The organism is Hymenobacter negativus (assembly GCF_017571495.1).
GTDB classification, from domain to species: Bacteria; Bacteroidota; Bacteroidia; order Cytophagales; family Hymenobacteraceae; genus Hymenobacter; species Hymenobacter negativus.
Window position 1 is genome coordinate 230687 of record NZ_JAGETZ010000003.1, and the last position, 115343, is coordinate 346029.

At 59.2% G+C, this 115343-nt stretch carries 78 protein-coding genes (2 of these 78 running past the window's edge); 41 read left to right on the forward strand and 37 right to left on the reverse strand.

The features are described from left to right. From J4E00_RS07890 to J4E00_RS07900, 3 genes are all read left to right on the forward strand, one after another. Window positions 1–350: the 3' portion of a hypothetical protein gene (locus tag J4E00_RS07890; protein WP_208174596.1), read on the forward strand. 340 nt of this gene lie to the left of the window's left edge; the window shows 350 of its 690 coding nt (coding positions 341–690); the start codon falls outside the window, past its left edge; the stop codon is at window positions 348–350. 103 nt (window positions 351–453) lie between these two features. Continuing rightward, window positions 454–2682, forward strand: coding sequence for a PAS domain-containing protein (locus J4E00_RS07895; protein WP_208174597.1), 2229 nt, complete (start codon window positions 454–456; stop codon window positions 2680–2682). Between the two features lie 71 nt (window positions 2683–2753). Further along, entirely contained in the window at window positions 2754–3407 is a 654-nt protein-coding gene (locus J4E00_RS07900) for an HAD family hydrolase (protein WP_236049609.1), read from the forward strand. A 110-nt stretch (window positions 3408–3517) separates the two neighbouring features. Here J4E00_RS07900 and J4E00_RS07905 read toward each other — a convergent pair whose 3' ends face one another. The 3 genes from J4E00_RS07905 to J4E00_RS07915 form a co-directional block, all read right to left on the reverse strand. Continuing rightward, a complete protein-coding gene (locus J4E00_RS07905; protein WP_208174599.1) occupies window positions 3518–3817 on the reverse strand; it encodes a hypothetical protein in 300 nt (99 codons plus the stop codon). 67 nt (window positions 3818–3884) lie between these two features. After that, window positions 3885–7217: an AsmA-like C-terminal region-containing protein gene (locus J4E00_RS07910; protein WP_208174600.1), complete on the reverse strand. Its 3333-nt coding sequence runs from the start codon at window positions 7215–7217 to the stop codon at window positions 3885–3887. 169 nt (window positions 7218–7386) lie between these two features. Then, window positions 7387–8097 carry a hypothetical protein gene (locus J4E00_RS07915; RefSeq protein WP_208174601.1) on the reverse strand — a complete coding sequence of 237 codons (711 nt, stop codon included), beginning with the start codon at window positions 8095–8097 and terminating at the stop codon, window positions 7387–7389. 528 nt (window positions 8098–8625) lie between these two features. On the opposite strand from J4E00_RS07915, the gene J4E00_RS07920 reads away from it, so the two are divergent. Then, window positions 8626–12762: a cellulose binding domain-containing protein gene (locus tag J4E00_RS07920; protein WP_208174602.1), complete on the forward strand. Its 4137-nt coding sequence runs from the start codon at window positions 8626–8628 to the stop codon at window positions 12760–12762. A gap of 106 nt (window positions 12763–12868) precedes the next feature. Here the strand turns inward: J4E00_RS07920 and J4E00_RS07925 are convergent, their stop codons facing one another. Continuing rightward, window positions 12869–14314: an ATP-binding protein gene (locus J4E00_RS07925; RefSeq protein ID WP_208174603.1), complete on the reverse strand. Its 1446-nt coding sequence runs from the start codon at window positions 14312–14314 to the stop codon at window positions 12869–12871. Between the two features lie 450 nt (window positions 14315–14764). Between J4E00_RS07925 and J4E00_RS07930 the strand changes: the two genes are divergently transcribed. Beyond that, window positions 14765–18307, forward strand: coding sequence for a PAS domain S-box protein (locus J4E00_RS07930; protein WP_208174604.1), 3543 nt, complete (start codon window positions 14765–14767; stop codon window positions 18305–18307). A gap of 245 nt (window positions 18308–18552) precedes the next feature. On the opposite strand, the gene J4E00_RS07935 is transcribed toward J4E00_RS07930, so the two are convergent. Further along, complete coding sequence (locus tag J4E00_RS07935) at window positions 18553–19914, reverse strand: sigma-54-dependent transcriptional regulator (protein WP_208174605.1); 1362 nt, start codon at window positions 19912–19914, stop codon at window positions 18553–18555. Between the two features lie 81 nt (window positions 19915–19995). On the opposite strand from J4E00_RS07935, the gene J4E00_RS07940 reads away from it, so the two are divergent. Then, window positions 19996–20292, forward strand: coding sequence for a hypothetical protein (locus J4E00_RS07940; protein WP_208174606.1), 297 nt, complete (start codon window positions 19996–19998; stop codon window positions 20290–20292). Window positions 20293–20527: 235 nt separating this feature from the next. Further along, window positions 20528–20719: an NTF2 fold immunity protein gene (locus J4E00_RS30230; protein WP_410779748.1), complete on the forward strand. Its 192-nt coding sequence runs from the start codon at window positions 20528–20530 to the stop codon at window positions 20717–20719. Window positions 20720–20895: 176 nt separating this feature from the next. On the opposite strand, the gene J4E00_RS07950 is transcribed toward J4E00_RS30230, so the two are convergent. From J4E00_RS07950 to J4E00_RS07960, 3 genes are all read right to left on the reverse strand, one after another. Continuing rightward, on the reverse strand, window positions 20896–21126 hold the full coding sequence (locus J4E00_RS07950) for an alpha/beta fold hydrolase (RefSeq protein ID WP_208174608.1): 231 nt from the start codon (window positions 21124–21126) through the stop codon (window positions 20896–20898). Window positions 21127–21285: 159 nt separating this feature from the next. Then, entirely contained in the window at window positions 21286–22116 is an 831-nt protein-coding gene (locus tag J4E00_RS07955) for an ATP-binding cassette domain-containing protein (RefSeq protein ID WP_208174609.1), read from the reverse strand. 91 nt (window positions 22117–22207) lie between these two features. Then, entirely contained in the window at window positions 22208–22981 is a 774-nt protein-coding gene (locus J4E00_RS07960) for an ABC transporter permease (protein ID WP_208174610.1), read from the reverse strand. Between the two features lie 176 nt (window positions 22982–23157). Here J4E00_RS07960 and J4E00_RS07965 point away from each other — a divergent pair, with 176 nt between their 5' ends. Beyond that, window positions 23158–24387: a hypothetical protein gene (locus tag J4E00_RS07965; RefSeq protein WP_208174611.1), complete on the forward strand. Its 1230-nt coding sequence runs from the start codon at window positions 23158–23160 to the stop codon at window positions 24385–24387. Between the two features lie 21 nt (window positions 24388–24408). Here J4E00_RS07965 and J4E00_RS07970 read toward each other — a convergent pair whose 3' ends face one another. The 3 genes from J4E00_RS07970 to pulA all read right to left on the reverse strand — a co-directional run bounded on the left by J4E00_RS07970 (window position 24409) and on the right by pulA (window position 29570). Further along, entirely contained in the window at window positions 24409–26187 is a 1779-nt protein-coding gene (locus J4E00_RS07970; RefSeq protein ID WP_208174612.1) for an OmpA family protein, read from the reverse strand. 191 nt (window positions 26188–26378) lie between these two features. Next, window positions 26379–27380 carry a hypothetical protein gene (locus J4E00_RS07975; RefSeq protein ID WP_208174613.1) on the reverse strand — a complete coding sequence of 334 codons (1002 nt, stop codon included), beginning with the start codon at window positions 27378–27380 and terminating at the stop codon, window positions 26379–26381. Window positions 27381–27596: 216 nt separating this feature from the next. Then, the gene (gene pulA, locus J4E00_RS07980) at window positions 27597–29570 is read right to left on the reverse strand and encodes a type I pullulanase (protein ID WP_208174614.1); all 1974 of its coding nucleotides are present in this window, start codon (window positions 29568–29570) and stop codon (window positions 27597–27599) included. Window positions 29571–30062: 492 nt separating this feature from the next. Between pulA and J4E00_RS07985 the strand changes: the two genes are divergently transcribed. The 5 genes from J4E00_RS07985 to J4E00_RS08005 all read left to right on the forward strand — a co-directional run bounded on the left by J4E00_RS07985 (window position 30063) and on the right by J4E00_RS08005 (window position 44478). Beyond that, window positions 30063–31142: a sensor histidine kinase gene (locus J4E00_RS07985; RefSeq protein ID WP_208174615.1), complete on the forward strand. Its 1080-nt coding sequence runs from the start codon at window positions 30063–30065 to the stop codon at window positions 31140–31142. A gap of 51 nt (window positions 31143–31193) precedes the next feature. Further along, on the forward strand, window positions 31194–31940 hold the full coding sequence (locus J4E00_RS07990; protein ID WP_208174616.1) for a LytR/AlgR family response regulator transcription factor: 747 nt from the start codon (window positions 31194–31196) through the stop codon (window positions 31938–31940). Window positions 31941–32174: 234 nt separating this feature from the next. Beyond that, the gene (locus J4E00_RS07995; protein ID WP_208174617.1) at window positions 32175–33428 is read left to right on the forward strand and encodes a glycosyltransferase; all 1254 of its coding nucleotides are present in this window, start codon (window positions 32175–32177) and stop codon (window positions 33426–33428) included. Between the two features lie 609 nt (window positions 33429–34037). Continuing rightward, entirely contained in the window at window positions 34038–37661 is a 3624-nt protein-coding gene (locus J4E00_RS08000) for a lamin tail domain-containing protein (protein WP_208174618.1), read from the forward strand. A 586-nt stretch (window positions 37662–38247) separates the two neighbouring features. Beyond that, window positions 38248–44478 carry a T9SS type A sorting domain-containing protein gene (locus J4E00_RS08005; RefSeq protein WP_208174619.1) on the forward strand — a complete coding sequence of 2077 codons (6231 nt, stop codon included), beginning with the start codon at window positions 38248–38250 and terminating at the stop codon, window positions 44476–44478. 315 nt (window positions 44479–44793) lie between these two features. Here J4E00_RS08005 and J4E00_RS08010 read toward each other — a convergent pair whose 3' ends face one another. The 4 genes from J4E00_RS08010 to J4E00_RS08025 all read right to left on the reverse strand — a co-directional run bounded on the left by J4E00_RS08010 (window position 44794) and on the right by J4E00_RS08025 (window position 47469). Further along, window positions 44794–45120 carry a HesB/IscA family protein gene (locus tag J4E00_RS08010; protein WP_201982096.1) on the reverse strand — a complete coding sequence of 109 codons (327 nt, stop codon included), beginning with the start codon at window positions 45118–45120 and terminating at the stop codon, window positions 44794–44796. A gap of 121 nt (window positions 45121–45241) precedes the next feature. Next, a complete protein-coding gene (locus tag J4E00_RS08015) occupies window positions 45242–45637 on the reverse strand; it encodes a hypothetical protein (protein ID WP_208174620.1) in 396 nt (131 codons plus the stop codon). Between the two features lie 92 nt (window positions 45638–45729). After that, window positions 45730–46140, reverse strand: coding sequence for a Fe-S cluster assembly scaffold IscU (gene iscU / locus J4E00_RS08020; protein WP_035561862.1), 411 nt, complete (start codon window positions 46138–46140; stop codon window positions 45730–45732). 114 nt (window positions 46141–46254) lie between these two features. Then, a complete protein-coding gene (locus J4E00_RS08025; RefSeq protein ID WP_208174621.1) occupies window positions 46255–47469 on the reverse strand; it encodes an IscS subfamily cysteine desulfurase in 1215 nt (404 codons plus the stop codon). A gap of 215 nt (window positions 47470–47684) precedes the next feature. Here J4E00_RS08025 and mce point away from each other — a divergent pair, with 215 nt between their 5' ends. From mce to J4E00_RS08040, 3 genes are all read left to right on the forward strand, one after another. Next, entirely contained in the window at window positions 47685–48086 is a 402-nt protein-coding gene (gene mce / locus J4E00_RS08030) for a methylmalonyl-CoA epimerase (protein ID WP_208174622.1), read from the forward strand. 91 nt (window positions 48087–48177) lie between these two features. After that, complete coding sequence (locus J4E00_RS08035) at window positions 48178–48750, forward strand: L-threonylcarbamoyladenylate synthase (protein WP_208174623.1); 573 nt, start codon at window positions 48178–48180, stop codon at window positions 48748–48750. 109 nt (window positions 48751–48859) lie between these two features. Then, on the forward strand, window positions 48860–50299 hold the full coding sequence (locus tag J4E00_RS08040) for a CCA tRNA nucleotidyltransferase (RefSeq protein WP_208174624.1): 1440 nt from the start codon (window positions 48860–48862) through the stop codon (window positions 50297–50299). 94 nt (window positions 50300–50393) lie between these two features. Here the strand turns inward: J4E00_RS08040 and J4E00_RS08045 are convergent, their stop codons facing one another. Together J4E00_RS08045 and J4E00_RS08050 are read right to left on the reverse strand one after the other, a co-directional pair. Beyond that, entirely contained in the window at window positions 50394–53081 is a 2688-nt protein-coding gene (locus tag J4E00_RS08045) for a PspC domain-containing protein (RefSeq protein WP_208174625.1), read from the reverse strand. A gap of 64 nt (window positions 53082–53145) precedes the next feature. Then, window positions 53146–53493 carry a PadR family transcriptional regulator gene (locus J4E00_RS08050; protein WP_208174626.1) on the reverse strand — a complete coding sequence of 116 codons (348 nt, stop codon included), beginning with the start codon at window positions 53491–53493 and terminating at the stop codon, window positions 53146–53148. 412 nt (window positions 53494–53905) lie between these two features. Here J4E00_RS08050 and J4E00_RS08055 point away from each other — a divergent pair, with 412 nt between their 5' ends. Both J4E00_RS08055 and J4E00_RS08060 read left to right on the forward strand, forming a co-directional pair. Beyond that, window positions 53906–55021 carry a PorV/PorQ family protein gene (locus tag J4E00_RS08055; protein ID WP_208174627.1) on the forward strand — a complete coding sequence of 372 codons (1116 nt, stop codon included), beginning with the start codon at window positions 53906–53908 and terminating at the stop codon, window positions 55019–55021. 1025 nt (window positions 55022–56046) lie between these two features. Then, the gene (locus tag J4E00_RS08060) at window positions 56047–60321 is read left to right on the forward strand and encodes a C25 family cysteine peptidase (RefSeq protein ID WP_208174628.1); all 4275 of its coding nucleotides are present in this window, start codon (window positions 56047–56049) and stop codon (window positions 60319–60321) included. 60 nt (window positions 60322–60381) lie between these two features. Here J4E00_RS08060 and J4E00_RS08065 read toward each other — a convergent pair whose 3' ends face one another. The 4 genes from J4E00_RS08065 to J4E00_RS08080 form a co-directional block, all read right to left on the reverse strand. After that, window positions 60382–60870, reverse strand: a complete 489-nt coding sequence (locus J4E00_RS08065) for a dihydrofolate reductase (RefSeq protein WP_208174629.1) — start codon at window positions 60868–60870, stop codon at window positions 60382–60384. Window positions 60871–60922: 52 nt separating this feature from the next. Beyond that, entirely contained in the window at window positions 60923–62431 is a 1509-nt protein-coding gene (locus tag J4E00_RS08070) for a hypothetical protein (protein WP_208174630.1), read from the reverse strand. A gap of 15 nt (window positions 62432–62446) precedes the next feature. After that, complete coding sequence (gene fmt / locus J4E00_RS08075) at window positions 62447–63409, reverse strand: methionyl-tRNA formyltransferase (RefSeq protein WP_208174631.1); 963 nt, start codon at window positions 63407–63409, stop codon at window positions 62447–62449. A 309-nt stretch (window positions 63410–63718) separates the two neighbouring features. Then, entirely contained in the window at window positions 63719–64954 is a 1236-nt protein-coding gene (locus J4E00_RS08080; protein WP_208174632.1) for an exo-beta-N-acetylmuramidase NamZ domain-containing protein, read from the reverse strand. Between the two features lie 109 nt (window positions 64955–65063). Between J4E00_RS08080 and J4E00_RS08085 the strand changes: the two genes are divergently transcribed. Together J4E00_RS08085 and J4E00_RS08090 are read left to right on the forward strand one after the other, a co-directional pair. Beyond that, the gene (locus tag J4E00_RS08085) at window positions 65064–66287 is read left to right on the forward strand and encodes an ABC transporter permease (RefSeq protein WP_208174633.1); all 1224 of its coding nucleotides are present in this window, start codon (window positions 65064–65066) and stop codon (window positions 66285–66287) included. A 19-nt stretch (window positions 66288–66306) separates the two neighbouring features. Then, complete coding sequence (locus tag J4E00_RS08090; protein WP_208174634.1) at window positions 66307–67293, forward strand: hypothetical protein; 987 nt, start codon at window positions 66307–66309, stop codon at window positions 67291–67293. Window positions 67294–67309: 16 nt separating this feature from the next. Here J4E00_RS08090 and J4E00_RS08095 read toward each other — a convergent pair whose 3' ends face one another. Further along, window positions 67310–67999: a peptidoglycan DD-metalloendopeptidase family protein gene (locus J4E00_RS08095; protein ID WP_208174635.1), complete on the reverse strand. Its 690-nt coding sequence runs from the start codon at window positions 67997–67999 to the stop codon at window positions 67310–67312. A 244-nt stretch (window positions 68000–68243) separates the two neighbouring features. Between J4E00_RS08095 and J4E00_RS08100 the strand changes: the two genes are divergently transcribed. Beyond that, complete coding sequence (locus tag J4E00_RS08100; protein WP_208174636.1) at window positions 68244–69347, forward strand: ferredoxin--NADP reductase; 1104 nt, start codon at window positions 68244–68246, stop codon at window positions 69345–69347. Between the two features lie 258 nt (window positions 69348–69605). Then, window positions 69606–71348 (forward strand): M3 family oligoendopeptidase, encoded by a 1743-nt coding sequence (locus J4E00_RS08105; protein WP_236049611.1) that lies wholly within the window; start codon window positions 69606–69608, stop codon window positions 71346–71348. 273 nt (window positions 71349–71621) lie between these two features. Here the strand turns inward: J4E00_RS08105 and J4E00_RS08110 are convergent, their stop codons facing one another. After that, window positions 71622–71777 (reverse strand): hypothetical protein, encoded by a 156-nt coding sequence (locus J4E00_RS08110; protein ID WP_208174637.1) that lies wholly within the window; start codon window positions 71775–71777, stop codon window positions 71622–71624. Window positions 71778–71887: 110 nt separating this feature from the next. Then, window positions 71888–72505, reverse strand: a complete 618-nt coding sequence (locus J4E00_RS08115) for a hypothetical protein (protein ID WP_208174638.1) — start codon at window positions 72503–72505, stop codon at window positions 71888–71890. A gap of 341 nt (window positions 72506–72846) precedes the next feature. Between J4E00_RS08115 and J4E00_RS08120 the strand changes: the two genes are divergently transcribed. The 5 genes from J4E00_RS08120 to J4E00_RS08140 all read left to right on the forward strand — a co-directional run bounded on the left by J4E00_RS08120 (window position 72847) and on the right by J4E00_RS08140 (window position 77728). Beyond that, window positions 72847–74013 (forward strand): T9SS type A sorting domain-containing protein, encoded by a 1167-nt coding sequence (locus J4E00_RS08120; protein WP_208174639.1) that lies wholly within the window; start codon window positions 72847–72849, stop codon window positions 74011–74013. Between the two features lie 144 nt (window positions 74014–74157). Next, window positions 74158–75186, forward strand: coding sequence for a thiamine-phosphate kinase (thiL, locus tag J4E00_RS08125; protein ID WP_208174640.1), 1029 nt, complete (start codon window positions 74158–74160; stop codon window positions 75184–75186). 139 nt (window positions 75187–75325) lie between these two features. Further along, window positions 75326–75835, forward strand: coding sequence for a glycine zipper domain-containing protein (locus J4E00_RS08130; RefSeq protein ID WP_208174641.1), 510 nt, complete (start codon window positions 75326–75328; stop codon window positions 75833–75835). Window positions 75836–75952: 117 nt separating this feature from the next. Then, the gene (locus J4E00_RS08135) at window positions 75953–76408 is read left to right on the forward strand and encodes a YybH family protein (protein WP_208174642.1); all 456 of its coding nucleotides are present in this window, start codon (window positions 75953–75955) and stop codon (window positions 76406–76408) included. A gap of 279 nt (window positions 76409–76687) precedes the next feature. After that, window positions 76688–77728 (forward strand): LLM class flavin-dependent oxidoreductase, encoded by a 1041-nt coding sequence (locus J4E00_RS08140; RefSeq protein ID WP_208174643.1) that lies wholly within the window; start codon window positions 76688–76690, stop codon window positions 77726–77728. Window positions 77729–77879: 151 nt separating this feature from the next. On the opposite strand, the gene J4E00_RS08145 is transcribed toward J4E00_RS08140, so the two are convergent. The 5 genes from J4E00_RS08145 to J4E00_RS29990 form a co-directional block, all read right to left on the reverse strand. Next, window positions 77880–78254: a hypothetical protein gene (locus J4E00_RS08145; RefSeq protein ID WP_208174644.1), complete on the reverse strand. Its 375-nt coding sequence runs from the start codon at window positions 78252–78254 to the stop codon at window positions 77880–77882. Window positions 78255–78262: 8 nt separating this feature from the next. After that, window positions 78263–78700 carry a hypothetical protein gene (locus J4E00_RS08150; RefSeq protein WP_208174645.1) on the reverse strand — a complete coding sequence of 146 codons (438 nt, stop codon included), beginning with the start codon at window positions 78698–78700 and terminating at the stop codon, window positions 78263–78265. A 13-nt stretch (window positions 78701–78713) separates the two neighbouring features. Then, window positions 78714–80141, reverse strand: coding sequence for a 23S rRNA (uracil(1939)-C(5))-methyltransferase RlmD (rlmD, locus tag J4E00_RS08155; RefSeq protein ID WP_208174646.1), 1428 nt, complete (start codon window positions 80139–80141; stop codon window positions 78714–78716). 262 nt (window positions 80142–80403) lie between these two features. After that, entirely contained in the window at window positions 80404–86415 is a 6012-nt protein-coding gene (locus J4E00_RS08160; RefSeq protein ID WP_208174647.1) for a gliding motility-associated C-terminal domain-containing protein, read from the reverse strand. Between the two features lie 112 nt (window positions 86416–86527). Next, window positions 86528–88816 carry a GEVED domain-containing protein gene (locus tag J4E00_RS29990; protein WP_208174648.1) on the reverse strand — a complete coding sequence of 763 codons (2289 nt, stop codon included), beginning with the start codon at window positions 88814–88816 and terminating at the stop codon, window positions 86528–86530. 270 nt (window positions 88817–89086) lie between these two features. On the opposite strand from J4E00_RS29990, the gene J4E00_RS08170 reads away from it, so the two are divergent. Beyond that, a complete protein-coding gene (locus J4E00_RS08170) occupies window positions 89087–89896 on the forward strand; it encodes an SDR family oxidoreductase (protein ID WP_208174649.1) in 810 nt (269 codons plus the stop codon). A 153-nt stretch (window positions 89897–90049) separates the two neighbouring features. On the opposite strand, the gene J4E00_RS08175 is transcribed toward J4E00_RS08170, so the two are convergent. Continuing rightward, the gene (locus J4E00_RS08175) at window positions 90050–91693 is read right to left on the reverse strand and encodes a S8 family peptidase (RefSeq protein WP_208174650.1); all 1644 of its coding nucleotides are present in this window, start codon (window positions 91691–91693) and stop codon (window positions 90050–90052) included. A gap of 290 nt (window positions 91694–91983) precedes the next feature. On the opposite strand from J4E00_RS08175, the gene J4E00_RS08180 reads away from it, so the two are divergent. Next, window positions 91984–92571 (forward strand): hypothetical protein, encoded by a 588-nt coding sequence (locus J4E00_RS08180; protein ID WP_208174651.1) that lies wholly within the window; start codon window positions 91984–91986, stop codon window positions 92569–92571. Here the strand turns inward: J4E00_RS08180 and J4E00_RS08185 are convergent. Continuing rightward, a complete protein-coding gene (locus J4E00_RS08185; protein WP_208174652.1) occupies window positions 92542–92979 on the reverse strand; it encodes a hypothetical protein in 438 nt (145 codons plus the stop codon). The two genes, J4E00_RS08180 and J4E00_RS08185, sit on opposite strands and share 30 nt — an antisense overlap. Window positions 92980–93384: 405 nt before the next feature. Here J4E00_RS08185 and J4E00_RS08190 point away from each other — a divergent pair, with 405 nt between their 5' ends. After that, complete coding sequence (locus J4E00_RS08190; protein ID WP_208174653.1) at window positions 93385–96081, forward strand: PIG-L family deacetylase; 2697 nt, start codon at window positions 93385–93387, stop codon at window positions 96079–96081. 19 nt (window positions 96082–96100) lie between these two features. On the opposite strand, the gene J4E00_RS08195 is transcribed toward J4E00_RS08190, so the two are convergent. Continuing rightward, window positions 96101–97327 (reverse strand): NAD(P)/FAD-dependent oxidoreductase, encoded by a 1227-nt coding sequence (locus J4E00_RS08195; RefSeq protein WP_208174654.1) that lies wholly within the window; start codon window positions 97325–97327, stop codon window positions 96101–96103. Window positions 97328–97411: 84 nt separating this feature from the next. On the opposite strand from J4E00_RS08195, the gene J4E00_RS08200 reads away from it, so the two are divergent. Further along, window positions 97412–98614: a hypothetical protein gene (locus J4E00_RS08200; RefSeq protein WP_208174655.1), complete on the forward strand. Its 1203-nt coding sequence runs from the start codon at window positions 97412–97414 to the stop codon at window positions 98612–98614. 11 nt (window positions 98615–98625) lie between these two features. On the opposite strand, the gene J4E00_RS08205 is transcribed toward J4E00_RS08200, so the two are convergent. Then, entirely contained in the window at window positions 98626–100413 is a 1788-nt protein-coding gene (locus J4E00_RS08205; RefSeq protein WP_208174656.1) for a chloride channel protein, read from the reverse strand. 156 nt (window positions 100414–100569) lie between these two features. After that, window positions 100570–101112, reverse strand: a complete 543-nt coding sequence (locus J4E00_RS08210) for a TetR/AcrR family transcriptional regulator (RefSeq protein WP_208174657.1) — start codon at window positions 101110–101112, stop codon at window positions 100570–100572. A 685-nt stretch (window positions 101113–101797) separates the two neighbouring features. Here J4E00_RS08210 and J4E00_RS08215 point away from each other — a divergent pair. The 10 genes from J4E00_RS08215 (at window position 101798) to J4E00_RS08260 (ending at window position 111239) form a co-directional block, all read left to right on the forward strand. After that, window positions 101798–102379: a TetR/AcrR family transcriptional regulator gene (locus J4E00_RS08215; protein ID WP_208174658.1), complete on the forward strand. Its 582-nt coding sequence runs from the start codon at window positions 101798–101800 to the stop codon at window positions 102377–102379. Further along, window positions 102379–103458 (forward strand): 1,2-phenylacetyl-CoA epoxidase subunit PaaE, encoded by a 1080-nt coding sequence (gene paaE / locus J4E00_RS08220; protein ID WP_208174659.1) that lies wholly within the window; start codon window positions 102379–102381, stop codon window positions 103456–103458. Before J4E00_RS08215 ends, paaE begins: the two co-directional genes overlap by 1 nt. Before the next feature lie 60 nt (window positions 103459–103518). After that, complete coding sequence (gene paaA / locus J4E00_RS08225) at window positions 103519–104469, forward strand: 1,2-phenylacetyl-CoA epoxidase subunit PaaA (protein ID WP_208174660.1); 951 nt, start codon at window positions 103519–103521, stop codon at window positions 104467–104469. Window positions 104470–104522: 53 nt separating this feature from the next. Beyond that, window positions 104523–104813 carry a 1,2-phenylacetyl-CoA epoxidase subunit PaaB gene (gene paaB / locus J4E00_RS08230; protein ID WP_410779749.1) on the forward strand — a complete coding sequence of 97 codons (291 nt, stop codon included), beginning with the start codon at window positions 104523–104525 and terminating at the stop codon, window positions 104811–104813. Further along, entirely contained in the window at window positions 104813–105628 is an 816-nt protein-coding gene (gene paaC, locus J4E00_RS08235; RefSeq protein ID WP_208174662.1) for a 1,2-phenylacetyl-CoA epoxidase subunit PaaC, read from the forward strand. Before paaB ends, paaC begins: the two co-directional genes overlap by 1 nt. A 63-nt stretch (window positions 105629–105691) precedes the next feature. Beyond that, a complete protein-coding gene (gene paaD, locus J4E00_RS08240) occupies window positions 105692–106210 on the forward strand; it encodes a 1,2-phenylacetyl-CoA epoxidase subunit PaaD (protein WP_208174663.1) in 519 nt (172 codons plus the stop codon). A gap of 131 nt (window positions 106211–106341) precedes the next feature. Beyond that, window positions 106342–107127: an enoyl-CoA hydratase-related protein gene (locus J4E00_RS08245; protein WP_208174664.1), complete on the forward strand. Its 786-nt coding sequence runs from the start codon at window positions 106342–106344 to the stop codon at window positions 107125–107127. Then, a complete protein-coding gene (locus J4E00_RS08250; protein WP_208174665.1) occupies window positions 107124–108281 on the forward strand; it encodes a 3-hydroxyacyl-CoA dehydrogenase NAD-binding domain-containing protein in 1158 nt (385 codons plus the stop codon). The genes J4E00_RS08245 and J4E00_RS08250 overlap by 4 nt, the downstream gene beginning before the upstream one ends. 66 nt (window positions 108282–108347) lie before the next feature. Beyond that, entirely contained in the window at window positions 108348–110411 is a 2064-nt protein-coding gene (gene paaZ / locus J4E00_RS08255) for a phenylacetic acid degradation bifunctional protein PaaZ (RefSeq protein WP_208174666.1), read from the forward strand. Between the two features lie 66 nt (window positions 110412–110477). After that, on the forward strand, window positions 110478–111239 hold the full coding sequence (locus J4E00_RS08260; protein ID WP_208174667.1) for an enoyl-CoA hydratase/isomerase family protein: 762 nt from the start codon (window positions 110478–110480) through the stop codon (window positions 111237–111239). A gap of 87 nt (window positions 111240–111326) precedes the next feature. Here J4E00_RS08260 and J4E00_RS08265 read toward each other — a convergent pair whose 3' ends face one another. The 3 genes from J4E00_RS08265 to J4E00_RS08275 all read right to left on the reverse strand — a co-directional run. After that, window positions 111327–111791 (reverse strand): nucleoside deaminase, encoded by a 465-nt coding sequence (locus tag J4E00_RS08265; protein WP_236049613.1) that lies wholly within the window; start codon window positions 111789–111791, stop codon window positions 111327–111329. A gap of 159 nt (window positions 111792–111950) precedes the next feature. Beyond that, window positions 111951–114953, reverse strand: coding sequence for a PD-(D/E)XK nuclease family protein (locus tag J4E00_RS08270; RefSeq protein ID WP_208174668.1), 3003 nt, complete (start codon window positions 114951–114953; stop codon window positions 111951–111953). A gap of 37 nt (window positions 114954–114990) precedes the next feature. Continuing rightward, on the reverse strand, window positions 114991–115343 hold the 3' portion of the coding sequence (locus J4E00_RS08275; RefSeq protein WP_208174669.1) for a BLUF domain-containing protein. The gene runs 103 nt beyond the window's last position; the window shows 353 of its 456 coding nt (coding positions 104–456); the start codon falls outside the window, past its right edge; its stop codon occupies window positions 114991–114993.

The window sequence follows — 115343 nt, forward strand, 5'->3', positions numbered from 1 at the left end:
AGGCCTACTACGACACCTTTGGCCTCATGCCCGATGGCAAGCTGCCCGCCGCCCGTCCGGCCCGGGTGGCTAGCCTCACCAAGCTCATTGTGGCCCTCCGCCCCTCGGGGTACAACGACGGCAAGTACGGCACCGCCTTCTGGAAACCCATCCTGACGGAATACACGCCCCTGGCCACGACCAACAGCGACGGCCGCAGCAGCAGCTCCACCGAAACCGGCACCAAAAACGCGCAGGAAACGCCCCTGCGCAAGATGCTCCGGGCCCTGCGCCAGCACATCAAAACCAACTTCCCGGAGACATTTGCCGCCCAGTGGCGCGGCTTTGGGTATTTGAAGGAGAGTTATTAGGCAGGGTGGTTCTGACGGGGGCCGGGGAGGCCCCCGCCAGAACGTCACCATCCCGTAAGGTTTTCGTAGGTTAGCAGCAAATTTTCCCCTGACATTCCTTCCAATGTCCGATTCTGCCGCTTCTTTTCCTCCCGATATTCTCGCGGCCCTGCCGGCCGGGGAGCTATTGGCCGGTGTATTCGCCGCTTCCCTTACCGGGCTAGCGCTGTACCGGCCCATTCGCGCGGCCGAGGGCGGCGAAATCATTGATTTTCACATCGAGCTGCTCAGCAGCAAAGCGCAGCAGATGCTGGGGCAGCCCGCCCGGCCCACCGAAAACTACCTGTACTACTACCCGCATACCCTGGAAACGGGCGTGTTCGCCTTCCACTGCGATGCTTTCGAACGTGGGGAGCCCGCCCGGATGGACGTGAACTACCAGGCCGACGGCCTCGATAACTACTTTTTGCTTTCGGCGCAGCGCGTGGGCAAGCTGCTGCTGGTGAGCTTCACCGACACCGCCGACCACACCCGCAGCGCCGTCGAAATAGCCCTGCGCGAAAGCCAGGCCCGCGAGCGCGCTGCCCTGGCCGAGGCCGAGCGCCAGCGCCGCCTCCTGCACGATACCTTCATGCAGGCCCCGGCCATGATATGCATTTTGGCCGGGCCCAACCATGTGTTCGAGCTGGCCAACCCCGCCTACCAGGCCCTGGTGGGCGAGCGGCCACTGCTGGGCCGGTCCATCCGGGAGGCCATGCCGGAGCTTGAAGGTCAGCCCATTTTCGGCCTGCTTGATAGGGTGTATGCCTCCGGTGAAACCTTCTGGGCCAACGAGATGCTGGTACAGCTCGACCACGAAAACGAAGGCCGGCGAGAATTGGAAAAGCGCTACTACAACTTCGTTTACCAGGCCCGCCGCGGCCCCGACGGCCGCCCCGACGGCATCATGGTGTTTGCCTACGACGTGACGACCCAGGTGGAAGCCCACCATCGCACCGAAGCCAGCGAGCAGCACGCCGCCAATGCCAATGAGGAGCTGGCTGCTGCCAATGAAGAGCTGCAAGCCGCCAATGAAGAAATCCGGGCCAACAACGACGACCTGTTTCATGCCCAGCTGGCCGTGCGCGAGCTGAACATGCAGCTCGAAATGCGTGTGTCGCAGCGCACCGTGGAGGTGCAGGCCGCCCGCGCCGAAGCCGAGCGCCAGCGCGCCCGCCTGCACGGGCTGTTCATGCAGGCCCCGGCCGCTATCTGCATTCTCGACGGGCCGGACCTGGTGTTTGAGCTGGTGAACCCGGCCTATCAGCAGCTGTTTCCGGGGCGCGAGCTGCTGGGGCGCCCCCTGCTGACGGCGCTGCCCGAGCTGGCCGGCCATGCCGTATGGCGCACTTTCCAGGAGGTATTTGAAACCGGCAAAACCCACCAGGAAATAGGCATGCTGATACCCATTGCGCGCTACGACAACACCCCGTTGGAAGATGCCTATTTCGATTACATCCAGCAGGCCCGTTTTGATAGCGAAGGGGGCGTCGACGGCATGCTGGTATTTGCTTTCGAGGTCACGGAGCAGGTGCGGGTACGCCAGCAGCTGGCCCGTACCAACGAGGAGCTAACCATGGCCAACCAGCAAGCCAGCGCCCACAATCAGGAGCTGGCCCAAGCCAACCAACAGCTTCAGCGTACCAATTCCGACCTCGACAACTTCGTGTACGCCGCCAGCCACGACCTCAAGCAGCCCATCAACAACCTGGTGGGCCTCTTCAATGAGCTGCGCTACGTCATCGCCTTCACCGACCCCGAGGAGGAAGCCCTGCTCATTCCCATGCTCGAAGAAGCCCTGGCCCAACTCAGCACCACCGTGGAAGACCTGGCCGCCGTGGGCCAGGTGCAGCGCGACGTGAACTTGCCCGCCGAAACCGTGCTGCTCGACGAGCTAACCCAGGAGGTGCTCCAGACGCTGCAGCCGCAGGTGCAGGCCGCCCGCGCCCGCATCACCACCGACTTTGCCGCCGCGCCCACCATCACCTACTCGCGCGCCAACCTGCGCACCATCTTGGTCAACCTGCTCAGCAATTCCATTAAGTACGCTGACCCCGCCCGGCGTTGCCGCATCCACCTTTCGCTCTGGAAGCAGGACGGCCGCCCCGTGCTGTTGGTGGAAGACAACGGCCTGGGCTTCGACGTGCAGCGCCACCAAGAGGAGCTGTTTCAGCTTTTCCGCCGCTTCCACAACCACACCGAAGGCACGGGTGTGGGCCTCTACCTCATCAACCGCATTGTGCAGGGCAATGGCGGCCGCATCGAAGTAGAAAGCGAGATAGGGGAGGGCAGCACGTTCCGCTTGTTTCTGTAAAGGGCCGTGAAAGCATGCAGGCAAGGCCCGGCATGCCGTTCTTTGGGGCTGGAAAACAACCTCAGAAATCCATGAAAGCTTTTATTTTCGACCTGAACGGGACCATGATTCACGACATGGAGTACCATACCCGCGCCTGGCAATACCTGTTCAACAACGACCTCGGCGGCAGCTTCACCTGGGACGAAGTGAAGCCCCAGATGTACGGTAAAAACCAGGAAGTACTGGTGCGCATGTTCGGCCCGGAGCGTTTTACGCCGGCCGAGATGGACTCGCTTTCCCTGGAAAAAGAGAAGCGCTACCAGCAGGAGTTTCTGCCGCACCTTGCGCTGCTGCCCGGCCTGATGGAATTTTTGGAGCGCGCTCACCAGGCAGGCATTCCCATGGCCATCGGCTCGGCGGCCATTCCGTTCAATATCAATTTCGTGCTCGATAACCTGAACATCCGGCACTACTTCCAGGCCATCGTCAGCGCCGACGACGTGGTATTGAGCAAGCCCCACCCCGAAACCTTCCTCAAAGCTGCCGAAGCCCTCGGCACCGCCCCCGCCCACTGCATCGTGTTTGAGGACGTGCCTAAAGGCGCCGAAGCTGCCCTAAATGCTGGCATGAAAGCCATAGTGCTCACCACCACCCACGAGGAAGGCGAGTTCACCCACCTTCCAAACGTGCTGCACTTCGCCCCCGATTTCACGGACGCGTTTTTCCAGACCTTGGTGAAGTAGTTGAGCATTTGTTATCCGGAGCAAAGCGAAGGACCTTATCACGTTCGAACAAGTTGTTCGAACGTGATAAGGTCCTTCGCTTTGCTCCGGATACAGGATAACAGCAGTTGCTAGTTTGTTTTTCGCTTAGCTGCACGCTTGGCGGCTTTCTGGTCGCGGTGGGCCTGACGCTCGGCCTCGGTGCGGGCCGGAGCCGCTGGGGTACCTGTGCCGGGCGAAAGCCGGTCGCGGTTGTTGGAAATGTTGGAGCCATCCACGGCCGTGCCCACGCGGGGCTGGTTGTTGGAGGGCGCCGTCGGGTTGGTGTTGTTGTCGGCCGGCGCATTGCTAGCCGGCGTGGTTTGAGCGAAAGCAGCGGTGCTCAGGCCCAGTGACAACAAGGCGGCCGTTAGGAAGGGGAGGAATTTCATAAGCGAGAGAGAAAAAGGAAGAACTGCTCCGCTTACGCACTAGCGTGGGTCGCAGGTTGCGCCTGGCTCATGGTTGCACGCGCACGGTGGTATCGAGGCGCTGGGTGAGGAAGAGGCTGTGGAGCTGCTGGCGAAGGCCGGCTTCGGCCTGGCGCTGCTCCTCTTTCTGGAAAAGCTTCACTTTGTATTTCTCGCCCGGCCCGGCGCGATGCAGGTTTAGGTAAGTGAGCTTGCCCTTGGAATTGCTCATCTGCTCGCCGTTCTGAATGCGTTCGATACGCTTCTCGTTATTGCCAAACAGGGCCTGAAAGGGCTTGAGACCAATAAACAAGTTGGTTGCGCCCACGGGCCCCAGGCCGTAGGTGCCGCTCACCTCCAGGTTGCTGAGGTTGCTGTTCAGGCGCAGCTTGGGAATGAGCAGCTGGTTGCGGTTCAGCACAAACTCGCTGCTGAACGGCTCGAAAAACAGGTGACCGGTACGGTCGGCCTTCATAAATTTCAGCGCTTCCATGAGGACTTCCACATTCAGCAGCTCCAGGTCGCGGAAATCAGTTTTGAGGTAGCCCACGGTTTGGGGCAGGCGGGGCAGAAAGGTGGCGTCGAGGTCGGTGCGCACGTCCATCACGCCGCGCAGGCTGCCGCGCACGTTGTCGGGGCCCAACAGGTTGAGGCCCATAGCCGAGGTAGCTGCAAACAGCGCCGGCAGCTGCACATCCAGCATTTGGAGCTGCACGCGGGTGGGGTGGTGGGCCTTATTGGCGGTGCTCAGCATGCGGCCGCTCAGGCTGAGGTGGCCCTGCAAGGCATCCACGGTACAGTTGTCGATGCGGGCCTGGCCATCGAGCAAATGCGATACCAGCCGGAACTGGCTGCCCCGAATGGCTCCGTAATGCACGTCGTTGGCTTCCACGCGCAGTACGGCGCTCAGGGTGCCATTGGAAAACAGCGAAGGGTTGTGGTCCGGCGCCGCCATCACCCGCTCGGCGCGGCGGGTGGCGCGGCGCTTGGCCCGTGCCTCGGTACGGGCAGTCAGCACCGAGTCGCTGGGCGTGGTGAGGCTGGCAATAAGGCCCAGCAGGCGCTGCACGTCGAGCGTTTTGTAGCGCAGGGTCAGGTCGGCATCGGCGGCGGTCAGGCGCAGGCTTTCAATCTGGGCCGTGCCGGAGGCATCGCCGTAGCCGCCCTCCGGCGTGCGGAAGCGCAGGTAGGGCATGCGCAGCAGGGAAGTGGTTTTAACCAGCCGCAGCTGCACTTCGGCCATGCTCTCGTCTTCGGGGAGGATGATGCGGTCAATCTGAAGGTCGAGCCGGCCATTGGCGGCCAGCAGCAAGTCGCGCAGCGCAGGCACCGCTACTCCCTGGCCCCGCGCCCTACGCGCCCGGCCGCGGGGCGCATTGGGCTGCATGGCCAGCTGCGCGGGGCGCGAAAGCCGCGCCTTTAGCTGCTCGTAGTCGAGGGTCCGGAAATGTACGCCGAGCTCGTATTGCACCGGGGCCACCCGGTTGGCCGAGTCGGTGGGCCAGGCCATGCTGCCGCGCACATCACCGCCCCACACCCGGCCGGCCAGGTTGAGCAGCTGCACCTGCTGGCCGTCGTGGTGCACGGTCACCGCCAGGTCGCTCAGGGTATCGGTGGCCAGTAGTAGGCGCTGGCAGCGCAGGTCCACATTCAGCAGCAGGCCCGGCGGAATTAAATTGCTGCCTAGGGTAGCGGCCAGCTGGGCTTTGTTGCGCGGGACGCGGGTGCGCTGCGGGCGTTTGTTATTAAGGGCAAAGCCCTCGCTGGCAGTGCGGGGCACTGGCCGCATCAGGTTGCGCAGCTGGGCAACGCGCAGCTCATCCACGGCAAACTGCCCGCTGATGCTGGCCGTGGGGTGTAGGTCGGTGAGGTAATCGAGGAGGTAGGTAGTGGTGGCCGAGGCCCGAAAGCGCATGCCATTCAGAATGCCCGAGGCGTTGGAGAGCTGCCAGAGGCTGTCGTTGAGGCCTACGTTTACATTCAGGTCGGCCAGGTCGGCCCCGCGCACGGGCAGTAGGAAGGAGGCATCGCGCAGCGTGACGGTGCCGCGCATAGATAGGTTTTTCTGCACCTGCCCGTAACCAGGCTGGCCAGGGCGTGGCGGCAGCAGGCCCCGTACGTGCACATTGAGGTCAGCCAGCCCATTGCGCGCCCGCCAGCGGCCGGGCGATACCATCGCAGCCAGCTCGGGCAGCGTGGTGCGCCCCCGAAACTGCCCATCTACGAATGGCCGGGTAAAATTCCGGAGCGTTAGGACAACGTCGAGCTGCCCAGCCGGGGAGTTAATGCGGCAATGCTGCAGGGTGAGTACCGTCGACTTGGGGCGGTGCAGCGGGCCGTTGTCGTAGCTGCCCTGCAAATCCCAGTGGCTGATGCGCCGGGCCGAGTCGGGCCACTGCAGGTTGGCGTTGCGCAGCCCAAAGGTGAGCACGTTGCGCGGGCTCACCTTTGGCCCGCTCAGCCCCGAGATGGTGTAGTGAATATGGGCTTTGCTGGTGCTCACGGCCCCGGCCAGGTAGGGTTCCAAGCGGGGCGGAAGGGCGGCGCGCAGCACGTCAGTCAGTGGCTGGTTGCCCACAAATTTCAGGTTCATAATGGTACCCACCGGCTGGCTGGGGTCCACGCGGTGGGTACCGCGCACGGCAATGGTGTCGCCGTTGAGGGTGGCGCGGGTGTTCCAAAGGTGGCCCTCGCGTTTCTCGAAGCGGTAGGTGTAGTTCACCCAGGCCTGCACCGGCTCGCGCTCAAACAAAGTGCCGGCCTTGGTGCGCAGGTAGTTCAATTCGCCGTCAATGGTGCCGGCCACGCGCAGCACGCCTTTGCGCAGCCGGGCCGTGAGCCGCGCCTGCCGCGCCGAGGCCCCAAAGGCACTGCGCGAGTACGCATTCCGGGTGCTGATGCGAAAATTGTTGACAATCAACTCCTCCAACACCATGTTCATGGCCGGAGCCTCACTAGTGCCCTTGCGGCGCTTGCCGCGCAGGCCCCAGGAATGGCCCGATGAGTCGGTGCGTTCCCGAAATTCAACATCGTTGATGACCAGTCGCTTTACCTCCACCCGGCCGCGCAGCAGGCTCAGGAGTTCTACGCGCAGGTCGGCCCGCCCCACACGGAGCACGGGTACCGACTTGTGAAACGAAGTATCGGTCAGCGCTAGGTGCTGCACCGAGGCCGTGAGGTGCGGAAAGTCGCGCCAGGGCGACAGCTCCACCCGAAAGGGCGCCAGCACCAGCTCCGAATTGTGCGTGAGGGCGCGGCGCAGCTTCTGCGCCACAATGCGCCGGCCGTAGGCACTCCCCAGCATCCACACGGCTACGGATACCCCCAGCAAGCCCAGCAGCACCACCGATGCTAATACTCGTTGCCAGGTAAAGAACTTCATAATTGCCGGGTGCGCACTGTGCCAGGGAGCCAAAGTAGCCCAGCATACGGGAAAAATCCGCCTATGTATGCCAGTGAGGCGGGAACCGAAGGTTTTCAGCCCTGCGCTCATGAGCCCGCTCCGCCTGTCAGGCAGCCTGATAGCCAGGGCGGGCTAATAATACTTGCGCTTATGCTTCCTCCACAGCAGGTGTGTCGGCGTGCGTGGGGGCCTCGTAGGTGTCAGCGTACTTAAAATCCTCCAGCCAGTAGGCCGAGCTGACCACATCGAAGGTGATGGAATCGGCGGTTTTATCCTTGGTGGTCAATTGCCAGAGCATTGATTTCGCTTCTTCAAAAGAGTTGCCTTCCAGCTGCGAAGAGAACAGCCGGTTGATGAGGGCATTGTCCGGCAGGCCGGGGGCCAGCAGGCGCACCAGCGCCGCAGCCGGCTCAACATCAAATACGGCCAAATCAACAGGGTTTGCGGGCGTGCATTTCACTTGAAACTCCACGGCTTTAGTGGCTGGAAAGGTGCCGTTGTAGGCATCGTGCAGCAATTGCGTAGCTTGGTAGAAGCCCTTGTGCAGCGGCAGCTCGGGGTTTTCCTCCCAGAGCTTCTCCGTCAGCATCTGGTGGGCCAGGTTGGCAATCTGGCCGGCGTTCAGCTCTTCGGGAAACAGATAGCCAAGGACGATTTCGGCGGCCTCGCGCGGCTCCAGGTCGGTGAACGACATGAGGCACATCTCCTTTAGCTCAGTTTCCTTTAGCTCCTCCGGGTTTTCATATTCCATCTTAGTGAGCAGCGCTTTGTAGTCCTGGTTTTGCCAGGTGTTCGGTAGCTCGGTTAGCGTAGAGAAGGTCAGGCGTTCAACAGTGAACGTGGGTTGGATGGTTGACATGAAATCTGGGAATAAAGCCAATAAGGCCGTGGATACGGTTGGGTTTACGGGTAACGGCGGCAAACAACCGAAACGTCAGTGACCCACTTCCTGCAAGTGTCCAACTGGAAGCAAAGTAGATAATGCCGGAATTTTATTTGGCAAAAGCAGGAAGGAGCAGGTGAGTGTGGACTTACAAGCAAAATACTTTTGAGCCATTCCTTCCTGTTCGGCTCCTTCCACCCGCTACATGAATCTACTGCTACTGCACTGGCAAAAAGAGAGTTGGGGCTTGCTTGCCGTTGGCCAGACCCGCTCATTTCCGTGTCCGCCGCAGCCGGTAGGAGCGGGGATTACTTCCCGCGTTGCTGCCCCGCCCGTTTAGGGCCCTGATTCCGCTGTATCCAAGCTGTTTTCCTGCCCCACAACAAGGGGCTGGCCGGAACGCCTTTGTCCGGTTCCTCCAACCTTTTGCGCGGCTTTTCTCATCTTTTTCCAACCCCACCCGTTTCTTTTATGAGGACACAACTTCTTAGTAAATATTGTTTTATGGCAGCGCTGGGCCTGGCCGCGGCGGCCCCCGTGGCGGCTCAAACCGTGGCCTTCCCGGGCGCCGGCGGCTTTGGGCGCTTCGCCACCGGCGCGCGTGGCGCGGCCAGCCCGAGCGTCTACATCGTCACCAACCTCAACGACAGCGGGCCGGGCTCGTTCCGCGACGCGGTGAGCCAGCCGGGGCGCTTCGTGACCTTTGCCGTGGGTGGCATCGTGACGCTGCAAAGCAACGTGCAGGTGGCCCCCAACGTGACCGTGGCCGGTCAGACGGCCCCCGGCGACGGCATTGTGTTTTTCAACAAACGCATCACGTTCACGGGCTCCAATAACACCATTTGCCGCTACCTGCGGGTGCGGCTGGGTTCGACCAACAACAAGGGCAACGACGCCTCCGGCCTGGCCAATGGCTCGAACATGATTCTTGACCACATGTCCTTTTCCTGGGGCATGGACGAGGTTTTCTCCATCAACTGGGACGGCAAAGGCACCGCGCCGGATAACATCACGGTGCAGAATTCCATCATTGGGCAGGGCCTGCACCGCGACAACCACTCGGCTGGCGGCCTGATTCAGACGCCCGATGGCGGTAAGGTAAGCCTGCTGCAAAACCTCTACATCAGCAACAAGACCCGTAACCCCAAGGTGAAGGGCATCAACGAGTTTGTGAACAACGTGGTGTACGACTGGGGCAACGGCAACCGCCTAGGGGCTACCCCAAACTACGGCTGGTCGGGCGAAGCCTACATCATGGGCGGCTCGGCGGGCGTGTCGGAAGTCAACATCATCAACAACTACTTTGTGGGCGGTCCGCTCACGCCACCGGCCCAAACCACGCCCTTCGTGCGCGGCACCGGCACGTTCAACCTGTTTGGCAGCGGCAATTACTTCGATAACAACCGCAACGGCGTGCTCGACGGTGCACCCGTGCCTTATGATACCGTGGGCTACCCCGGCATTGTGGGGCCGGGCTTCCGCACCCAGCCCTTTGCCTACCCAGCCGCTAATCCGGCCATGACGGCCACGCAGGCCTACCAATACGTCATCGACAATGCCGGCGTCAACTACCCGCGCCGCGACCAGGTGGATGGGCTGCTGATTGACGAAGTGCGCTCGAAAGGTACCCAGGGCTACTACGTATACAACGAAACCGACCTGCCTTTCTCCAACGGCGGCCTTGGCGACGTGTTCAGCGCGCCCGCGCCCCTCGATACCGACCACGACGGCATGCCCGACGCCTGGGAAGACGCCCACGGCCTCGACAAAAACAGTGCGGCCGATGCCGTAGCCGCCAGCACCACCGAACCCAGCTACCTCAACCTGGAAGTGTATGTCAACTCGCTGACGAATACTCCCGCGCCGAACTTCGTGCGGCCTCCGTCCAACGTGCAGCTGGCCGCCAGCACCGTGGAAGTGCCCGTGCCCGCCAGCCAGATAGTGCTTACCTGGGCCGATAATTCGCCCAACGAAAGCTACTTCGTGCTGGAGCGCTCGACCGATGGCACGACGTACGCCGACGTGTTTCATCCGGCCGCTAACGCCACCACTTACACCGATGCGGGCCTGCTGCCCAACACCACGTATTACTACCGCCTGAAGGCTATTACCGGCACCGAGGCTTCGGCCTACAGCGGCGTGGCCACGGTGAAGACGCCGGCGTTGCCCTCGGCCCCGGCCGTGGCCGCCACGCCCACACCCACCGACGCCTTCCAATACGCTGAGCTGACCAATGGCACGCTGGCCCTGAAGTGGACCGGCAGCACCAATACCACCTCGTTCGCCGTGTACTTCGGCCCCGACCCGTCTGCCCTCACCAAGCTAGCCGATGTGCCCTACGCCGCCGCGCCCACCTACACAGTGAGCGGGCTGAGCGCCAACACGCCCTACTACTGGCGCATCGACGCCACCAATGCCAAGGGCACCGTGACGGGGCCGGACTGGTCGTTCCGCACGCTGGGCAATATTATCCCACAGCTGGTGGGCCATTGGGGCTTTGATGAAACGGCCTCCGACGGCACCCAGATTATTGACCAGTCGACTTTTGCCAACAACGGCGTGCTGGGCCTCGATGACGACGACCAGAGCATTCGGGTGCCCGGCAAGGTGAACAACGCCCTCGACTTCGCTACCGCCGACCAGAACCGCTACGTGGTAAGCATCCCGCACCAGGACCAGCTTTACTTGGACCAAAGCTCGTTCTCGCTGGCGTTCTGGATGAAGGCGGGAGCTGCTCAGCTGCCGCAGGACAACCTCACCAGCGCCTACCTGCTCTGCAAGGGCTCCATTACCCGCAACGCCACAACCGGGGCCACGGGCAAGCGCTTCAACATCGAGTTCAAGAACAAGCAGCTCCGTTTTGCCATTGACGATGACAAGAACAAGGACGAGTTGCAAATTGCCGGCGCGCCCTTCTTCACCGGCCAGTGGGTGCACGTAGTGGCCCTGCGCAACGTGGCCACCAAAAAAATTCAGGTGTACATGAATGGGGTGCTGGTGAAGGAAATGACCACCAAAGCCTTGGGCATTGGCGAAGCCAGCGACCTCATCGTGGGCAACATCGGCGAACTGGAATTCCTGAGTACCGCCAATGCTCCCGCCCCGTACCGCGGCGCCCTCGACGAGCTGCGCGTGTACAACTACGCCCTGAGCCCGGCCGAAATCACGGAGCTGATGAAAACCAAGCAAACCATCACCTTCGCCGCGCTGCCCAGCCACTTGGTGGGCGACGCCAACGTGACCCTGGGCGCGACGTCCGATTCCGGCCTACCCATCACCTACACCAGCTCCGACAACACCGTGGCCACCTTCAGCAACGGCACCTTGCAGCTGCTGAAAGCCGGCACCGTGACCATCACGGCCACCCAGCCCGGCAACGCAACCTACGCCGCCGCTACCCCGGTGAGCCAAACCCTGACCATTGCGCCGCTGCTGGTGAAGGCCCTTTACCAGAACGCCGATGCCGCAAACCCCAGCGACAACAATTTGGGCATCAGCCTGGAACTGGTGAACGACGGCACCGCCGCCGTGCCCTACCAGGAGCTGACGGTGCGCTACTGGCTGACCCCCGAAACCTCCAGCGCTCTGGTGGGCGCAGTAAACTGGGCGCAGTTGGGTACCAATTCGGTAGGCCTGCGCTATGTGCCCATGACCACCATGCTGCAAGGTGCCTACGGCTACGTGGAATATTCCTTCCAGCCCGGCGCCGGTAACCTGACGGGCGGAAGCAATTCAGGCCCTATCGTGTCGACGCTTCACCAGCCGAGCTGGGGCAATTTTGACGAAACCAACGACTATTCCTACGCCACCAACGCCTCGTTCTTGCCGAATGCGAACATCGGCGTGTACCGCAACGGGGTGCTCGTAGCGGGCACGGAGCCGTCCGCGCAGGTAGTCGCCACGCTGGCTTTCAAAGGCTTTAGCGAAAATCGTAGTGTTGGCGTCAGCACCAATGCCCTGCAGCTGGGCCTGCAAGTGAGCAACCTTAGCAACGTGCCCGTGGCATATGAGGACCTGAGCGTGCGCTACTGGCTGAACCCCGAGGGCACATCGCCGCTGGCCAGCGCCGTCAACTATTCTCCAATCGGTGCCAGCAACACTACGCTGACGCCTGGCCAGCAGGGTTCCGAAACCTACCTGGAGCTGCGCTTCTCGCCCACGCTGGGCCAACTCGCGCCTTACGCCAACACCGGCGAAGCCCTGCTACAAGCCCACAAGGCCGACTGGTCCAGCTTCAACCAGGCCAATGACTATTCGTATGTGGCCGCCGGCCCGCTGGCCGAGAACAACCACGTCACGGTCTACTACCAGGGCCAGCTCGTGTACGGCGTTGAGCCCACTACTACCGCCGCTCGTCAAACGGCCGCTGCCACCCAGCCCGCCGACAAGCTGCAGGTTGCCGTGCTGGGCAACCCCGTAACCGGTAGCCAGGCCGAGGTAGAAATCTCGGGCGTGGCCGGCCAGCCCGTGCAAGTAGTGCTCATGGACTTCCAGGGTACGCCCAAGCTCACGCAGCGCCTTGCCTCGGTGGTTGAAGGCCAGCGCCAGCTCCTGCCCGTAGCCAACCTGCGCCCCGGCGTGTACCTGCTCAAAGTAACCGCTGGTGACCAAAGCACCGTGGTGCGTCTGCTGAAGGAGTAGATTTCGGATTTATTGGGTATGAAAAGGCCCCGGAGCATTGCTTCGGGGCCTTTTTTATTTCTGGTGGGCCGCGGGTGGGCCTCCATCTGGTTCGGTAAAGGAAGCCTCATGCTACGGGCAGCGTAAACAAAAACCGACTGCCCATGCCCGGCTGGCTCTCCACCCAAAGTTTGCCGGCTTGCGCATCGATAAACTCCCGCGAGATGCTCAGGCCTAGCCCGGAGCTGCCCTGGCCGCCCTGGCCCGGCACGCCCGCAAACCGCTGGAATATGCGCTTGTGAAATTCGACCGGGATGCCGGGCCCGCAGTCCTCCACGCTCACGCGCACCATCTCGCCCCACTGCATGGCCCGGATGACCAGCGGCGCGCCCGGCGGTGAGTAGCGGATGGCATTAGACAGTAGGTTGATAAGCACCCAGGTGGTTTTTTCCACGTCGCCTTGGGCAGAAGGTAGGGTGTCGGGCAGCTGCACATCGAGCTGAATCTGCTTGTCCTGCAGCTGCGGCTGCACGGTTTGGGTGGCGTAGCCGATGACTTCTGCCAGCCGCACGGGCTGCACGTTGAGCTTGATGCCAGCACCCGCATCAAGCCGCGATACTTCGATGAGCTGGCCCACCATTTGGAGCAGGCGCTGGGTTTCCTCGCCGATGCCAGCAGCCAGGGTCTGGCGCTCGGTGTCGGAAGTGCGCGGGTTTTGCAGCAGCATCAGGCTGAGCTTGATGCTGGCCAGCGGCGTTTTCAGCTCGTGCGAAATCGTGGCCAGGAAGGTCGATTTCACTTCGTCCAGCTTCTTGAAATCCGACACGTTGCGCAGGCAGAAGATGTGGCCGGCGGGCGTGCGCTTGTTGGCGTGGTCAAGCGTTTCAATGGGGCTGATGCTGAGTTGGTAGTGCGGCGCATCGCCCTTGTGGGGGAATGTGAATATGGGGTCGGGCACTGCATCGCCGGCCAGGTTGGCCTGGGCCAGGGGCACCAGCAGGTCGCGCAGCAGCTCGTTGGTGGCAGCCACAGCATCGGCCGATTTGCCCAGCAATTGCTGTTGGGGCAGGCCCAGTAGGTCGCAGGCCACCGGATTGGCCAGCACGATGGTGCGTTGCTCATCCAGCAGCAGCAGGCCTTCGTCGAGGCTTTTCACCAGGCTTTCCATGCGGTTGCGTTCCGTAAAGAGCTCGGCCAGGGTGATGCGGCGCTCGTCCTGGGCTTGGCTCAGCACGCGGTTGACGGCCGCGGCAATGGTGCCCACTTCGTCGCGCCGGCCCACCGCAACGCGGGTAGCGGGGCCGGGCCCGGTCACACGCTCCATGTCCACACTCAAGCGGCGCAGCGGGCGCACCACAATGCGCGGCAGCCGCACCATCATGGTAATGCCCACTGCCGTGCCTGCTCCTAGAAAGGCCAGCACCGTGGTGCGTGCCATGTTGAAATCGTGCTGCTCGATGCCGTGAGCACCCTTTTCGAGGTAGTTGATGGTGAAAAACGCATAGCCACCCAGGCCCAGCAGCAGCAGCAGCAGCAGGAAAACACTCAGGCGAATTTTCAGTTTGAGGGACATAGCAGGAAAAAAGAGTCGGTTGCGGCCTTGCCTGCGGGCACTGGGGCGGCAGAGCGGGCGCTGTAGGCTAATAGCAGTTGGGAAGCTGGTTGGGCTCGCGGAAAGGGAGTGCGCCGCAGATGGTTGCGAAAGCATTCGGCTGCGCAGCTATTTCAATCAGCGAATCGGGCTGGGATGGTGTAACTGGGGCTAAAGCTATAGCATACCTTTTCGGCAGTGCTGTCTGATTAATCGGTGCTTGATTATCGGTATTACAGCTTACCGCTATCTAGTGGTAGGACAATAATGTGGAAAGTATTGATTATATTGACCTAATGTGTGTTATGCATAAGCTGGTCAGAAAAAAATGCTGAAATTTGTCGTATTTAGTCGTGCTGATTATTTTCCAGAAGCAACAGATTACTGCTATTCCTATTCGCCCATTAGCTGCTTCACCGGTGCCCCTTCGCTATGTCACCCGCCGCCTTTTATCCTGATTCTGATTGCGCCACGCAGCTTCGCGCCGAACAAACCCGTTGCCGACAGGCAGAAGCGGAGCGAGATGCCGCCCTGTCCCGCCTAGCAGCCCTCGAACAGCAGCTGGCCACCACCACCAGCCACGCGCAACGCCAACAAAAGCAGCTCTCCGCTCTGGTCCAAAACCTGCGGGTGGGCCTGGTGCTGGTGGATGAAGAAGGGCAGATTCAGTTCGTCAACCAGCATTTCTGGGAGCTGTTTGGGCTACCGGCCGTAGCTGGCCCCGACCAGGGTGGGCCGCCGGTACCCTATTCGGCGGTGTATATCGACAATGCATTTCTCAACCCGGCCGCATTCACGGACCAGGCCCGGGCGCTGCATGCGGCTGGTCAAACCGTACTGCAGCAGGAGTTTGCCCTCGCCGATGGGCGAATGCTGGAGCTGGACTACCTGGTGCTGGATACGGCGCGGGCCGGCCGCCTGATTTGCTACCGCGACGTGACCGAGCGCCACCGCCGCGAGGCCGAGATTCGTACGCTCTCCTACATTCCCGAACAAAATCCCAACCCCATTCTGCGGCTCACGGCCACCGCCGAAGTCGTGTCGGCCAATGCCGCGGCCGCACCGCTGCTGCAAGCCCTGGCCCACAATGAGCTAGGTCTGAAACAGCAGCTGGTGGCGCTGGTGCGAGCCGCCCTGCAATCGCCCCGGCAGTATCAGCAGGCGCTGGCCGTGGCCGGCGAGCACTATCTGTTCACGGTCGTGGCCGTGCCTGGCCAAAATTACGCTACCCTCTACCTCACCAACATTACGGAGCGCTACAAAGCCGAGCAGTCACTGGTCAGCCAGCAAGCCTTTTACGAAAGCATCTTGGAGCACGTGCCCACGGCCGTGGCCGTGTTCAATACCGAGCACCGCTACCTGTTTGTGAATCCGGCGGTGGAGCACGACCCTGGTATTCGTGCCTGGATGATTGGCAAAACCAGCGATGAAGCAGGTGCCCGCCGGCAGCGCCCCGCCGCCCTGATGGCGCGCCGCGCCGCCATTTTTGCCCAAGCGCTGCGAGAGCAGCACGAGGTGGAGTGGGAGGAAGTGCATATGCGGGAAGGGGAGCCCCGAAACTTCCTGGGGTGCTACCAGCCCATTGTAGCCGGCGATGGTCGCACCCTGGTAATCTGCTCCGGCATCGACATCACAGAGCGGAAGCAGAGCGAGGAAAAGATGGTGGCGCAACAGGAGTTCTACGAAGCTATTCTGAACCTGCTCCCGGTTGATGTAGCGGTGTTTGATGCCGGGCACCGTTTCCTGTTCGTCAATCCTTCCTCCATCTCGGACCCCATTCTGCGCCAGCAAATAGTGGGGCTAACCAGCCAGGAATACTTGGCGATGCGGCCCGGGCAGCACCCCAATGGCATTGCCGAACAGCGGCAGCAGTACTTTGACCTGGCCGTGCGCACCCGCTCCGATGTGACGTGGGAAGAAATGCGCACCGACCGCCAGAACCGGCCCCAGCTGATAGTGCGCCAGCTGCGGCCCGTGTACAACGCCGATGGCACATTGCGCCTGGTGGTAGGCTCCGGCATCGACATCACCGCCCGCTACACCGCCGAAAAGCTCCAGCAGCAGGTGCAGGGAATGCTCCAGGTGCAGCAGGCTTTTGTGCGGCAGATTCTGGATGCCCTGCCCAATGTGCTCTACATGGTGGACCCCGACGACAGCGTGTCGTTTTCCAACCAGGCCTTCGGGACCATCATGGCGCATAGCCAGCACTGGCAAGCCGTGGGTGCCCCGGAAGCGGTGCAGGCCGAAATGAGGCAGATGAAGGAGTTAAATAGCTTGGTGCGCAGCACACTGGAAGCCGTAATCCGGGAAATGCCGTTCACGCTGATGACCGGCGAAACCCTGTATTTCCAGGTGCACAAGCGGCCCTTGCGCCGCGCCGACGGGCAGCTGGGCATCCTCACCATTGCCACCGACATCACGGATGTGAAAAATGCGCGCCACGAGCTGGAGCGCCGCGAAAAGCAGTACCATGACCTGGTTTACTATTCCCAGGCCCTGATATGCACGCACGACCTGCAGGGCATAGTGCTGTCGGTGAATCCGGCCATTGAGAAGCTGTTGGACACCACGGCGGCCCAGCTGGTGGGCCGGCCACTGCACGATTCCCTGGCCCCGGAACACCACGCGGCCATGCAGGCCTATCTGGACGCGGGCCGGCCCATGCAGTCGCAGTCGCGGGTGATGACCGTGCGCACCCGCTCCGGCGAGCGGCGCTACCTGCAATACTATACCTATCAGGTATCGGAAGAAGGCCATACGCCCTACGTTGTGGCCTCGGGCTATGACGTGACGGATGGCTACCTGGCTCAGAAAGCCCTGCAGCAGGCCAAGTGCCAGGCCGAAGAAAATGCCTTGGCCAAGGAAGCTTTTCTGGCACGCATGAGCCACGAAATCCGCACGCCCCTGAACGGGGTGCTGGGCATGGCGGGCTTGCTGCAGAAAACAGTGCTGACCGCCACGCAGCAGGAATACCTGAACACCATGCAGCACGCTGGCAAACACCTGCTGGCCCTCATCAACGACGTGCTGGACATGGCCAAAATCACCACCCAGCACCTGCAGCTCAACCACGAGGCGTTCGACCTGGCCCTGGCGCTGCAAGGGGCCGGGCACACGGTGGCCGCGCTGGCCGCCGAGAAAGGGCTGCGTCTGGAAATAGCCCCCCTGAGCACCACCGCAACCCGCGTGGTGGGCGATGCCTACCGGCTGCACCAGGTGCTGCTCAACCTGCTCTCAAATGCCATCAAGTTCACGGAGCAGGGCAGCGTCCGGCTTGGCGCCGAGGTGATTGATACCACGCCGGAGCGGCTGTTGCTCCGCTTTTGGGTGCAGGACACGGGCATTGGTATTGCGCCCGAAGCGCAGCTACATGTTTTCGATGCCTTTGCCCAGGCCAACCACGAAACCAGCCTGCGCTTCGGCGGTACGGGCCTGGGGCTCTCCATCAGCGGGCAGCTGGTGCACCAGATGGGTGGCACGCTGCGCATGTGCAGCGAGCTGGGCCGCGGCACCACGTTCTCGTTCCAGCTGGCTTTGCCCCGTGCAGTCGAAGCTACTGCCCTGCCCCCCGCGCCGCTCATGCCCTCCTACGATGGCCTGCAGAACCTGCGCGTGCTGCTGGCCGAAGATAACCTGGTAAACCAGTGCATTGCGGTGGCCGTGCTCGAAAACTGGGGCGTGCAAGTCACCGCAGTTGGCAATGGCCTCGATGCCCTGGCGCAGCTTCAGGAACACTCCTTTGATGCGGCCCTGCTCGATATCCGCATGCCCGGCCTGAGCGGGGTAGAAGTCACAACGGCCATTCGTCATTATACCGATACCGGCCGGGCCACCATTCCCATCATCGCCCTTACCGCCAATGCCTTCGAGGGCGACCGCGCGGCTTACCTGGCCGCTGGTATGGACGCCTGCCTCACCAAGCCCTACGAGGAGGCCGACCTCTGCCAGGCCCTGCTAAATTTAACGGCGCAATAAGCTGATTGCACATGCAAACGGTCCAATTGTGTGTATAAATGGACCGTTTGCATGTGCAACTAGACCGTTTGCATGTGCAACTGGACCGTTTGCATATGCAATTGGGTTGTTTGAATATGCGAACAGCCCAATCGTATGTATAAATAGACCATTTGTACATGCAAACGGACCCTTTGCACGTGCAATTAGGCTGTTTGCAGGAGCAAATGGGGTATTGGAATGGAGTGCTGCTTATTCCTGTGCTTCTACACCAAGGCGTACTCTTCCAATTTGCGATACAGCGTGGTTAGGCCAATGCCCAGGCGCTTGGCTACCTCCGGCTTGTTGCCTTCCAACTCACCCATCAGCTTGCCGATGTGGCGTGCTTCCAGCGCCCGCAGGCTTTCATCGGCAGCATCGGTGCCGGGCCGGGGCGGGCGGCCGAGGGCGTGGAACTCATCCGGCAGGAAGTCGGCGGCCAACAGCTCGCCGGGTGGGGCGAGGATGGCGGCGCGTTCAAGCACATTTTTCAGCTCGCGCACATTGCCGGGCCAGGGGTAGCGTTGAAGCAGGGCCAGGGCTTCGGGCGCGAGGCCGGGCAGGCGCTTGCTGAGCCGGGCCGCGAAGTACTGTAGGAAGTGGTTGGCCAGCGGGGGTACGTCGGCGGGCCGGTCTTTTAGAGGCGGCACTTGGATGGTGAACACCGAAAGGCGGTAGTATAAATCGGGGCGGAAGCGGCCCTCGGCGGCTTCCTGCTTGAGGTTACGGTTGGTGGCGGCCACCATCCGAATGTTCACGTTGGTGGGCTTGGTGTCGCCGAGCTTGGTGAACTGCTGCATCTCGAGCACCCGCAGAAACTTGGCCTGCACGTTGAGCTCCAGCTCGCCGATTTCGTCCAGAAACAAGGTGCCGCCGTTGGCTTCTTCCAGCAGCCCTTTCTTGTCCGTCAGCGCTCCGGTGAAGGCGCCTTTCTTGTAGCCAAACAGCTCGGATTCCAGCAAATCCTTGGGGAAGGCGCTGCAGTTCACAGCCACGAAGTTCTTGCCTTTGCGCCCACTAGCCTGATGGATGGCTTGGGCAAACAGCTCCTTGCCGCTGCCGGTGGGGCCTTCGAGCAGTACGGTGCTGTCGGTGGGTGCCACTTGCCGGGCCAGCTGCTGCACCCGCTTCAGCTCCGCGGAGTCGCCAATCATGGCCTCGAAGGTGTAGCGCTGGCCCACGCGTCGCTCCAGCTCGGCCACGCGCTTGCGCAGGCGGGCTTTCTCGGCGGCGCGGTCCACCACCACCACGAGCTGTTGCTCAAAGTCGCCCTTGGTGAGGTAGTCGAACGCACCCAGCTTCATGGCCTTCACGCCATCGGCAATGGTGCCAAAGGCGGTGAGCAGCACCACTTCGGCATCGGGGGCGGCAGCTTTGTAGCGGGGCAGCAGGTCCACGCCGTGGCCGTCGGGCAGCTTCACGTCACTCAGCACCAGCAGCACCTCGTCGGCGTGTTGCTGCAGCAGCTCCAGGCCGCGGGTGGCGTCGGGGGCTTGCAGCACGGTGTAGCCTTCCAGCTCCAGCACCTGGGCCAGGAGCTGGCGCAAGCGCGCCTCGTCGTCGATGATTAGGAGTGTTCCGGTGGGCATATTGAAATGGAAAGTTGCGGCGACAAAGAACGGTCAGCCTGGGCAGCTACTTTTGAAGAGGTTTACTCAAACACCAATTCGATGAGCGAAGAAAGCAAACGCGTAGAATGCAGCACGCATGGCAACCGATACCCGGCCTACGTTTGCCAGCATTTGAACCTGAAAACGCCCGTGGGCTTTTACGAGCCCTTCGCTTCTGACCCAAGCGTGATTTATTCAGACGACGAACTCAACGCTTGGTGCAATGCCTGCGATGAAGTGCTGACGCGAGTTGGCGAATGGAACGAAGAATCGGAAAGCTTCGCGAAAATCAAACTTGTTTGCGACGTGTGCTTCTTCGATATGAAGGAGCTAAATACTGGCAGCAGAAAAGGATAAATTCGTTTTCGCGACCTCATAAAAAAAGCTATATGAGAAGACTGATGACCGTTTCTTCTTTTTTTTCCTGTTAGGGCTGGGGTTGGCTAGTTGTTCCCAAACCAGCAAGAAGCATTCGAAGCTTGGAATAGCTTATGCAAAGCAGGCATTACAGGAGTCGCTCAAAGACAAATCACTGCATAATGTAGTGTCTGAAAACAAGCTATTAATACCTGATAGTTCGACAGCTATTCAAGTGCTTGAACCTGTCTTGTTTCGCATTTATGGAAGGGAAAATATCGTCAAGCAGCGGCCTTATGAAAGGTATCTTATTGACCACTATTGGGTAGTATCAGGTACACTTCCTGAAGACTGGGTTGGAGGCACTTTCATGATTATTATGGATGCCCGGAACAGCCAAGTTATTCGGTTAACTCACGGCAGATGAGTTGTACTAACTCTCCGAATCTCCTCCTTAATCTTGGTCCCGAACCGGGCGAATTCTAGTTTGGCTTCAACTTCGGAATGCCATGCCAAGTTGAGCTGGGTTAGGTTATACTGGCGGCGCGCTTGCGACCCAGCAGCCCGCGGCGGTCCAGCTACCAACGCAGGTAGTGCGTTCGGTTAAGGCTGCACGAGTAAAAACGCCTGCACCTCCTTCGTAAAGCGCCGGGGCTGCTCCAGATTCAGCAGATGCGCGGCGCCGGGGAGGCTGACTCGGCGCGCGTGGGGCAGCCGTTGGGTCAGCTCCTTGGCGATGCTGAGGGTATCCTGCATACCGAGCATCCCGCCGTGCAGAAGCGGCAAAGCTGGGTCGGTGCCGCTTTCTTCTACATACACCTTGGAATCGGCCACCCGAATCCAGTGCCGCTGTACCTATTGCCCCCGGTCCGGGCTCGCCACCAAGTCGCTGAATATCAGTAGTAAAAACAGTAGATGACGGAACGCGTGAGCAAGCAACAGGTGCAGCGGACGAAGCGGTAAGTAAGTTGTTTAAAGTAACGGGACGTGGCCTCAACTTCTCCGAATTTCGTCCTTAATGTGTTCCACAAACTGAGCGAATTCGGGTTCGGCTTCCACGTTTTGATGCCAGGCCAGGCCCATTTCGGCCAGGTTATACTGGTGTTGGGCGCTGATGGTGGCGCCGGGCACGAGGGCACCGGCCGCGTCACGCTCGTAGCCCAGCAGCCAGAGGCGGTCGGCCAGGGCGGTGGTGGTCACGAGGTCGTGCGAGACGATGACGACGGTGTTCAGCTCGTCCATGGTTGTGACTTCGACGATGATGCGTTTCACCTCGTCAATCATGGCCACGTCGAGGCCGGAGAAGGGCTCATCGAGCAGGATGAGGTGGTCGGAGCAGAGCAGCTGCTGGGCGATGGCCGCCCGCTGGCGCTGCCCACCCGAAAGCAGGGCCGGGTACTTGCGGGCGTGGGTGGTCAGGCCGAAGCGTTCGAGGTAGGTGCTGACATGCTGGCGGGCCTCGGCGGGGCCATACTTGCGCTGGGCGGCTACCAGCAGGTTGTCGAACAGGGTGCGGTGGTCGAACAGCGGGTAGCGTTGCTGCACAAAGCCCACCATACCAGGTAGCACCGCCTGCTGGGCCTGGCCCACTTCCACGGTGCCGCTACTGGGCCGGATGAGCCCCGCCATGATGCGGCACAGCACCGATTTGCCGATGCCCGAGCGCCCGTAGAAGCCCACGACCTGGCCCTGTTTCATGTTGGGCCGCGTCACGTCGAGGACCTGGGCGTTGATGTCGCGCAGGATGGGCTCGCCCTGGAACGACATGGAAATGTTGTTCAAGGTTAGAATAGGGTCTTTATAGGCGTAGGTGTGGGCAGTCATGGCGGGTGGTAGCGTGGACGCTGCGAGTCCGCGCCTGTGAGGGTTATGTTGGGGATTTGACTGGGTGATGCGCGGACTCATAGCGTCCACGCTACGCTACTCCCAATTGTGAATAGGGGAAAAACACTTTCCGCAGCAGCACAAACACATAGTCTTGCACGGCACCGGTGGCCAGAATGACCAGCTGAATGGCCAGTACGCCATCTAGGTGCAGGTAGCGGTTCTGCTTGTAGAGCAGCAGGCCGATGCCGCCTTCGGACTGGTAAAGGGTTTCGACGAGGGTAATCATGGTCCAGATGATGGCGAAGTTCTGGCGCACGACCTCGAGCATCTCATCGAGCTTGCCCAGCACCACCACCTCGTAGAAGCTGCGCCACTCGCTCATGCCCAGCGTGCGGGCGTGGTCCATTTCCTCCTGCGTCGTGGTCAGAATCACGCTCGTCATGCCCGTCACCAAATACACCGTGGCCCCGAAAATGAGCACCGACAGCTTCACTTGGTGGCCCGAACTCACCATCAGAGCCATAAAAAACGTGAGGCCGGTGAGCGTCAGGTAGCGCATTTTGCTGGCCGCGTAGGCAATGGGCCGGAAGAAGGGCAGCGCCGTCAGGTAGGAAATCAGCAGCGCCAAAACAGTGGCTACGGCCAGGGCCTGCAGGGCAGTCGTCATGCTGGCCCACAGCTCCTGAATTAGGCCCTGGCTGGTGATGAGGTCGCCGAGGGAGCGGAAAACTTCGCCCAGGCTGGGGAAGAGCTGCATGGGGTAAAACAGCCACAGCAGTAGCAACAGCCCCACTTGTGCCGCCACCATGGAGGTAAACACGAGGCGAGGGGGCTGGGCATTAGGAGCAAAGAGCGTTTTCATAAAGCTGGTGACATTGAGAACCGCCTGCATAAGGAAGCGGAATGGTAGCTGGGTGGGTTTTGATGAGGCAAAGGGTAGCGGCAAAAGCAGCTGGCGGGGCCGCGCAAACCAGCGCGGGCGCAGAATGAATATTTTTGCCGATTGGTGGTCAGCCTGCCATTGCCTCTCAAGCTCCAATGCGTCTATTGCGGAATAACTGGTTCACTCAAAAAGCAGACAGCCACTTCAGGTTGCTGGTCGGTGTGCTGAGTGCGGCCACGATGGCGCTGGCCACGGGGTATTACTGGGTGCTTATTCGGAAGCTGGGGCGGGCTACCGATGTGCAGGCCCACGTTGCCATCCTCTATAAAGCCTGCCTGGGGCAGGGAGCAGTGGCCGCCAACTTTGGCTTTTACCGGCTGGTGCAGGCGGCGAGTGGCTTTTCCTGCGACCTGTCGCGGCTGCTGAATACTGCCGTCGTGGTAGTAGCTGTAGCCTGGGGTGGGTTGGTTAGCGTTTCGAGCTATGCTGGTATTGGCTTGTTGAAGCGCCGGGCATTGGCAGAACTCCCTGTTGACGACGCAACCCAAAAAGTAACCGGGCTGATGGCTGCCGTTTGCTCGTGCCTAGTGTTTCCGTTGCCCCTCAACACGGCCGATTGGTACCTGGGAATGCTGCCTCCCAACGTGTTTCACAACTCTACCATTCTCAGTGCGATGCCCTTCAGCGTACTGGCTTTTGCCAGTGGGGCCCACCGCCTTTCACAGCCTGCCAAAGCCAGCAAGTCCGATGACCTGCTGTTGAGCCTGCTACTGGTAGTGGGGGGCATTTTCAAGCCCAGCTACGCGTTTGCCTTCCTGCCTGCTTATGCCCTGTTGTTTGCGCTGAAGTTCCGGTCTCAGCCAGCCCAGCTGCTTCGGTTGACGCTGGTGCTGCTGCCCGTTGTCTTGCTAGTTGCCGGGCAGCTGGCCTGGACCAACCACCATCCCAAGGATACCCTGCACGATGCGTCGGTGCTGGCCGTAGGCTTTCCGGCGGGCTGGCACACGTTTGTGCCGGGCTATGGCATCGGGCAGGTACTGGCTTGCATGGCGGGCTCGTTTTTAGTGCCGGTGTCAGCGTATAGCCTGCGCCCCGATTGGCTGAAGCGGCCCGCCCACCAGCTTGCGGTGCTGAGCCTGATAGCCGGCCTGGGCATTTTCATGCTCATTTATGAAACCGGCTACCGGGCGCTGCATGGCAACTTTATCTGGCAAGTTGTGGCTGCAAATCATGTACTACATTGGCTTGTTTGCTTGGAATCGTTTAGCTGGGCTCCTGCGAATGCCAGCCAGCAGCGGAAGCGAATGCTGCTGGTGGGGCTGCTGGCTATTGAGGTGCTGAGCGGAATTGCTTACCTTATCAAGGCCTTATTCCTGGGTATTTGAATGCCCTGCTCAGTCAGGTGATTAGTTGCCCAGCACCACTTCCACGCGGCGGTTTTTGGCCTTGCCATCGGGGGTGGCGTTGCTGGCTACCGGCTCGGAGGCGCCGTGGGCGTACACCTGCACGCGGCCATCGGGGAAGGCGCTGCGGCTCTTGGCTTCGAGCCAGTGCTCCACCGCCATGGCGCGGTCTTCGCTGAGTTGCTGGTTTTTCTGCGGGTCGCCGGTGTTGTCGGTGTGGCCGTGCACGGCCACTTTTAGGCGGCCGGCCACCACCAGGTCGTTGAAAAGCTGGTTGAGGTCGTGCTCGGCGGCGGGGGTGAAGGTGCTCTGGCCGCTGTTAAACTCGATGTTCCAGGCGCGCTTGCTCACGCTCTGGCGGATTTCCTCGCCGGCGGCAAACTGTTGGGTTTCGGCCGGGGCCACAGCTTTGCCTTTGTATTGAGCTTGCAGCTGTTGCAGGGGTTTGAGGTCCAGCATCTGGTCGAGGGGCACGTAGCTGGGCAGCTCTTTGGGGTACAGCTTGCTTTGCACATCGCCGAAGGTTTTATACACGGCAGCGTAGATGTTAGTGCCGCCTTCATCCAGGCCGAACAGACTCAGGTTGTCGCTGAAATTGAAGGCCTTGCTGCCGCCTAGCTCCACCACGTCGCCATTGCGGTCGGCTTCGCTCACGCCTTTGTAATACTTCAGCCAGTAGGCGCCGGGCTTGTCCTGGTCGCCATACACGGTGGCTTCAATGTCGGTGGCGCGGGCCAGGGCTTCGGGGTGCGATTTTACCTGGTCGCCGGCCACGGCGAAGGCCGTCATCAGGCCCAGCACTTCCTTCTGGTGGGCATCGTACCAGCGCTTGGTAGTCACCATGATGTTGGGCATCTGGTTGGAGTAGTCCTTCGTGCTCACGATGTTGACGAGGCCGCCGCGCTGTTTGGCAATGTTCACGTCGCCGGGCGTCCAGGTGGCTACGGCATCGGCTATCACATCCACTTTCACGCCGGTGTTCTTGCCATTCACCACCTTGGTGCGCGATTCCGGTTTGCCAAGGATGTATTTCTCAGCAGCTACCAGGAAGTCGGAGGAGGCCATGAAGTTCACGGCTTCGGGGTCGTAGGAAGTTTCGTCGGGGTTCACCTTCAGGCCGTTGTCGGCGCACCACTTCAGGGCAATGTTCTGGTCGCCGTCGCGCAGGTAGCAGGCAATGGTTTTGCCCAGCGCCGATTTGGGGTTGTCGAGCCACTCTTTCGGGCCCATCAGCTTGTCTTCGCCGAAGGATTTACCCACCGAGTACGGAATGATTTGCAGCTGGGTACCGGTCTTTTTCAGTTCGGCTTGCACGGCCGAAAAACCGGGGAGCCCGTCGCCCATGATGCTCACTATCAGGCCAGGGGTGGCGGGGTTGTTTTGCAGGTCTAGGGCATTTTTTACCAAGTCGGCTTGCATCTTGCTCACGTCGTCCTGCCGCACAATCTGCATGTCGAGGCCATTGGCGGCCAGGGCCGAGCCCATGGTAGAGCGGGGGCCACCGTTGGCCAGCATGCCGGCCACCTGGCTGTTCCAGGCCATTACTTCCCACACTATGGGAGTGCCTTTTTCGGCCGGCGCGGTGCCGGGCATGGGCGCCAGCGGCACCACCACATTGGCCCGGTTGCCACCGCTGGCCGCGGGCAGTTCAATTGAGTTGAGCAGTACCGACTGCGTGTCTGCTTTCTTAAACACGGCACCACTGGAAACCAGCTTGTTGATGCCAAAGTACAGGACGGCCACGAGGATGAGGCCAATTAAAATTTTACCGCGGGTTGTCATTGTAGGTAGGGCAAAAAGAGGGTGGCGCGCCCGTTTTGGGCGCAAGGTTTTTTGGTGTTTTGGGGAGGTAGATTAGCGGGTGGCGGGGCAAGCAGTTCATCATGCTTCGCTGCGCTCGGCATGACGTTCTTTTCGAACGTCATGCACTTAGTTAGCACAGCAGATGGACCAAGCCGCAGGCCAGCAAAAAGCTAATCAAGCAGGCTAGAATAGGCATCATCGGAAGCTTTTTTAGTAGCGGCGAAGGATTGGGATTGTTGGGCTTGGGGTTGCTCCTGGAGCACGGCGTTGAACTCGCCCTTCTGGTATTTGTCGAGCAGGCGCTGGCCTTTCTCGCTCATCACGCCGTTCTGGATGTCCATCTCTTTCACGAACTCCTGCGAGTAGCGCATGGCCTGTTTAATCTGACCCAACTGCTGGGCCATGTCCTCGGCTACGCGGTCGGTGGCCAGGTCGAAGAAGTACTTCTTGTCCGGGTCGCCGCGCAGGATGTTCATCGCGGCGCGCATGCCCGAGCTGGTGCGTTTCACCAACTGGTACTCGTCCTTCAGCAGGTTGACTTTGAACTTGCTGCTGTCAATCTGCCGGATGGCGGCTTTCAGAATCTGGCGCATGACCACGCTCACGTTGGCCGTGGTGGTGGCCATGGGCGTCAGGCGCTGGTTGTAGTCCTGAATCTGGGCGGCGCGGGAGGCGTAGCTTTCGGCGGCATCTTTTTCACCTTGGCGGGAAGCGGAGTCGGCCAGCGCGAGGTACTCCTTCACCTGTTGGGCGTTGGCGGCCAGCTTGCGCTTCACCAGCTCATGCGCCCCTTCAATGTTGGTGACCTCGGCGTCCATCTTGCGGGCCTCTTTCTCGGTGTTTTTGATGTAGTCTTCCATGATGCCGATGGGGTCGGTGTTCACGAAAATCCCGGCCATCGAGCGGAGGATGCGCTGCCCGGCGTACCACAGCCCGGCGTGAATCCGCTTGTTGGTGGCCAGCAGAAACAGCACGAACAGCGCGCCGAGCCCGATGCCCAGCTTCACGGTGTCAAATACCATGTCGACGAGGAAGGGCAGAATCTGGCCCCAGAAATACACGGCCGTACCCACCAGCCCCACGAGGACCACGCGGCCGGCGACTTTTTCCGGCTGCTGCCACTTGGGCAGGCCGTTGTCTTGGTCAGAGGAAGAAGAAAGGAAGGTGTTCATGGCGTTTAAGTGTTTAGTGACTTCCACCTAATGCCAAGTCCAATGCCGAATTGGAAATTATTTCATCAAATATTTGCTAGCAGTTGATTTGTAGTATGTTAATAAAAAATCCCCGCCGGGCGCGGGGCCCAGCGGGGAAGAATTTTTCCAAAATGAAAAGCGAATTTTTTCAGATTAGTAAGTGTGGAGGCCTCACTTCCGGACTCTCGCTAAGGCCTATTGCTTTATCGGTACCAAAATCATAGCGGAGCTGCCGGGCATCTGCACGCCGCTGGTTACCTCCAGCACATCGAGGCCTTCCTCGTTGATTTGGTCGCCGCGCAGCACCACTTTGTAGGTGTCGCGGGGCAGCTTGACGCTCCAGGCGGAGCGGTTGCCGTTGAAAATGACGAAGATGCTGGGCCAGGCGTCGCCGCCGGCGTTGTTTTTAAGCTGGTAGGCGATGATGCCAGGGGCCATGTTGGGCAGGAACTCCAGGTGCTGCTGCACCAGCTCGGCGGTGGGCAGGCGGAAGGCGGGATGGGCCTTGCGCAAGGCAATGAGCTTGCGGTAGTATTGGTAGACCGCGAGGTTCTTCGCTTTGCGGCCCCAGTCGAGCTGGTTCACGCTGTCGGGCTGGTTGTAGGAATTGTGCGAGCCGCCTTTGGTGCGCAGAAACTCGTCGCCAACCGGCAGAAACGGAATGCCCTGCGAGGTAAATACAATGGTGTTGCTGAGCAAATCCATTTTCAGCCGGTCGGCTTCGGAGGCGCCGGGGGTAGACACGCGCAGCTTGTCCCAGAGCACCATGTCGTCGTGGCAAGCCACGTAGTTGATGGCCTGCGCTGGGGAATTGGCCCAGGGAGCTTTCGAGTAGTTGACCTTGGCATAGTCGACCTGCGGATGCTGGGTGGCGCCTACGATGCCGAACTTCACACTCTCCTCCAAATCGGGCTGGCCGCTGGCAAAGCCGGGCTCGGTCTGGTGGGCGTAGTGGCCTTTTACGCCGTCGCGCAGCTCGTCGCCGAAGGCGGCGATGCGGTCCAGCTTGGACATATTGCCTTTGAGGGCGCGCTTGGCATCGGGCAGGGGCGAGGGGCCGGCGGTCCAGCCTTCGCCATACATGAGAATGCTGTGGTCCTGCTGGTCGAGGGCAATGCGGATGGCGCGCATGGTTTCAATGTCGAGCACGCCCATCAGGTCGAAGCGGAAGCCATCAACGTGGTACTGCTGCGCCCACCAGGCCACCGATTCCACGATGAGCTTGCGGACCATAGGCCGCTCGGAGGCTACTTCGTTGCCGCAGGCGGTGGCGTTGCTGAGGCTACCGTTGGGATTGTGACGGTAGTAGTAGCCGGGCACCAGCTGCTCGAAATTGCTGCGGCCGGCATCGGCCGTGTGGTTGTACACCACGTCGAGCACCACGCGTACGCCGGCACCATGCAGGTTCTCTACCAGCTGCTTGAACTCGCGGATGCGGGCGGCGGGGTTGGTGGCGTCGGTAGAGTAAGTGCCTTCGGGCACGGAGTAGTTCAGCGGGTCGTAGCCCCAGTTATAGCGGTTGGCGCTGGCGGGTGTGGTTTCGTCGATGCTGGCGAAGTCGTTGGTGGGCAGCAGGTGCACATGGGTCAGACCCAGCTCTACTAAATGGTCGAGGCCAGTGCTCACGTCTTCTGGGCCGCGGGTGCCCACCTGCGCGGCACCCAAAAACTTGCCTTTGTGCCGCACGCCCGACTGTGGGTGTACGGTGAGGTCGCGCACGTGTACTTCCCCAATGATGACATCGGTGGGCTGTTTCAGGGCGGGGCGCAGGTCCTCAGTCCAGCCGGCGGGCTGCGCAATGCTGGGGTTGAACACGGCCCCGCGCAGGCCGTTGATGCCCACGGCGTGAGCGTAGGGGTCGGCCACTTCGGCCATTTTCTTGCCTCCAATGGTGGCCTGCACGACGTAGAAGCCGGTGGTGCCGGCTGGGAGGGCGTAGGTCCAGGTGCCGCCTTCGGCCTTGGTCATGGCGTAATCGGCGGTGGGGGTACCGCCGGTGCCTTCTTTATAGAGCTTGAGGTGCAGGGCCTCGGCGGTGGGGGCCCACACGCGCAGGGTGGCGTGGGTGCCGCGCCAGGTCAGGCCAAGGTCAGGGCCGAGGTAAGTTGGGTAGCTGGTATAGTCGGGTAGGGGCGGAGCGGCCGTTGCCGCAAGGGAGGGAAGCAGCACAAGCAGCAGCAGAAAAGGAAGCCGGGACGTCATGCCCGCAAAGTTCGGCAATTAGCAAGCACGCGACCAGAAAAAACTCCCCTCCTTGCCGCAAGGAGACTAGGCCAATGAGTGGCATTTGCCAGGGTAGTTGCGGGCATTGAACGATATCCAGGTTAGGTATATCACCCTGCGATGATTCAATAGGCAAGTAGTTAGAATTGAGTAGCCAATTGGTCGAATTAGAAAAATCTTATCGACCAACCTTGTCCCGAATCTGAATTACCTGATGACAGACTATAGTATTAATTGCCCATCCTTCAACACCACAATCGCCTCTATTTTCATCCAATAAAAATGCCCTCTTCTAAAGTAAGGAGGGAGCTAGTGTCTACTGCCAGGCTTTCCCAGCGATAAAACACCCCTCGCCGTCGATATAATTCTGCTTACGGTCGGTTTGGCAGGGTTTTGAAAAGGGCGTCGGGTATGTTTGCTTCGATTTTACACTCGTCCATGGCCGTCCTTACTCCCCGTCGTTACCTCACCCCGCTGATTCATGTGCTGGTGTGGGGGCTGTTTGGGCTTACGTTTCTGCTATTTCAGCCGCTCACGGGCCGCCTGACCATGCCTCCGCAGTTCTGGCTGAAGCAGGGTATGATGTTCCTGGTGTGGGTGGCTACGTTCTACCTCACGGCCAAGGTGAGTGTGCCGAAGCTGCTATTTGAAGGCCGTACGGGCTGGTTTATCCTGGTATTGGTGGGGACCACGGCGGCGGTGCTGCTATTCAGCCGCTTCCTGGAATCGATGCTCGACCTGCCCACGCTCATGGATAAAGCCTTTCGGGCGGCAGCGGGGCGGCCGCGCCTGCTGCAGGGCCGCGGCCCGCGCATCGATACCATGGGCTTGCTCACCACCATGTTTGTACTAGGCATCAGCACCTGTATCACGGTGGTGCAGAAGTGGCAGAAAGACGCCCAGGCCCGCCAGACCCTGGAGCAGCAGCGGGTTCAGTCGGAGCTGTCGGTGCTCAAGGCCCAGATAAACCCGCACTTCTTTTTCAACACCCTCAATAATATCTACGCCCTCACGCTGCTCGATGGGGAGCAGGCGCGCACGGCCATTCACCGGCTCTCGCGCATGATGCGTTACGTCCTCTACGACACCGCCGGCGGCACCACGCTGCTCAGCCAGGAGGTGGCCTTTGTACAGGATTATATCACGCTCATGCAGCTGCGGCTCGATGAGCGGGTGCGCGTCACTTTCGAAAAGCCCGAACCTGTGCACGACGTCGCTATTGCGCCCATGCTCGTGTTGCCCTTCCTCGAAAATGCGTTCAAACACGGCGTGGCAGCTACCGAAAACAGCAGCATTTTCATTGCCCTGCGCCAGCCGGCCTCCGATGTCTTAGAGCTGGAAGTGCGCAACACCCGTCTCACCCTCCCCTCTACCGACCTGGCCGGCAGCAACGGCATTGGCCTGGTCAATACCCGCCGCCGCCTCGACTTGCTATATCCCGGCCAATTCAGTCTGCTGGTCGACGACCATACGCCCGCGAATGAATTCCGCGTTCAGCTCACGCTACACGTGGCGTAAGGGATTTTTGCAGACAATTATTACCCGCACACCCTCTTACCCTGATACCATATGACCGCGCTGCTATCCCTTAAAACCATTGCCGTCGACGACGAGCCGCTGGCCCTGGGCATGGTGGCTGCCTTTGTGGAGAAAACTCCTTTTCTGGAGCTTGTGGGGAAGTTTGGTAGTGCCGTGGAGGCCCTGAAATACCTACACGAGCACCCCGGTACCGTCGACCTGGCATTTCTGGATATTCAAATGCAGGAACTCAACGGCCTAGAGCTGGCCCGGGTGCTGGGCCCCACCGGGCCACGCGTCATCTTCACCACTGCCTTCCCGCAATACGCGCTCGAAGGCTACCGCGTCGATGCCATTGATTACCTCGTGAAGCCCTTCAACTACGAGGAGTTTCTGCGGGCTGCCAGCAAAGCCCGGGCTTACGCCGAGCTTACGGCTCCGCAATCTGCTGCCCCTGCGGCTGCTGCCCCGGAGGAAGACGAATACCTTTTTCTAAAGGCCGAATACCAGCTGGTACGCGTGGCCCTGAGCGACATTCTATATGTCGAGGGCCTGAAAGACTACGTGAAAGTGCACCTCAAAAGCACCCCGCGCGCCTTGCTTTCCCTCATGAGTCTCAAGGCGATGGAGGAAAAGCTGCCTGCCCGACGCTTCATGCGCATTCACCGCTCATTCATTGTGGCGCTCGATAAGATTGAGTCCGTGCGTCGCCTTACCGTCCAGATTGGAGCAGTTACTATCCCGGTGGGCGACCAATACAAGGAGATTTTCATGCAATTCCTCAGCCGCTGGACCTAAGCGGTTTTTCAGAATATCATCGTGCAGAGTGCAGTCGAGCTACCTGGCCGGCTGAGATGTGAAAGATGAAGTGTGCTGCGACCGACCGGCGGCCCGGCTGTACTCTTCACGATGCCTTTTAAATGCCTGCCCACAAACAACGAGTAGCTAAAGTCAAGTAACAAGTTCTATTACTTGATTCTAACTATTCGCTCAATACCCCGATGCCTCCCACACTCCTTGTCTTTCTGAGCTATGAAACCATTCACCTTACCCGGAAACTCAGTTTCCGGCCCGGACGCCTATGACCTGGCCGCCGACCCGCAACTGGCCGTGCTCTGCCTGTCCGGCAGCCTCGGCGGGCTCGAACTGAACAGCCTGAAATTTGCGGGCTGGATGCAGGAGCGAGGGTGGCGCGTCACGTTTTTTGCGCCTTCCGCCACGCCCCTGGCATACTGGGCTGATGAATGGTTTATCCCGCTCGAAACCTTCGCCGTGCACCGGGGGCTGGCCATGCCACTGCTGGCCTGGAGCCTGAAAGCACAGCTTGAGCGCCTCAACATCGGCGTGTTGGTGGTGACGCAGAACAAAGACCTGGCCGTGGCCACGCTGGTCAAAACCCTCATGGGAGGGCACCTGCGCATCATTTATCAGCAGCACATGCAGCTGGGCCGGCCCAAGCGCAGCCTCGTGCACACCCTGCGCTTTCGCTTGGTCGATGCTTGGTTATCGCCCTTGCCCGGCTTGGCCCGCGAAGTAGCCAGCAAGACCAAGTTTGATACGTCCCGGCTGCGCACCGTGCCCTTGGGCCTGCCGCTGGAGCAGTTTGCTCCGCCCACCCACACCCCCGCCCAGGCCCGCCGGGAACTCGACCTGCCCCAAGGCGTACGCCTGCTTGGTATTCTGGGCCGGATTGACGATGGCAAGGGCCAGGACTTTGTGATTAATGTGCTGCATCAGCTGCGCAAAGTGCACGGCTACGATGCCCACCTCGTCATCATGGGCGAGCCGACCCGCAACGAGGGCGACGAGTTCCTGCACCAGCTGCAGCGGCAGGTAGCCCGCCTGGGACTACAGCGCCAGGTTCATTTCCGTCCCTTCCGCACCGACCCTGCCGTGTTCTACCAAGCCATCGATGTGTTCATGATGGCCTCCCAAAGCGAAACCTACGGCATGGTTACCCTCGAAGCGCTGGCCTCAGGGGTGCCCGTGGTCGGCGCGGCTACCGGTGGCACCCTAGAGCTGGTGCAGCATGGCCAGACCGGCCTGCTTTACCTGTGGGGCGATGTGGCTGCTGCCGCTCGCGCTGTGCACCGCACCTTCGACGAAACCGCCGCTACCCACGAGCGGGTGGAGCGGGCCCGCCTCGGCCGCTGGCGCTACTCGCACCACCGCCAGTGCGCCCTCACCGAAGACGTTATTCGTGAGCTTATGCCCGTGACGGCTGCGCCACCTCGTCGTCGGGCCCTAGCCCTCAACGCCGCTTTTGCCCGCACTTTTGCCGAATAGTTCAGCCTGGTCACCCGGAAAAAAAGCCCTCCTGGTCGATACCCTGTGGCAGTTGGCCGATACAAAAGGAGCGGATTTGGCGCTGACTGGTAATTTCAGACTGCACCCGCCAATGGCCTCGTGCTTTCCCTCAAGTCCTGTCGTTTCGAAACCGAATTCGGCCACCTGACCGTTGCCACCCGCCCGGCGGATTTGCCCCCGCCGGTTGCAACGCCTAGAACTGGTCCCTGATTCGCAATGGCAGGCACTATTACCTAACGACCCGTTACCAGCCTAAAGGTGGCTGGTGGCGGGTCGTTGACTTTTTGGCATTTAGCCAAGCAACTATATCACTGCCCGACTTGTCAGGCCTGAGCACACTTAGCAGCTTTAGCACAGTTTGCTGCTGCTGTACAATCGGGCGTTAAGTAATTGCTTTTTTCTAAGAAAAACAAAATTAATTCTTATTATCTGTAGATAAATCTTGGCCAAGTAGTAATTTTGAGTAATTATTCGCTCATCGGATAATACTTTTTGCAGTTAAGTGTCCCGGCACTGCCATGGGAAAAGTGGTGATTTTAACGGAATAACTTGACATATGCTTTGCTATTACCCCTAGCTTTAACGTTTATGAAAAAACTTTTTACAAAAATGTGCAGCCAGTACCGCAGCTATTACAGCGGCCTGCTACTCGTTGCCAGCGGGCTGATGCCGGTACTAGCTCAAGCCCAAAGTTCCACGGTTGTCATCAGCGAAGTGTATGCGGGTGGGGGAAGTGCCGGTGCTACTTACCAGAACGACTTCGTAGAGCTATACAATAAAACCAACGTGAGCCTTCCCCTCAACGGGTACTCGGTGCAGTACAACCCGGCTTCGGGCGGGGGCGCTTATGCAATGGTTGCTCTCGGCAACGTCAGCATTCCAGCCAATGGCCACCTGCTGGTGCAGTTGGGCGCAGGTGCCAACGGCGGGCCCTTGCCTACGCCCGACGTAACCGGGTCTCTGGCGCTGGCGGTGGGCGGTGGGCGCATTGCCCTGGTGAGCAACACCACCGCTCTCCAAGATGCCGACCCCGCTAATGCGCCTGGCGTGGTCGATTTTCTGGGCTACGGCAGCAGTGCTGCTACCTACGAAGGCAGTGGCCCGGCCCTGGGCATGGCTGGCCTCGTGAGCCTGGAACGCAAGGCTCGGGCTACGTCTACCAGCGCGAGCCTGGCCGCGGGTGGTGATGACGTTGACCAAGGCAATGGCTACGATAGCAACGACAACGCTTCCGACTTTGTAGCACGCACTCCCGAGCCCCAGAATGCGGGCGCGGCAGCAGAAGTATTCACTCCCAGCGTGACGTACTACAACACCAAGAATGCTACGGGCTCCCTCAGCGAGCTGAGCACCTTTAGCAGCACGCCGGATGGCTCGGGACCATCGCCTGCCTCTTTCACCCGGGCGTTTCAGGTCTTCAATGTAGGAGGTAGCGGGCTCTCCCTTAGCGGCAACTGGACGGTGACGGGCGCCGGCTCGAAAGTGGTGCTGCTAGCCAATGCCACGCTCACGGTGCCGGCCAATTACAACTTGAATGCCCTGCTTGACATGAGCAGTGGGGCAACGCTGGTGGAATACAACGCGGCTCCGGGCGTGACCTACGGCAATCTGGACGCAACCAGCATCATCGAGTTTGCTCAGTCAGGCGACTACACGATTCCCGTACTGCCCAGCCCCGGCTACGGCAACCTGACCTTGCGCGATGCCTCCAAGCATTTGGATGCCGGCACTACCATCGTACGCGGTACCCTGCTGGTGAAAAACGTGGGTGGCAATTCCAACGTGTTCGGGGGAGCACCCAACGCCGCCTCGACCCTGGCCTTGGGCGGCAACCTGAAGCTGACCGGCACGGTGAGCTTCAGCAGCAGCGCCACCGACCGCATTGTGCTAACGGCTACCAACACCACCGCTTCGCAGGTGATAGATGGCGGTGGCAACGTCATCAAGCTCTATAGCCTGATTTTGCCAACGGGCCAGGCGGGCGTAAGCCTGTCTGGCAGCGGCAGCAGCCTGGAGCTCGGCAATACCAGCGGTGGTGGCTACCAGCTGGGTGCCGGCACGCTGCTCACCCTCAACGCCAATACCCTGGCCTTCGCGGCGGGCGGCAAGGCCACGGTAGCAGGCACCGGTGCACTGGCCGTTGATGCCACGTCCAGCATTGTCATTGATAAGAATAACACGACTGGCTTTGGTGGTACCACGGGCTCTGCCACGCTGTACCTGGCACCGGGCAGCACTCAAATCAACAACCTGACCGTGAACTCGGCGGGTAATAGCACCGTGCTTGCCGGCACGCTGGTTTTGTCCGGTACACTCACCGTTAACGGTGCTCTTACTCTCAATGGAAGCACGCTGGGCCTGACCGGTGGCCAGACGTTGACCATGAACGGCCTGATGGATATCCAGAATGGTTTCTTCAGCGCATCTGATGCCAGCATTGTAGTAGGTGGTGCCGGAAACATGGGCTTCATGTATTTCCGGGGGGGGGCCGGCAACCAAATGCGGAACTTCACCATGGCGCGGCCCAACCAGACGCTGTACCTGAATTCGCCGATAGCCCTGAGCTCGTCGCTCAACATCACCGACGGGGTGCTGGGCGTTATCAACACCATTACCATGAGTGGAACGGTGAACACCACAGGCAACGGCCGCATGCAAAGCTCGACCACGGCTAACCTGCTTATCAATGGTACAGGTCCGCTCGGCACCATCATCTTTACCGATGCGGGCGGCTTCCTCAATACGCTGGCGCTGAACCGCCCCGGCGGAACCCTGAATATAGAGGGCTTGTCGCTCAATGTGCGCTATCCTTCGCTTTCGGCTGGCGTACTGCACATCGGTGCTAACATGGCGCTCAACATCACCGGTCCGCTGGTGGTTGATGACCCAGCCGTGGCAAAATTCGCCGCGACGCCGACATCCAGCATAAGCTTCACAAGCTTCAACAACCAGACCCCGGTAGACATTGGGCCGCTGGCCTTCGTGCCCGGTCAGGACCTGATATCTTCGCTTACAATGGCCCGCTCGGCCGGTACCGTGGCAAACCCCCTGGACCCGCCGCTGGCTCAGCTCACGTCCAACCTCACGGTGCGGACGCTGGTGCTCACGCGTGGCTCCTTCTTTGTGCAGGGCAATAACCGCTTGAGCGTGTTGCCGGGCGGCGGTTTGGTGGGCGGTAGCGCCAACAGCTACACCAATACCTTGACTCTGGCTTCGGTGACCAATGCAAACCCCGTATTTGCTACCCTAGGATTCCCCCTGGGCGTAAATGGCGAGTACCGGCCCCTGACCTTCAACGTGACCGATGCCGTGACCGGCACCACCAGCTACACAGCCCGCCAAATTGAGGGCCGCGCCACTTCCCGCACCTTGCCCAATACGCTGCTGCGGGTGTCGGGCCTTCGCTACTATAATGTAGTAGCCGAGGCTGGCGGCTCCAGCGTGCTGCAAAGCGCCACCATTCGCCTGAGCTACGACCTGACCGCCGACCAGGTGACGGCGGGCAACGCCAGCCTGCTGCGCATAGCCATGGTGGACCCTGCCGATAATACGAAGTGGAAAAACATGGGCGGCTCGGGTAGCGGTGCCAACATCACCTCGAACATGATTCTGCCCGGTCCGTTTGGCGACTTCATCCTGGCTACCGACGGCAACACCCCTCAGAATGTGAATCCGCTGCCCGTGGAGCTGAGTGCTTTCTCGGCTCAGCGCCTGCCTAGCAAGGCCGTGAGCGTGCGCTGGACCACCGCCAGCGAGAAAAACTCCGACCACTTTGATGTGCAGCGCAGCCTCAACGCCCGCGACTTTGTGACCATTGCTACTGCCAAGGCCCAGGGCAGCAGCACCAGTGCCATCGCCTACGCTGCCCTCGACCAGACGGCTCCCGCAGCTCAACTCTACTACCGCTTGCGCCAAGTAGACCTCGATGGCACCGTGGCTTACTCTCCGGTACTGACTGTGAGCGGCCTCGATACGCCCCTGGAACTGGCCCTGTACCCTAACCCAGCCACCGACCGCCTCACCGCCGCCGCCCCGGCCTTGGCCGAGCGCACCTTCCGGGTGCTCAACACCCTGGGCCAGGTGCTGGCCACCGGCCGCGCCGATGCCGAGAACCCCACCGTGGACGTACGCGACCTGCCCACTGGCACCTACCTGTTGGAGCTGAGCAGCCCTGATGGCCGGCAAGTGCGCCGCTTCGTGAAAACGAACTAGGGGAGGAGCCATTAAAACAGCAAAAGGCCCTTTCGCAGCCGCGAAAGGGCCTTTTGCTGTTTTAATGTTGATGCAGGAACGTGATTTAGGCTAGCAGACAGCTAACGGTGATTCTGACGAACTAGGCATTATAGGTTTGCACGTGGGCAGCAAGGAGCACTTGTTGGACCTGAAGCTGCGAGGCTGCACCTTGTATTTGCCGCCCACCACGCTGCGATAGGTTTGCAGAAGATTACTAGCTTCACGTGGGGGCGCTGATGTAGGCCGCGAAACCTGCGGCGCCGATAGCCGTAAGGCGGGCTACTTGGTCGTGACCAAAGCCCTTAAGGTAAACGAACGGTTGGGTTGCTCGTTGGCGCGCTTTAATTATGGAACGGCACTGGAGAGCCGTTGGGAGGTCTCCTTGAAATGAAAGCAGCGCTCGGCAGCCTGCCGTAACGCGCCACGATTCTTCTTGTCTTCAGGGCAAGGGATATAATGATTTCGTAATTTGATTGCCGTGGTAATCCAAAGCATCCTTTCTATCTTTACACTTGACGTGTCTAGTTCATTGGGATTTAACTAAGTCCCTATAAAACCACTCTTTATGCAGAGATTCCTTACTAGTTTTTCCACCCATTTTGGCCGCAGCACGGTGCTGTTGTTGACGCTTTTGTTACCGCTGCTGGGATGGGGGCAGACTGTGATTGGTACACAGGATTTCGAAACGACTCCAGCTACTCCCACCGTAAGTGTTGCAGTAGCTGGCGGTGCCTACTACACGGGAAGCTCCACAAGCAGTGACCGTCCGGCTTCCACTCCCTTTAACAGTACCACAGGCGGAAGCCGGTCTTATGGGGTATCCAACGCCTCAGCTACTATTACTTCCGCTATTGTTGATGCAAGCGCTTACAGCACCGCTTCGGTTGGCTTTCGGTTGGCGTCCTTCTCCATTGCCAGCACTGGCAACGGTTCAGACCAAACCGATGTAGTAACACTAGCCATTAGTACCGATGGCGGTACTTCTTATTCAAACGAAGTAATTGTAGCTGGTGGCGCCACTAGCTCTGTTTCCAATACTATTTGGAGCTTCGCAAGCGGTACAGGCATTGCCACACGTGCATACCTAGGCAATAATACGCCCACTACTTCGGGCCCGGCAGGCGGGGGTGCCCGTACTTCGGATGGATATGGTGTAGTATCGGTGACTGGGATTCCGGCCACCAACCAGTTGCGCTTTCGCATCACTATACTGAATAACTCCTCATCGGAGCGCTGGTTGGTTGATGACGTTATCGTGCAAGGATACACCACGACATCCACTGCCTCCATCGGTACGCCCACCTACTTGGCGGGTGCGCGCTGTACCACGAGTTCGGCCAACGTGGGCGTGTCGTTCACTACCACAGGTACCTTCAACACGGGCAACGTCTTCACCATTGAGCTTTCGGGCCCGAACGGCGTGTTTGGTTCGACGCCCTACGCCACGGCTACCTACGCCGGTACCACGGCACCCACGGCACCGGTGCCTGTGCCCATTGCGGCCGGCACATTCAGCGGAGCCAACTACCGTTTCCGGGTGCTTTCGAGTAATCCCGCTACCACTAGCGCTACCTCAGCCGACTTCATTATTGTAAACGACCCGCAGGTCACCATCGACCCGCCCATCACCCAGACCTATGTAACGGGGGTGCCCGCAGTTCCTTTCCGGGCCATCGAAAGCTTCACCGTGGGCACCACGCGGCAGTGGCAATTGGGTACCTCAGCCGCCGGTCCCTTCACCAGCATTCCCGGTGAAACCGGCACCACGTTCACCCCCACATTCTCCACGCCCGGTACTTACTATGTGAACGTGGTGAGCACCTTCGCTGCCTGCGGTTCGGTAACTAGCGACAACGTGGCCGAAGTTATTGTGACTGCACCGCCAACCACTACGCTTACCACTGGCACCATTTCGCCCACCAGCTACTGCGTGGGCAGTACCGGAGCGGCTGTTTCGGTGCCGTTTACCTCGACAGGCACCTTTAGTGGCAACACTTACACCGCCTACCTGGGCAGTGGCACGAGCACTCCCATTGGTACGCTGGTGAGCGATGCCAACTCGGGCACCATTGCAGCTACGCTGCCCGCCACCCTGGCTTCGGGTACCACCTACCGCATCCATGTAGAAGCCAGCAGCCCCGCCACCGTGGCCTCCGACAACGGCACCAACCTTGCGGTGACGAACTACGCTACCAACAACGTGACCGCCTTCACGGCCACGGCCGGCAACACCGAGGCAACCTTGTCCTGGACCAACCCCACTAGCTGCTACAGCCGCACAGTGGTGGTGGCCAGCACCGGCCCCATCACCGTAGTGCCCACTGGCAATCCCACTGCCGGTTCTGCCTTCGGAACGGCTAGTACTGATTTGGGTGGCGGCCAGTTTGTGGTATACAATGGCACCGGTACCAGTGTCGTTGTTACCGGCCTCACCAACGGCACCTCCTATAACTTTAAGGCCTTCGTGACCAATGGCGATGGCTACAGTACTGGCGTTTCGGCTGCGGCCACGCCAGTAGTACCATCCCCCGTCATCAGTGGCTTCACGCCCAACAACGGTCCGGTAGGCACGGGGATTACCATTTCGGGTACCAATTTGGGCGGCATCACGGGTGTTACCGTGGGTGGCACAGCAGCTACCGGCGTATCAGCTACCGCCACCACCGTAACGGCTACGGTAGCTGCTGGCAGCACCACCGGTGCCGTAGTCCTCTCAGATGGCACCAGTACTTACACCGCTCCTGGCACCTTCACGGTCACAGCAGGCCTGAGCGCACCAACGGTGGCCAGCACCATCGCCTGCCCCGGCGTACCGTTCGATGTGACGTTTACTGCCTCTGGCCCATACACCGCTGGCAGCACGTTCACGGTGCAGCGGTCGAGTTCGGCTGGCAGCTTCTCGTCACCTGTCACCATCGGCACGGGCACCTACTCGGCTACGCCTACCCAAACGGTGTCGGCCACGTTTGCCAGCACCCTCACGGCCGGTACCGGCTACCTCATTCGGGTGGTGTCGGCTAGCCCGGTTGCCACAAGCCCTGCTTCGGTGGCCATCACGGTGAGCGGAGTGGGCATTGCGCCCACTACCGCCCAAAACATCGTGACCAATGCCAATGGTAATGCCCTCACGGCTACCGAAAACACTCCGGCTACCAGCCGCCAGTGGGCCGTTGGCACAGCCTCGGCTGGCCCCTTCACCGACATTGCCGGGCAAACCGCCGCTACCTACACGCCAAACTTCCCCACAGTAGGGACTTATTATGTAGTCGTAAAATCGACGGTAGCCTGCGGTGTGGTCACCAGCAACACCGTGCGTGTGAACGTGACCGCCCCCGTCCTCACCCTCACTTCGGACCAGTCCTCGCTCGATGGCTTCACCACGAGCAGTGGCATTGCCTCAACTGAGCAGAGCTACACCCTGACCGCCGCCAACCTCACCGTCCCCGTGACCGTGACGGCCCCCACCGGCTACGAAGTATCGCTGACTACCGGCACGGGTTTCACCACCCAGGTATCGGCACCGGCTTCGGGTAACACCACTGTTTATGTGCGCATTGCCGGCTCGGCCGTGGCCGGTCCGGCCAATGGCACCATCACCAACGTTTCAGGTACCAAGTCAGTCGACGTGGGCGTGACCGGTACGGTGTACCCCGCTGGCAGCAGCGCCTGCATCAATGAAGGCTTCAATAGCATTGGCAGCGGCGCCACCGCGCCCGCGGGCTGGACGTTTACCGGCGTGAGCAGTTACACGTCATCGGGCAGCGCGGGTACTGCTATTCCAGCAGTTAAGTTTGATGATACGAGCGACCGGGTGCTGACGCCCGTGGTGGCTAACCCCGTGCAGCTCACCTTCACCATGTTTGGCAACGCCACCAATGCCACCTCCAGCATGTTGGTTGAAGGGCTGGAAGGCGCGACGTACAAGACCATTGCCACCATCAGCAACCTCCCGACGACCAAGGCCATCCAGAACTACACCTTCACGTCGGCCCCGGGTGCCACCTTTGCCAACTTCACCCGCTTCCGGTTCACCTACACCAAATCCGCCGGCAACGTAACCTTCGACGACGTGCTGGTGCTCTGCGGTCAGGCTGCCCCTGAAATTGACATCACTCAAGCCGGCACTTCCGTTGCCTCGGGTAGTACAGTTGCTTTTGGCAATGCTCCAATCGGCAATGCTACTCCCGACGTTACCTTCCTCATCAACAACCTAGGCAATGCCAGCCTGACTGTGTCGACCGTGGCCCTGAGCAACAATGCCAGTAGTGCTTTCAGCTTTGTAACCCCACCTGCCACTCCCGCCACGGTGGTTGCTGGTGCCAACACGCCGGTTGTTGTGCGCTACACGCCTACCGCCGCTGGCCCACAAACCGCCACGCTCACCGTAACCAACACTGATTCGAACGAAGGTACCTATACCATCACTCTGACCGGCGTAGGCCTGGCCCCCGAGCCCACCGCTCCACAGCCTACCGTGACGGTAGCTAACATTACCACCACGACCGTGGACGTAACCGTTGCCGGTGGCACCGGCACCAAGCGTCTCGTAGTGATACGGCCCACCACGACTACTGCCGTGGTCCCCACGGATGGCACTACATATACCGCTAGTCTGGCCTATGGCAGTGCCGCAGCTACCAGCCGCACTGGTCTCAACAACTTTGTGATTATTGCCGATGCCACCACCGGCCCGGTAACCGTGACCGGCCTGACCGGCGCCAGCAACTACACAATAGACGTGTATGCTTACAACGACAGCAACGTAGCCGGGGCCGAGAACTACCTCACTGCTACCCCAGGTACGGCAGCGTTCAGCACGCCAGCACCACCTATTGGGGCTACCCAGGCCGGCATGCTCTTGCTGGAAGACGATTTTAACGGCACGCCTGGCAGCCTGCTCACGGCTAACGGCTGGACGGCCCACAACGGTGCAGGTGCTAGCCCCATCACCATTGAGGCCGGCAACCAGTCCTTTGCCGAATACCCCGCCGGCCAGCCTGCCAATAATAACCGGGCCCTCTCGGCTGGCTCCGGCGAAGACGTAAACCGCGCTTTCACTACACCCGCTGGTACCAGCACGCTCTACGTATCGGGCATTATTAATGTGGACGTGGACGGCACCGACTACTTCCTGCACCTGATGGACAATACCCAGACGAGCATTACCGTCTTCCGGGGCCGTGTATTTACCCGTTCCGTGGCGGGCGGCTTCAAGTTCGGCCTGACGGTCTCGGATGGTTCGTCTGCTGCCGCCGTCTACGCTCCGGCCGTGTATAATGTAGGCCAGGATTACTTGGTGGTGCTGAAATACGTGACCAACGCAGGTGGCAACGACGAAGCCAGTCTCTACGTGTTTGATGCCGCCGCGCCAGCCACCGAGCCTGCCACGCCCACCGTCGGGCCTGTTATTGAAGCCAATACCATTGCGGCCAACAGTCTCAACGCCGTGGCCCTGCGCCAGACCAGTAACTCACCTGTCTACTATCTCGATGGCCTGCGGGTGGCCACCGGCTGGGGCAGCGTCATCGGTAAGCCGATATTTACCAGTCCTGCTGCCACCCTGGCCACTGGCAACTACTATAACGTAGCCGTGAACAATGCCGACCAGGTAACCCCTGTGGGGGCCGTCCGCATCGAAAACAACCTGGCTCTTACCAGTGGCAAGGTGAATACTTCGGCAATCAATAGCCTCACGTTGTATCAAAGTGCTTCCGTCAGCGGCGGCAGTGCCACCAGCTTTGTGAACGGCCCGCTCGCCCGCACCACGGGCACGGGCGCGGCTTCCTCGTTCTTCCCCATCGGCAAGGGCACGGCCTACCGCCCGCTCACACTCACGGCGGCTGCGCAAGCGGCTCCCAGCACCTACACCGCCGAGCAGTTTGAGGGCAACCCCGGCCAAAGCGCTAGCACCTTGGGTGGCCAGCTCAAGCGTGTGTCGACCCGTCGTTCCTACACTGTCACTTCGTCCAACACCACGGCTGGCAATTTCAGTGGCAGCATCACCCTCAGCTTCGGCCCCGATGACTACGTGAACACGCCCAGCAGCACCGACCTGGTGATTGCCAAGCGCGACGGCGGCACTGCCGGCACTTGGAACAGCGTAGGGCGCGCCACCACCAACGCCACCACTGGCGACCCCGATTCCGGTGCGGGTGGGGCTGGCGTAAGCGGTACCCTCACGTCTGATACGTTCTCCGACTTTTCGGATTTCGCCATCGGTGCCCTCAACGACCTGACCAATACCAACACCTTCGCCGCCATCAACCCGCTGCCAGTAGAACTCACTACTTTCAGTGCCCAACGCGAGTCGAATAAGTCGGTAGCCATCCAATGGGCTACTGCCAGCGAGAAAAACAGTGCCCGTTTTGAAGTACAGCGCAGCCTCAATGCCCGCGACTTCGTGACCGTTGCCACCACCAAAGCCCAAGGCAGCAGCAACCGGACCACCGCCTATGCCGCTCTCGACGCCATGGCACCTGCTACTCAGCTCTACTACCGCCTCCGCCAGGTAGACCAGGATGGTACCGTGGCCTACTCGCCCGTCGCCACGGTAGCCGGTACCAGTGCAGCCACTAAGGCGTTGCTCTATCCCAATCCGGCCCGTAGCAGCATCACTTTCACCACTGAGGCCGTCACTTCCTACCGGGTGCTCAACCAACTAGGCCAGGCCCTGCTGCAAGGCCCCACCGAAGTTGGTACTACCAACGTTGCCATCGGCCAACTGCCCACCGGCCTGTACCTCCTAGAGCTGCAAACTGCCACTGGCCGTAGCGTACAGAAGTTTGAGAAAGAGTAAGGACCAAGGATTGACGCGGAATTTTTGGATTCCACGGATGTTGTAGATGTATTAACAAGGAAAGGCCACCCCTTAGGGTGGCCTTTTTTATGGCTACAGGTCTCAGTTCAACATTGTAGGCACCCGAATAGTCGTCATGGAAACAATGGACAGTTGTTTACCTTCTACCTGCAATCACTAGCTAATTATTGGTAACCTATTAAAAACAAAAAGGCCGCCATTCCGGCAGCCTTTCATCTTCTCATTCTTTGGAATAGCAAATACCAGCCGTTCACAAAATCCGCGGAATCCGAAAAAGCCGCGTCAATCCGTGATTCAGACGGAGAAGCTCTCGCCGCAGCCGCACTCGCGCGACGCATTAGGGTTGTTGAACTGGAAACCCTTGCCGTTGAGGCCATCAGAGAAGTCCAGCTCGGTGCCAGCGAGGTAGAGGAAACTCTTCATATCTACCACTACGCGCACACCTTTATCCTCAAACTCCTGGTCCATGGGGCGCACTTCGTTGTCGAAGTCCAGCTTATAGCTCAGGCCTGAGCAGCCACCACCTGCCACCGAAGCACGCAGGCGGTAGGTTTCATCCAGATGCGCATCGGTCATCAGGCGCGATACTTTTTCTTTGGCTTTATCCGAAACGGTAATCATGGCAATAGGAGCAGGGATGACCCCGCACAGCTAGTATTGAAATGCGGGTGCAATTTAGATAGATTATAAACAAGCCGGAGAAATTCTTTGTTCACCAACTCATCAAAATCAGGCTAAGAAGCTAAGAGCTAGGATTGAGCACCACGCTAAAAACAGTAATGGTGTTCAAGTCGCGACCGAAGTACAGCTTGTCCAGTGCCTCATAAGCATTATGCGCCCGGAAGTAAGAAGTGTGCAACTCCTTATCGCCTGGGCTGCGCCACTGCAGCGTATAGGAGCTTTCGGTGTCGCGGAAGCGCTTCACATAGTCCAGCATTTTCTGCAGGCATTCCACTTCGTCGCGCCCAGTTTCGTAACGGAACAAAAAGCGCTGTTGGTGGCGCGGGTTCACAGTAATCAGGTCCAGCCGAGTCTGGCCTTCCACTTGCCGGAACTCAAACTGCAACTGCTCCGGCGTCAGGCCTAAGTACTGCTGAATCTCACGTTGCAAGCGGGCAATTTCAAATTCGTCCATCATTCAATAGAGAATGAGGAATAAAGAATGAGGAATGAAGAACCGGCCGCAAAGCCAATTCTTCATTCCTCATTCTTTATTCCTCATTAAAAAGACTAGTGGTGCGCCAGTTCCAGGGCGGGCAGACCGTTTTTCACGCGGTAGTCCGAGATAGCCGACTTAATGGCGTCTTCAGCCAGCACCGAACAGTGGATTTTAACGGGCGGTAGCGCCAGTTCTTCCACAATCTCCATGTTATCGATAGCCAGGGCTTCGTCAACGGTTTTGCCTTTCAGCCACTCAGTAGCGAGCGATGAAGAAGCAATAGCCGAGCCACAGCCGAACGTCTTGAACTTGGCGTCGGTGATGGTGTTGGTTGCTTCGTCCACCTCAATTTGCAGGCGCATTACGTCGCCGCACTCAGGGGCACCTACGAGGCCGGTGCCTACGTTCTTTTTGCTTTTGTCCAGCGTGCCCACGTTGCGGGGGTTGCTGTAGTGGTCGATTACTTTATCGGAGTAAGCCATTGTTGTAGTGTTGAATTTTAAATGTTGAGTTTTAAGTGTTATTGAAGACTGGGTTTTGGTTGATGAAAATGAACGGGAATCATTCAAAACTCAGCCCTCAAAACTCAAAACTTTCTAGTGTTCTGCCCACTCGATTTTGCTCAAATCGACGCCTTCCTTGAACATCTCCCACAGCGGTGACATTTCGCGGAGCTTGGTGACGGCTTCTTTTACGTGGTTGATGGCGTAATCGATTTGCTCGTCGGTGGTAAAGCGGCTCAAGCCGAAGCGTAGGCTGCTGTGGGCCAGGTCGTCGCTCAGGCCCAGGGCTTTGAGTACGTAGCTGGGCTCCAGCGAAGCCGAGGTACAGGCCGAGCCAGAAGAAACGGCGAGGTCTTTCACGCCCATCATCAGGCCTTCGCCTTCCACGTATTTAAAGCTGATGTTGGTAACGTGGGGCAAACGATGCTCCACCGAACCGTTGACGTAGCTTTCTTCCAGCGTGGTCAGCTCTTTTTCGAGGCGGTCGCGCATGGCGCTCAGGCGAGCGGTATCAGCTGCCATTTCCAGACGGGCCAACTCACATGCTTTGCCCAAGCCCACAATGCCGGGCACGTTGAGGGTGCCGGAGCGCATGCCACGCTCGTGGCCGCCACCGTCCATTTGGGCAGTTACTTTTACCCGAGGGTTTTTACGACGCACGTAGAGTGCGCCCACACCTTTTGGACCGTACATTTTGTGAGCCGTAAAAGCCATGATATCAATACCATCGGCAATAACATCAACCGGGATTTTACCCACGGCCTGGGTGCCATCCGTCATGAACAGGGCGCCGTGGCTATGAGCAATGCGGGCAATTTCGCGGATGGGCTGGATGGTACCCGTCTCGTTGTTGCCGTACATGATGGTCACCAAGATGGTTTCCGGCGTCATGGCGGCTTCCAGCTCTTCGAGGCTGATGAGGCCTTGCTCGTTCACGGGCAGGTAGGTCACACGGCCACCCAGCTTCTCGATATGCTTACAGGTGTCAAGAACGGCTTTGTGCTCAGTGGTAGCAGTGATGATATGGTTGCCTTTCTGGCTGTACATCTCAAATACGCCCTTGATGCCGAGGTTGTCCGACTCGGTAGCGCCCGAGGTGAAGATGATTTCCTTGGAATCGCAGTTGATGAGCTTAGCGATTTGGTCGCGGGAATAGTCCACGGCCTCCTCTGCGGCCCAGCCGAAGGGGTGGTTGCGTGAAGCCGCGTTGCCGAATACTTCGGTCAGATAAGGCATCATGGCCTCCAGCACCCGCGGGTCGAGGGGCGTAGTGGCGTTGTTGTCGAGGTAAATAGGGAGCTTAAGCATTGCGCGCAGCAGTAGTGACAAGTGGTAAACCAGCGAATAGCTGATACCCGCCTAGAACATGGTTCGAGGGCAATCAGTTTTCTTTGGCCCCACAAAAGTAGATACAATCTAAACAAGGAAATACGTATACTGCCCAACCCGGCGCAAAAAGCTCGGTAAATGCCGGGTTATTGTCCGTTTAGTGGTAGTACCGTGCACTCCTTTTTTCCACATCTATGCTTACCAACCTCGAACACCTCGGCCTGGCCGTAAACGACCTCGACGCAGCCACTGCCCTGTACACCTCGCTGCTTGGTACAGCACCTTATAAGAAAGAGCATGTCGCCAGCGAGGCCGTAGATACAGTCTTCTTTCAAGTGGGTGGCTCCAAGATTGAGCTGCTGGCCGGTACCTCGCCGGATAGTGCCATCACGAAGTTCCTAGCTAAGAAGCCGGAGGGTATTCACCACGTCGCATTTGAGGTGGATGATATTCGGGCTGAAATGGAAAGGCTGAGAGGGGAGGGCTTCGTGCTATTAAATGAAGAACCCAAGCGCGGGGCCGATAATAAGCTGGTGTGTTTCGTGCATCCCAAGAGTGCAGCCGGCGTATTGGTGGAGCTCTGCCAAAGCTTGTAGCGTGGACTCTGCGAGTCCGTGCTTGAACCGCTAACTTCTTTAATAACTTCTCTTAAACGCGGACTTGCAAAGTCCACGCTATATAAAAACCATGAATCGTTTCCAGCAAGAAGTAGAAGCCGCCATTGATGTCCTACTGCTCCAGCAAGTCATTCTCTATCCAACTGACACGGTTTGGGGCCTGGGCTGCGACGCCGAGGCCCTGCCCGCCGTCAAGCAGCTCTACAAGCTGAAGGGCCGCGAAGCTGGCAAGCCCAGCATCGTGCTGGTGGCAGATTGGGCCATGCTGAAGCGCTACACCACTGAGGTCCCAGCTGATTTGGAAGCCTTGATTGCTGCCGACACCCGGCCCACGACCTATATTCTGCCCGCCAGCCGGGCCCTCGCTCCCGATTTAGTAGGGCCAGACGGCACAGTAGGCTTGCGGCTGACCAAAGATGAGTTCTGTCACAAAGTGGTGCGGCGACTAGGGCACGGGCTGGTTTCCACTTCGGCTAACAAAGCAGGCGAGCCGACGCCCGCCGTGTACTCGGAAGTGGATGCGGCCATTGTGCGTGGGGCCGACTATGTGGTGAACTGGCGGCAGGACGATGCCACGCGTGTTGCACCCTCGCGGGTGGTACGGCTGGGCGCGGGTGGTACGCTGGAAGTAGTGCGGGAATAAGCCGTCCGGTTTAAATCCCCCGACGCTGTGCTTCGACTCGCGGCGAACGATTTCCGCCGTACTGAAGCGCGGCTTCGGGGTACACTTTCTGTTTGCGACCTTTGCGGGCATGAAGACGCCCCAACTGCCCGAATTGCCCATCTTTCATACCATTGCCGAAGCAGCGGCCGAACTCAAACAGCCGGCCTACGTCATTGGCGGCTACGTGCGGGATTTGGCGCTGGGCCGCGACAGCAAGGACATTGACGTGGTGACGGTGGGCGACGGCATCGCCTTGGCGCAAGCGGTGGGTGCCAAGCTGCAGGGCCGCGGTCGGGTGCAGATTTTCAAGAACTTCGGCACTGCCATGCTGCCCACCAAGGAGGCAGGCGACATTGAATTTGTAGGAGCCCGCAAGGAAAGCTACCGCGCCGAAAGCCGGAAGCCGGAAGTGGAAGCTGGTACGCTGGAGGAGGATTTGGCTCGCCGCGACTTCACCATCAATGCCCTCGGACTGAGCCTAAACCCGGAAAATTTTGGAGAATTGGTGGACCGCTACGAGGGCATGAAGGACCTCGCTGGCAAAACCATCCGCACGCCGTTGGGGCCGGATATTACGTTTTCTGATGACCCGTTGCGGATGATGCGGGCCATTCGCTTTGCCTCGCAGCTCAACTTTGATATTGAGCCGGATACCTTCGACGCCATTATCCGGAATAAAGACCGAATAAAAATCGTGTCGCAGGAGCGGATAACGGTGGAGCTGAACAAGATTATTGAGTCGCCCACGCCGAGCTATGGCTTCAAGCTGCTGTTTCAGACGGGGCTTCTGCAACTCATCTTTCCGAAAATGGCGCTGCTGCATGGGGTGGAGAAAGTGGGCAACCACGCCCATAAGGACAATTTCTACCACACCCTGCAAGTGCTCGACAACGTGGCCCACGCCGGCGGCGACCTCTGGCTGCGCTGGGCCGCTGTGCTACACGACATCGCCAAGCCTGCCACCAAGCGCTATTTCCCCAAAGTGGGCTGGACCTTCCACGGCCACGAGGACAAGGGGGCTCGTTGGGTGCCCGGCATCTTCACCGATTTGAAATTGCCACTGGGCGAGGAAATGCGCATGGTGCAGAAGCTGGTGCGACTGCACCTGCGCCCCATTGCGTTGGTAAAGGAAACTGTGACCGACTCGGCCGTGCGCCGTCTGTTGTTTGAGGCCGGCGACGACATTGACCGGCTCATGCTGCTCTGCCGGGCCGATATTACCAGCAAAGACCACGAGCGCAAGGCTCGCTACCTGCGCAACTTCGGAGAGGTGGAAGAGAAGCTGAAAGAGGTGGAGGAAAAAGACCACCTGCGCAACTTCCGGCCCGTCATCACTGGCGAAATCATCATGGAAACCTTTAGGTTGAAGCCTTCGCGCCAAGTGGGCGAGCTGAAGGAGGCGGTGATGGAAGCCATTTTGGAAGGCACCATTAAAAACGAGATGGAGCCAGCCTTGGCCTTCCTGTTGCAGCAGGGGGCGGCCAAAGGGCTGGCTCCAGAAGGAGGCATCGTTCACTCACCAAACTAGCCTGTCTTCTTTTTTATTACCGTTGGGTGGATAGATGCAGATATTTATGTGAAAGTTGCCTCTAATAAATTTAGTAACAAAGAAAATTTTTGGATTAAAGGCGTTTGATGCTGGAAGGGCCAGTTGATTCGACTTTTACGCTTTTGGGTTTGCCGCTGTAGGCAATTTCGCTGGCCCCCACGGCGTCGCCCTTAATGCTCTCGCTCACGTTGAGACGGGCCTTGCACACCCCGGCCACGTTCACCACAGCCGTTCGGGTTTGGAGGGCAGCCCCAGCCAATTCGCAGGCACCAGCGGCTTCCAGGTTCAGCTCGTCGGCGTGGCCGGTGGCAGTGGTACGGCAGGCACCGGCCTGCTCCAGGCGGAGGGTACCGTAGTTCCCATTGAGGCGCAGGTGGCTGGCGCCGGCTTGCTCCACACGCAACTCGTCCTGCCGCTCGAAGCCGCCGAGGTCGGCATGTACGGCACCGGCCAGCTCCAGGCGCTCCACGCTGGGCAGGCTAATGGCGATGAGGACTTTGCTCTGGTTGCGGCCCCAATTGCCCCGGAAGAACGAGCCGGAGCCGCGAGGCGTAATTTTCAGCTCGTTCCCGTCCAGTTCTACTTGCAGCTCTTTGAGGGCGCTTTCGTCGCCAGCGGCTTCAATTTTGAAGGCATCAGCGCGGCGCACCACCACGCGGTAGCCGCCCCCTACGCTCACCCGGTTGAAGCCGGTTTCGGTGAAGCTGCGGCGGCCACTGCCGTAGCTGTTAAGGTCGGTGTCGAAGGCCGGCGCGCCGCCGTAGTTGAGCGTGATGCCGTTTTTGCCGTCGTTGCTGTCGCCTTCGTCGTCACTGCTTTCGTCAGTATCGATGTTGATGTTTACATCGGAGTCGTCATCATCATCCTCGTCACGGCCCAACTGCTCGTCGGTGCAGCCAATGCACTCCAGCTTGTTGCCACGCAGGCGGTACTGGTGCTGCTCGGGGTCTTCGGGCCGCTCATTGTTCACGAAGTTGTCAGAGTCGAGCAGGTCGTAGGCAAAGTCCCGGCTGATGCGGAAGGTGCGGTCGCGGGGCAGGCGCAGGGTCACGGTGAGCTCTTGGCGGCGGTATTTGGCGTCGGGCAGGAAGGAGAAGTGGTCGTCGAATACCAGCGAGGAGTCGCCGCTGGCCTGGATGGTGTAGTCAATGGTCGTCAGGGCGTTGCGACGGGCTATTTCCTGGGTAGGGCCTTTCGAGCCGAGGGTGCGCAACACTTCAATCACACGGCCACTGTCGGCGGCAGCAAGGCGAAGTTCTACATGCTGTTCCCATTGGCGGTCAACGTTGCGGGAGTCTAGCATAATGATGGGTGTAGTCAGTTTGGGGTAGCGTTCCAGCTGTTCTACTTGGGCATCGTATTGAAACTCGCGGCTCTGCTGGGCAAAGGCCATGGCCACACCCACCAGGCTCAGCAGCCACAGGCCCAGCAACGAGAGGCTCACCGTGCGCGACATGATGGAGTGACGGAACAGCAGGTTCAGCCCGCTCAGCAGCAGCGACAGCGCCGGTATGGCAAAGGCCAAGAAGCCAGCCAGCAGCCCCCAGGTGGGCACGCCGTTCAGCATAACGTGGGCAGGAGCGTCGCCCAGCACAATGTTCTGCGAGTGGGGCAGCAGGCCAATGCCTGCACCGAGGCCAATGGCCAAGGCCACCAGGCAGCCGAAGCCTGTGATGGTGAGCAAAATGCCGGCAGCAATTCGAATAGCCGAGCCCACAAAATTAACAGCCGGACGCAGGCCACGGGCGGCATCTTCCACGAAGGCACCCACGGGGCGGTTGGTAGTAGCAGGGCCGTCGGTAGCGAAGGTGTTGTTGCGCACGCTGCTATCAAAGCTTTCCAGCGTCATGGCGTCGCCGCGCATACGGAGCTTGTCCGAGACCGTTTTGGCCTCGGGCAAGACTATCCAGAGAATGATGTAGAGCACGAAGGTGAAGCCCCCGGCAAACAGGCCGGCTAGCAGTAGCACGCGCACCAGTGTCACGTCAATGTTGAAATAGGCGGCTAAGCCCGCGGCGATGCCGGCTACTTTGCCGGAGTCTGTATCGCGGTAGAGGCGGCGGCCGGCCAGCGGGCCCGAGGTCAGGAGCACGTCGCTGGGAGCAGGGGCATCGTAGCGCTTGGGCAGCACAATCCAAAGCACGATGTACACGATGCCAAACCAGCCACCTATTTCCAAATGGCTATTGTCGTGGTTATTAGCCCAGATGCGGATGGCGGGCGAAAACAACGCGCCAAACACAAAGGCCAGCCGAATCCAGAGCGGATTCACGGCAAAGTATTGGGCAATGCCAGCGGCCACGCCCGCTACTTTGCGGTTGGCCATGTCGCGGTACAGGCGCTTGGGACCATCGGTGGCAGGAGCGTCGGCCGCAGCAGCCGTCGTACTGCCAAAGCCCGTCGAGGTGCTGCCAGCTGTGCTCCCGAAACCAGCCGAAGCGTTGGTGCCTGTATAAGCGGAAGCGGTTTCGGTGGCTTCGGCATCGTCCTCGTCAGCATCGGGGGCGAAGTCGCTCACGCGGCCCATCTTCGCCATCATAGCCTGCACATCTTCAAGAGAGATGACTTGCTGCATGGGCGAGAGGCGCACCGAGAACAGCTCGGCGATGCGGCCTTCGATGTCGGTCACGATGTCTTCGTGGCCGCGGTAGTTGGCAAAGTGGGCTTTCACCTCGGCCAGGTAACGGCTAAGGACCTCGAAACCATCTTCTTCAATGTGAAAGATGATACCCTGCAAGTTGATACTGATGTTCTTTTTCATGTGAAAGAAGGCCGAACGGGCCGATTGAAGCTGGGGTGAGTGATGCAGAAAAGGAGGTGCAGTGCTAGCGACTATCGCCCGGCGGCCGGCTGTGGCGGATGATGCCGACGGAAGTGGCCATTTCCTCCCAGGTCTCGCGCAGCTCGTCTAGAAACTGGCGACCAGCATCGGTGAGGGTGTAGTATTTGCGGGGCGGGCCGCTGCTGCTCTCCTTCCAGACATAATCCAGCAGGGCGGCGTTTTTGAGGCGAGTGAGCAAGGGGTAGAGCGTGCCCTCCACCACTATCATGCGGGCCGAAGTCAATTCCTCCAGCATGTCGGAGGCGTAGGCTTCGCCGCGGGCGATGATTTCCAGGATGCAGAACTCAAGGATTCCCTTGCGCATCTGAACCTGGGTGTTCTCGAGTTTCATGGGCGAGTTGAATGACTAGTGGGTGACGAACAGTACAAATGTATGGTAGGTACTTTGTAACGCAAGGTACTGGATGAATAATTATAGCTTGGGAGAGAATATATTTCCCTACTATCTGATAGTCAGTGAGAAAATTTTAGCAAAAAGATAATGTGGTACATACTTTCCTGTCGTCAGCGTACGAGATGGGCTGAATTGCCACAATCTGAGAATGGGTAGAACTATTCTCAAGCTCAGAGTTGATTTGCGTATAGCCGGGTGGTAGCTCTGCACGAAGAGGCTTATGCTTTAGCCAGAAATTGAGGCCTTTCTCCGTTGTCAAAGCACAGTTGGCCCGAAATTGGCGGGTTCCGACGCACTATAATGAAGTAACTTGCGTTCCGTCCGCGCAAACTTTACCCTATCGCATTTTATGTCCCAATTCTCCGCCACTGCCCGTGGGCTGCTTTTCCTGGGTGCTACCGCTGTGCTCGCCTCGCCGGCCGCTGCTCAATCGACCAAAACGCCCAAGTACAGCAACGAATTTCTGAATATTGGGGTAGGAGCCCGGGCTCTCGGCATGGGCAAGGTGCAGTCCAGCCTAGCCAACGATGCCACCGCCGGCTACTGGAATCCCGCCGGCCTTGTGAATCAGACGCACAAATACGACGGCGTACTGATGCACTCTGAGCTATTTTCGGGGGTAGTAAAGAACGACTATGTGGCGTTCTCCATGCCGTTGGACGATAAAAGCGCCGTGGGTATCAGCGTGCTGCGTCTGGGCGTAGACAACATTGCCGACACCCGTGCCCTCATCAACGAGTATGGCTACGTGCAATACGACAAGATAGAGTACTTCTCGGTGGCCGACTATGCCCTGCTGCTGTCCTACGCCCGTAAGGTGGGCCCGGAGGGCCTGAGCATTGGTGGCAACGGTAAAATCATCTACCGCAACATTGGCAAGTTTGCCCACGGCTACGGCTTCGGTATCGATGCGGGCGTACAGTACAACCGCAAAGGCTGGAACCTGGGCCTGATGGCCCGTGACATCACCACAACCTTCAACGCCTGGACCATCAACGCCGACGAGTACCAGAAGGGCCTCAACAACGTCGATGCCAACCTCGGCGACCCCATTCCTAAAAACAGCACTGAAATCACCCTGCCGCGCTTTGTGTTGGGTGTAGGACGGCGCTTCACGTTGCCTAAGGAGTTTTCGGCCCTGGTCGCCGTCGACCTCGAATCTACTACCGATGGCCAGCGCGGCACCCCCATCTCCACCAAAGCTGTGAGCGTGAACCCCGCCGCTGGCTTGGAGTTGGGCTATAAAAATCTGGTGTTTCTGCGTGGTGGAGCTGGCAACTATCAGCAAATCAGTAGCGTAGTAGATAAGTCCTTGCAATGGAAAGGCCAATATAGCCTTGGGGCCGGCGTGGCCATTAGCGGCCTGCGCGTCGATTTGGCACTCTCGCGCCTGGCCGTGGAGAAACTGGGCAGCGCCTCGCAGACCAACTCCCTCATTGTGTCGCTGGGCTACGGGTTTAAATAGTACTGGACAGGCAATACAAGCCGCTGCCATTACCGTAACTGCTCTAACTAAAATAATATAGAAATAGCAATTCCTTTCTTCCAATGGATAAACACTACAAGCAGCTGCATAAGAAGTGGGTGAGATTATTAGCAGTACTGGCATTGATGCTGGGCGGTACGCTTGCGCATGCGCAATCGGGGCCGGTGGGCAATGAATGGATTGTGCCAGGCCAACAGTATTACAAGGTTAAGATTGTGAAAGACGGGCTGTATAAGCTCAATTATCAATATCTCACGCAGGCCGGTATTAGTGGGGTTGCACCACGACAGTTACAAATCTGGCGTCGTGGCCGTGAGATAGCGCGCTATGTGGGCGGCAATGCGACGGTGCTAGACCAGACAACTTTTCTTGAGTTTTACGCTATTCACAACGATGGCAAGCTGGATGTAGAACTGTACAAGAGTCAGCAGGACCAAGCCCACCAATACTATAGTTTCTACACCGATACAGCAGCTTATTTCATTACTTGGAACAACAGTAGCAATGGCCGGGACATGGCCCAGCCCACTGCCACAGCTGGTACGCCGCACCCGCATCGCTTAATAACTCAGGTGAATGTTAAGAAGCAGGCTTTTTTTGATGCGCCAGTCGACCGCTACAACTATCTGCCTTGGGTAGAACCGGCCGAGGGCTATTTTGGGTATGCGTATCAGAATGACCCATCTTCGCCGTTTCCTCCTGCTCCCAGCGATTCACTAGTTCGCAGCTTGGCCCCAACCGGGCCTACCCCTTCGGTAGAAATACTTGCCTTCGGTGCCAATTCGGGAGCACATGCTACGCAGGTGATTGCCATAAACGCAGGTGTAGGAAGGCCATTGGGAACCCTACAGTGGCCCGGTTTGCAACGGGCTCGGCAAGTATTTCCACTATTGCGTTCTGACGTTAATAGCGCGGGGCGGGTTTATGTTGGGAATATAGCTTCGCCATTAAGCCCGGCAAACGATAATTATTACATCGGTTATTTCAAACTCACTTTCCCCCAATTGAACCGCTGGTTTGCCAACCGCCATAGTGTCGAATTTTACAACGATTCGCTACTGACTGGTCCAGCAACCTACGAGTACGCCAACGATTCCATTCCAGCGACGGCTGTGGGCTTCGATGTGCAGGATATTTACAACGTCCAGCGCATTGTGAGCGTGCCGGGCAGCGCTTCCACGCGCCGCTACGTGTTTCCAAATGCTACCAGTGCGGCCACCCACAAGTTGCTGCTGGCCGATGAAACCTACTTGGCGGTGCCACCATTGCCAGCCCGACAGGTCATATTCCGCAATATCACGCCCGCTACTCCCAACTATATTATCATCACGCACCCACAGCTGATGAAGCCCGACCCGGCCACGCCGGGTGTAAGCAATGCGGCTCAAGAGTATGCCAACTACCGGGCCTCAACAGCCGGTGGTGGCTATAATGTATTGATGGTGACGGCGCCGGAACTCTATGACCAGTTCACTTATGGCGATAAGTCGTGGTTGGCCCTGCGGCACTTCACCCGCTGGCTAGTGGCCGCTGCCCCCAACAATACCAGCCGTTACCTCCTGCTGTTGGGCAAAGGCGTTCATCCCAGCGACGGTATTGCCTACCGTACCCAAGGCGACTTTGGCTTCAACTTAGTGCCGACAAGTAGCCGTTCTGTTTCGGATAACATGATTACGGCTGATTATGCCAATAATAGTTGGGTAGCAAAATTGCACACCGGTCGTCTCACGGTGACCACACCTCACCAAATAGTAAGCTACCTAGCCAAACTGAAGCAGCATGAGGCACTGCCGCCGCTAGCAGTAGCGCCGTGGCGGAAGAAAGTATTGCACCTGGTCGGAGGCTACACGGCGCAGGAAACCTCCGACTTCCGCGCTTTCATGGATGGTGCTAAGACACGGGTAGAACGGCCATTGCTGGGCGGGCATGTCGATACTGAATACCGGATAACGCCCAATAACCTGCCCGTGAGCATTGATATATCGTCGTATATCAACTCAGGGGTTTCGCTGATTTCTTATTTCGGCCATGGTTCCAACAATACATTTGCGCTTGATTTCGGTGGCCCTTCCCGTTCGAATAACTACAATAACCCTGGCAAGTACCCTTACCTGTTTCTCAACGGTTGCGCTGGCAATACCACCTTTACCAGTACTTATACAGTAGTAGAAGACTGGCTTTTTGCTGAGCAGCGCGGTGCTTTGGGCTCGCTGGGTGAGACAGGGTTTGGCTTTGAGGACGAACTGCACATTGCACAGGATACTTTGTATAAGGTACTGTTTAACGAGCCGGCTTGGTTTGGCAAACCCATTACCGTGGCCCACGATGAAGTAGTGCGGCGCTTGCAGGATGATACGGCCTTTGCCAGCAATATCGGTATCGAACAGTTATTGTGTACAGGCTGGCAGGGTGACCCCACACTTGCCTTGTATTCGCCCGCGCAGCCGGATTTTGTGGCTAGTGCAGCTACTCTGGCCATCACCCCAACGCCGGGCGCTACGCCCCCCGCAGTGCGGGCCGACTCGCAGGATTTTATCTTGAACGTAGGCGTTTCCAACCCCGGTCGTATCACCTACGAACCAGTACGGATTCAAGTCACTCGGGTGTTCCCAAATGGCTCTGGTATTCCCAACCAGATATATCCGCTGTTCACATTCCGCCAAGCATGGAGGCCGGATACTACCTATGCTCTGACGCTGCCCAATAACACAGCGGCAGCCGCAATCGGGACCAGTACCTTCCGCGTCGTTATCGACCCCAATAATCAGGTGGCCGAATCGAACGAAAACAATAATACGGCGTCAATTGATTTCTCTTTTCTGAAGGGTGGCATCACTGTGTTGCGGCCTTCCGAATTTTCCATTGTGCCAGGCACATCGCCACAACTGGTAGTGCAGTCTAATGACCCCCAAGGTCTCTCGCGTATATATGAATTTGAACTAGATACCGCAGTCACTTTCAACAGCGGACAAATTCGGCGCACAACAGTGACGGCGGGCGTGGTGGCGCAGTGGACGCCTACGCTACCCGCTACCCTGGGCGCGCGCGACAGTCTGGTGTGGTACTGGCGGGCCCGCTTCCAAACGGCTGCGCAGGGCGAAGACGGCAACTGGGTGACGTCGTCGTTCCGGGTGATTCCCGGCAGCCCCGGTGGATGGTCGCAGAGCCACTACGCGCAGTTTAAGCGCGATATCCGGACCAACGTGGATGTGAATGCCCCCAACGGCCGTTGGCAATTTGTGAACAGCCGCGTGCCCATTGTGCTCCGAACCAAAGGGGGTGGGATAGCCGGGACGACGGCTGGTTTTGGGACGTTCACAGGAGCAGGAATCTATATTCAATCGGCAGCAGGATTGCCATCCGTAGGAGGCTGCGGTGTGCTGTCGCCCAACCTGCTGATTGCCGTATACAATGGTGCCTCACTGCGCCCCGTGACCATGCCAACTACCTTCCAGCGGTGTGGGCAGGCACCGGATTATTTCTACTATTTCTCCGCTTCGGACCCCACTACTTCTAACCCGGCTCCGTTGAACCCGCTAGACAACCTGAACAGCAGCGCGACGCGTCAGCAGCAATTAGATGCTTTCCTGACAGCCATTCCAAATGGCTCGTATGTGGCCGTGGTATCGGCCAATCGGCTGACGTATTCCACGCTGCCAGCTGCCCTCAAAGCCCGCATCCAAGCACTGCTGGGCTCCCAGCTCATCACCACGCTGGCTGATGGAGAGCCCCTGACCCTGCTGGGCCAGAAACTGACCGCTACGACTGGTCGCCTTATTCGTGAGAACGGCCCGGACCGCAGCAGCGCTACCACCATTCTCCCTGTGAACCAGGGTGTGGAACTGCGCGATACTCTGCAGCGGCCCAGTGCTTCCGGCCGCATTGTTTCTACGCGCATCGGCCCTTCACAACAGTGGCTGAATCTGTATCATACTATTCGCAACCCTCTTGCCACTGGTCAGCGCACACTGAGTGTGGTAGCCATCGATACGCTGGGTCGCGAAACGGTGGTGCTGCCCAACGTTACCACTTCTGGACGAACCGGCCAGGCACTGACGACATTGGTGCCAGCCCGGACGTATCCTTACATCCGTCTGGAATTAGCCGTTGCCGATACCGTGACGCGGATTCCGCCGCAGTTGCGCCAGTGGCTGGTGACCTCGCGGGGCTTGCCCGAGGGCGTGGTGCGGCGCGATGATGTGGCTGCCTCGTACTATGCTGCTCCTACGCTCACGCGGCAGGCTGTGGATAGTGGATACATCAGCTTCCCGGTACGTTTCGAGAATATATCGGACGAGGCATTTACCCAGCCCATCAAGACCCGTATCAACCTCCGCAATAAGGATACGCGAGCGGTAGTGGCTACGGCGCTGATAAGCTCGCCCGGACTATTAGCAGTAGGCGCAAAGCTCACCGTGCCAGTGCGGCTGGATGTGCGCAACAAATTCGGCACCTTCGTGGCCGAGGTAGTAGTGAACCCGCGCTTACAGCCCGAGCAGAACTACTCCAATAACGAGTTGATTCTGGACGAGTTCACGGTGATAGATACCAACGTGCCGCCCACGTTGGATGTGGCTTTCGACGGGCGCCACATTCTCAATGGCGAGCTGGTTTCTGCCCAGCCGGTTATCAATATTCAGCTCAGCGACGAAAGCCGCCTGACGCACATTACCGACCCTTCGGCCTTTACCGTTAGCCTGCGCAAGCCAGGTCAGACAGGCCTGCCGACACCGGTGGTCCTAAGTGGCCCGGAAGTGCGGTTCAGCGTGGACAGCACCAAGGGCAGCGTGGCCCGGCTCATCTACGAGCCGGCCAAGAGTGGCCCGCTGCCCGATGGCATCTACGAACTGCGGGTGCAGGGCCGCGACCCCCGCAACGCCAGCTCCGGCACCCAGGATTTCCAGGTGAGGTTTGAGGTGGTAAATTCATCGCAAATCAGCAACGTATACCCGTATCCGAACCCGATAGTGAGCAAGGCCCGCTTCGTGTTCACGCTTACGGGCCAGACGCTGCCTACTAATATGAAAATTCAGATTTTGAGTCTGACTGGTCGCGTTGTGCGGGAGATTTTCATGAGCGAGCTGGGTCCGCTGCACATTGGCAACAACATCACCGAGTTTGCTTGGGACGGCACCGACACTTACGGCGACCGGCTGGCCAACGGTACCTACCTCTACCGCGTGGCTCTGGATGATGCCAGCGGCCAGTTTGGCCATCGTGCCACGGCCGGCGATAAGGCCTTCAAAAACGACTGGGGCAAGCTGGTACTTATGCGCTAGCCTATCAAGCAACGAAAAAAGGCCGCCCATTTGGGCGGCCTTTTTTCGTTGCTTGATAGGCTAGCGCCGCCGCAGCGTGACGAAGCTGAATGCGTAGGCGTGCTGCTCATCGGCTTCGTGGCGCTCGCGGGTTTCTTCGCGCCAGTCGCTTGGGCTGAGGGTGGGGAAAAAGGCATCGCCTTCGAAGCTGTGGTGCACTTCGGTAAGGTAGATGACGTCGGCGGCGGGTAGGGCTTGGCGGTAGATTTCCCCGCCGCCGATAACGCAGACTTCCTCGTCGAGCTGGGCCGCGCGGGCCAGAGCGGCGGGGAGCGAGGCAAAGGTTTCGCAGCCGGGAGCGGCCCAGTCTTGCTGACGCGTTATCACGATGTTGGGCCGCTTGGGGAGGGCCCGGCCCAGGCTGTCGTAGGTGCGGCGGCCCATCACCACGGGGTGGCCCAGCGTAAGAGCTTTGAAGTGCTGAAGGTCGGCGGGCAGACGGCCCCAGGGCATGCCACCATCTTTGCCGATAACGTTATTTTCGGCTACGGCCACAACGAAAGAAACCATTGGGTAAGGGAGGTTAGAGGTATAGGAAAAATGACTTGAATATGTGACTACACTACAGGCCTTCGCCCACCCGGCCCTGTGCGGAATGCCCCGAAATATCAACGGAGTCGAGGCCAAACCAGTGGGCAGTGACATCGTTGTTGTGATGCTGGAAGCTGTTGTTGGGATGATGGAACAGGTTTTCGCCCAAAATGGATACGTGACGCGGCACGATGCCGGAGAACGGCGCGACGACCAGCACGCGCTGCCCACGCCGGGCGGCGGCCTGCATTTGGGCAAACCGCGCCTCGTTCTGAGCGCGCCAGGTAGGGGCATTGCGTAGCCATTCGGTCCAGGCATTGCGCTCCACGCCGGCGGCCAGCAGGAGTAGCGTCAGGCCAGTGGCGAGTTGCTGGCTATAACGCAAAGCGCGTCGCACGGCGGCCGGAACCTGGGTGGGAACGGCTGCCCACAGCACCGCGGCCCATCCCAAAAACAGCCACAGCCAGATAAAGCTGCTGGTGCGGCCCGGCGGTGGGTTGGGCGTGATGAAGGCGTGAAACAGGAAGCTAAGGCCCACGCCCATCAGCAGTACCGCCATCCCGGCTGGCAGCGGCAGTCGAAAACCCGCCGGCCGCCAATGGCGCACGCGCACCAACAGCGGCCCCAGCAGCACGGGCAACGATAGCAGCGCCACAACGTGCGTAGGCTTGGTCAGAAACGCCACAATATTCTCGCCGCCGTAGCGCAGTACCGTGCCCAGGTGCACCGATACGGCCGTGGCCTTGCCGGTAGTGCCGTACATCCGGACCCAGTTGCCGGGAGCCAGCACGGCCACGGTGCCCGCCACCACGGCCGTGACCAGCAAGCCACCCCAGCAGGTAGCGGCCCGGCGCAGGCCACTGCGCCAGGTGCTGGCCAGTAGCACCAATAGCATCCACCCCAGCAGCAGCAGCGCAATTTCATTCAGCCCCACCACAACCACGGCGCTCAGTTGCGCCAGGCCATACCAGCTCCAACTCTTCCAACCCGAAGTTCGCAAGGCCCGCAACCCGGCCACCGGAATCAGGAGCATGAGAATGATGCCCAACTGGTAGCCGGTGCTGGCGCAAAACCAGTAGAATAAGGGATAGATGGTCGGCATCCAGGCGAGGCAAAGCAGCAGCAGCAGCGCGGCCCCGCGTCCGGCGGCCCCATGCGACAGCCGTCGGCCGCTCAGCTCGCGCAGGCTGAAGTAGAGCACCGCGAGGGTGCCGCTCAGTATCAGTAGGGGCACGAAGTGCGTGCCGCCCAGCCAGCCATAGCTGAGCGGGTTGCCCAATGTCTGGATGAAGCACGTGGCATAGCGCCCGCCCCAATTCAGGTAAAATGCTTTCTGGGCCTGCCAGAAGCCCTGCTGGCGCACCATCAGCGCCATGCCGAAATCATCCCAGAAAGGCGCATTATAAAATGACAGCGCGAAAAAAGGAAGCAAGGCCAACGCCAGAGCCAGCCCGATAAGCGAGCCACGTTGCCGCACCACCCACCGCTTTAGCAGCCACGGGCGGGCCGTGGGCCGAGCAGACGGGGTGGGAATCGACATGGAAAAGAAGCTGGGCTATGGGCGCTCCACCGTTTGCAAGTCGCGGCCCGCGCCCCGCAGCAATTCCTCTATAGACATGCGCTTTTTGCCCTCGAGCTGCACGTCGAGCAAATCCAGCCACCCGGCAGCGGTGGCTACGCGCAGAAATTTTTTGCCGTCCGAATGCCATTCCCCCGGGTTTGCAATCGGGGTGCCTTCGGTGTAATAGGGCAGGGCTTGGGCGCGGAAAACCTTGATGATGCGGCCGCCGGGCAGGGTGGTGAAGGCGGTGGGGATGGGGGAGAGGCCACGCACCCAGTTCACGAGGTCGGCCGCGGGACGGGTGAAATCGAGGCGACCGGTTTCCTTCTGAAGCTTGGGAGCGGGCCGCAGGTCGTCGCGCTGCACTTGCGGAATGCTGGGCGCCGTGCCCGCCGCGATGGCCTCCACCGAGCGGCGCGCCAGGGCGGCGCCTACTTCCTTGAGCTTATTATAAAGTGAGCCGAAATCATCCTCGGGCGCAATGGCCACCCGGTCCTGAAAAATAAGGTCGCCGGTGTCGATTTCGTGGCGCAGGAAGAAGGAGGTTACGCCGGTTTCTAGGTCGCCGTGCATCAGGGCCCAGTTGATGGGGGCCGCGCCCCGGTACTGAGGCAACAGCGAGGCGTGGATGTTGATGGAGCCCAGCCGGGGCATGTTCCACACGGCCTCGGGCAGCATGCGAAAAGCCACCACCACTTGCAAATCGGCGGCGTAGGATTTTAGCTCACTCTGAAAATCAGGCGATTTTAGGTTGGTGGGTTGCAGCACGGGCAGGCCGTGGGCTTCGGCGGCCACTTTCACCGCCGAGGCTTGGAGCTGTCGCCCGCGCCCCGCCGGCCGGTCGGGCGCCGTGACAACGGCCACCACTTGCCCGCCCGTCCAGGCCAGCAGGCTTTCCAGCGTGGATACGGCAAAGTCGGGAGTGCCCATGAAAATGAGGCGCAGGGGAGTATTCATGGAGCAAAGAAAACGCCGAAGGGCGGAAGCGGGTGATGTTTCGGCTAAAAAGTCCCCGGACCTTAGAATCGCGATTCCAGGCTCGGAGGAAACTCCCCCAGCCTTGGAATTCCCATTCTGCCCTAGAGGAAAAGTCCCTAAATCTCGGAATTGCGATTCCAAGGTCCGGGGACTTTCCCCCGGCCTCGAAAAGAGGATTTCAGGGTGGAGGGAGTTTTACCGAAGTTCGAAAACGGGTTTTCAAGGTCCGGGGGCTTTTCAATCCCTCGGGCTTCGCTGCGCGCTGCATGACGGGCTTTCCGATGCTACCTACCGCTCCGGATACAGCAGATATTTCTTCCGCAAGGCCTTGAACTTCGCCAGGCCCGGCTGCCAGGAAGCCCGAATTTCGGCCTCTGACTTACCGGCGATGACTTGCTGGCGCAGGGCATTAGTGCCGGATAGTTCTTCGAAATACTTTCCGAAGAAATGGGCCTTGTCGGTACTCTGCTGGTAGAAATCGAGCAGGTAGCTTAGCACAAGGCCGCCGTCGGCGGAGCGGCTGGGGGCAGTGGCCAGGTTGAGGCCGTAGCAGCGCTGGCCATTCATGGGCGGAGTGGGCGAGCCGGCGTTGGGGGCGGGCGTGAACGAGTAAGGCCGCGTGCTGGGCTGACTCGGGCTGCCAATAATTTCGAACGGCGTAGTGGTGCCGCGTCCGATGCTCACATTGGTACCTTCGAACAAGCAGATACTGGGATAGAGCCGGATAGCGTGGTCGGTGGGGAGGTTGGGGGAGGGGCGCACGGGCAGGTGGTAGGCCGTGGCGTGGGTGTAGCCCTTGGCCAGCGGGATGACCGTGAGCGGACAGGTTTTGCCACCGGCCAGCCATTTCTCGCCGTTTATCATATTCGCCAGCTCGCCTACCGTGAGGCCGTGGGCAATGGGCAGCGGGTCGAGGCCGACGAAGGATTTGTGCGCGGGCTCCAGCATGGGGCCGTCCACCAGGTCGCCATTGGGGTTGGGCCGGTCGAGCACGATAACCTTTTTGCCCTGCTCAGCCGCTGCTTCCATCACGTAGTGCAACGTGCTGATGAAGGTGTAGAACCGCGCGCCCACGTCCTGAATATCGAACACCAGCACATCTACATCGGCCAGCATTTCGGGCGTGGGCTTCTTGGTTTTGCCGTACACCGAGCGCACGGGCACGCCGCTCCGCGCATCGCGCCCATCCTTAATGGTCGCGCCATCGGCCGCCTCGCCCCGGAAGCCATGCTCCGGCGCAAAGATGGCCGTAACATTCACGCCCTGGGCCCGCAGGGTATCCACGAGGTAGCTGCTGGCCACCTGCGAGGTCTGGTTGATGACCAGGCCCACCCGTTGCCCTTTGAGCAGGGGCAGGTACTCGCTAAGTCGCTCGGCGCCTACCACTACGGCGGCAGGCGCAACGCGGGGCCGGGTCTCCGACGTATGGGACACAGCCGGAGCCTGTGCCGGAGGGTGGGAAGTGCCGCAGGCCGGCAGGGCCAGCAGCATCGAAAACGTGATTTTAGCCGAAATGCCAAGCATAGCAATGGTAAAAAAGAAAAATAACTACCGGCCGATTACAGCCCGCACGGGATATGTAGTGCGGCGGCGTGGCCGGTCAGCGTTCAAAACGTAGCTTTACGGCTGAACAATGAACGTCGCCCGCTACATTTCGCACAAGATTGACGGGGGAGCCGACTCCGGCTCCTTCACCTCGTCTGTCACAAAAATAGCCATTATCAGCATCGCCATGGGCCTGGCGGTGATGGTGGTGTCGTTTGCCATCCTGCAAGGGTTTCGCAACGAGATTCAGAACAAGATTTTCTCATTTGGTGCCCACCTGCAAATCTCGCGCTACGATACCAACAACTCCCTGGAAGTAGCTCCTATTGCCGGCCCGCGGCTGGTCGATGAGCTGCACCAGTTTGCCGAAGTAAAGTCGACCCAGCCCTACGCCGTGAAAACGGCCATCATCAAAACCACCGATGAAGTGTTGGGCGTGGTGCTCAAGGGCATTGCCGAAACCGACGGCCGCTCGCCCATGCGCCAGAACCTAGTGGCCGGTAAGTTTCTCAGCTTCCCGGACTCGGCAGCCAGCGAAGACGTGCTGCTCTCGCGCAAAGTGGCCGATAAGCTGCGCCTCTCGGTGGGCGATAAGGCGCTATTCTACTTCATCCAAAACCCGCCGCGCATCCGGCAGTTTCGCGTCAGCGGCATCTATTCCACGGGCCTCGATGAGTTTGATGAAGTGTACGTGCTGGGCGACATTCGCCAGATTCGGGAGCTAAACTCGCCCGCCTGGCCCGACTCGCTGGTGGGCGGTATGGAAGTGGTGCTGAAAAACTTCAATGCCCTGGACCACACCTACGACAAGTTCATCGAGCAGCTGCCCTACGACCTCAAAATCGACAAAATCACGGACCAGTACGCCCAGCTTTTTGACTGGCTCCAACTGTTGAACCGCAACGTCATCATCTTTCTGCTCCTGATAATTTTCGTGGCCACCTTCAATATGGTGGCCACCATCTTCATCATGATTCTGGAGCGCACCAACATGATTGGCATCCTCAAAGCATTGGGCGCGACGGATACGCAGATTCGGCGGATGTTCTTTTTTCGGGGCCTGTCGCTCACGCTACGGGGCATGCTTATCGGCAACGTGATAGCCGTGGGCTTCTGTGCCATCCAGTACTACTTCCACGTCATCCCGCTCGACCCCGAAAACTACTACATGGACCGCGTGCCCATCTCCTGGGACCCGCGCATGCTGCTCATCCTGAACGTGGCCACCTTCGCCGCCTCGCTGCTGGCTGTGCTCATTCCCACGTACTTAATTTCCCGGATTAAGCCAGTAGTGGCCATTAAGTTCGACTGACCATCCTCCGCATCTGCTAATGCGCCACCAGACCATAGAAGCCGTCGGCCTGCAAACCATTGCCTGGCGGGGCGATGCTATTGTGGACTGGGCCTGCGCCGGACAATTTTATGGCTTGGATGGGGCGCGGGGGCAGCTCGGGCACCAGGACTTCACCGCCGATTACAACCGTGCCCTAACCTCGGCCGACGGGCAGTACGTCTTCCTGTACCAAGTGCTCGGTACCAAAGGCTTGCTGCTAAAAAACGGAGAGGTTCTGCGGGAAATCAACCGCTCTGATTACCAAGCGCAGGTATACGAGTACCCAGCTGCTTTTGTCACCATCGATGGCATCACTTACTTGGTGCATTGTCCCGTACAATATTGCCAGCTCGATTTTGAAGAGGTAGAATCTGGCGAGATAGTCACCAACACCCCGGCCCGCAGCCCCAGCGACTTTTTCCACTCCCGGCTGGAAATCAGTCCCGAAGGAACATTCCTGATGAGCAAGGGCTGGTACTGGCACCCGTGGGATGGAGTGCAGGTGTTCGACAATAGAGCGTGTCTGCGTAATCCTCAACTACTGGATACCTGCGAAGAAATGCGGCCCGATGTAGGGAGTGAAGTCAGCTCGGCATGTTTCATCACCGAAAGCACCATTTTGCTAGTTGCTTCTACTGAGGAGTCGATGCGTGATGAAGACGAAGAAGAAACATTGCCACCGGGGCACTTAGCCACTTGGGACGTGTCAACCAAAGTGTTTTCCAGCGCCATCGCCATCCCGGGCATAGCTGGAAACGTATTTCCCATTGATGCGGAGCGAGCCTGGGACCTATACGGGTATCCCAAAATAATCAACCTCAAAACCGGCGAAGTGATGGATAAGCTGGAGTCGCTCGACACCAGTCAGCAATGCTCTTCCATCATTCACCACCTGAGCGAAGTACCAGCCATCGCCTTCAATTCGCAGACCAAACGCATAGCAGTAAAAAACGGCGACCAGCTAGTGGTGCTTTCCGTGGAGTAGCACAACGCAAGTTGACCTATATCAACCGGCTTTGCAGCACCAGGTTGGGGTTGGGACACAGGGCCGCCCATTGTTCCCGCTCGCTGGGCCGGGCTACGCCTGGGAAGTCGCCCACGCGGCCCTGCATGTCGGCAATAAGCTGGAAGTGCAGGTGCGGCGGCCAGTCGCCGTTTTCCGGGAACGGCCCGACAGTGGCGAAAGCTTCGCCTCGCGTCAGCACCTGGCCCACGCGCAGGCTGCGCCATTCCTGGCGGCTGAGGTGGCCATAGAGGCTGTAGAATGTGGTGCCATCCAACTCGTGCTCGAGAATGACGGTGGGGCCGTAGTCGCCAAAGTTGTCATTGTCGGCCAGGCTGTGAATCGTGGCGGCCAGTGGAGCAAGTACGGGTGTACCAGCGGCCAGCCACACATCCACGCCCAAGTGCAAGGAGCGCGCTTCCTCCACCACGCCAGGGCCAAAATGAGCGCTTCGGCGGTAAATAACCCGGTCTTCGAGGTACCCCCCAATGCCAATGGTGGCCCGTTGCGCTACCAGCAACTGCGCAACGAGGACTTCAAAGGCAGCGGTGCCGCGCAGGTCGGCCGTGGCGACGAGGGCATTGGCAGCGGAGAAATCGAGGCGCGCGACGTCCGGACCGTTGAGGTCAACGGGCAGCACCGGGCCAAATTCGGCCTGATGTTTTTGCAGGAGGAAGGAGAGAGGCAAAGCAGATGGACAAAAAATGAAACCTGTCGGAGCGAACACATCCCGGGGAAAGATGTTGGCACCACACGAGAATGTGTGACCAGCGCGACCCAGGCAGCCGCGGCGGCAAGTTACCTTTGCAGCCGATGTAACGGCGCCGTCAACGGGGCTGCTGGTTCAACTTTTTGTCATTCGCCTGTTCGCGAGCCTGCCGTTTGCCGTAAATCCGTAAGCTCCCAATACCCCATTTCCTCTTACCCAAAGCATGAGTTACCATACCCTTACCGTAGTTGAGCTGACCCAGGAAACCGATGATTCCGTGACCATTCACTTGGAGCGGCCCGACCGGGCACCCATTGCCAGCCGCCCCGGCCAGTTCCTCACGCTCATCATTCCCTGCGGTCCCAATGGTAAGAAGGAGCGCCGCGCCTACTCGCTCAGCAGCATTCCGCAGGAAGCCCCGCGCCTGTCCGTGACCGTGAAACGCGTGCCCGGCGGCCTGGTGAGTAACTACCTGCTTGATACCGTAAAAGTGGGCCAGCAAATGGACGTAATGGAGCCGTTGGGCAATTTCACCCTCAGCCCCAGCCCCAAAGCGGCTCGCTCGCTGGTGCTCATTGGGGCCGGTTCGGGCATCACGCCGCTCATGTCGATGCTCAAAGCGGTACTCAGCACCGAGCCCCAGAGCCATGTGCTGCTGATTTATGGTAACCGCAACGAGGACTCTGTTATCTTCCAGAAACAGCTCGACGACCTCGAAGCCCGTTCCAACGGCCACCTGCAGGTGGAGCACGTATACAGCCAGCCGCTGCGCCCTGGCGGCGCACACCGCCACACCGGCCGCGTGAACCGTACCATGCTGCTGCGCATTCTGGAGCAGCGCCACCAGTTTCCGGCCGAGCAGGCCGAATACTTCATGTGCGGTCCCGAAGGCTTGATGACCGAAGCCCGAGCCGCCCTCGAACTGCTGGGCGTGCCCGAAGCCCGCGTGCGCCGCGAAAGCTTCGTAGCCACATCCGATAATGCCGAGTTGAGTGCCGCCCAGCCCAGCGGCCACGGCGATGTATCGACCAACCCATCCGACAACGTGAAAGACACCCGCACCGTCACCATTCAGTACGAAGGCAGCGAATATATTATTGAGGTGCCTGCCAACGAAAGCATTCTCGAAACCGCGCTCGACCAGGATATTGACTTGCCATATTCCTGCCAGGCCGGTCTTTGCACTGCTTGCCGCGGCAAGTGCCTCAGTGGCAAAGTGCATCTTGATGAGCGCGAAGGCTTGTCCGATTCAGAACTGAAGCAGGGCTACATTCTCACCTGTGTGGCCCATCCCATGACGGACGACGTCGTGATTGAAATAGGCTAGGAGTCTTTATATTGATTGGATATCTGCGGTCATTTTGAGTGCCGCTGTCATTCAAGCACTGCGAAGTACCGCGTCAGTTGCAGCAATGCAATTGGTGCAGTAGTGGTAAGGTACCTCATTAAGCATAGGATGACAATGGGCACTCAAATAATAGATACGCACCATCTGCAACTATTTTCAGTCCCGTCGATTGTTTGTTGCGTAGGGTAAAAGCAGGGTTTATTGACTGCTCCGCTTACTTTCGACTATACTTGTACAATGATGCAAATTGCTGAACCTACCGCTGAGTCGGCTACCGATACCAGCCGTCCGCCGCGCCATTATTTGCCCGAGGATTTTTTGGTGACTGATTGGGCGGCCATTGAGCCCTTTTTTCAGGAACTGGAAATCCGTCCGTTGAGTTCCGCCACTGAGTTGGAGCGCTGGCTCCTCGACCGCTCCGAGTTGGAGTCGGTGTTGAGCGAGGACTTGGCCTGGCGCTACATCCACATGACCTGCGATACGCAGGACCCCGCCCGGTCGGAAGCATTCCAGTATTTCGTGAATGAAGTAGAGCCCCAGGTGGCTCCTTACGACCACGCCCTCAACGAGAAGATGCTGGCCTCCCAGTACCTTTCTGGGCTTGATGAGCGCCGTTATGGCGTATTCCTGCGTTCGGTGCGGCGGGCATCGGAAATCTACCGGGCCGAGAACATTCCGCTCAAGACCGATATCAGCACCAAGCAGCAGCAGTACGCTGCTACAGTGGGCGCTATGAATGTAACCATCGACGGCCAGGAGTTAACCCTGCCCCAAGCCGCCGACCGTCTCAAAAACCCCGACCGCGCCGTGCGCGAAGCCGCCTACCGCGCCATCCAGGCCCGGCGCCTGCAGGATGCCAAGCCGCTCGACCAGCTATTTACCGAGCTTATTGGCCTGCGTCATCAGGTTGCGCTGAACGCCGGGTTTGAGAATTTCCGGGACTACATGTTTGCCGCCTTGGGCCGGTTCGACTATACCCCGCAGGACTGCTTCAATTTCCACGCGGCCATCCGCGAAACGGTAGTACCCCTGATTGATGACTTCGACTTGGAGCGCCGTCAGGACCTGAACCTGCCGGCCCTGCGCCCCTGGGACCTCGACGTAGACCCCAGCGGTCAGCCGCCGTTGCGCCCCTTCGGCACCGGTGAGGAGTTGCTCGACAAGACCATTACCGTCTTCCAAAACCTCGATTCCTACCTTGGCGACTGCCTGCGTACCATGCGCCAGATGGGCCACCTCGACCTGGAAAGCCGCAAAGGCAAAGCCCCCGGCGGTTACAACTATCCGCTGGACGAAACCGGCGTGCCGTTCATCTTCATGAATGCCACCAGCTCCCTGCGCGACGTGGTGACCATGCTGCACGAAGGCGGCCACGCCGTGCACAGCTTCCTCACGCGCGGCCTACCGCTGGGTGCCGACAAGCACCCGCCATCCGAGGTTGCCGAGCTGGCCTCGATGAGCATGGAGCTGATGAGCATGGACCAGTGGCACGTCTTCTTTCCCGATGCCGACGACCTGCGCCGGGCCAAGAAAACCCACCTCGAAAGCGTGCTCGAAACCTTCCCGTGGGTAGCTACCATCGATAAGTTTCAGCACTGGGTATACGAGCATCCTACGCACACCGAAGCTGAGCGCCACACCCGCTGGGTAGAGATTTTCGACGAGTTCAACCAACGTACTGTAGACTGGACTGGTCTGGAAGCCTACAAGCCCTACACTTGGCAGAAGCAACTGCACCTCTATGAAGTGCCGTTTTATTACATAGAATATGCCATGGCCCAACTCGGTGCCATTGCGGTGTGGCGCAATTTCCGTCAAAACCCTACCGAAGGCTTAGCTGCATATAAGCGTGCCCTGTCACTGGGTTATACTGCGCCCATTGGCCAGATTTACGCCGCCGCTGGCATTCGCTTCGACTTTAGCACGGAGTACTTACGCACCCTGGCCGACTTCGTGCGTGAGGAAATGGCTGCGCTCTAACTTGAGCACCTAATTCCTCAAAAAGGGGGTTAGCATTAGTGCCAACCCCCTTTTTTATTTTGAAGTCATTCTGCCGCCATGTTTGCTGGTGAGGCTGCTCCCGCAATTTCCTGATGTAGGCAGTCATCTATTAAGGATTAAGTCGTCAGGCAGTAGATTTTTGAATGACAATCAGTGGTCTTACTACTTGCTACTGAATATTTATAGCTGACCAAGACCGGGCAGAATAAAAAAGCGGCCAGCAATAATGCCAGCCGCTTCTCAGAAAATATTTCAGGAATTGCCTCCTGGCTTGGTGCTGCTGCTGGTTGGTGCACCACACTGACCTTTGGGTTTAGGGTCGTGGTCTTTGCGGCACTGGCAGGAGGCCAAAGTAAGACCGGTGAGCAGCAGGGCCGACAGGAGCAGCCGGGAAAATGTAGTGGTCATGGGCATATGCTTGGTTGCGAGGTGGCTGGATGATTGAAGACACCTGAAATGTACGCAGAAAGCAGCTAACTCCGTACCTTATCAATACCCCCAGTTAAACACCACGCAGCTCAATTCTGCAGCTCAAACAGGGGCAATGGCTTCTGCTCGGCATATTTCCCACCGAGCGTCTGCAATTCGGGCTGATGCAGTTTTAAATATTCGTTGTATTGCTTGACCGCGCGGTCGTATTGCACCCGAAAAGCCACCACACCCGCATCGAGCTGCTGAATGCCTTCTACAAAATCGCGGGCACTGGCGCTGGGGGCATTGCCATTGGGCGCGGCTACGGGATAGAGCGCATGCAGCAGGGAGTCCTGAGCCGAGTCGTATTTATCAATCAGGGGCGAGCTGGCCATGGTTTGCTGGTTGTAGCGCAAGCGTGGAAGGCGGGCGCTGGCGCGCTCCAGACCGGGCAGCTGGGTTTGGTCGGTGCTAGACTGTCCTTTTAGCTCCCGTAGCAACAAGCGCACAATGCCAATCTTCTGGTCGTCGCTGGCAATCATGTTGCGCCACTTTATATCAACAGAATCACGCAGCACATCGAGCTGGACTTTCACGGCGGCAGCAGAAGCGGGGTTGACGACGGCAGTTTTAGCGCCGTCGCGCTTGCAAGAAGCGGCACAGGCTGTCAGTGCCAACATAATTACGACAACGGGCTTAAGTGAAAACAGAATGGTGGAGCGCATAAAGCAAAATTAAAAATCAGGGTGAACAAAGCTAGGGCCAAGCTGCAAACAATAAACAACCCAAACCAGACTTCCGACCAACGTGTAAGGTTCCGACTTTCTTACAACCAAAAGCGCTTGGCTGTAAAACCATACAATGGAAAGGCCACTCGGACCGTCATTCGGCAACATAAATTTATCCAGCTGTCGATGAGCTGTGAAATGAAAATATTCTTCCCAATAGCTGACTCCTAGTTCATTGAATGGTAAAAAGGACCACCACTTAACTCTTCCTTAATAAACCAAACGGCTGCGGCCGCGTATCTTTGCTATCGCATAGTCATTTTGTACGCCCAATTTTTATGAATAAACAATACTTTCTGCTTTCCGCGGCACTGTTGCTGACGGGAGCTGCCAAGGCCCAGCAGGGCACCGAGTTGTTCTTTTCCGAATACGACGAAGGAGCCCACCAGAATGGCGTAAACTACGGCGGTGCTACGAACTCGACCGGTAACGAGCGTGCTCTGGAAATCTACAACCCAACGAATGATGTTGTTAACCTTACGCCTTATTCGGTACGCCGCTACTCCAACGGCAGCCTGACGACGGTTGACGAGGAGCGTTTGATGCGCACCACAGGTGCCAATATTCTGAACGCTCGTGGCGTGTATGTGTATGCGAACGGGGAAGCTTCGCTAAGCTCTATTCGTTCGGTAGCCAGCCAATTCGGCGCTTTCCCCTACGATGCGATAGGCCCGAACTACATCAACGGTGGTGGAGCTACTAAGGGCAACGTGACTTATTTCAATGGTGATGACGCTGTGGCGCTGGTGCGCTACCCCAGTGGCACAGCCGGCCAGGGCCCAGGCGTTATTGTCGACCTTATCGGTTGCATCGGTGAGGCGCCGCAGCTTGCTGCCGGTGGCGCGGGCGGGAACTGGAGCGGTTTCAATCCAATTGATGACACCAGTGCGCCAGTCGTGCACACGTACGTAGCCTCGGCCAACCAGAGCCTGGTCCGTCGTCCTACCGTCTCGGGTGGTATCCGTACCAACCCCGGCCCGCAGAACGTGCCAAACATCACACCTCCCGTACGCAGCACGGCTGCCAACGCGTATAACATTGCCGATGAGTGGTCGGTGTATAGCTATGCTTTTCCTCCCGGTACCAGCGGTAACGGCTCGGTAGGTGCACAGCTCTACGACCAGTTGGGAAACCACAACGACTACATTGGTGCTCACGGTGCTTACCAGACTACCATCACGGCTACGCTGGGCAAGTTCGACGCCAACATCAGCGTATACCCTAACCCCGCCCATGGTACCGCCACGGTTGAGATTAAGGATGCCAAAGTTGGTTTGGTAAACGTGCGCAACAGCCTCGGCCAGAACATCAGCGCCCAGGCCAAAGGTCAGGGTCAGGAAAAACTGACGCTGGATGTGTCGCGCCTGAAGCCCGGCCTGTACTTCGTAGAAATTTACAGCGCCGACGGCCAGACCAAAATCTATAAGACGCTGATGGTGCAATAAGCAGCCAGCAGCTAGGAATAGGAAAGGAGGGAAGCAATTCCCTCCTTTTTTTATGGGCGTACTTTTGCGCTCCGCTAAGTAGTGGCAGTTGACTCATGCCCTCCGTTAGCCAACAACTGACAACGAATAACTGACATCTGAATTATGGCCGACCTCACGCCCCTCACCGCCATTGGCGAATTTGCTCTTATCCGCCGTCTGCAAGCCGGCATCAGCACGCGCCAGCCCGGCACGGTGCTGGGCATTGGCGACGATGCGGCCATCATCCGCCCCACGGTTGGGGCCGAGCAGGTGATGACGACGGATTTGCTGGTTGAAGGCATTCATTTCGACCTCTCGTTTTGCCCGCTCCGGCACCTGGGCTACAAGGCGGTAGCGGTGAACGTATCCGATGTTGCGGCCATGAATGCCCTGCCTACGCAGCTGGTAGTGGGGATTTCGGCGGGTCCACGCTTCACGGTAGAAGCCATTGAGGAGCTGTATGCCGGCATGCGCCTGGCTTGCGAAGCTTACAACGTTGACTTAGTGGGCGGCGATACTACGGCCAGCCGGGGTGGCCTCACGCTGGCCGTGACGGTGCTGGGCGAAGCACCGGCCGGCACCCTGGCCCGCCGCAGCGGTGGCAAGCCCACCGACCTGCTTTGTGTGAGCGGCGACCTGGGCGCGGCCTTCCTGGGCCTGCAAGTGCTGGAGCGCGAGAAGCAAGCCTTCCTCGCCGACCCCGATACCCAGCCCGAGCTAGCCAACTACGAATACATCGTGCAGCGCCAGCTCCGGCCCGAGGCCCGGCTCGACATCGTGCACGAGCTGCGGGAGTTGGGTGTGCAGCCCACCAGCATGATTGATATCTCCGACGGGCTGGCGTCGGAAGTGCTGCACCTGTGCGCGGCGAGCGGAACCGGTGCCCGTGTATTCACTGAATTCCTGCCCTTGGCCAACCCCACGCTGGAGGCTGCGGCCGAATTCAATCTGGACCCGATTACCTGCGCGCTTAATGGTGGCGAAGACTATGAGCTGCTGTTCACGGTGCCCGTTACGGACCATGAGAAAATCAAGAACCACCCCGATATCACCATCATCGGCCACCTCACTGACAAAACCGATGGGGCCAATCTGGTGACAAAAGCTGGTCAGGCCGTGCCACTTCAGGCGCAGGGCTGGACGAGCTTTTAACAGCGAGCCGGGCTGCCCGTCAACCTTTTGGCGGGGCTACCGTTTAGGATGCCGGGCGACGCAAGGCGGGAGTGGCATGCTAATTGTTTCCAGCAGCTTATTCCGCATCGAAATTCCCACTTTATTCAGCTATTAAGTCATGAAAAAGCTTCCTGTTTTTCTCGCTCTTCTCGTATTACTCACCACCATCCTGAGCAGCCACAGTGCCCAGGCGCAGTGGAGCCCGCAAGCTAAAGGTGCCGTTATTGGCGGCTTGGGCGGGGCTGCAGCTGGTGCCATCATTAACAAGCGCAACCGGGCTGTGGGTGGTGTAGTGGGTGGCGTGGCCGGGGGGGCCATCGGCTACGGGGTCGGCAAGCACATCGACAACAAGAAAAAAGAGAAGGCTCGGATTGCCGCTGCTAACCGGGCTGCCGCTGCCCGTGAAGCGGAATACCGCCGCGCTTTGGCTCGCAGCAACAGCCGCGAAACCGTGGTAAACAAAACCCAGACCGTAGCCGCCCCCGCTAATGCCCTGACAGCAAGCGCCGCTACAGATTACAACGCTCCGATGCCTGCTACTGCTAACGCCGCCTTCCTGCCTAACCCAGCCTACGGCGACGCCTCGAAGCCGTACTCGACGGAAGAGTACCGCCGCAAAAGCTGGTAAGCAGCCAATTGTGTTAAATTCCAAACCCCGGGCGCCTGCGTTCGGGGTTTGGTCCTTCCAGCCGGTTGCCGTGGGTGATGATGCCCACTACCTTTTGTTCACTAATACCCTGGATTTATGAAATCCCTTTTTTGCAGTTTGGTTGTGGCCGTCGCGCTTAGCGCTTGTTCGAAAGCCGAAGAGGCTGTTAATGTTCAGAAACTGGACCAGGACTTTATCAGTGCCTGGAACAGCCGGGATTCTGGTAAAATCACCGGAATGATGGCCGACGATGTGGCCTTCGTGCAGGGCAATGCCCACTGGAAAGGCAAAGACGAAGTAGGCCAGAAGTGGGTGAGTGCCACCATTGCCACCATCAGCAACCTCAAAACCAGCGTTTCCAGCACCGGCACCGATGCCGCCAGCGCCTACGAAGCCGGCACATTTTCGGTGGATGTAGCGCCGTCCGGCCCGGGCCAGCCCGCTGGCTTTGGCGAAGGCAACTACATTTTTCTCTGGAAAAAAGCGGCCGACAATACCTGGAAGCTGAGCTACGCGCAACTGGAGGATTTGCCGGTGCAGCGCCGGAATTAGGCACAGCAGTACGCGCCTGTGAGCGCGTGCTGATAGGGATTATACACCAACAGTGTAATCGCCCGTTACAGATTTCTCGGCCCCCGCTGCTTGACCTTTATTCAATGAAGGTCCAGCAGCGGGGGCTTTATTTGGTTGGTATAGAAGTTAAGTGAAAATCAAATAACGGCCGGAGCAGTTATGCTTACCAGTCATGCCTGAATAGACCAGCTAGCCGCCTCAGATAACGCGCCGGTCCATTGGTTTCAAGTAGTGACTTTCCTTCTTTATTCTCCTTCCATGACAACAAAATCTTTTGCTCCGCTCGCTTTTTCCGTGCTGGACTTAGCTCCCATTGCGGCCGATACCACGCCGACCGATACCTTCCGTCATAGCCTGGACCTGGCGCAACAGGTTGAAAGCCTGGGTTACACCCGATTCTGGCTTTCTGAGCATCACAACATGGTGAGCGTAGCCAGCGCAGCTCCGGTGGTGCTCATCGGCTACATTGCGGGTGGCACCAGCACGTTGCGGGTGGGCTCGGGCGGTATCATGCTGCCCAATCATACCCCGTTGGTTGTAGCCGAGCAGATGGGCACGCTGGCTTCGCTCTACCCGGGCCGTATCGACCTGGGCTTGGGCCGTGCGCCCGGCTCCGACCAGGTGACGGCGCAGGCCATTCGGGGTGGCCGCTTCGGCGGCGTGCAGGATTTTCCGCGGGACATTCAGCAGCTCCAGACCTATTTCTCGGCTGCCAACAGCACGGCTACGGTGCGGGCCATTCCAGGCGAAGGGCTGGATATTCCAATTTACGTGTTGGGTTCCAGCACCGATAGCGCCTATCTGGCTGCCGCGCTGGGCCTGCCGTATGCATTTGCCAGCCATTTTGCGCCGGGGCAGCTGTTTGCGGCGTTGGAGATTTATCGCCAGAATTTCCGGCCCTCGGCGGCGCTGGCGGCGCCCTATGTCATTGCCTGCGTGAACGTGGTGGCAGCCGATACCGATGCCGAGGCGCAACGCCTGGCCACGTCGCTCAAGCAGTTTATGCTGGGCGTTATCAAGGGCCGGCCGGCGCCGCTGCAGCCACCCGTGGAATCGATGGCCGGGCTCTGGGAGCCTGCGCAGCAGTACGCCGTGGAGCAAATGCTGGCCTATGCCTTCATCGGTAGCAAGGCAGCTATTCAACGGGATATGCAGGAATTTGTAGGCGAAACACAGGTGAACGAAATCATGGCCGTTTCTAATATCTTCAGCCACGAGGCGCGGGTTTATTCCTATCGGCTGTTAGCTGAAGTGCTGCGTGGAATTCCCCAACCCCAGACGGAGCAGTTAGTGGGCTAAGGACTTTGCGAACAAGGCAAGTAAGGGCATCAAAACCAGAACGTCATGCTGAGCCGCCTGAAGCATCTTTACTGCAGAAGCAAATAATTACTCTTGCGGTGGAGATGCTACGGCAAGCTCAGCATGACGCGCTTTTTAAATATTTCTTAACCTAATCCTCCGGATAAGGCACGAACACGAAGTTGGTGAATTCCTCATCGAGCACGAAAAGGCAGCAGAACTCGTCGGCATCCTTGTAGGTGGCTTTGAAGGCTTCTATGCCGCTTTCGTCGATAATTCCTTGCTGCACAAACAACTCGAGGTAGCTGGCGAAAACATGCCACTCCAGGTTCAACTCATCAGCATTGACCAGCAGGCCACCGAGGGGCACTTCCTGCTTGGCAAACACGAAAATGGGGTACTGGCTGAAGTCACCTTTGCGAATTTGGGAAGAGGCTTCGGAAAGCGTGTCGCACACCTTCACGAAATCCTTGGTGATGGTGCCGAGGTACTTGCCGTTCAGTTCGGGGTCGTTGAAGTAGTCCATTTATTTAATTATTTCTCTTTTTTGACAATATCTGTCAAACTGACTTTGGACGCTGTTTGATTAGGTATCCAGATGGAGCGAAATAAAAATCCAAGCGAAAACCCGTTAATAATTGGGTTGAAAGTGGCTAATTGCTCAATCGGGTTATACCCTCCAAATGCTCCGCCAAAAGCTAATTTCAAAGTGAAAAATGCTATAACAGCGTAGGCCAGGCCAAAAACTAAACGGCTATTTGTGAGAAATAGCTGCTTAATAAAAGAGCGTGGAGCTTGCAGAAAAACTATATTAGCTAATAGCGAGATAATTAAAGTAATTGGGCCAATTATTTTAATAGCGACCAAGGCTTGGTTTTTATCCAGTAGAAAATAGCCAATCCCGTAGATGATAGTAGCTATTATCCAACCAAGAAGGGAAGAAACTAACGCAGCTAATGTGTAATTCTTCATCGCTCTTGTGAAGTTACTTCAACTCCAGCGCCACCACATTCTCCACGTGGTGGGTGTGCGGGAACATATCCACTGGCTGCACGCGGGTGACTTTGTAGGCAGCATCCAGTAGCTCCAAGTCGCGGGCCTGGGTGGCGGGGTTACAGCTGATGTAGACGATGCGGGGGGCGCGAAGCTCCAGTAGGCGGGCCACCACGTCGGGGTGCATGCCGGCGCGGGGCGGGTCGGTGATGAGGACGTCGGGGCGGCCGTGGTGGGCGGTAAAGTCAGCCGTGAGGATGTCCTTCATGTCGCCGGCGTAGAACTCGGTGTTGGTGATGTTGTTGATTTCGGCGTTGACGTGGGCGTCAGCCACAGCCTGCTCCACGTACTCGACGCCGATGACCTTGCGGGCTTGGTGGGCCACGAAGCTGGCGATGGTGCCGGCTCCCGTGTAGAGGTCGTACACCAGCTCATCGCCCTTCAGGTCGGCGAAGTCGCGGGCCACTTTGTAGAGCTGGTGGGCGCCTTCGGAGTTGGTTTGGTAGAAGGATTTGGGGCCGATGCGGAAGCGTAGGCCTTCCATGTCTTCTTCGATGTAAGGTTTGCCGTGGTAGCAGACCACGTCGAGGTCGTGGAAGGTTTCGTTGCCCTTGCTATTGAGTACGTAGTTGAGCGAAGTGATGCCGGGGAACTTGGCCAGCAGGGCATCCAGCAAGGGCTCGATGCTGGGGTGGGGGCGGTAGCACTGCAGAATCACCATGATTTCGCCGGTGCTCTGAGCCGTGCGGATGATGAGGTTGCGCAGGTTGCCAGTCTGGCGCACCATGTTGCCGAACTGCAGGCCGTGCTCGCGGCCGTAGTCGCGCACAAACAGGCGGATTTCGTTGCTGGGCTCGGCCTGGAGGTGGCAGTGCTGCACGTCGATAATCTTATCGAAGCGGGCGGGAGTGTGGAAGCCCAGCACGTTGCGGTCGAAGGTTTGGGTGTCGTCGTCGATTTGCTCCTGGGTCAGCCAGCCGTTGTCGCTGAAGGTGTATTCGAGTTTGTTGCGGTAGTAGGTGCGCTGAGGCGAGGAGAGGATGAACGGAATCTCGGGCAGAGCCACTTTGCCGATGCGCGTGAGCTGGTCCACCACCTGCTGCTGCTTGAAGTGCAGTTGCGAATCGTAGCCCAAATGCTGCCACTTGCAGCCGCCGCACACGCCGAAGTGCTGGCAAAACGGCGTGGTGCGCAGCTCCGAGTATTTGTGAAACGCCGTGGGCACGGCCTCCAGAAAGTTCTTTTTAGCGCGGGTGATGCGCAAGTCCACGACGTCGCCGGGGGCTACCTGCGACACAAAGATGACGAGGTTGTCGAGGCGAACCATGCATTTGCCTTCGGCCACCATGTCCTGAATCAGGATATTATGGAGGGCGTCGGCGGGTAAGTTTTTAGAGGCTTTCGTGATTTTGCGGGACATAACGGGAGCGGTAAGTCTGCAAAGGTAGACCACGGATTCTCTCGGATTTTGGGGACGAGTAAGAGAACGGAAACGAAGCCGCACACCAATTAATCCGCCTCGCATGCAGTTGAAACAAAGTCGCAGGCGCTTGAAGGCATATGACAGAAGCGGTGTGGCGCTGGTCAAAAAAGAAAGGCCTCCCGAACTGGGAGGCCTTTCTTTTAAAAAGATGTCGACTATAAAATTCGTGAAATCCGAAAAATTCGTCCGAATCCGTGGTCTATTTCACCACTTCAAACCAGTTCTTCACCGTGGGGCCATTGGGCCGGGTCAGGATGTAGAAGTAGTTGCCGGGGGCGATGTTGTCGTCCTGGCCCCAGTTGTTCTGGTAGTTGGTGGTCTTATACACCTCGCGGCCCCAACGATTGAACACGGTGAAGGTGTTGCCGGGGTAGAGTTGGATGTTGTCAATCACGAGCACATCGTTCAGGCCGTCACGGTTTGGCGTGATGATGTTGTAGGTGTTGGTCTGATTGGCAAATTTCACGTTGGCTTCGTTCGAGTTTGAGCGTAACGGCGTGGCATCCGTGCTCACGGCCACTACCCGGAAGTTCTGGTCGAAGCCTACGCTGGTTGCCGTCGAAGTGGGGTCGGTATTGGATACGGTCGCTTGCAGGGTGCCGGCGGGTACCGTGGTCACAAGCTCCGGCGTGCCCGCGTCGGAGCGACGGTAGATTTCGTACTTGTCCACCGTGAAGCCCTGGTAGGCGTTCCAGGTCAGGGCCGTGCTGCCCTGGTCGCGGCCACCGGCGCCGGGCGTGGCCACCGCCACCAAGCGAATGGTGCGCGAAACCAGGCTGGAGAGTAGAGTGCCGCAGCCGTTGGTCAGGTCGAGGCGGTACTCATAGGAATTGCCCGAAGCATCCACGGCATTGTTATCGGTGAAGGTGGTGGCCGAAGCCGCTACCGTGCCCACCGAAGCGTACGTGCCCGAGCCCGCCACGCGGCGCATAATCTGAATCTGGTTCGGCGTGTTGCTGCTGGCCGGGGCGCGTAGCGTGAGGATGACGCGGGCGTTGCTGGTCATATCAACCGAAGCCGTGGTAAGGGCCACCGTGGGGTTGTCGAGTATGATGGTGCGCGTCGTCGTGGTGCCTACGCACGAGGCCGGCGTGCCGCTGGTTTCGGCCGCGCTCACGGTGTAAGGACCGGTGGCGCCAAACTGCACCGTCACTTGGTTGGTGCCGTTGCCGGCCGTCACGGTGCCGCCTACTACCGTCCATTGGTACGACGAGCCGGCCGTGGCGTTAGCAATGCTGTACTGCTGCGGTGTGGCCACGTTGCACACAAAGCCCGAGCCCGAAATGGTGGGGGCACCTGGCGTGGGGCTCACTGTGAACTGCGTGGTGTAGAGCGGACCCACGCAGCCGGCAACCGTGGTTTCCTGAGCGGTGAGGGTATAGGTACCAGCAGCTGGCAGGTTGCTCAGCGTACGGGTGTTGCCGGTTCCGGCTATGGTATTGCCTGCCAGTTGGAACACGTAGGTCGAGCCGGTGAAACCGCCGGGTAGGCTAAAGGTGACGGGGCCACTGTTCTGGCACACTCGCACCGGCGCAGTGATGGCTAGGTTGGTGCGGGGCGACGGATTGATAAGTACCTTCAGCGTGTCGGAAACGCCGCGGCAGATGCCGCCGCTGGGGTTACTGGTTTCCGTCACCACAATTTTGCCAAGCGTGGGCACCGTTACCGGGTTCCAGTTCACAGTCACTGAGTTTTGCAGCGTGCTCACCTGCGTGCCGCCAATAATCTGCCAGGAGTAGCTGGAGCCGTTGGCAAATACGCCGCTGATGTAGGTGTAAGGTCCATCGGCTTGGCAAACGGAGCGCGGCAGGGGAGATGCGGCTACGATGTCGCCGGGGCCGGTAGGCCGCACCGTTTGTAGGCGCTGGTTGATGATGATGGGCAGCGTGGTGGTATCCGACGAGCAGCCTTGGGCGTTCAGGCGGAACACTTTGATGTAGCCGCCGGTGCTGGCCACGCCCCAGTTCACCGTAATGGCTGGCGTGCCTTGGCCACTTGCAATGGTGCCGCCATTAATCAGCCAAGTGTAAGCCGTGGCGGCGGGGTTCACCACCGAGTAGGCAATACCCGTGACAGTGGGACAAACCGAGGCCGGGCCCGTAATGGCTTCAGCCGCCGGGCGCGGGTTGATGGTCACTATCACGGTACTCGTGCTCACGCAGCCGCTGGCCGTGGTGGCTGTCAGCGTATAAGTAGCCGTCAGGGGAGTGGTGCCTGGGTTCACACCAGTCAGCACTGGCTGGGCAGAAGTAGCGTTGTTCAGGTTGGTGGTGGGGCTCCAGCTATAGGTATAGCCAGCCAGCGCCGCAGTGCCCAGCGTCACGCGCTTGCCATCGCACACCGACACCGCCGGACCGGCATTGGCTACGGCGGCGGGGTTCACCGTCACCGTTACCGTGCTGGTGGCTACGCAACCGTTGGCCGTGGTGGCCGTTAGGGTGAATACAATGGGGTTCGGTGTGGTGGTCGTGTTGGTCAGCGTGAAAGTGGGGTTGGCCACCGAAGTGTTGCTCAGGCCGGTGCTGGGGCTCCAGCTATAGGTGTAGCCCGTCACGGCTGCGGCGCCAAGCGTAGTTGCCAAGCCCGAGCACACCGGGCGGTTGGCACCGGCCACGGCCACGGCGGCGGGGTTAATGGTCACCACCACGGTATCGCGCTGGAAGCAGCCGTTGGCTGTAGTAGCTAGCAAAATGTATTGCTGGGTAATGGCCGCGCCGGTCGTGTTGGGCAGGGTTACGGTCGGAGTTAGCGCCGAGGCACTGCTCAGGCCGGTAGCGGGCGTCCAAGCATAGGTAGTGCCGGTGATGGCGGTCCCCGTACCAATGGTTACGCCCACGTTCGAGCAGGTGGTTTTATCCAACCCGGCCTGCGCTACAGCCGCAGGGTTTACGGTAACGGCTACCGTGCTGGTGGCGGTGCAGCCGCTAGCTGTGGTAGCAGTCAGGGTGTAAGTAGCAACGATGGGGGTACCTGTCAGATTGGGCAGGGTCAGGGTCGGGGTGAGGCTGGTGGTGCTGCTCAGGCCCGTGGTGGGCGTCCAGGCGTAAGTAGTACCCGTTACCGGCGTACCCGTACCGATTACCACACCCACATTCGAGCAGGTGCTGCGAGCCGGGCCGGCTTGTGCCACGGCGGCGGGGTTGATGGTTACGGCCACGGTACCGGTGGCGGTGCAGCCGTTGGCCGTGGTGGCCGTCAGGGTGTAGGTGGTGGTGATGGGCGCGCCGGTGGCGTTGGTGCCCGTCACGGTGGGGTTGAGAATATTAGGGTTGCTCAAGCCCGTGGTAGGCGTCCAGGCGTAAGTAGTACCGGCTACGGGTGTGGCCGTGCCACCGAGCGGAGCTGAGGTTGTGCCCGAGCAGAAACTGATGGCTGGGCCAGGAGTAGCCACTGCCGCTGGAAAGACGGTTACGGTTACGGTGCTGGTGGCGGTGCAGCCATTGGCTGTCGTCGCTGTCACCGTATAAGTCTGCGTGATGTTGGTGCTGCCGGAGTTGGGCAGCGTCATCGTCGGGTTTGATGCCGTAGTGTTGCTCAGCCCCGTAGTGGGTAGCCAGGCATAAGTGGTGCCAGCCACGGTGGTACCGGTGCCAATGCTCACGCCCACGTTCGAGCAGGTGCTGCGGGCCGGGCCGGCTTGTGCCACGGCGGCGGGGTTGATGGTTACGGCCACGGTACCGGTGGCGGTGCAGCCGTTGGCCGTGGTGGCCGTCAGGGTGTAGGTGGTGGTGATGGGCGCGCCGGTGGCGTTGGTGCCCGTCACGGTGGGGTTGAGAATATTAGGGTTGCTCAAGCCCGTGGTAGGCGTCCAGGCGTAAGTAGTACCGGCTACGGGTGTGGCCGTGCCGCCGAGCGGGGTCGAGGTTGTGCCCGAGCAGAAGCTGATGGCTGGGCCAACGGCTGCCACGGCCACTGGGGTGATGGTCACGACAACCGTTGCGGTTGCCGGGCAGCCCTGAGCATTGGTCGCTGTAAGCGTATAGGTTTGGGTGATGGGCGCGCCAGTGGTGTTTGGCAAGGTCACGGTGGGCTGAGCGGCAGTGGTGCTGCTCAGGCCGGTAGCAGGGCTCCAGCTATAGGTATAGCCGGGGAGTGCCGCAGTGCCCAGCGGGGCTGAAGCCACGCCCGAACATGCCGTAATAGCCGGGCCGGCGTTGGCAACGGCAGAAGGGTTGATGGTCACCCGCACCGAGTCGACGCTGAGGCAGTTGGCACCAATGGAAGCTGTCAGGCCGTAGTTCCGCACAATGGGAGTCGTGCCAGCATTGGGCAGGGTCACGGTGGGCTGAGCGACAGTGGTGCTGCTCAGGCCGGTAGCTGGGCCCCAGCTGTAGGTAACGCCCGCCACCGGAGCCGTACCCAGCGTGGCCGAAGTTGCCCCCGCGCACACGTTGAGGTCGGGGCCGGCATTGGCTGTGGGCGGCGGCGTTACGGTTACCGTTGTGGTAGAAGTGATGCTGCAGGTCCCATCCGTGCCGGTCACGGTATAGGTAGTGGTAGCAGTTGGCGTCACGATGATGGTGCTCCCCGTAACGGGCTGGCTGCCGCCGGTCCAGGTGTAGGTCAGGCCAGCGGGGCCGGTTACGCTCAGCGTGGTGGAGGTGCCCCGGCAGATGCTGGCCGAAGTTGGTGTAACAGCCAGCGCCGCCAGTGGCCGGATGTCCACCGTTTTCACTACCGAGTCAGACAAGCAGCCATAAGTTGAAACGCCCTTCAATACCAGTGTGCCGGTGCTATTAGCGCTGGCCCAAGTCACGTTCACAGTATTGGTGCCTTGGCCGCTGTTGATGGTGCCGCCCGAAATGCGCCAGTTATAAGACGCCGGGACTGGGCCGGCAGCAGTGTAGGTTCGCACCGTAGCGGGGTCACACACCGTAGCCGGACCGGTGATGGCATTGGGGCCGGCAGCACGGTTAACCGTAACACGGAAAATGTCGGAGGCAATTTTGCCGCCGCAGCCATTGTCCTTCACCGTCACGGCCAGGTCGTAGGGTGCGGTACGGCCATTGCCGCAAGCCGAGTTAAAAACGAACGTGCCCGATACCGTCCCGTTGCCGGTCGCATTGGCCGTGCCCGTCACGTTGCCGGCAACCACGGTACCAGTACTTCCATTAAAGGTGGTATTAAACGGGCCGCTGCCATCAAGGAGCGCGCTGTTCACAGTCATCACCAGAGGGTGGCTGCTGGTGGCTTGCGTGGCCGTGATGGGGATGCTTAGCGACTGTCCTTCCTCAATAGTATAGTTGCGAGGAGTTGTGACCGACGGTGGTAGCGCTGGGGGCGGCGTGGCCGGACAGGTTGAAACCAGCAGCTGCAAGTCTCGTCTGGTAGACCCTACCAGCACTTCCCGCCCGTTGATACTTCGGTATTCGCTTACATCCACGGCTACCACAAACTTGGTGCCTTGGTTGGCTCTACTCCCGTACTTCGCGATTCCCGTATTCGCATTAATCAAGGCAAAATTACCTGTTCCCGTACCAAACGGTGTAGCCACACTGTAGCTGGCAGAGGCATAAGGTATGGGGGTAGGAAGGGGAGGAACAGCTGCGAAATTGTTGGGAGAGTCACCATAAGGTGCCCCAAAGGAGTACACCAGTCGGTCACCATCGGGGTCAACAGCGTTGTTGAGCGAAATTGTTGTATCGTTTTGGCAGATGATGGCCACAGCCGTATCCGAAAATACGGGCGAGCGGTTGGGAATCAGTGGTGGCGACATGCTCACATATAATGTGAGAGGGAAGCTGTCCGAATTGGCCAGGTTGGCAATGCCTGCATTGCGGGCGCTCAGCGTGAATACTGCGTAGTAGCCATCAAACGACAGCGGCAGGTTGACGGTACCCACAAACCGGTTCACGAAGAAAGGTTGGTTGGGTGGCGTAATGTTACAACCCGGCGGAATAGATGGCCCGCTGATAATTGGCGAAATAGTGCCGGGCAGCGTTACCGTCTGTCGCACCCCCGTAGTGCGGTTATATACAAAGACCGTCTGACTCGTAGTAGGCGTGCCTGGTGTGCCCGGCAGGGCATTGATGTACAGGGTTACGGTTATCTCGTAGCGAAACTGGTTTCCCGCTGGGCCATTGGCATCGAGGTAACGGTAGTTCATCTCGCCGCCTAGCAAGTGCGAGGCCTGCGCGGGGCGCGTACCCAGCATAGCCAGCATGAGCAGCAAAACGGACCCAAAAAAGCGCCGGAGTAAGGATGGGGACATAAAAAAAATGAAGGGTAGGAGGACGGAGAAACCCCAGCAGGCGACCTAAATAGGTCGCCTGCACTTGTAAAGGGGATATGATACAACGGCAAAAGATGGAAGGCCGAAAAGCCTATTCGCGCACCACGCGGCGCGTAGCAGTCTGGCCCTTGGCGTCGCGCAGGTGCAGCACGTACACGCCGGCTGGTAGGGCGCTCAGGTCGAGTTCAGCCTCGGTCGCGGGGCCCAGGCGCAGGGAGGTGCGCAGCACGGCAGCCCCCAACACATTCTGCACTTCTGTGGCGTAAATGCCGGCGGCACTGGCATCAGGCAAACTCAGGCGCAGGTGGCCGTCGAGCGTGGGGTTGGGGTAGAGGCCAAGGGCCGGCAGGGCGGCTGCGTTGCGGCTGGCCAGTGGCGAGAAGCGCAACTGGTAGTCTTCCACTTCTGCGTTCACGATGTTGATGCCGCAGGCATTAGCCGCAGACGTGTTGGCTGCTGTCTGAATGCGCATGCGAGTGGAGAGCCCCGAAGCACTGCTGCTGCTGGGCACGGTGAACGTTGCTGTGTACGTATTGGCAGTAGCGCCACCAGTGCTTACCCCGGTAGCCAGTAGCTCATTCGTGTCGAAAACACCGTTCAGGTTGTAGTCAACCCACACCGACGTGCGGTGAGCCACAAAAAGGTTGGTCGTAACCGTCAGGTTTATTGCGCTGCCGGCTGGCATGGTAATGGGGTTTGCCGTGTAGTTAGCATAACCTCCAGTAGCAATACCGGTGCCGTTGGTATAGGCCGGCGAGGCATTACTTACGCTTACGCCTGTGGTCCAGAGGGCGCTGGTTTGCGGCCCGGTGGGGCCGTTGGTTCCCGTACCATTCGAGGCACAGTAGTTAAAGCAGGGAATCTGGATGGTCACCGCATTGAGCCGCGTGATGCTGGCAGTACCATTAGAATTGGTGGCCGAAAGCGACACGTTGTAAGTGCCAGCGTTGGTGTAGGTGTGAAGTGGATTTTGCTGGGTGCTGGTTTGGCCATCGCCAAAGTTCCACAGCCACGAGGTGGGCAGGTTAGAGGTGAGGTCGGTGAACTGAATGGGGTTCACACAGGCTCCTGCCACGTAGTTGGTGCTGAAGCTGATGATGGGCGGCAGGGTGTTGGGCCGGGCCACGATGGTGTAGTCTTCGGCCTGGCCGCTGGCGGGGCCCACGCACGGGCCGGCTGTGTTGCCAATGGCATCGGCGATGATGCGCAGGCGTAGCGGTTGGTTGAGGGTAGTGCCGGTGGGCAACGTGAAAGTGGCCGTGGCACCGGGCGTAGCCGTGTTCAGGCTCACGTACACTTGTTCGGCGGTGGTCAGAATACCGTCATTGTTCTTGTCCAGATACACCCGGATGTCGTGCGGATTGACGCCGCCCGTGGTGATAACCATTGGGTAGTTGACGCCGGCAGTCAGCTCGGTGCGCTGTGTGCAGGTAAAGTTCTGGTAGCCCGCGCTGCCATTAGCCGACGTGTTGTCGATGGTATTGAGCTGGAAACGGATGATACCGTAGTTGGCAAAGTAGCTGGACGTTTGGGGCGAGCAGCTCGCTGCTACCGGAACTGTGGTGTTGTACACGATGCTGGTGGCCGCGCTGGTATTGTTGCCGGCCGCGTTGGTGGCCCGCAACGTTACGGCGTAGGTACCGGCGGTGGTATAGCAGTGGTTGGGGTTTTGCTGGGTGCTGGTTTGGCCATCGCCAAAGGTCCAGAGCCAGGAAGTGGGCAGGTTCTGGCTGACATCGGTGAACTGCACACAGCCCGAGCAGGTAGTCGTCGCGTCGGTGGTGAAGGCGGCTGTTGGCGGGCTCACGTTCGCCGACAGCGTTACGCTATAGTCCTCGTCCTGCGAATACTCCGGCGTGCTGCACGACGTGGGCAGGGCACTGTTTATATAGTCGGTGGCCACGCGCATGCGCAGGCGGGTGCCCAACACGGCCGCGGCTGGGGGGACGAAATTGCCAGTGTGTGGGTTGGCTGGTGTGCCGGTAAGGTTCAGGTCCTCGTACACCAGCTCGGTATTGCCGGTGAAGGCTCCGTCGTTGTTGTAGTCAATCCAGACTCGCACGTTTTGGGTGGCCGCGGCCGTAGTGCGAATGCTGATGGGGTAGCTTTGACCCACTACCAGCGGCACCGCGCTGACGCTGCAGCTGTAGTCGTGGTAGCCGGCCGTATAGCTTGTGCGGTTAGCCAAAACGGTTGTACCCACCGTCACGTTGAGGATGGCCATGCCAAATACCCCTGCCTGGGCACTACTGGCCGTACCGGGGGTGCAGACAGCGTTGATGGGGCATTGTGCCACCGCCGGAGTGGCCGCCCCCAGCGCCAATAAAGCGGCCACCATGCCTGGAGCAATGCGGGACCAAGTACGTAGGAGTGGGTTCATACGGTGTTCTGAAGGAAAGAAAGAAATAAAGATTTTGGTGGATAAATGTAAGCAGAAAAAGAGGAGCAGTAGGCCACAATCGGCTGTTGCCAAATTTCCATCGGCAACGGGCCAAAACGGCTCGCCTAATTCCACCTATTCCCCAGCCTGATTTAACGGCACCGGCAAAGTTTAGCGCCTGCTCGCAAAAATCGCACCACCCCGCCGTAAGTTTGTTTTAACAATTTTCGAAATCCCTCTCACGGCCCTTTCAGGCCATTATTTGCGTTTATGCCAATTCTCACCGTTCTCATCACGGGCGGCACTTCGGGCATTGGCCGGGCCTGCGCCCTGGCCTTTGGCCGCGCCGGCTACCAGGTGGCCATCACCGGCCGCGACGAAGCCAAGCTTGCCGATACGGCCCAGGCCCTGACCGCGGCTGGCATCTCCAACCTGGCCGTGCGGGCCGATGTGGGCGACGAAGCCGCCGCCGAACGCGCTGTGCAGGAAACGGTGGCCCGCTTCGGCGGGCTCGATGTGCTGCTCAACAACGCGGGCATCAGCATGCGCGCCCGCTTTCAGGATGCCGAGCTGGATGTCATCAAGCAGCTCATGCAAACCAACTTTTTCGGCACCGTCTTCACCACCAAGTTTGCCCTGCCGCACCTGCTCAAAAGCAAGGGCAGCATTGTGGGCATCAGCAGCATTGCGGGCTACCGGGGGCTGCCGGGGCGCACGGGCTACTCGGCTTCCAAGTTTGCCATGAATGGCTTTCTGGAGTCGCTGCGAACCGAATTGCTCGACCAGGGCGTGCACGTGCTCACGGCCGCGCCGGGCTTCACGGCTTCCAATATCCGGCAGACGGCGCTGGCCGCCGATGGCTCGGCGCAGGGCGAGTCGCCGCGCGACGAAGGCGCCATGATGAGCAGCGAAGCCGTGGCCGACGAAATCCTGAAGGCGGTGCAACAGCGCAAGCGCACCATCGTGCTCACGGGCCAGGGCAAGCTGGTGGTTTTCCTCAACAAATTACTGCCCGGCCTGAGCGACAAACTGGTGCTAAACCACTTCCGCAAGGAAGAAAAAGGCGTGGACGTGGGGTAATCCCATGGCCTGGCAAGGCATCGTCGAAGCAATGGACGGTCAGCGTAGTTATTCGTCCTCCTAATGCGACTGCCTGAAGTTGTGATAAGCATTGGTTAAAACGCAAAAAGCCCCGATACTATGCAGTATCGGGGCTTTTCTGTAGGAGGAGGGTTACATCGTGGCTTTCTGGGCCAGCTTCACGGCCTCGTACAAATCCACTACGCCGCCGGTTACCGACAGGGTAGAGAAATCAGCTTCCTTTTCGGTGCCAGGCACGTGTACTTTGGTGTGGTGCACTTGGGCCGACTGCATAATGATGCGCTTCAAATCGGCAGCGGTGAGCTTGGGGAAGTAGGATTTGAGCACCGCCGCCACGCCGGCCGTAACGGGGGCTGCCATACTGGTGCCGCTTTCGTTGCCGTAGGTGCTACCGGGCAGGGTGCTGTAGATGGCTACGCCGGGGGCAAACACGTCGACGCCCTTTTTGCTGTAGTTGGAGAAGTCGGCGGTGAGGGCTGCGTTATCCTTCGGACCCGAAGCGCCCACGGTAAGCAGGTTGGGCACCACACCTTTGTTGAGGTAGAAGGACGCGGGGTAGTTATCCTCCAGGTCGAGGTTGTGGTTTTCGTTGCCGGCGGCGTGCACCAGCAGCACGTTTTTGGTAGCGGCGTATTTATAGGCTGCCTCCACCGCCGGGCGCTGGGGCGAAAACTCCTTGCCGAAGCTCATGTTGATGATGCTGGCGCCGTTGTCGACGGCGTAGCGGATGGCGTTGGCAATGTCTTTGTCGCGCTCGTCACCGTCGGGCACGGCCCGCACCATCATGATGCGAACGGGGTCGCCGGCGATGCCCTGAATGCCGAGGTTGTTGTCGCGCGCGGCGGCAATAATGCCCGCTACGTGCGTGCCGTGCAGCGGGTCGGTGGCGTAGAGGTCGTTGTTGCCGTAGTTGCGCTGGTTCACATCGTCCGGGTTGTCCTTGATGATGTCGGCGCGGGGGTTGAAATTCAGGTTCAGCGAATTGTCCAGCATGCTGCGTTCCTGCTTCACGCCGTCGTTCAGCTGTTTTAGCAGGTCGTCGGCATCGGAGGCACCGGTCTGGCGCATCATGTCCAGCATGCCGGCCACGGCGCGCTTCATGTTGGGGTCGTCGGTTTTGGCGCTTTTCAGTGCCGTGGTGTCGAGCTTTTCGGTACCGAGGGCCTGCTTCATGCTCTGTACCATCATGGTGAGGGGGCCGGCCATGCTTTCTACTTCCTTGTTGCGCTCGGTTTCTTCCTTGAGGCGGGCAGTATAGGCTTTTTCAGCCTTCTGGTAGAGGGCAAAATCGGCCTTGTCGGCGGCTTTCACCGTGGCAGCCGTTTTGCCGGAAAAGCGCTTGCGGCCGGCCGCCACGATGCGCGTCATTTCCAGGGTTTCGGCGCCCACGTTGCGGCCATCGGCCCCGCCAAGGAAGTTCCAGCCGTGCACGTCGTCGATGTAGCCGTTCTTGTCGTCGTCGATGCCGTTGCCGGGAATCTCCTTGGTGTTGCGCCACAGCACGGGCTTCAGGTCGACGTGCGCGGTATCAATGCCCGAGTCGATAACGGCCACAATCACCGGCGTGGGCACCAGGTTTTTCAGGATTTCCGTGTACGCCCGGTTGGCCCCGATGCCGGGCACCTGGTCGAGCTGCGGGTCTTTCAAATACCATTGGGCAGCGCTTTGGTCGCCCGCCGGGGGCGGAGTAGGGGCAGCTGATTGGGCAAAGCTCGCCGAAGGGAGCGCCAGAAACGCCAGCGCAACGGGCCAGCGGCGGGAGGGGAAAATCGTCATGAGCAAAATGAAGCGCCGCGACGGTGCGGCGATGATGGGTGGTAAACCGAATTGACTACAAAGGAAGTTCGGCCACGGCAAAGACGGGGCCGGCCGGCCCCGCGTTGCGCCCGGCTAGCTGGGGTGGCAGCGGGTTTTGGTGCCGTTCTTTGCCCTGGCCGGGCCGTCTGGTTGCCCAGTAAAGCATATTTGTTATCCGTTTCAATCACCGCCGTCCACGGCATTCGGCGGTGCTGCCTGGCCTGCGCCGACTGGTTGGCGGCAGCAAGGGCCGCTCGATTACCTCTTCTATGCACCTGATTTCTTATTTGTCGGCAGTCCTTCAACGGCCTGGCGAACTGGCTACGCAGTGGTGGGCCCAGCGCCGGCGCTACCTGTTAGCGGCTGTGGTGCTGGGGTGTTTGGTGGGGCTTGCCACTGCGGCAATGGCGCTTTTGCAAGCCTATCACCCGGCCTGGGCACTGGTGCGGCAGCCGCGGCTGAGTGCAACGCAGCTCGCCGCTCTGCACGGGCACCGCAGCTACTGGGGCACCTACCACAACCTGCGACAATTGGCATTGCTACCCCTTTTTGCTCTTCCTACATGGGCGGTCTACCGTCGACAGGGCGTGCGCTATGCCGATGCCCTTTTTATGCAAATGCTCTGGAATACGGCGTACACCCTCTTGGCGCTCGGCCTGGTTGGGCTCATGGCCTTGCAGGTGGTGCCTATCACCTTCACCGGCAACGGGCTGGCGCTGCTCTTGCTGCTGGGCTACCTCGTCGCTATTGGCCATACCACACTCGACCTGCGCTGGTCCGTGGCCGCCCTCAAGGCCGTGTTCACATTGGGGCTGGTCGTTGCGTGCTTACGCCTGCTCACCTGCTGGGGATTGTGACGCTTGGGGGCTGGGCGCGGGCGGCGGCCCCATCACCACCAGCAGCAGGGCGTCTTCGGCGGCGCGGGTGAGGCGGTGGAAGCGGTAGAGGCCGCGGTACTCCCAGGTAGTGATGGCGAACCCGTTAAGGCGCACGGCCACGCGGGCGGCGGCCCGGGCCGGCAGGCCAGCCGCTTCGGCGAGCTGGGCAGTGGTGCGCTCGGGGTGCTGCATGAGGGCCCGTACCATGCGGCCCATGCGCAGGAGACTGCGGGTGTCGCGCAGGTGGCCGGTTGTGCGCAGCCATGCCTCAATCCGAGCCTGCACGGCCGCCGGCTCCATGCTCAGTGGGGGAGGTGGGGGCGGGTTGTCGCGCTCGGCCAAGCGGCGGGCGAAGGCAGTAGGAAGGCTGTCGGGCAGGTCGGACATGGCATAAAAAGTAGAAGCCAGGCTAAGCTACTCAATAAACTGGCTAACTAAAAGAAATACATGGCTAATTAACTGCATAAACGGGCTTATTTAATTCATTAATGGGCTATCTAAACGTAAGTACTGATTAATGTCGTACAATAGCTGAACAAATCAATTAATCTACTGGCTTACTTAAGGTAAAATCGGAATAATATCTTGAAAAACGTGGCTAACCTGATTAAACATTGGGCTAACTCAAGTAAACAACACCCACATATTGGCACACAGGCACGCTCCGTTATCTCTCCGCGTCGGGCAACAATGCAGGCTGAAAGCCAAACAGTATGGCCTGCCAGACGCGATGTAGCGCGTCTCTGTATCGCGCAGCTGATAACTTCACCGCTACACCCCGGTTTCCCGCGCATGATTAGCTCCTTCCGCCCGCTCGTTGCGGCCCTGCTACTGCTCACTGTTAACTGTTGCTTGTTAACTGAAACGCAAGCCCAAACGCCCAAAACCTACACGTCCTCGGAAATTCTGCTGGGGCTGAAGAAGCTCAACGTGCTGGGCTCGGTGATGTATATCGCGGCCCACCCCGACGACGAAAACACGCGCCTCATCGCCTACCTGGCCAATGAGCGCCTGCTCGAAACCAGCTACCTGAGCTGCACCCGCGGCGACGGCGGGCAGAACCTCATCGGCCCCGAGCTGCGCGAGGGCCTCGGCGTGATTCGCACGCAGGAGCTGCTGGCGGCCCGGCGCCTCGACGGCGGCCGGCAGTTCTTCACCCGCGCCAACGACTTCGGCTTCTCGAAAACCTCGGACGAGACGTTTCATATCTGGGACAAGGAGCAGGTGCTCGCCGATATGGTGTGGGTCATCCGCCAGCGCCGGCCCGACGTGCTCATCACCCGCTTCCCGCCCGATGCCCGCGCCGGCCACGGCCACCACCAGGCCAGCGCCATCCTCGCCGCCGAAGCCTTCGACGCCGCCGGCGACCCCCAGCGCTTCCCCGAGCAGCTGCAATACGTGCCAGCCTGGCAGCCCAAGCGCCTGCTCTGGAACACCGGCAGCTTCTTCGTGAAGCCCGGCGAAAACATGGACGGTTACCTCAAGCTCGATGCCGGAGGATACAATGCGCTGCTGGGAAAGTCGTATGGTGAAATCGCGGCGCTCTCCCGCTCGCAGCACCGTTCGCAAGGCATGGGCTCGGCTGCTCAGCGAGGCGAGGCGCTGGAGTATTTCCAGCCCGTGAAAGGCGAGAAAGCCACCAACGACCTGTTCGAAGGCGTGGACCAGACCTGGAACCGGGTGCCCGGCGGCGCGGCCGTGGGCAAGCTCATCGAGGAGGTGATTCGCAAGTATGACCCGAGCAACCCCAGCGCCAGCGTGGCCGGGCTGGAAGAACTACAAAAAGAGTTGTCTAATCTTGAGCAGTTGTCTCATCCTTCTTCAAGCAAGGCTTCGCCAGAAGGTTTGTACTGGGCTCGGACGAAACAGGAAGAGTTAACTACGATAAAACAAGCAGCTACTGGGCTTTATGCCGAAGCCACGGTGGCGGAGAGTACGATAGTGGCCGGGCAGCCTGCCACAGTGAATGTAGACATTGTAAATCGCTCTGCAGTGGTGCAGGAACTTACCGGTATTAACGCGACAGGTTTAGAGGTAGAGCCCGACACGGCTCTACACATTACCCAAGTTAGACCAGGTGAAGCAAAACGGATAGTACTGCGGGCTAAAGTATCAGCTACAATCACAAATAGTCAGCCTTACTGGTTGCGTGAGCGCGGCACGGTGGGTATGTATATGTTGCCTGAGCAGTTTCCAAAAGGTAGGCAAAATATACCTGTTTATCCGCAAGGAAGTTCAGATGTTTCCGAGCCGGACTTCTCATGCCACATACGTTTGATTCGGCCATCAAGAATCCGCAAAAAAGCCAGGCCAGTCGCTGTAAGATATCCCCTGCCAGAGCGGGAATTGATAGGTCTAGCTGAAAACTCACCAGTAGCTAGTCTTTCTGTACAGGTGAAAGGGGATTCTTTCAATTCAATTTTTCTTCCCGTCCAATACAAGCACACCGACCCCGTGCTGGGCGAGTTGTACCAGCCGCTGGCCGTGGTGCCGCCCGTGGCCGTGAACCTGCCCGCCGCCCGCGCCTACGTCTTCGCCGACGCCCAGCCCAAGACCGTGCCCGTGACCCTCAAAGCTGGACGCGCCGGGGTAGCCGGCACGCTGGCCCTGACCCTGCCCGCCGGCTGGACCAGCACCCCCGCCCGCCAGTCCTTCGCCCTGGCCGCCAAAGACGCCGAGCAAACCATCGAGTTCCGCGTGCAGCCCGGCCCTGGCGCCGCCCCCGGCAAAACCGAGCTGCGCGCCGTGGCCACCGTCGACGGCCAGGCCTACAGCCGCGGCCTCCAGACCATCCAATACCCTCACATCCCCACCCAAACGCTGTTTCCCGACGCCGTAGCCCCGCTCGTGAAGCTGGACCTGCAGCGCGGCAAAGCCCGGAACGTGGCCTACCTGATGGGGGCCGGCGACGAAGTGCCCGAAGCCCTGCGCCAAATCGGCTACACCGTGACCCTGCTCGAACCCAAAGACCTCACCGCCGCCACCCTTAAGCAATACGACGCCCTGGTGGTGGGCATCCGCGCCTACAACACCGTCGACCGCCTCAAAACCCAGCAGCCCGAAATCCTGCGCTACATCGAGCAGGGCGGCAACGTGGTGGTGCAATACGTGGTGAACCGCGGCACCGTACTGCCCGACATCGGCCCCTACCCGCTGACGCTTTCCTCCGACCGGGTGACGGTGGAAGACGCCCCCGTTACCCTCACAAAACATCCGTTGCTGGCCGCGCCCAACAAAATCACCGCGCAGGATTTCCACGGCTGGGTGCAGGAGCAGGGCCTGTATTATCCTTCCAAGTGGGACCCGAAATACCAGCCCGTCATTTCCAGCAGCGACCCCGGCGAGGCGGCCAAGGAAAGCGCCATTCTGGTGGCGGACTACGGCAAGGGCCACTTCATCTACACCGGCTTGTCGCTGTTTCGCGAGCTGCCAGCCGGCGTGCCCGGCGCCTACCGCATTATCACGAACATGATTTCCTACGGGAAGTAGCGCGGAGTAAAAGTTTGCGTTACCGCGAAACGCTCCGCGCCACCCAGGCACCCGTACTGAAACACCCTTGCAGCAAATAGCCGCCCGTGGGCGCCTCCCAATCCAGCATCTCACCAGCTACAAAAGTGCCCGGACGGGCGCGCAGCATCAGGTGCTCATCTACGGCTGCGAAGGGAATGCCACCCGCTGTCGAAATAGCCTCATCGAGCGGCCGCAGGCCCGTCACGGACAGGGGCAGGGCGGTGAGCAATGCGGCCAGCTCCTCGGGCGCAAGCGCGGCGGCGTCGGGCCGTACTTCGCGCAGTAGCGTGGGAACCGGCGGACCCAGGTGCAGCACTTTTTTCAGAAACTCCGGGAAAGACGCCTTGCCGCGGGGTTGCTTCAGCTTTTGAACCAAAGCCGCAGCAGAAAGGTCGGCCTTGAGGTTGAGATGCAGTGTGGCGGCATCCCTAGTCAGCGCGGTGCGCAGCTGGGGTGTGAGGGCGTAGGCGGGCGTGCCTTCTACCCCGTAGTCGGTCAGCATCAGCTCGCCGCGTACTTCAGGGCCGTCGTTCACGCGCAACGCTATGTTCTTGAGTGGAGCCCGGCCCACTTTTTCTTTGAAAAAAGCTGACCACGCCACTTCTGCCCCGCAATTGGCCGGCGCAAAGGCCGTGACGGGGACGCCAATTTCCTGCAGAATGAGCACCCACGCACCATCGGAGCCAGTTTTAGTCCAGCTGGCCCCGCCCAACGCCAATACCGTGGCGGTGGGCTCAAGCACTAGTTCCTGCCCAGTCGTTTCGTCGCGCAGCCGGATACCGGTGGAACCCGCAAAGCCCAGCCAGCGGTGCCGGGTATGGATTTCAACGCCGAGCTCGCGCAAGCGGCCCAGCCAGGCCCGCAGCAAATCAGCCGGCTTGTGGGCAGCTACCGGAAAGATGCGCCCGCTGGTTCCCACAAATGTTTCGATGCCCAAATCGGCCGCCCAGGCCTGTAAATCGCCCGGTGAGAAGTGCGCCAGCAGTTCCGTGAAGCGGCTTTCCTCGGTTCCGTAGCGCCCGGCAAAGGCGGTGAGGGCTTCCGAATTACTCAGATTGAACCCCCCGTGCCCAGCCACCAGAAATTTGCGCCCCACGGTCGCCTGCGCTTCAAACAGGCGCACCCGCTGCCCGGCTTCGGCCAGCCGCTGGGCCGCCATCAGCCCTGCTGGTCCGCCGCCGATGATGGCTGCAAAGGGAGAGTTATCGAAGCCGTTTGTAATCAAAGCCGGAGGTTTTGGAGCTGCAAAAGTACCTCTACCCGGCCCGCTTCGGCCAACCCTGGCCCTGTCCGGCCGTTAACCTGAGCCATGAGTCCATACACTATTCTCATCGGCCTGAGCCTGGCCGTTATCCTTTCCTACCTCTTCGACTTGGCCGCTCGCGCCACCAAAGTGCCTTCGGTGCTGCTGCTGCTGCTGGCCGGCATCGGCTTCAACCAAGCCGTCACGTACTGGAACATTCCGTTTCACCTGCCGTCGGTGCTGCTCCAGATTCTGGGCATTGTGGGCCTCATTCTCATCGTGCTCGAAGGCTCGCTCGACCTACGCCTGACCCGCGATAAAATTCCGGTAATCCGGCGCTCGTTTCTGGCGGCAGCGCTCATGCTGCTGGTTCAGGCCGGGGCCATTGCGGGCCTGTTGCACCTCTACGTGGCCGGGGCCAGCTGGCAAAGCTGCCTGGCTAATGCTGTGCCCCTGGCCGTAATCAGCAGCGCCGTGGCCATCCCCAGCGTGGCCGGCCTCACGGGCCAAAAGCAGGAGTTCATTATTTACGAAAGCACATTTTCAGACATTATGGGCATCATGCTGTTCAATTTTGCCTTGCAGGAAGACTTTGCCCAGGGCGTTTCGGTCATCACCTTCGGGCGCGATGTGCTGGCCATTCTGGTGGTGGCAGTGGTGAGCACCGTGGCGCTGGCGTTTCTGCTGGGACGCTTGCGCGGGCACATCAAATTCTTCCTGCTATTCGCCTTTCTGGTGCTGATGTACAGCCTCGCCAAGAAATACCACCTGTCTTCGCTGGTCCTCGTACTGGTGTTCGGCCTGGCGGTAAACAACGCCGATTTGTTCCTGCGCGGTCCCCGTCTGCAACGCTGGCTGCATCCCGACCAGCTTGCCTCTGAGCTGGCCCAACTCAAGAGCCTCACCGCCGAATCGGCCTTCTTGGTGCGCACATTTTTCTTTCTGGCCTTTGGTTTCTCCATCACCCTGGCCAATCTTATCAGCGGCAACCTGCTGCTGCAAGGCTTGCTCATTGTGGCCGTACTCACCCTTATCCGCTTCCTCTACCTCAAATACATTGCCCGCACCGACCTCATTCCCGAGCTATTCATCGCCCCCAAAGGCCTCATCACCGTCCTCCTGTTCTACAGCATTCCCGACCACCTCCACCTCGGCGAAATCAGCGAGAATATTCTCTCGATGGTCATCCTCCTAACCGGCCTCCTCATGATGTTCGGCCTCCAACTATCTCACCGAAATGCCATTGGCTTACTGCAGAATGAGGAATAAAAAAGTAGGTATCAAGCTTCGCTTTCCTGAATAAGCTGCTTGCGGTAGCGCGCCAGAATAGCTGATTTAAGGATGAATCCCAGGTAGCGGCCGTCCTCCTCACACACCGGCAGGGCCCAGGCATCGTGGCGGTCGAGCAGGGTGAGGGTATGTTCTAGGTCGTCGTTGGGGCCCACCACGGCCGGGGCAGGCTTCATCAGCTCCCGTACGCTGGTGCTGCCGTAGTGCTCATCGTCGAATAACGCATCGCGCACCGAATCGAGGCTGACCACGCCCAACAGGCGCCCGCCCGCCGCCACCACCGGAAACAAATTGCGCGAGGCATGCCGGAAAATATCCACCAGCTCACCCAGCGTTGTGCTGGGGCGCACCGGAATAAAGTCGGTTTCCAGCAGCTTGCGCGGGTCGAGCTGGGCCAGCAGGCCTCGGTCGCGGTTGGCATACACGTCCACGCCTTTCGCCGTGAGCTTGCGCGTGTACACCGAGTACGGCTCAAAGTATTTGGTGATGAGGTAGGAGCTGCTCGTTACCACCATCAGCGGCACAAACAGCGCATAGCCACCCGTAATTTCGGCAATGAGGAAGATAGATGTTAGCGGCGCATGAATCACGCCGGCCAAGGTGCCAGCCATGCCCAGCACCACAAAATGCACCTCCGGAATGTGCACCAGCCCGCTCAGGTTGATAATTCGGGCGAAGAAAAAACCCGCCAGCGCCCCCGCAAACAGCGACGAGCCAAACATGCCGCCATTGCCGCCGCCGCCCACTGTAATGCTGGTGGCCACCACCTTCAGCATCATGCTGAAGAATACCAGCACCAGCAGCAGCCAGGGGTTATTATCTTGGTAAACCGAGAAAATGCTGGCGTCGGTGATGTGCTCGGCGTGGCCGCGCAACAGCAGCTCCACCGTATTATAGCCCTCGCCATACAGCGTTGGAAACAGGAAAATTAGCCCTCCAAGCAAGCCGCCGGCTACTAACACTTTGCGCCAGTTCAGCCCCGGCCAACGCTCAAAAAAATGGTCGAACCAATGATAGGTTCGAATCATGTACACTGAGAAAAAGGCGGTAAATAGTCCCAGTAGCACGTAAAACGGCACCGCATCCACTGGCCAGCTCGTCGTAATCAGCACAAATGGCTGTCCTGCATACAGCGCTTTCGAAACCACCGTCGCGGTGGCCGATGAAATCAGGAGGGGGATGAAATACTGCGCCGGCAGTTCCAGCAAAATAGTTTCGACCGCAAACAGCACTCCCGCAATGGGCGAGTTGAAAATGGCTGCCACGCCCGCTGCCGAACCGCAGCCCGTGAGCAAGCGCCGCCGCCGCCGGTCCAAGTGCAGCACCCGCCCGGCATTGGAGCCCAGGGCGGCACCCGTAACCGAAATAGGAGCTTCCGTACCCGCCGAGCCCCCAAACGTCACCGTAAAAAAGGCCGTAATCAGCTGCGAATAGAGCTTGGAGCGCGGCACTACGCTGCCCTCCCGTGCCGTATTATAGATGATGGGCGCAATGCCCCGCCCCAACTGCCCCCCTAGAAATAGCCGCGTAAACAGCACCGTTAGGGTGATGCCGATGACCGGATAGACCGACAGCGCAAATACTCGATTAGGTTCTGAAATGCCCATTCGGAGCATTTCCTGTCCCCAATGGACCGATGTTTTAAGCAAAACAGCCGCAAGCCCCGCCGCTGCCCCCACCAGCACGCTCAAAATGAGCATATACATTCGCTCACTGATGTGGCGCGCCCGCCATACTAGCAGCGGGCGCAACAAGCGGTGAACGGCGTGGTGGGGCATGGGCATTGGAAGAGGCGACACATTACCAACGCAAAATTGCGGATAGTAGATGTAAGCAGCCCACTGCCAACCACTATTATACTTTCCTGCCTGTTGCGATGCCTTGGCAAAGGGCTGATAATGAAAAGCTTGTGAAAGTAAAAAAGCCTAAATAAGCTATTTGGGCAATTCTATCCCCCGCACGTACGTGCGTTTCAGGTGAGCACCCACTTGCAGCAGCTTCTCATCATGCTCATAGAGCAAGTTGCGCCATAAGCTCTGAATGAGCAGCAACAGGCGTAGCGTCATCATCTCGGCGTCGTCCGTACCGAGCTGGGTGAAAGCCTGCTTAAGTAGGCTATCAATGGGACTCATGAAGCGCTGAAAATACTTCTGCACCAGTGGCTTGCTGAATTCCTTGTCCTGTACCTTCCAGAAGTCGGGCTCGTCGTGCACCAGCTTGTAGGGCAGGTCAATGATTTTATCAATCAGCGCTTGTGGGTCTTTCTCGCTAAGAATACCCCGGTTGGCTTCTACAATGCGCTGGAATCCCTGCTTAATAAGGTACTCAAACAACTTCTCCTTGCTCAGAAAGTACTTAAATAGCAGCGCTTCAGATACGCCCGCACTTTTTGCAATGAGCAGGGTAGAGGTATTATCGTATCCGCGCTCACCAAAAAGCTGCAAGGCGGTTTGTTCAATTTTAGAATGACTGGTCATGGGCCAGACCGAATAAAAGAAGATGAAGCCCGAGCGTATGCCCGGAACGAAAAAACAAAGCTTAGCAGTAAAGTAACACTACCTACGCGGCTTCGTGCATAAGCCGTTCAGTTTACCGCCAAAAGGTACAGCCGGCCAAATCGAACAGGGTTCGACTTAGCCGGCTGTAATAGGCTGAGAAATGCGAAGTTGGCTCCTTCTAGCGCGAAGGCGACGTCATTTTCAGCGAATGTTGCCAGACGGGGTGGGAGTTCATCTGGTTAAACAGAACGTGGGAATTTGGCTGCCTGACAAACGGGTGAGATGTTGTCCAGCAGCGATACAAAGGTAGACAAGCTTTTGATATCTTAAATGAGTGTTAGCTCACTATCTATAAGTGGTTACTCACCTTGCTGTAAGACAGTGCAATAATTTTAATATTTATTCTGGGTGACCAGAATTGCACTGCTACATAGAGCTGGTTACAACCTGTTTTGCACTGCAAAGGTGAGTGAGAGATGAAATGTTACACCAAAGCATTAACTAACAAATGTTAGTTAATGCTGTCTTAGTATCTTTGAGGCATCCATTCCCACCTCCGTTTTCCTTGTTTTATGCTCTTCTATTCAACGATTGAGCAACTGCTGCGGGCGCTCGGTGCCGCTACTGGCTTTGGCGATAGTGCTACTATACGCTAACCGGGGCTATGAGCAAGAAACAAAACAAGCGCCAGATTATTCTGGACGAAGCAGCCAAGTTGTTCAAGCTGAAGGGCTTCGGCGGGACGTCGATGCGCGACCTGGCGGGCGAAGTGGGCATGGAGGCAGCTAGTATGTACAACCACATCAAGTCGAAAGACGAGATTCTGGAACATCTTTGCTTTCACGTTTCCGATACTTACATCGCCCAACTCGCCCAGGTGGAGCAGATGCGTGGGTCGAACGGCGACAAGCTTAAAGAACTGCTGCGCCTGCACATTCATCTGATGCTGGAGGATGGTGCGGCCGTGTCGGTAGCTAATAACGACTGGAAATACTTAACCAGCGACAAACTGGAGCTATTTAAAGCAGCCCGCAAGCAGTACGAAAAGGGATTTGCCATGCTCATTGAGAACGGCATTGCCGAGGGCGAGTTTCAGCCTGTGAATGCCTCCGTGGCACTGTTTACCATCCTGTCGGCGGTTCGCTGGGTGGAGTTGTGGTACCGGCCCGGGCGCGGGGTCACGGCCCAGGAGTTGGAGCAGGACATCATGACCATCCTACTGAATGGTCTGGCAAAAAAGCAATAATGAGCCGATTTCATAAACTGAAGATTAAGCGCATTCAGCGCGAAACGCCCGACAGCGTGGTGGTGTCGCTCGACGTGCCGGCTGACCTGCGCGAGACGTTTGCGTTCACGCAGGGCCAGTACCTGACCTTTCGGCGCGAGCATGATGGCGAGGAACTGCGCCGCTCGTACTCCATTTGCAGCAGCCCGTTGGAAGGAGAGTGGCAGGTGGCAATTAAGAAGGTGCCACAGGGCCGGTTTTCGTCGCTGGCCGTGGATGCGTTGCGGGTAGGAGAGGAGTTGGAGGTGATGCCGCCCGCCGGGCATTTTCACACGCCCTTGCACCCAGAGCAAGCCAAGCAATACCTCTTTTTTGCGGCTGGCAGTGGCATCACGCCGGTGTTTAGCATCATTAAAACTGCACTGCTGACTGAGCCCGATAGCCGTGTAACGCTGGTGTATGGCAACCGGGGCCGCAACTCCATCATCTTTAAAGAGGGAATTGAAGGACTGAAAAACCGCTTTCTCAACCGGTTGAGCGTGTACCATGTGCTGAGCCGGGAGCAGGGTGAGTCAGAGTTGCTGTTTGGTCGTATCGACCAGGTTAAGGCGGCGCAATTTTTACAGAAATTGATGCCGGCCAGTCAAATCGATGAGTGTTTTATCTGCGGGCCGCAAGACATGATTAATGGCGTGCGGGCCGCGCTTACCGAAGCCGGTGTTGCGCCAGATAAGGTTCACTTTGAGATGTTTGGGTCGGATAATACCGGGCAAGCGGGCGCAGTTAAAGCCAAGCTGCCACCCGTGGGGGAAGACGATAAGCATAGCCGGGTAACGGTGCAGCTTGACGGCAATACCCGCGTACTGGAGATGTCGTATTACGGCAATACTATCCTTGATGCACTGCTGGAAACCGGCGTGGATGCGCCGTATTCCTGTAAAAACGGCATGTGCAGCACTTGCCGGGCCCGCGTGATGGATGGCAAAGTGGAAATGGATGTAAACTATTCGCTCTCAGATACCGAAGTAGCGAAAGGCTACGTACTTACCTGCCAGGCCCGCCCGACATCGGAAACCGTTGCGGTGGATTTTGACCAGTAGTCGGATTTAAAATTTCTTACATTTAACTAACGATTGTTAGTTAAGCTTTGTTGAAAGCCCATGGAAACGTTAGAAATGACCCAGGAAGAGCAGTTTCAGGCCCGTATTGATGCCGACGTGCGCATTGAGCCCAAAGACTGGATGCCAGATGCCTACCGCAAAACGCTGATTCGGCAGATTTCGCAACACGCGCATTCTGAGTTGGTTGGCATGCTGCCGGAGGGGAACTGGATTACGCGTGCCCCTTCGCTCAAGCGCAAGTCCATCCTACTTTCGAAGGTGCAGGACGAGGCCGGTCACGGCCTCTACCTCTATAGCGCCGCCGAAACGTTGGGCACCACCCGCGACCAGATGCTGGCCGACCTGCACTCGGGTAAAGCTAAGTATTCCAGCATTTTCAACTACCCCACGCTGAGCTGGGCCGACATGGGCTGCGTGGGCTGGCTGGTGGATGGCGCTGCCATTCTGAACCAAGTACCGCTGTGCCGTACTTCCTATGGCCCGTATGCCCGCGCCATGGTGCGGGTGTGCAAGGAAGAGAGCTTCCACCAACGCCAGGGTTTTGAGATAATGCAGACACTGTGCGAAGGCGCACCCGAGCAAAAAGCCATGGCCCAGGAGGCGCTCAACCGCTGGTGGTGGCCTACGCTGATGATGTTCGGTCCTAAAGACGAAGACTCGCCCAACACCGCGCAGAGCATGAACTGGCGCATTAAGCGCTTCACCAACGACGAGTTGCGCCAGAAATTTGTAGATATGATGGTGCCCCAGGCTGAGTTTCTGGGCCTGACCGTGCCGGATACGCAAGTGAAATGGAACGAAGCCCGCCAAGCCTACGACTTTGGCGAGGTGAACTGGGACGAGTTCTGGGCCGTGGTGAAGGGAAACGGCATGTGCAACCGTGACCGTCTGGGTGCCCGTGTGAAGGCGCACGAGGAAGGTGCCTGGGTGCGTGAGGCCGCCATGGCGCACGCAGCTAAGCGGGCGGCACGGCAGGTCGTAGCGGCGTAACGTAAAAGAAAAAATAGCGAGTTATGAAGCATGACGCGCTAATACAGACTGTAATCATGACCCAATCCGAATGGCCTCTATGGGAGGTCTTTATCCGCAGCAAGCAGGGGCTTGACCATAAGCACGTGGGTAGCCTGCACGCGGCTGATGCGCAGATGGCCATCCAGAATGCCCGCGACGTTTATACGCGCCGGCAGGAGGGAATCAGCATTTGGGTAGTGGAGTCTAAGCATGTGCACGCTTCCAATCCCGATGATGCGGAAGCCTTCTTCGACCCTGCCAACGACAAAGTGTACCGACACCCGACTTTTTACCAGGTGCCGGATTCTATTAAACACATGTAATGGAAGACGCTATGCAATTTGCCCCGTCTGAAAATCCGGCGTTGGCCACGTATTCCCCGGAAGTGCGGCAACAGCTGTTTCGGTTCGTTCTGCAACTGGCCGATACCAGCCTGATTCTGGGCCACCGGCTGAGCGAGTGGTGTGGGCACGGCCCCATTCTGGAGCAGGATTTGGCAATGGCCAATATCGCGCTGGACCTGTTGGGCGAAACCCGTAGCCTCTACCAATACGCCGCCGAGCTGGAAGGACAGGGACGTACCGAGGACGACCTCGCCTATCTGCGTAGCGCCACCGAATACCGCAACCCGCTGCTGGTGGAGCAGCCCAACGGCGACTTTGCCGATACCGTGGTGCGACAGTTTCTGTTCGATAATTTCCACTACCACTTCCTGAAGCAACTGGTGAATAATGCCGATGAGCGACTGGCGGCTATTGCGGAAAAGTCGCTGAAGGAAGCTACTTACCATTTGAAATGGAGTTCGGAATGGGTAATCCGGCTAGGCGACGGCACGGAGGAAAGCCACCGCCGCGTGGAGAAATCCATCGCGGAATTATGGCGCTTCTCGGGCGAGCTGACAATACCCACGGCGCTGGAAAAAGAGCTGCAGACTATTGGTCTTATTCCTGAGTACGCTGATATCCAGGCGAGCATGACGGCCCATGCTGAGCGGGTGATGGAAGAGGCTTCGTTAGTCATTCCGCAGCAGGTGTTTATGCTGACAGGTGGCAAAGACGGGCGGCACACCGAGCACCTAGGCTATATTCTGACCGAGCTGCAGTATATGCAGCGCACCTACCCTGGCATGACATGGTAAATGCCTTTCAGCCTTTAGCGGTTAGCTGCTGGCTATTAGCTTTTATTTAGTAGTGAATTGGTAATGAGCGAGCTTATAGCTAACAGCCAGCAGCTAACCGCTGAAATCTGGCGGCTGCTGGAGGAAGTAACCGACCCCGAAGTACCAGTGCTCAGCATCCTGGACCTAGGCATCGTGCGGGTGGTGCGCGTAGAAGGCGAGCAGGTGACCGTGACCATCACCCCAACTTATTCGGGCTGCCCGGCCATGAATACCATTGCCACTGATATTCGGCTGCGGCTGTTGGCCGAAGGTTACACCAAGCTAACTATAAACACCCAGCTAAGCCCCGCCTGGACCACCGACTGGATGACCGCCGCCGGCCGCGAGAAATTGGAAGCTTACGGCATCGCCCCACCGATTGATGGCACGGCCAGCGGCCATGTCCTTAACTTATTCGGCAAGGAAACCGCTGTGCTCTGTCCACTTTGCAAGTCGGAGCACACGCACTTGGTGAGCCAGTTTGGCTCCACGGCCTGCAAGGCGCTGTATCAGTGCGACGACTGCCGCGAGCCATTCGATTACTTCAAATGTCACAGTTGAAAATGTAGCGGCGTGACCCTTAGCGCCTCCCATTGGACTCGAACTGCGCAAATCGGCGCAGCCTAAACAACAGCAGCAACGAGGAGACGCGAAGGGTCGCGTCTCTACAGTGTTCAATAGCTCTTCAACCTATGCCCGAAAACAACTCCCTGATTTTTTCGCTGGAAAACGGCGTTGCCACCCTGCGCCTCAACCGGCCTGAGGTATTTAACAGCGTGAATAAGCCGCTGGCGCTGGCGTTTCAGCAACACTTGCGCGACTGCCAGACGAATGCCGAAGTGCGGGCGGTGTTGATAACGGGCACCGGCCGGGCATTTTGTGCAGGGCAGGACTTGGCCGAAATCACGGGGCCGGATAGCCCGGAAGTGGCCGAAATCGTTGAGAAGCACTACAATCCGATTATCCTGCTCATTCGAGAACTGGATAAGCCAGTGGTAGCAGCGGTGAACGGCGTAGCTGCTGGGGCCGGGGCCAACATTGCCCTGGCTTGCGACATTGTAGTAGCCAAAGAATCAGCCTCCTTTATTCAGGCCTTCAGTAAGATAGGACTGATTCCGGACAGCGGCGGCACCTATTTCCTGCCGCGTCTCATTGGCATGCAGCGGGCCAGCGCTCTGATGATGACGGGCGACAAGGTAAGCGCTGCCGAAGCCGTGCAAATGGGCATGATTTACAAAGCATTTGCCGACGAAACTTTCGACCAGGACGTAATTACGCTGGTGCGTAAGCTGGCCGCTATGCCCACCAAAGGACTGGCTTACACCAAGCAATTGCTCAATAGCTCCTTCGGAAACGACGTGGCCCAGCAGCTGCGCGCCGAGGGCGACTATCAGCTCCGCGCCGGCAATACCACCGACTACCGCGAGGGCGTCGCCGCTTTTCTCGAAAAACGCCAACCCACCTTCACCGGCCAATGAAAACCGTTGGAATAATCGGCTGCGGGGCCATGGGCGCGGGCATTGCCCAGGTGGTGGCCATGGCCGGCCACACTGTGCGTCTGCTCGACCAGCATGCTGGTGCATTAGAGCGGGCCGTTTCCGGGATACAGAATAGCCTGCGCAAGCTGGCGGAAAAGGGCAAAATGACCAGCCAGGTGGCAGAGGCGGCCAGCAGTCGTCTTCATGCTACGGCCGATATGCACGATTTCGCGGACTGTGACCTTGTGATTGAGGCCATCGTGGAGGATTTAGGCGTGAAGCAGCAGCTTTTTCGTAAGCTCGAAGGGGTGGTTTCGGCCGATTGTGTGTTGGCGAGTAATACTTCGTCGCTGTCGCTGACATCAATTGCCGCTGCCTGCCAGCAGCCGGAGCGCTTTGTGGGGATTCACTTTTTCAATCCGGCTCCGCTAATGCAACTCGTGGAGGTGGTTCCGGCAGTGCAGACGCGGGGCGGCTTGGTGGAGGAAATCAAGGAATTAGTAGCAAGCTGGAACAAGCTGCCAGTACTCACGCAAGACACGCCCGGCTTCATTGTGAACCGGGTGGCGCGACCGTTCTACGGCGAAGCTATTCGCATCATGGAAGAAGGCATTGCCGATATGGCGACCATCGACTGGGCCATGACCGAGCTGGGCGGCTTCCGCATGGGTCCGTTCGCACTAATGGATTTCATTGGCCACGATGTGAACTACCGCGTGACAGAATCCGTGTTTGCTGCCTTCTTCTACGACCCCCGCTTCAAGCCCTCTTTCTCGCAAAAGCGGTTGTTTGAGGCCGGTTATTACGGCCGCAAGTCAGGCCGGGGCTTCTACAATTACGCCGCCGGTGCCGTGGCACCCGAGCCCACCCGTGACGAAACGCTAGGCCGCCAGATTGTAAGCCGCATTGTAGCCATGCTCATCAACGAAGTTGTGGATGCGCTGGCCCTGAACGTGGCTTCGGCCGCCGACCTTGAGCTGGCCATGACCAAGGGCGTGAACTACCCTAAAGGCCTACTAGCCTGGGCCGACGAGCTAGGCCCCGCCACCGTGCTGGCCACCCTGGATGGGCTGTACGCAGAGTACCACGAAGACCGGTACCGTGCCAGTTCGCTGCTGCGCCGCAAAGTGCGAGCGGGGCAGAACTTTTTGTAGAACGTGCTTTAGCTTGTTCATCTCAAATCATTTACCCGCGCAAGCTGCAGCGTGCGCTACCTTCCCATGACTCCCACCCTCGAAAACTACACCCTCGGCCGCTGGACTTCCGGCGGCACCTCGCCCCAAGAATTGCTCGATGCCAGCACCGGCGAAGTCATTGCCCTAGCCAATACCGAAGGCTTCGACTTCGCCAGCATCCTCGACTACGGCCGCCGCGTGGGCAACCCCAAGCTGCGCAAAATGACCTTCCACGAGCGGGGGCGCATGCTGAAGGCGCTGGCCTTCCACTTGCAGGAGAAGAAGGAGATTTTCTATGAACTGAGCTACCGGAGCGGAGCCACGCGGGCCGATTCGTGGATTGACATTGAGGGCGGTATCGGCAACCTATTTGCCAATGCCTCGCTGCGCCGTAAGTTTCCTGACAAGCCGTTTTACGTGGAGGGCGAGCCAGTGGGCCTGAGCAAAGGCGGCACCTTCATGGCCCAGCACCTGCTGGTGCCCCGTGAGGGCGTGGCCGTGCACATCAACGCTTACAACTTTCCTATCTGGGGCATGTTGGAGAAAATTGCGGTGAACCTGCTGGCCGGCATGCCCGCCGTGGTGAAGCCTGCCGTGCCCTCGGCCTACCTTACAGAGGCCGTGGTGCGCGAAATTATTGCTTCCGGCATCCTGCCTGAGGGTGCGTTGCAACTGGTGGTGGGCTCGGGCCAGGGCCTGCTCGACCACGTTACGTACCAGGATGTAGTGACCTTCACCGGCTCGGCCACGACCGGTCGCAAGCTGCGCGCCCACCCACGCATCATTGAGGAAGCCGTACCATTTACGATGGAGGCCGACTCACTGAACGCTGCTGTGCTGGGACCGGATGCAAAGCCGGGCACGCCCGAGTTCGACTTATTCGTAAAGGAAATTCGCAAGGAGATGACGGCCAAGTGCGGGCAGAAATGCACCGCCATCCGCCGCGCCATCGTGCCCGAAAACCTGCTGGAAGATGTGCAGATTGCTCTGGGTAAGCTACTGGCGCAAACTACCGTGGGCCACCCGCAGGCTGAAGGCGTGCGGATGGGCGCGCTGGCTGGCCGGGCGCAAGCCGACATCTTCCGCGAGCGGGTGCGGCATCTGGCCCAAAATACGCCCATTGTGTACGGCAACCTGGACGAACTAGAGTTGCTGGGCAAGGACCACGGGGCCGACTTCGGCAAAGGGGCGTTCACTTCACCCATCGTGCTGCGCAACGACCAGCCGTTCAAGCACCTCGACAGCCACGAAATCGAAGCCTTTGGTCCGGTGGTGACGCTGATGCCTTACCACGACGTGGCCGAGGCCGTGACGCTGGCCAACCTGGGCAAAGGCTCGCTGGTATGCTCGCTGGCTACCAACGACCCGCGCACGGCGCAGGAGTTCGTGCTGGGCGCGGCCACGCACCACGGCCGCATCCTGGTGCTGAACAGCGAGATGGCCAAGGAAAGCACCGGCCACGGCTCGCCGTTGCCGCAACTCATCCACGGCGGCCCCGGCCGGGCGGGTGGCGGCCAGGAGATGGGCGGTATCCGGGGTGTGGAGCATTTTATGCAGCGCGTGGCCTTGCAGGGCTCACCGAGCATGATTACGGCCATTACGGAGGTGTACCAGACCGGTGCCAAGCAGGTGGAATACGACAAGCACCCCTTCCAGAAATATTTCGAGGAACTGGAAATCGGCGAAACTTACACCACTCATAAGCACACCGTAACGGAGGCTGATATCGCCAATTTCGCGGGTATCTCGGGCGATAATTTCTATGCCCACGTCGATGCTACATCGCTGGATGGCACGCTCTTCACCGGCCGCGTAGCCCACGGCTACTACGTGCTGAGCAAGGCCGCCGGCATGTTCGTGGACCCGCGCAAGGGGCCCGTGCTGCTGAACTACGGCCTCGACGAGTGCCGCTTCACCAAGCCCGTGTACCCCGGCACCACCATTGGCGTGAAACTGACGGTGAAGGAGAAAGTAGGCCAGGAGAAGCGCGACGAGAACGACATCGCCAAAGGCATCGTGCGCTGGCTTGTAACGGTGACTGATGAAACCAACGAAACCGTCGCCGTCGCCACTATCCTAACAATGGTCAAAAAGAAAAATCAGGAATAATTTGAACATCAATGAAGTCCGTCATGCAGAGCCTAGCAAAGTATGACGGACTTTTGTTAAAAACCAATGAGCGACACCCTCACCGCCGGGCACGTACTGGCCGAAACCGATGCCGCGGGCATTACTACTATCACCTTCTTTCACCCTTCGCACAACTCGCTGCCCAGCCGGGTGCTCAATGAGTTGGCCCAAGCCATCACCCACGCTGGTCAAGACGAGGCCACGAAAGTCATCGTGCTCAAAAGCGAAGGCGACCGCACCTTCTGCGCCGGGGCCAGTTTCGACGAACTGCTGACCATCGAAACCAAGGAACAGGGCCTGGAATTCTTCTCCGGCTTCGCCCGTGTGATTAATGCTTGCCGCACCGCCCCCAAAATCATTATCGGCCGGGTGCAGGGCAAGGCTGTGGGTGGTGGTGTAGGCGTGGCCGCAGCTACGGATTATTGTTTTGCCACCCAGCACGCGGCTGTGAAGCTGAGCGAACTGGCCGTGGGCATCGGGCCCTTCGTGGTGGGGCCAGCCGTGGAGCGCAAGGTTGGCTCCGCCGCCTTCCAGCAACTGGCGCTGGACGCGGGCGAATTCCGCTCGGCTGCCTGGGCGAAGGAAAAGGGTTTATATGCCGAAGTAGTGGCGGACGTAGCCACGCTAGATATTGCGGTTGCGACTTTCGCAGTTAAAATGGCGGCTTATGCACCCGATGCTGTGCGGGCCATGAAGCAGGTTTTCTGGCAGGGCACCGACCATTGGGAAACCTTGCTCACGGAGCGGGCAGGTATCAGCGGCACGCTGGTGCTGTCGGATTTTACGCGGCGGGTGCTGCGGAAGTAGCGTCTGCTTGAGGCGAACGAAAACAGCCCGTCATGCCGAGCGGAGTCGAGGCATGACGGGCTGAATTTTACGTCTTCTGAAGAAACCCTACAGCTCCATAATATCCTCGTTCCACAGCGTGGGCTCAGCTTCGATGAACTCGTTCATCATGTCCACGCACTCCTGTAGGTCTAAGTCGACTACTTCCACGCCGTGACTTTCGAGGAAGGCGCGCGACTCGCCGAAGGTGCGGCTTTCGCCCACCATCACCTTGGGGATTTTGAACTGCACGATGGTGCCGGCGCACATGTAGCACGGCATCAGCGTGGTATAGATGACAGTGTCGCGGTAGCTGCGCTGGCGACCGGCGTTGGTTAGGCAGTCCATCTCGCCGTGCTTAATGGCGCTGTCTTCCTGCACGCGCTTGTTGTGGCCCTGGCCGATGATTTTGCCGTCGCGCACGAGCACAGAGCCGATGGGAATACCACCCTGCGAGCGTCCCAGGCGGGCTTCGTCGATGGCGGCTTGCATGAATTCGTCTTTGTTTTGGTCAGTCATGGGGGAATTTGTCATTGCGAGCGGAACGCAGTGGGGCGCGGCAAACCGTCCTCTCACTGCGACTAACGCTAAGTTGTAATAAATATAAGTGGGTTGAAAGCTTTGTCACATCACGGGTCTGGTCGTGCTGGGAAGACGGATTGCCGAGCTTCGCTCGCAATGACAACGGCCTGTCTACCTTGCGCAAATGCCTTTGTAGGGGCAGTACTCGCACTTGGTGAAGTCGTCGGTTTTGCGGATGGGTTCGGTCGGGTCGAGGATGCGGAGGGCAATTTTACGCACCAAGTCTTCGGAAACGGCTACGAAGTTGCCGCCGTCTTCGGTGAGGAAGCTGAGGTCGGCGGAGAGCAGACCTTCGTCGATGTTGCGCAGGGAGAGGATGGACGTGTCGGCGGTTTCGCGCTTCACGGTGTGGGCCAGCATGAGGCGGTAGAGCCAGAGCTGCCGCACTTTGTCGGCGCTGCTGCTGGCTTCGTGCAGCAGGCGGTCGATAGCTTCGGCGGGCGTGAGGCGGTCGCGGTAGCCGCGCAGCTGTAGGTCGGTACGCTTCACGAGGCCGGACTTGTAGTCGACTACGCGTAGGCGGCCGTCGGGCAGCTCGTCTACGCGGTCGGCGTAGCCGAAGAGGCGCACGGCCAGCGGCTCGGGTTGGCCGGGTACGTCCACGAAAACGGTAGCCGACAATTCCTTCTCCAGGCCGAATAGGCGGAGCGGGAGCAAGCCGGGCTGCTCGGGTAGGCTTTCAAGCAGGCGCACGACCAGGCGGGTAGCAACCTGGCCGTAGACGTGGTTCAGGCCTTCGTCGGCGCGGGCGTGCTTCTCGGTTTCTTCCTGACGCAGGGCGCGCTGCACTTCGGCCGGCGCCTGCCGGATGAGCTCGGGGATGTCGGCAGCCGTAATCAGGCGGGCATCCTGGGCGAAGGGCTGCATGAGGTTTTCCAGCGCCTCGTGCACCATGGTGCCGAAACTGCTGGCCTCCAGGGTTTCCTCCACCGCGTCGGTTTCGTGGAAGCGCGCCACTTTGGAAAAGTAGAATCGTAGCGAGCAGGCCAGGAAATCGTTGAGGCGCGAGGGCGAGATGTTGCGCTCCAATACGCCGCGCAGGGAGGCCAGCATCTCGGCGTCCTTTTCCAAAATGAGGTCACCCCCATACTGGTCAACTCCGACTTCGGTCTCGGGTCCCTCCACCGTCACGGTCAGGTCTTCCAAAGTCAGTTGTGGGTTTTGCGGTAGCAGGTCGTTCTCCAGTTGCAGGAGGAAGCGGCTGCGCTCGCCACTCTTGATGCCCTCGGCGCCGGGCAGCACGTGCACGAGGTCGACCCGCTGGGCGCGTTGGAGCAGGCGCCAGAAGTTGTAGGCGGTGATGGCCTCGGCGTCGGCATAGGTGGGGAGCTTGAATTCGGTGAGGACGTCGTAGGGAAACAGCGACTGCTGCTTTTTGGGAGCCGGCAGCACGCCCTCGTTGCAGCTGAGGATGATGAGGTGGTCGAAGTCCAGGGCGCGGGTTTCGAGCAGGCCCATCACCTGCACATCGGCCAGCGGCTCGCCGGAGAAGGGCAGGCGGGTGCGGCCCATCTGCTCGTACAGAAACCGACGAAAAGAGCGCACCGACAGGCGCTGCTCGCGGCAGTCGAAGGCCGAAGCGAGCTGCTTTATCAGGGTGTAAAACAGGTATAGGTACTCGGCCTCGATGCCCGACTGCTGGTCGGCGTATACCTGTTTCAGCAGGTCAATCAGGGTGTCGCAGGCCCGGATGATGTCGTCGCAATTGTCCCAGGTTTTGAACAGCGCCTCGATGAGCGGATGATGCGCGCCCATTTTCAACAGTTCTTCGGCAGGCAGCAAAACGGCGTTGACGCGCACGATTTCGCGGCAAATCTGGTCGAGCACGCCGTGGTACTGCGGCTGGTCGGCCTGGCGGTCCTGCCACTGCTGGTAGCGGCGCAGGAAGGGGTGGGAGAGCAGCTTGGTCACGGCCAGGTGGTGGTAGCGCGGCACGCCGTAACCCGTTTCCTGGCTGCCCTCCCGAATGCCGGTGAGGTGGACCTCGAACAGCAAATCAACCAAATTGAACAGGGGAGTGGCCTGGAAGCTCAGGCCCATGGTCACGTTGTAGTCGGGCACCTCGTCGGGGGGCAGGCCGTGGAGCACGGGCAGCAGCAGGGTCTCGTCGGGCAGCACCACGGCCACGGTGGCATCGGGATACTCGCGGCGGGCTTCGGCCAAGAGCTGGCCGGCCAGCTTGCCCTGCATGCTGGGGTTGGCCACGCCCAGGTAGCGCACATGGTGGGGCGTACCGCGCAGCCACTCCACGCCGCCGCCGAAGTTATCGAGCGGCAGGTTCCAGCGCTCAAAATAGCGGCGTAGGTGCTGGCCGGCGCGGTTAGGCGAGTTCTTTTCGAGGTAGAAAGGGTCGGCATCGAACCGGACTTCTGCGCGCCCGGCATTCAGCAGCAGGCGAATCAACTTCTCTTCGGACCGCGACAAATTGCCGAGGCCCACAAAAACGTGGCGGGCCGGCTCGGGGGCAGCGGGGTCTTTCAGGGCCTTTTCCAGCTTCTCCACGGCGCGGCGGTAGGCCAGGCCAGGGTAGGCCAGGTGATTGGCCAGCATGCGCCGCTTCAGCAGGTGGTATACGCGCTCCAGCTGGTTCCAGAAGCCGAAGGAGTGCGCGGCGGCCTGGCTTTTGGGCGGCAGCTCGCTGATGTCCCAGCGCTCCAAGGCCTTGGCTTCGGTTAGGTATTCGAAGACTTCGTGGGTGGGAGCGAGGTTCTGGTCGAGGTTGGAGAAGTCGTTGAGCAGCAGCCCGGCCCAGCCCACAAACTGGTCGAAATCGAGCTTGGTATCGATGCCTTTCAGGATGTCATACAGCAGCAGTTGCAGGGCAATGGGTTCCTCTACCTGCACGCCGGCCAGCTCCACCATGTAGTCTTCCATGGCGGCCACGCGCGGGGCCCAGAGGGGCGCGGCGCCGGGCAGGGCCAAGGCCAGCTCGTTCTTCAAATACACCACGGCGCGGCGCGTGGGCACGATGACGACGATGTCGGACAGCTCATCGAGCGGGCCGGAGCCGTAGCGCTCCAGTAGCTCGCGGGCGGTGACAGCGAGGAAGGAAACGGGTGCCGCAGTTGGGGCAGTGGTGGTAGGCGAGGGGTGGGAAATAGGGCGAACAGGCATCACCCGTAAAGATACCGCGTTCAAGCAGGGTTCCCGTTCAAGCCATTTCTTCCAGCTCCGTCAGGCCTTCGCCACTTGCCACAAATTCCTGAAGCAAGCCGAGGAGCTCGGCGCGGGTGTGGGGGCGCGGCACCAGCAGGCCGGGGCCATCGGGGGGCACGTAGCTAAGCAGCCTGCGCAGCACCGCGGCCGTGGCCGAACGAAAGCCCATGCGCCACTGCGGAAAAGCGCGTTCCCAGCACGGCCCCTCGTCGTACACCCGGCAGTTGTAGTGGCGAGGGTCGGCCACAATGCGGTTGTAATAGAGGTGGCGAACCGCCTCGCGCCGGCCCTCGATTACCTGCAAAAAACGGCCGTCGGGCGTGTAAAGCAACAGGCCCGAAATGTCCT

Coding starts and splice junctions, on each gene's coding strand:
- J4E00_RS08090 (WP_208174634.1), top strand. CDS start 66,307: ATGCGCCACCAGACCATAGAAGCCGTCGGCCTGCAAACCATTGCCTGG.
- iscU (WP_035561862.1), bottom strand. CDS start 46,140: ATGGCTTACTCCGATAAAGTAATCGACCACTACAGCAACCCCCGCAAC.
- J4E00_RS07955 (WP_208174609.1), bottom strand. CDS start 22,116: ATGACTGCCCACACCTACGCCTATAAAGACCCTATTCTAACCTTGAAC.
- J4E00_RS07910 (WP_208174600.1), bottom strand. CDS start 7,217: ATGAAGTTCTTTACCTGGCAACGAGTATTAGCATCGGTGGTGCTGCTG.
- J4E00_RS07925 (WP_208174603.1), bottom strand. CDS start 14,314: ATGTCCCTCAAACTGAAAATTCGCCTGAGTGTTTTCCTGCTGCTGCTG.
- paaE (WP_208174659.1), top strand. CDS start 102,379: ATGAGCCGATTTCATAAACTGAAGATTAAGCGCATTCAGCGCGAAACG.
- J4E00_RS08250 (WP_208174665.1), top strand. CDS start 107,124: ATGAAAACCGTTGGAATAATCGGCTGCGGGGCCATGGGCGCGGGCATT.
- J4E00_RS08245 (WP_208174664.1), top strand. CDS start 106,342: ATGCCCGAAAACAACTCCCTGATTTTTTCGCTGGAAAACGGCGTTGCC.
- J4E00_RS08185 (WP_208174652.1), bottom strand. CDS start 92,979: ATGTCCGACCTGCCCGACAGCCTTCCTACTGCCTTCGCCCGCCGCTTG.
- J4E00_RS07990 (WP_208174616.1), top strand. CDS start 31,194: ATGACCGCGCTGCTATCCCTTAAAACCATTGCCGTCGACGACGAGCCG.
- J4E00_RS08135 (WP_208174642.1), top strand. CDS start 75,953: ATGAAATCCCTTTTTTGCAGTTTGGTTGTGGCCGTCGCGCTTAGCGCT.
- J4E00_RS07970 (WP_208174612.1), bottom strand. CDS start 26,187: ATGACAACCCGCGGTAAAATTTTAATTGGCCTCATCCTCGTGGCCGTC.
- J4E00_RS08170 (WP_208174649.1), top strand. CDS start 89,087: ATGCCAATTCTCACCGTTCTCATCACGGGCGGCACTTCGGGCATTGGC.
- rlmD (WP_208174646.1), bottom strand. CDS start 80,141: ATGTCCCGCAAAATCACGAAAGCCTCTAAAAACTTACCCGCCGACGCC.
- J4E00_RS08160 (WP_208174647.1), bottom strand. CDS start 86,415: ATGTCCCCATCCTTACTCCGGCGCTTTTTTGGGTCCGTTTTGCTGCTC.
- paaA (WP_208174660.1), top strand. CDS start 103,519: ATGGAAACGTTAGAAATGACCCAGGAAGAGCAGTTTCAGGCCCGTATT.
- J4E00_RS08015 (WP_208174620.1), bottom strand. CDS start 45,637: ATGATGGACGAATTTGAAATTGCCCGCTTGCAACGTGAGATTCAGCAG.
- paaD (WP_208174663.1), top strand. CDS start 105,692: ATGAGCGAGCTTATAGCTAACAGCCAGCAGCTAACCGCTGAAATCTGG.
- J4E00_RS08180 (WP_208174651.1), top strand. CDS start 91,984: ATGCACCTGATTTCTTATTTGTCGGCAGTCCTTCAACGGCCTGGCGAA.
- paaC (WP_208174662.1), top strand. CDS start 104,813: ATGGAAGACGCTATGCAATTTGCCCCGTCTGAAAATCCGGCGTTGGCC.
- J4E00_RS08050 (WP_208174626.1), bottom strand. CDS start 53,493: ATGAAACTCGAGAACACCCAGGTTCAGATGCGCAAGGGAATCCTTGAG.
- J4E00_RS08065 (WP_208174629.1), bottom strand. CDS start 60,870: ATGGTTTCTTTCGTTGTGGCCGTAGCCGAAAATAACGTTATCGGCAAA.
- J4E00_RS08115 (WP_208174638.1), bottom strand. CDS start 72,505: ATGCGCTCCACCATTCTGTTTTCACTTAAGCCCGTTGTCGTAATTATG.
- J4E00_RS07985 (WP_208174615.1), top strand. CDS start 30,063: ATGGCCGTCCTTACTCCCCGTCGTTACCTCACCCCGCTGATTCATGTG.
- J4E00_RS08145 (WP_208174644.1), bottom strand. CDS start 78,254: ATGGACTACTTCAACGACCCCGAACTGAACGGCAAGTACCTCGGCACC.
- J4E00_RS07930 (WP_208174604.1), top strand. CDS start 14,765: ATGTCACCCGCCGCCTTTTATCCTGATTCTGATTGCGCCACGCAGCTT.
- J4E00_RS07900 (WP_236049609.1), top strand. CDS start 2,754: ATGAAAGCTTTTATTTTCGACCTGAACGGGACCATGATTCACGACATG.
- J4E00_RS08265 (WP_236049613.1), bottom strand. CDS start 111,791: ATGACAAATTCCCCCATGACTGACCAAAACAAAGACGAATTCATGCAA.
- J4E00_RS08260 (WP_208174667.1), top strand. CDS start 110,478: ATGAGCGACACCCTCACCGCCGGGCACGTACTGGCCGAAACCGATGCC.
- J4E00_RS07960 (WP_208174610.1), bottom strand. CDS start 22,981: ATGAAAACGCTCTTTGCTCCTAATGCCCAGCCCCCTCGCCTCGTGTTT.
- J4E00_RS29990 (WP_208174648.1), bottom strand. CDS start 88,816: ATGAACCCACTCCTACGTACTTGGTCCCGCATTGCTCCAGGCATGGTG.
- J4E00_RS08110 (WP_208174637.1), bottom strand. CDS start 71,777: ATGACCACTACATTTTCCCGGCTGCTCCTGTCGGCCCTGCTGCTCACC.
- J4E00_RS07915 (WP_208174601.1), bottom strand. CDS start 8,097: ATGTCAACCATCCAACCCACGTTCACTGTTGAACGCCTGACCTTCTCT.
- J4E00_RS08130 (WP_208174641.1), top strand. CDS start 75,326: ATGAAAAAGCTTCCTGTTTTTCTCGCTCTTCTCGTATTACTCACCACC.
- J4E00_RS08005 (WP_208174619.1), top strand. CDS start 38,248: ATGCAGAGATTCCTTACTAGTTTTTCCACCCATTTTGGCCGCAGCACG.
- J4E00_RS08000 (WP_208174618.1), top strand. CDS start 34,038: ATGAAAAAACTTTTTACAAAAATGTGCAGCCAGTACCGCAGCTATTAC.
- J4E00_RS08080 (WP_208174632.1), bottom strand. CDS start 64,954: ATGCTTGGCATTTCGGCTAAAATCACGTTTTCGATGCTGCTGGCCCTG.
- J4E00_RS08205 (WP_208174656.1), bottom strand. CDS start 100,413: ATGCCCCACCACGCCGTTCACCGCTTGTTGCGCCCGCTGCTAGTATGG.
- J4E00_RS08035 (WP_208174623.1), top strand. CDS start 48,178: ATGAATCGTTTCCAGCAAGAAGTAGAAGCCGCCATTGATGTCCTACTG.
- paaZ (WP_208174666.1), top strand. CDS start 108,348: ATGACTCCCACCCTCGAAAACTACACCCTCGGCCGCTGGACTTCCGGC.
- J4E00_RS07905 (WP_208174599.1), bottom strand. CDS start 3,817: ATGAAATTCCTCCCCTTCCTAACGGCCGCCTTGTTGTCACTGGGCCTG.
- J4E00_RS07995 (WP_208174617.1), top strand. CDS start 32,175: ATGAAACCATTCACCTTACCCGGAAACTCAGTTTCCGGCCCGGACGCC.
- J4E00_RS08045 (WP_208174625.1), bottom strand. CDS start 53,081: ATGAAAAAGAACATCAGTATCAACTTGCAGGGTATCATCTTTCACATT.
- J4E00_RS08215 (WP_208174658.1), top strand. CDS start 101,798: ATGAGCAAGAAACAAAACAAGCGCCAGATTATTCTGGACGAAGCAGCC.
- J4E00_RS08070 (WP_208174630.1), bottom strand. CDS start 62,431: ATGTCGATTCCCACCCCGTCTGCTCGGCCCACGGCCCGCCCGTGGCTG.
- J4E00_RS07895 (WP_208174597.1), top strand. CDS start 454: ATGTCCGATTCTGCCGCTTCTTTTCCTCCCGATATTCTCGCGGCCCTG.
- J4E00_RS08140 (WP_208174643.1), top strand. CDS start 76,688: ATGACAACAAAATCTTTTGCTCCGCTCGCTTTTTCCGTGCTGGACTTA.
- J4E00_RS08270 (WP_208174668.1), bottom strand. CDS start 114,953: ATGCCTGTTCGCCCTATTTCCCACCCCTCGCCTACCACCACTGCCCCA.
- J4E00_RS08105 (WP_236049611.1), top strand. CDS start 69,606: ATGATGCAAATTGCTGAACCTACCGCTGAGTCGGCTACCGATACCAGC.
- J4E00_RS07935 (WP_208174605.1), bottom strand. CDS start 19,914: ATGCCCACCGGAACACTCCTAATCATCGACGACGAGGCGCGCTTGCGC.
- J4E00_RS08150 (WP_208174645.1), bottom strand. CDS start 78,700: ATGAAGAATTACACATTAGCTGCGTTAGTTTCTTCCCTTCTTGGTTGG.
- mce (WP_208174622.1), top strand. CDS start 47,685: ATGCTTACCAACCTCGAACACCTCGGCCTGGCCGTAAACGACCTCGAC.
- J4E00_RS08085 (WP_208174633.1), top strand. CDS start 65,064: ATGAACGTCGCCCGCTACATTTCGCACAAGATTGACGGGGGAGCCGAC.
- J4E00_RS08055 (WP_208174627.1), top strand. CDS start 53,906: ATGTCCCAATTCTCCGCCACTGCCCGTGGGCTGCTTTTCCTGGGTGCT.
- J4E00_RS07920 (WP_208174602.1), top strand. CDS start 8,626: ATGGCAGCGCTGGGCCTGGCCGCGGCGGCCCCCGTGGCGGCTCAAACC.
- fmt (WP_208174631.1), bottom strand. CDS start 63,409: ATGAATACTCCCCTGCGCCTCATTTTCATGGGCACTCCCGACTTTGCC.
- thiL (WP_208174640.1), top strand. CDS start 74,158: ATGGCCGACCTCACGCCCCTCACCGCCATTGGCGAATTTGCTCTTATC.
- J4E00_RS07940 (WP_208174606.1), top strand. CDS start 19,996: ATGAGCGAAGAAAGCAAACGCGTAGAATGCAGCACGCATGGCAACCGA.
- J4E00_RS08200 (WP_208174655.1), top strand. CDS start 97,412: ATGAGTCCATACACTATTCTCATCGGCCTGAGCCTGGCCGTTATCCTT.
- J4E00_RS07975 (WP_208174613.1), bottom strand. CDS start 27,380: ATGAACACCTTCCTTTCTTCTTCCTCTGACCAAGACAACGGCCTGCCC.
- J4E00_RS08175 (WP_208174650.1), bottom strand. CDS start 91,693: ATGACGATTTTCCCCTCCCGCCGCTGGCCCGTTGCGCTGGCGTTTCTG.
- J4E00_RS07965 (WP_208174611.1), top strand. CDS start 23,158: ATGCGTCTATTGCGGAATAACTGGTTCACTCAAAAAGCAGACAGCCAC.
- J4E00_RS08120 (WP_208174639.1), top strand. CDS start 72,847: ATGAATAAACAATACTTTCTGCTTTCCGCGGCACTGTTGCTGACGGGA.
- J4E00_RS08010 (WP_201982096.1), bottom strand. CDS start 45,120: ATGATTACCGTTTCGGATAAAGCCAAAGAAAAAGTATCGCGCCTGATG.
- J4E00_RS08210 (WP_208174657.1), bottom strand. CDS start 101,112: ATGACCAGTCATTCTAAAATTGAACAAACCGCCTTGCAGCTTTTTGGT.
- J4E00_RS08100 (WP_208174636.1), top strand. CDS start 68,244: ATGAGTTACCATACCCTTACCGTAGTTGAGCTGACCCAGGAAACCGAT.
- J4E00_RS08025 (WP_208174621.1), bottom strand. CDS start 47,469: ATGCTTAAGCTCCCTATTTACCTCGACAACAACGCCACTACGCCCCTC.
- J4E00_RS08040 (WP_208174624.1), top strand. CDS start 48,860: ATGAAGACGCCCCAACTGCCCGAATTGCCCATCTTTCATACCATTGCC.
- J4E00_RS08190 (WP_208174653.1), top strand. CDS start 93,385: ATGATTAGCTCCTTCCGCCCGCTCGTTGCGGCCCTGCTACTGCTCACT.